This window comes from Foliimonas ilicis, from assembly GCF_039939195.1.
Lineage (GTDB): Bacteria > Pseudomonadota > Alphaproteobacteria > Rhizobiales > Rhizobiaceae > Foliimonas > Foliimonas ilicis.
The window spans coordinates 1-112,517 of the sequence record NZ_JBDUUH010000018.1 but is presented as its reverse complement, the minus strand read 5'-3'; the positions used below and the strand labels follow the sequence as shown (position 1 = coordinate 112,517).

111 protein-coding genes and 16 pseudogenes (1 of these 127 running past the window's edge) are annotated in these 112,517 nt (G+C 57.1%); 74 read left to right on the top strand and 53 right to left on the bottom strand.

Going from position 1 to position 112,517, the window contains the following annotated elements:
- The 5 genes from ABFT80_RS27120 to ABFT80_RS27100 form a co-directional block, all read left to right on the top strand.
- A protein-coding gene (locus ABFT80_RS27120) for a zinc-dependent alcohol dehydrogenase (protein WP_347975057.1) crosses the window boundary here: on the top strand, positions 1-360 show its final stretch. 813 nt of this gene lie to the left of the window's left edge; the window shows 360 of its 1,173 coding nt (coding positions 814-1,173); its start codon lies beyond the left edge, outside the window; its stop codon occupies positions 358-360.
- 33 nt (positions 361-393) lie between these two features.
- A complete protein-coding gene (locus ABFT80_RS27115) occupies positions 394-1,026 on the top strand; it encodes a DUF6766 family protein (protein ID WP_347975056.1) in 633 nt (210 codons plus the stop codon).
- 43 nt (positions 1,027-1,069) lie between these two features.
- Positions 1,070-1,471, top strand: coding sequence for a SemiSWEET family sugar transporter (locus ABFT80_RS27110; RefSeq protein ID WP_347975055.1), 402 nt, complete (start codon positions 1,070-1,072; stop codon positions 1,469-1,471).
- A 513-nt stretch (positions 1,472-1,984) separates the two neighbouring features.
- A complete protein-coding gene (locus ABFT80_RS27105) occupies positions 1,985-2,167 on the top strand; it encodes a hypothetical protein (protein WP_347975054.1) in 183 nt (60 codons plus the stop codon).
- A gap of 1,156 nt (positions 2,168-3,323) precedes the next feature.
- Positions 3,324-3,644: a c-type cytochrome gene (locus ABFT80_RS27100; protein ID WP_347975053.1), complete on the top strand. Its 321-nt coding sequence runs from the start codon at positions 3,324-3,326 to the stop codon at positions 3,642-3,644.
- Positions 3,645-4,128: 484 nt separating this feature from the next.
- Here ABFT80_RS27100 and acpP read toward each other — a convergent pair whose 3' ends face one another.
- From acpP to ABFT80_RS27080, 4 genes are all read right to left on the bottom strand, one after another.
- Positions 4,129-4,368 (bottom strand): acyl carrier protein, encoded by a 240-nt coding sequence (gene acpP, locus ABFT80_RS27095; protein WP_347975052.1) that lies wholly within the window; start codon positions 4,366-4,368, stop codon positions 4,129-4,131.
- A gap of 29 nt (positions 4,369-4,397) precedes the next feature.
- Complete coding sequence (locus ABFT80_RS27090; protein ID WP_347975051.1) at positions 4,398-4,592, bottom strand: hypothetical protein; 195 nt, start codon at positions 4,590-4,592, stop codon at positions 4,398-4,400.
- A 228-nt stretch (positions 4,593-4,820) separates the two neighbouring features.
- A complete protein-coding gene (locus ABFT80_RS27085; protein ID WP_347975050.1) occupies positions 4,821-5,006 on the bottom strand; it encodes a ribonuclease H family protein in 186 nt (61 codons plus the stop codon).
- Between the two features lie 107 nt (positions 5,007-5,113).
- Positions 5,114-5,464 carry a hypothetical protein gene (locus ABFT80_RS27080; protein WP_347975049.1) on the bottom strand — a complete coding sequence of 117 codons (351 nt, stop codon included), beginning with the start codon at positions 5,462-5,464 and terminating at the stop codon, positions 5,114-5,116.
- Between the two features lie 1,240 nt (positions 5,465-6,704).
- Between ABFT80_RS27080 and ABFT80_RS28215 the strand changes: the two are divergent.
- A pseudogene (locus tag ABFT80_RS28215) lies at positions 6,705-6,959 on the top strand (autotransporter domain-containing protein); the annotation flags it as partial.
- Positions 6,960-7,021: 62 nt separating this feature from the next.
- On the opposite strand, the gene ABFT80_RS27075 reads toward ABFT80_RS28215, so the two are convergent.
- The 5 genes from ABFT80_RS27075 to ABFT80_RS27055 all read right to left on the bottom strand — a co-directional run bounded on the left by ABFT80_RS27075 (position 7,022) and on the right by ABFT80_RS27055 (position 12,078).
- Positions 7,022-8,557 carry a PAS domain S-box protein gene (locus ABFT80_RS27075; protein ID WP_347975048.1) on the bottom strand — a complete coding sequence of 512 codons (1,536 nt, stop codon included), beginning with the start codon at positions 8,555-8,557 and terminating at the stop codon, positions 7,022-7,024.
- Positions 8,558-8,915: 358 nt separating this feature from the next.
- On the bottom strand, positions 8,916-10,082 hold the full coding sequence (locus ABFT80_RS27070) for an extracellular catalytic domain type 1 short-chain-length polyhydroxyalkanoate depolymerase (RefSeq protein ID WP_347975047.1): 1,167 nt from the start codon (positions 10,080-10,082) through the stop codon (positions 8,916-8,918).
- A gap of 484 nt (positions 10,083-10,566) precedes the next feature.
- Positions 10,567-10,848 (bottom strand): hypothetical protein, encoded by a 282-nt coding sequence (locus ABFT80_RS27065; protein ID WP_347975046.1) that lies wholly within the window; start codon positions 10,846-10,848, stop codon positions 10,567-10,569.
- The gene (locus tag ABFT80_RS27060; protein WP_347975045.1) at positions 10,845-11,084 is read right to left on the bottom strand and encodes a hypothetical protein; all 240 of its coding nucleotides are present in this window, start codon (positions 11,082-11,084) and stop codon (positions 10,845-10,847) included. Before ABFT80_RS27060 ends, ABFT80_RS27065 begins: the two co-directional genes overlap by 4 nt.
- A 397-nt stretch (positions 11,085-11,481) precedes the next feature.
- The gene (locus ABFT80_RS27055; RefSeq protein WP_347975044.1) at positions 11,482-12,078 is read right to left on the bottom strand and encodes a hypothetical protein; all 597 of its coding nucleotides are present in this window, start codon (positions 12,076-12,078) and stop codon (positions 11,482-11,484) included.
- A 571-nt stretch (positions 12,079-12,649) separates the two neighbouring features.
- Here ABFT80_RS27055 and ABFT80_RS27050 point away from each other — a divergent pair.
- The 3 genes from ABFT80_RS27050 to ABFT80_RS27040 all read left to right on the top strand — a co-directional run bounded on the left by ABFT80_RS27050 (position 12,650) and on the right by ABFT80_RS27040 (position 13,565).
- Positions 12,650-12,916 carry a hypothetical protein gene (locus ABFT80_RS27050; RefSeq protein WP_347975043.1) on the top strand — a complete coding sequence of 89 codons (267 nt, stop codon included), beginning with the start codon at positions 12,650-12,652 and terminating at the stop codon, positions 12,914-12,916.
- A gap of 83 nt (positions 12,917-12,999) precedes the next feature.
- Positions 13,000-13,233 (top strand): hypothetical protein, encoded by a 234-nt coding sequence (locus ABFT80_RS27045; protein WP_347975042.1) that lies wholly within the window; start codon positions 13,000-13,002, stop codon positions 13,231-13,233.
- 110 nt (positions 13,234-13,343) lie between these two features.
- Positions 13,344-13,565, top strand: a complete 222-nt coding sequence (locus tag ABFT80_RS27040) for a hypothetical protein (protein WP_347975041.1) — start codon at positions 13,344-13,346, stop codon at positions 13,563-13,565.
- A gap of 55 nt (positions 13,566-13,620) precedes the next feature.
- On the opposite strand, the gene ABFT80_RS27035 is transcribed toward ABFT80_RS27040, so the two are convergent.
- Positions 13,621-14,799, bottom strand: a complete 1,179-nt coding sequence (locus ABFT80_RS27035) for a GGDEF domain-containing protein (protein WP_347975040.1) — start codon at positions 14,797-14,799, stop codon at positions 13,621-13,623.
- Between the two features lie 115 nt (positions 14,800-14,914).
- On the opposite strand from ABFT80_RS27035, the pseudogene ABFT80_RS27030 reads away from it, so the two are divergent.
- Positions 14,915-15,229: pseudogene (locus ABFT80_RS27030) on the top strand (DUF4158 domain-containing protein); the annotation flags it as partial.
- Between the two features lie 86 nt (positions 15,230-15,315).
- Entirely contained in the window at positions 15,316-17,565 is a 2,250-nt protein-coding gene (locus ABFT80_RS27025) for a putative bifunctional diguanylate cyclase/phosphodiesterase (RefSeq protein WP_347975039.1), read from the top strand.
- 37 nt (positions 17,566-17,602) lie between these two features.
- Here the strand turns inward: ABFT80_RS27025 and ABFT80_RS27020 are convergent, their stop codons facing one another.
- Positions 17,603-18,016 carry a hypothetical protein gene (locus tag ABFT80_RS27020; RefSeq protein ID WP_347975038.1) on the bottom strand — a complete coding sequence of 138 codons (414 nt, stop codon included), beginning with the start codon at positions 18,014-18,016 and terminating at the stop codon, positions 17,603-17,605.
- Between the two features lie 189 nt (positions 18,017-18,205).
- On the opposite strand from ABFT80_RS27020, the pseudogene ABFT80_RS27015 reads away from it, so the two are divergent.
- A pseudogene (locus ABFT80_RS27015) lies at positions 18,206-18,670 on the top strand (aldehyde dehydrogenase family protein); the annotation flags it as partial.
- 325 nt (positions 18,671-18,995) lie between these two features.
- On the opposite strand, the gene ABFT80_RS27010 reads toward ABFT80_RS27015, so the two are convergent.
- From ABFT80_RS27010 to ABFT80_RS26965, 10 genes and pseudogenes are all read right to left on the bottom strand, one after another.
- Positions 18,996-19,193, bottom strand: coding sequence for a hypothetical protein (locus ABFT80_RS27010; RefSeq protein WP_347975037.1), 198 nt, complete (start codon positions 19,191-19,193; stop codon positions 18,996-18,998).
- 99 nt (positions 19,194-19,292) lie between these two features.
- Entirely contained in the window at positions 19,293-19,595 is a 303-nt protein-coding gene (locus ABFT80_RS27005; protein WP_347975036.1) for a hypothetical protein, read from the bottom strand.
- Between the two features lie 191 nt (positions 19,596-19,786).
- Positions 19,787-20,074, bottom strand: a pseudogene (locus ABFT80_RS27000) (transposase); the annotation flags it as partial.
- 352 nt (positions 20,075-20,426) lie between these two features.
- Positions 20,427-21,014: an HDIG domain-containing metalloprotein gene (locus ABFT80_RS26995; protein ID WP_347975035.1), complete on the bottom strand. Its 588-nt coding sequence runs from the start codon at positions 21,012-21,014 to the stop codon at positions 20,427-20,429.
- A 21-nt stretch (positions 21,015-21,035) separates the two neighbouring features.
- Positions 21,036-22,325 carry a TRAP transporter large permease gene (locus tag ABFT80_RS26990; protein WP_347975034.1) on the bottom strand — a complete coding sequence of 430 codons (1,290 nt, stop codon included), beginning with the start codon at positions 22,323-22,325 and terminating at the stop codon, positions 21,036-21,038.
- Positions 22,322-22,939, bottom strand: a complete 618-nt coding sequence (locus ABFT80_RS26985) for a TRAP transporter small permease subunit (protein WP_347975033.1) — start codon at positions 22,937-22,939, stop codon at positions 22,322-22,324. The genes ABFT80_RS26990 and ABFT80_RS26985 overlap by 4 nt, the downstream gene beginning before the upstream one ends.
- A gap of 12 nt (positions 22,940-22,951) precedes the next feature.
- Positions 22,952-24,013: a TRAP transporter substrate-binding protein gene (locus ABFT80_RS26980; RefSeq protein WP_347975032.1), complete on the bottom strand. Its 1,062-nt coding sequence runs from the start codon at positions 24,011-24,013 to the stop codon at positions 22,952-22,954.
- Positions 24,014-24,041: 28 nt separating this feature from the next.
- A complete protein-coding gene (locus ABFT80_RS26975) occupies positions 24,042-25,136 on the bottom strand; it encodes a maleylacetate reductase (protein ID WP_347975062.1) in 1,095 nt (364 codons plus the stop codon).
- Between the two features lie 10 nt (positions 25,137-25,146).
- Positions 25,147-26,334, bottom strand: a complete 1,188-nt coding sequence (locus ABFT80_RS26970; protein WP_347975031.1) for an enolase C-terminal domain-like protein — start codon at positions 26,332-26,334, stop codon at positions 25,147-25,149.
- Between the two features lie 10 nt (positions 26,335-26,344).
- Positions 26,345-27,331: a 2-hydroxyacid dehydrogenase gene (locus tag ABFT80_RS26965; protein ID WP_347975030.1), complete on the bottom strand. Its 987-nt coding sequence runs from the start codon at positions 27,329-27,331 to the stop codon at positions 26,345-26,347.
- 96 nt (positions 27,332-27,427) lie between these two features.
- Between ABFT80_RS26965 and ABFT80_RS26960 the strand changes: the two genes are divergently transcribed.
- Positions 27,428-28,318, top strand: a complete 891-nt coding sequence (locus tag ABFT80_RS26960; RefSeq protein ID WP_347975029.1) for a LysR family transcriptional regulator — start codon at positions 27,428-27,430, stop codon at positions 28,316-28,318.
- Between the two features lie 51 nt (positions 28,319-28,369).
- Here the strand turns inward: ABFT80_RS26960 and ABFT80_RS26955 are convergent, their stop codons facing one another.
- The 3 genes and pseudogenes from ABFT80_RS26955 to ABFT80_RS26945 all read right to left on the bottom strand — a co-directional run bounded on the left by ABFT80_RS26955 (position 28,370) and on the right by ABFT80_RS26945 (position 29,772).
- Entirely contained in the window at positions 28,370-28,831 is a 462-nt protein-coding gene (locus tag ABFT80_RS26955; RefSeq protein WP_347975028.1) for a hypothetical protein, read from the bottom strand.
- Entirely contained in the window at positions 28,809-29,213 is a 405-nt protein-coding gene (locus tag ABFT80_RS26950) for a type IV toxin-antitoxin system AbiEi family antitoxin (RefSeq protein WP_347975027.1), read from the bottom strand. The genes ABFT80_RS26955 and ABFT80_RS26950 overlap by 23 nt, the downstream gene beginning before the upstream one ends.
- Positions 29,134-29,772 (bottom strand): annotated as a pseudogene (locus tag ABFT80_RS26945) (hypothetical protein). The gene ABFT80_RS26950 and the pseudogene ABFT80_RS26945 overlap by 80 nt, the downstream one beginning before the upstream one ends.
- A gap of 227 nt (positions 29,773-29,999) precedes the next feature.
- Between ABFT80_RS26945 and ABFT80_RS26940 the strand changes: the two are divergent.
- The 3 genes from ABFT80_RS26940 (at position 30,000) to ABFT80_RS26930 (ending at position 31,614) form a co-directional block, all read left to right on the top strand.
- Positions 30,000-30,449: a universal stress protein gene (locus ABFT80_RS26940; RefSeq protein ID WP_347975026.1), complete on the top strand. Its 450-nt coding sequence runs from the start codon at positions 30,000-30,002 to the stop codon at positions 30,447-30,449.
- Positions 30,450-30,581: 132 nt separating this feature from the next.
- Positions 30,582-31,313, top strand: a complete 732-nt coding sequence (locus ABFT80_RS26935; RefSeq protein ID WP_347975025.1) for a universal stress protein — start codon at positions 30,582-30,584, stop codon at positions 31,311-31,313.
- Positions 31,314-31,425: 112 nt separating this feature from the next.
- Positions 31,426-31,614, top strand: coding sequence for a hypothetical protein (locus ABFT80_RS26930; RefSeq protein WP_347975024.1), 189 nt, complete (start codon positions 31,426-31,428; stop codon positions 31,612-31,614).
- Between the two features lie 149 nt (positions 31,615-31,763).
- On the opposite strand, the gene ABFT80_RS26925 is transcribed toward ABFT80_RS26930, so the two are convergent.
- Positions 31,764-32,150, bottom strand: coding sequence for a CBS domain-containing protein (locus ABFT80_RS26925; protein WP_347975023.1), 387 nt, complete (start codon positions 32,148-32,150; stop codon positions 31,764-31,766).
- A gap of 233 nt (positions 32,151-32,383) precedes the next feature.
- Between ABFT80_RS26925 and ABFT80_RS26920 the strand changes: the two are divergent.
- Positions 32,384-32,547 (top strand): annotated as a pseudogene (locus ABFT80_RS26920) (MarR family transcriptional regulator); the annotation flags it as partial.
- A gap of 301 nt (positions 32,548-32,848) precedes the next feature.
- Here ABFT80_RS26920 and ABFT80_RS26915 read toward each other — a convergent pair.
- Both ABFT80_RS26915 and ABFT80_RS28210 read right to left on the bottom strand, forming a co-directional pair.
- On the bottom strand, positions 32,849-33,316 hold the full coding sequence (locus tag ABFT80_RS26915; RefSeq protein WP_347975021.1) for a pyridoxamine 5'-phosphate oxidase family protein: 468 nt from the start codon (positions 33,314-33,316) through the stop codon (positions 32,849-32,851).
- A gap of 453 nt (positions 33,317-33,769) precedes the next feature.
- A pseudogene (locus ABFT80_RS28210) lies at positions 33,770-33,941 on the bottom strand (transglutaminase family protein); the annotation flags it as partial.
- Positions 33,942-34,221: 280 nt separating this feature from the next.
- Between ABFT80_RS28210 and ABFT80_RS26905 the strand changes: the two are divergent.
- From ABFT80_RS26905 to ABFT80_RS26895, 3 genes are all read left to right on the top strand, one after another.
- Positions 34,222-34,410: a DUF2161 family putative PD-(D/E)XK-type phosphodiesterase gene (locus ABFT80_RS26905; protein ID WP_347975020.1), complete on the top strand. Its 189-nt coding sequence runs from the start codon at positions 34,222-34,224 to the stop codon at positions 34,408-34,410.
- Positions 34,411-34,640: 230 nt separating this feature from the next.
- Positions 34,641-34,901: a hypothetical protein gene (locus ABFT80_RS26900; protein ID WP_455190019.1), complete on the top strand. Its 261-nt coding sequence runs from the start codon at positions 34,641-34,643 to the stop codon at positions 34,899-34,901.
- Between the two features lie 205 nt (positions 34,902-35,106).
- Positions 35,107-36,165 (top strand): transposase, encoded by a 1,059-nt coding sequence (locus tag ABFT80_RS26895; protein WP_347975019.1) that lies wholly within the window; start codon positions 35,107-35,109, stop codon positions 36,163-36,165.
- On the opposite strand, the gene ABFT80_RS26890 is transcribed toward ABFT80_RS26895, so the two are convergent.
- The 4 genes from ABFT80_RS26890 to ABFT80_RS26875 are packed head-to-tail and all read right to left on the bottom strand — an operon-like array spanning position 36,155 to position 37,819.
- Positions 36,155-36,589 (bottom strand): hypothetical protein, encoded by a 435-nt coding sequence (locus ABFT80_RS26890; protein ID WP_347975018.1) that lies wholly within the window; start codon positions 36,587-36,589, stop codon positions 36,155-36,157. The genes ABFT80_RS26895 and ABFT80_RS26890 overlap by 11 nt on opposite strands.
- A 25-nt stretch (positions 36,590-36,614) precedes the next feature.
- A complete protein-coding gene (locus ABFT80_RS26885) occupies positions 36,615-36,914 on the bottom strand; it encodes a hypothetical protein (RefSeq protein ID WP_347975017.1) in 300 nt (99 codons plus the stop codon).
- 15 nt (positions 36,915-36,929) lie between these two features.
- The gene (locus ABFT80_RS26880; protein ID WP_347975016.1) at positions 36,930-37,409 is read right to left on the bottom strand and encodes a hypothetical protein; all 480 of its coding nucleotides are present in this window, start codon (positions 37,407-37,409) and stop codon (positions 36,930-36,932) included.
- A gap of 41 nt (positions 37,410-37,450) precedes the next feature.
- Positions 37,451-37,819, bottom strand: coding sequence for a hypothetical protein (locus ABFT80_RS26875; protein ID WP_347975015.1), 369 nt, complete (start codon positions 37,817-37,819; stop codon positions 37,451-37,453).
- A gap of 172 nt (positions 37,820-37,991) precedes the next feature.
- Here ABFT80_RS26875 and ABFT80_RS26870 point away from each other — a divergent pair, with 172 nt between their 5' ends.
- The 3 genes and pseudogenes from ABFT80_RS26870 to ABFT80_RS26860 all read left to right on the top strand — a co-directional run.
- Positions 37,992-38,849, top strand: coding sequence for a helix-turn-helix transcriptional regulator (locus tag ABFT80_RS26870; protein ID WP_347975014.1), 858 nt, complete (start codon positions 37,992-37,994; stop codon positions 38,847-38,849).
- A gap of 238 nt (positions 38,850-39,087) precedes the next feature.
- Positions 39,088-39,353, top strand: a pseudogene (locus tag ABFT80_RS28205) (transposase); the annotation flags it as partial.
- 10 nt (positions 39,354-39,363) lie between these two features.
- Positions 39,364-39,720: pseudogene (locus ABFT80_RS26860) on the top strand (transposase); the annotation flags it as partial.
- 128 nt (positions 39,721-39,848) lie between these two features.
- Here ABFT80_RS26860 and ABFT80_RS26855 read toward each other — a convergent pair.
- The 5 genes and pseudogenes from ABFT80_RS26855 to ABFT80_RS26835 form a co-directional block, all read right to left on the bottom strand.
- Positions 39,849-40,103: a PAAR domain-containing protein gene (locus tag ABFT80_RS26855; RefSeq protein ID WP_347975061.1), complete on the bottom strand. Its 255-nt coding sequence runs from the start codon at positions 40,101-40,103 to the stop codon at positions 39,849-39,851.
- A 67-nt stretch (positions 40,104-40,170) separates the two neighbouring features.
- Positions 40,171-40,542 (bottom strand): hypothetical protein, encoded by a 372-nt coding sequence (locus ABFT80_RS26850; RefSeq protein ID WP_347975013.1) that lies wholly within the window; start codon positions 40,540-40,542, stop codon positions 40,171-40,173.
- Complete coding sequence (locus ABFT80_RS26845; protein ID WP_347975012.1) at positions 40,520-41,281, bottom strand: hypothetical protein; 762 nt, start codon at positions 41,279-41,281, stop codon at positions 40,520-40,522. Before ABFT80_RS26845 ends, ABFT80_RS26850 begins: the two co-directional genes overlap by 23 nt.
- Positions 41,278-41,682, bottom strand: coding sequence for a hypothetical protein (locus ABFT80_RS26840; RefSeq protein ID WP_347975011.1), 405 nt, complete (start codon positions 41,680-41,682; stop codon positions 41,278-41,280). The genes ABFT80_RS26845 and ABFT80_RS26840 overlap by 4 nt, the downstream gene beginning before the upstream one ends.
- Before the next feature lie 323 nt (positions 41,683-42,005).
- Positions 42,006-43,035, bottom strand: a pseudogene (locus tag ABFT80_RS26835) (IS110 family transposase).
- A 107-nt stretch (positions 43,036-43,142) separates the two neighbouring features.
- Between ABFT80_RS26835 and ABFT80_RS26830 the strand changes: the two are divergent.
- From ABFT80_RS26830 to ABFT80_RS26810, 5 genes are all read left to right on the top strand, one after another.
- The gene (locus tag ABFT80_RS26830; RefSeq protein WP_347975010.1) at positions 43,143-43,712 is read left to right on the top strand and encodes an NmrA family NAD(P)-binding protein; all 570 of its coding nucleotides are present in this window, start codon (positions 43,143-43,145) and stop codon (positions 43,710-43,712) included.
- 392 nt (positions 43,713-44,104) lie between these two features.
- The gene (locus ABFT80_RS26825) at positions 44,105-45,400 is read left to right on the top strand and encodes an efflux RND transporter periplasmic adaptor subunit (RefSeq protein ID WP_347975009.1); all 1,296 of its coding nucleotides are present in this window, start codon (positions 44,105-44,107) and stop codon (positions 45,398-45,400) included.
- Entirely contained in the window at positions 45,397-48,501 is a 3,105-nt protein-coding gene (locus tag ABFT80_RS26820; protein ID WP_347975008.1) for an efflux RND transporter permease subunit, read from the top strand. The genes ABFT80_RS26825 and ABFT80_RS26820 overlap by 4 nt, the downstream gene beginning before the upstream one ends.
- A 170-nt stretch (positions 48,502-48,671) precedes the next feature.
- Positions 48,672-49,397 (top strand): response regulator transcription factor, encoded by a 726-nt coding sequence (locus ABFT80_RS26815; RefSeq protein ID WP_347975007.1) that lies wholly within the window; start codon positions 48,672-48,674, stop codon positions 49,395-49,397.
- Positions 49,397-50,737: an ATP-binding protein gene (locus ABFT80_RS26810; RefSeq protein ID WP_347975006.1), complete on the top strand. Its 1,341-nt coding sequence runs from the start codon at positions 49,397-49,399 to the stop codon at positions 50,735-50,737. Before ABFT80_RS26815 ends, ABFT80_RS26810 begins: the two co-directional genes overlap by 1 nt.
- A 160-nt stretch (positions 50,738-50,897) precedes the next feature.
- Here the strand turns inward: ABFT80_RS26810 and ABFT80_RS26805 are convergent, their stop codons facing one another.
- Positions 50,898-51,530 carry a methyltransferase family protein gene (locus ABFT80_RS26805; protein WP_347975005.1) on the bottom strand — a complete coding sequence of 211 codons (633 nt, stop codon included), beginning with the start codon at positions 51,528-51,530 and terminating at the stop codon, positions 50,898-50,900.
- Positions 51,531-51,848: 318 nt separating this feature from the next.
- On the opposite strand from ABFT80_RS26805, the gene ABFT80_RS26800 reads away from it, so the two are divergent.
- Positions 51,849-52,602, top strand: a protein-coding gene (locus ABFT80_RS26800; RefSeq protein ID WP_347975004.1) for an IS5 family transposase whose coding sequence is annotated in 2 segments (ribosomal slippage) — positions 51,849-52,376 and positions 52,378-52,602 — 753 coding nt in all. Because the reading frame shifts where the segments join, the coding sequence is not laid out codon by codon here.
- Between the two features lie 9 nt (positions 52,603-52,611).
- Here the strand turns inward: ABFT80_RS26800 and ABFT80_RS26795 are convergent.
- From ABFT80_RS26795 to ABFT80_RS26770, 6 genes and pseudogenes are all read right to left on the bottom strand, one after another.
- Positions 52,612-53,460 carry a MipA/OmpV family protein gene (locus tag ABFT80_RS26795; protein WP_347975003.1) on the bottom strand — a complete coding sequence of 283 codons (849 nt, stop codon included), beginning with the start codon at positions 53,458-53,460 and terminating at the stop codon, positions 52,612-52,614.
- 257 nt (positions 53,461-53,717) lie between these two features.
- Positions 53,718-54,191, bottom strand: coding sequence for a PIN domain-containing protein (locus ABFT80_RS26790; protein WP_347975002.1), 474 nt, complete (start codon positions 54,189-54,191; stop codon positions 53,718-53,720).
- Positions 54,188-54,823 carry a DUF433 domain-containing protein gene (locus ABFT80_RS26785; protein WP_347975001.1) on the bottom strand — a complete coding sequence of 212 codons (636 nt, stop codon included), beginning with the start codon at positions 54,821-54,823 and terminating at the stop codon, positions 54,188-54,190. Before ABFT80_RS26785 ends, ABFT80_RS26790 begins: the two co-directional genes overlap by 4 nt.
- A gap of 981 nt (positions 54,824-55,804) precedes the next feature.
- Positions 55,805-56,110 (bottom strand): hypothetical protein, encoded by a 306-nt coding sequence (locus ABFT80_RS26780; protein ID WP_347975000.1) that lies wholly within the window; start codon positions 56,108-56,110, stop codon positions 55,805-55,807.
- 84 nt (positions 56,111-56,194) lie between these two features.
- Positions 56,195-56,740, bottom strand: a complete 546-nt coding sequence (locus ABFT80_RS26775; protein WP_347974999.1) for a LysE family translocator — start codon at positions 56,738-56,740, stop codon at positions 56,195-56,197.
- Positions 56,741-57,207: 467 nt separating this feature from the next.
- Positions 57,208-58,017: pseudogene (locus ABFT80_RS26770) on the bottom strand (lactate dehydrogenase); the annotation flags it as partial.
- Between the two features lie 77 nt (positions 58,018-58,094).
- Between ABFT80_RS26770 and ABFT80_RS26765 the strand changes: the two are divergent.
- Positions 58,095-58,346: pseudogene (locus ABFT80_RS26765) on the top strand (IS110 family transposase); the annotation flags it as partial.
- 20 nt (positions 58,347-58,366) lie between these two features.
- On the opposite strand, the pseudogene ABFT80_RS26760 reads toward ABFT80_RS26765, so the two are convergent.
- Positions 58,367-58,618, bottom strand: a pseudogene (locus ABFT80_RS26760) (IS110 family transposase); the annotation flags it as partial.
- Positions 58,619-58,732: 114 nt separating this feature from the next.
- On the opposite strand from ABFT80_RS26760, the pseudogene ABFT80_RS26755 reads away from it, so the two are divergent.
- The 9 genes and pseudogenes from ABFT80_RS26755 to ABFT80_RS26715 all read left to right on the top strand — a co-directional run.
- Positions 58,733-59,257 (top strand): annotated as a pseudogene (locus tag ABFT80_RS26755) (IS630 family transposase); the annotation flags it as partial.
- 570 nt (positions 59,258-59,827) lie between these two features.
- Positions 59,828-60,397, top strand: a complete 570-nt coding sequence (locus ABFT80_RS26750) for a hypothetical protein (RefSeq protein ID WP_347974998.1) — start codon at positions 59,828-59,830, stop codon at positions 60,395-60,397.
- On the top strand, positions 60,394-61,107 hold the full coding sequence (locus ABFT80_RS26745; protein WP_347974997.1) for a hypothetical protein: 714 nt from the start codon (positions 60,394-60,396) through the stop codon (positions 61,105-61,107). Before ABFT80_RS26750 ends, ABFT80_RS26745 begins: the two co-directional genes overlap by 4 nt.
- Positions 61,104-61,835, top strand: a complete 732-nt coding sequence (locus ABFT80_RS26740) for a PP2C family protein-serine/threonine phosphatase (protein WP_347974996.1) — start codon at positions 61,104-61,106, stop codon at positions 61,833-61,835. Before ABFT80_RS26745 ends, ABFT80_RS26740 begins: the two co-directional genes overlap by 4 nt.
- A 17-nt stretch (positions 61,836-61,852) precedes the next feature.
- Complete coding sequence (locus tag ABFT80_RS26735) at positions 61,853-62,797, top strand: phage exclusion protein Lit family protein (RefSeq protein WP_347974995.1); 945 nt, start codon at positions 61,853-61,855, stop codon at positions 62,795-62,797.
- A gap of 302 nt (positions 62,798-63,099) precedes the next feature.
- Complete coding sequence (locus tag ABFT80_RS26730) at positions 63,100-63,552, top strand: hypothetical protein (protein ID WP_347974994.1); 453 nt, start codon at positions 63,100-63,102, stop codon at positions 63,550-63,552.
- The gene (locus tag ABFT80_RS26725; RefSeq protein ID WP_347974993.1) at positions 63,498-64,082 is read left to right on the top strand and encodes a hypothetical protein; all 585 of its coding nucleotides are present in this window, start codon (positions 63,498-63,500) and stop codon (positions 64,080-64,082) included. Before ABFT80_RS26730 ends, ABFT80_RS26725 begins: the two co-directional genes overlap by 55 nt.
- A gap of 26 nt (positions 64,083-64,108) precedes the next feature.
- Positions 64,109-65,725 carry an AAA family ATPase gene (locus ABFT80_RS26720; protein ID WP_347974992.1) on the top strand — a complete coding sequence of 539 codons (1,617 nt, stop codon included), beginning with the start codon at positions 64,109-64,111 and terminating at the stop codon, positions 65,723-65,725.
- A 1-nt stretch (position 65,726) separates the two neighbouring features.
- Positions 65,727-66,566, top strand: coding sequence for an HNH endonuclease (locus tag ABFT80_RS26715; RefSeq protein WP_347974991.1), 840 nt, complete (start codon positions 65,727-65,729; stop codon positions 66,564-66,566).
- Between the two features lie 225 nt (positions 66,567-66,791).
- On the opposite strand, the gene ABFT80_RS26710 is transcribed toward ABFT80_RS26715, so the two are convergent.
- The 6 genes from ABFT80_RS26710 to ABFT80_RS26685 form a co-directional block, all read right to left on the bottom strand.
- On the bottom strand, positions 66,792-67,760 hold the full coding sequence (locus ABFT80_RS26710; protein WP_347974990.1) for a hypothetical protein: 969 nt from the start codon (positions 67,758-67,760) through the stop codon (positions 66,792-66,794).
- Complete coding sequence (locus ABFT80_RS26705; RefSeq protein ID WP_347974989.1) at positions 67,750-69,558, bottom strand: ORC-CDC6 family AAA ATPase; 1,809 nt, start codon at positions 69,556-69,558, stop codon at positions 67,750-67,752. The genes ABFT80_RS26710 and ABFT80_RS26705 overlap by 11 nt, the downstream gene beginning before the upstream one ends.
- Positions 69,551-70,654: an HD domain-containing protein gene (locus ABFT80_RS26700; protein ID WP_347974988.1), complete on the bottom strand. Its 1,104-nt coding sequence runs from the start codon at positions 70,652-70,654 to the stop codon at positions 69,551-69,553. Before ABFT80_RS26700 ends, ABFT80_RS26705 begins: the two co-directional genes overlap by 8 nt.
- A gap of 2 nt (positions 70,655-70,656) precedes the next feature.
- On the bottom strand, positions 70,657-71,736 hold the full coding sequence (locus tag ABFT80_RS26695) for a DNA cytosine methyltransferase (protein ID WP_347974987.1): 1,080 nt from the start codon (positions 71,734-71,736) through the stop codon (positions 70,657-70,659).
- Between the two features lie 129 nt (positions 71,737-71,865).
- A complete protein-coding gene (thyX, locus tag ABFT80_RS26690; protein ID WP_347974986.1) occupies positions 71,866-72,819 on the bottom strand; it encodes an FAD-dependent thymidylate synthase in 954 nt (317 codons plus the stop codon).
- Positions 72,820-73,037: 218 nt separating this feature from the next.
- Positions 73,038-74,177 (bottom strand): RHE_PE00001 family protein, encoded by a 1,140-nt coding sequence (locus ABFT80_RS26685; RefSeq protein WP_347974985.1) that lies wholly within the window; start codon positions 74,175-74,177, stop codon positions 73,038-73,040.
- 278 nt (positions 74,178-74,455) lie between these two features.
- Between ABFT80_RS26685 and ABFT80_RS26680 the strand changes: the two genes are divergently transcribed.
- The 8 genes and pseudogenes from ABFT80_RS26680 (at position 74,456) to istB (ending at position 86,650) form a co-directional block, all read left to right on the top strand.
- Positions 74,456-76,807 (top strand): hypothetical protein, encoded by a 2,352-nt coding sequence (locus ABFT80_RS26680; RefSeq protein ID WP_347974984.1) that lies wholly within the window; start codon positions 74,456-74,458, stop codon positions 76,805-76,807.
- A 357-nt stretch (positions 76,808-77,164) separates the two neighbouring features.
- Positions 77,165-78,202, top strand: coding sequence for a hypothetical protein (locus ABFT80_RS26675; protein WP_347974983.1), 1,038 nt, complete (start codon positions 77,165-77,167; stop codon positions 78,200-78,202).
- Between the two features lie 54 nt (positions 78,203-78,256).
- Positions 78,257-79,438, top strand: a complete 1,182-nt coding sequence (locus ABFT80_RS26670) for a site-specific integrase (protein WP_347974982.1) — start codon at positions 78,257-78,259, stop codon at positions 79,436-79,438.
- A 1,149-nt stretch (positions 79,439-80,587) separates the two neighbouring features.
- The gene (gene repA / locus ABFT80_RS26665; RefSeq protein ID WP_347974981.1) at positions 80,588-81,781 is read left to right on the top strand and encodes a plasmid partitioning protein RepA; all 1,194 of its coding nucleotides are present in this window, start codon (positions 80,588-80,590) and stop codon (positions 81,779-81,781) included.
- Complete coding sequence (gene repB, locus ABFT80_RS26660; protein WP_347974980.1) at positions 81,781-82,791, top strand: plasmid partitioning protein RepB; 1,011 nt, start codon at positions 81,781-81,783, stop codon at positions 82,789-82,791. Before repA ends, repB begins: the two co-directional genes overlap by 1 nt.
- Before the next feature lie 156 nt (positions 82,792-82,947).
- Positions 82,948-84,153: a plasmid replication protein RepC gene (gene repC, locus ABFT80_RS26655; RefSeq protein WP_347974979.1), complete on the top strand. Its 1,206-nt coding sequence runs from the start codon at positions 82,948-82,950 to the stop codon at positions 84,151-84,153.
- Between the two features lie 652 nt (positions 84,154-84,805).
- Positions 84,806-85,983: pseudogene (istA, locus tag ABFT80_RS26650) on the top strand (IS21 family transposase); the annotation flags it as partial.
- Positions 85,916-86,650 carry an IS21-like element helper ATPase IstB gene (istB, locus tag ABFT80_RS26645; protein WP_347974978.1) on the top strand — a complete coding sequence of 245 codons (735 nt, stop codon included), beginning with the start codon at positions 85,916-85,918 and terminating at the stop codon, positions 86,648-86,650. The pseudogene istA and the gene istB, both read left to right, overlap by 68 nt.
- A gap of 451 nt (positions 86,651-87,101) precedes the next feature.
- On the opposite strand, the gene ABFT80_RS26640 is transcribed toward istB, so the two are convergent.
- Positions 87,102-87,389 (bottom strand): MarR family transcriptional regulator, encoded by a 288-nt coding sequence (locus ABFT80_RS26640; RefSeq protein ID WP_347974977.1) that lies wholly within the window; start codon positions 87,387-87,389, stop codon positions 87,102-87,104.
- 155 nt (positions 87,390-87,544) lie between these two features.
- Between ABFT80_RS26640 and ABFT80_RS26635 the strand changes: the two genes are divergently transcribed.
- The 13 genes from ABFT80_RS26635 to virB11 are packed head-to-tail and all read left to right on the top strand — an operon-like array spanning position 87,545 to position 97,641.
- On the top strand, positions 87,545-88,063 hold the full coding sequence (locus tag ABFT80_RS26635) for a hypothetical protein (protein ID WP_347974976.1): 519 nt from the start codon (positions 87,545-87,547) through the stop codon (positions 88,061-88,063).
- Positions 88,064-88,066: 3 nt separating this feature from the next.
- Complete coding sequence (locus ABFT80_RS26630; protein WP_347974975.1) at positions 88,067-88,741, top strand: lytic transglycosylase domain-containing protein; 675 nt, start codon at positions 88,067-88,069, stop codon at positions 88,739-88,741.
- Positions 88,742-88,748: 7 nt separating this feature from the next.
- Positions 88,749-89,048, top strand: a complete 300-nt coding sequence (locus ABFT80_RS26625) for a TrbC/VirB2 family protein (protein WP_347974974.1) — start codon at positions 88,749-88,751, stop codon at positions 89,046-89,048.
- 3 nt (positions 89,049-89,051) lie between these two features.
- Positions 89,052-89,390 (top strand): type IV secretion system protein VirB3, encoded by a 339-nt coding sequence (locus ABFT80_RS26620; RefSeq protein WP_347974973.1) that lies wholly within the window; start codon positions 89,052-89,054, stop codon positions 89,388-89,390.
- Positions 89,383-91,764: a VirB4 family type IV secretion/conjugal transfer ATPase gene (locus ABFT80_RS26615; protein ID WP_347974972.1), complete on the top strand. Its 2,382-nt coding sequence runs from the start codon at positions 89,383-89,385 to the stop codon at positions 91,762-91,764. Before ABFT80_RS26620 ends, ABFT80_RS26615 begins: the two co-directional genes overlap by 8 nt.
- Positions 91,764-92,462, top strand: coding sequence for a P-type DNA transfer protein VirB5 (virB5, locus tag ABFT80_RS26610; RefSeq protein ID WP_347974971.1), 699 nt, complete (start codon positions 91,764-91,766; stop codon positions 92,460-92,462). Before ABFT80_RS26615 ends, virB5 begins: the two co-directional genes overlap by 1 nt.
- Positions 92,459-92,695 carry an EexN family lipoprotein gene (locus ABFT80_RS26605; RefSeq protein ID WP_347974970.1) on the top strand — a complete coding sequence of 79 codons (237 nt, stop codon included), beginning with the start codon at positions 92,459-92,461 and terminating at the stop codon, positions 92,693-92,695. The genes virB5 and ABFT80_RS26605 overlap by 4 nt, the downstream gene beginning before the upstream one ends.
- Before the next feature lie 4 nt (positions 92,696-92,699).
- Positions 92,700-93,596, top strand: a complete 897-nt coding sequence (locus ABFT80_RS26600) for a type IV secretion system protein (protein WP_347974969.1) — start codon at positions 92,700-92,702, stop codon at positions 93,594-93,596.
- Between the two features lie 51 nt (positions 93,597-93,647).
- Positions 93,648-93,914, top strand: a complete 267-nt coding sequence (locus ABFT80_RS26595) for a type IV secretion system protein VirB7 (RefSeq protein ID WP_347974968.1) — start codon at positions 93,648-93,650, stop codon at positions 93,912-93,914.
- A gap of 5 nt (positions 93,915-93,919) precedes the next feature.
- Positions 93,920-94,591: a virB8 family protein gene (locus tag ABFT80_RS26590; RefSeq protein WP_347974967.1), complete on the top strand. Its 672-nt coding sequence runs from the start codon at positions 93,920-93,922 to the stop codon at positions 94,589-94,591.
- Positions 94,588-95,445: a P-type conjugative transfer protein VirB9 gene (gene virB9, locus ABFT80_RS26585; protein WP_455190018.1), complete on the top strand. Its 858-nt coding sequence runs from the start codon at positions 94,588-94,590 to the stop codon at positions 95,443-95,445. The genes ABFT80_RS26590 and virB9 overlap by 4 nt, the downstream gene beginning before the upstream one ends.
- A 10-nt stretch (positions 95,446-95,455) precedes the next feature.
- Positions 95,456-96,628, top strand: coding sequence for a type IV secretion system protein VirB10 (virB10, locus tag ABFT80_RS26580; protein ID WP_347974966.1), 1,173 nt, complete (start codon positions 95,456-95,458; stop codon positions 96,626-96,628).
- An 8-nt stretch (positions 96,629-96,636) separates the two neighbouring features.
- Complete coding sequence (gene virB11, locus ABFT80_RS26575; protein ID WP_347974965.1) at positions 96,637-97,641, top strand: P-type DNA transfer ATPase VirB11; 1,005 nt, start codon at positions 96,637-96,639, stop codon at positions 97,639-97,641.
- Between the two features lie 837 nt (positions 97,642-98,478).
- On the opposite strand, the gene ABFT80_RS26570 is transcribed toward virB11, so the two are convergent.
- Entirely contained in the window at positions 98,479-99,519 is a 1,041-nt protein-coding gene (locus tag ABFT80_RS26570; RefSeq protein ID WP_347974964.1) for a LacI family DNA-binding transcriptional regulator, read from the bottom strand.
- A gap of 149 nt (positions 99,520-99,668) precedes the next feature.
- Between ABFT80_RS26570 and ABFT80_RS26565 the strand changes: the two genes are divergently transcribed.
- The 14 genes from ABFT80_RS26565 (at position 99,669) to ABFT80_RS28195 (ending at position 112,273) form a co-directional block, all read left to right on the top strand.
- Complete coding sequence (locus ABFT80_RS26565; protein WP_347974963.1) at positions 99,669-100,643, top strand: substrate-binding domain-containing protein; 975 nt, start codon at positions 99,669-99,671, stop codon at positions 100,641-100,643.
- A 122-nt stretch (positions 100,644-100,765) separates the two neighbouring features.
- Positions 100,766-101,782 carry an ABC transporter permease gene (locus ABFT80_RS26560; RefSeq protein WP_347974962.1) on the top strand — a complete coding sequence of 339 codons (1,017 nt, stop codon included), beginning with the start codon at positions 100,766-100,768 and terminating at the stop codon, positions 101,780-101,782.
- A complete protein-coding gene (locus tag ABFT80_RS26555) occupies positions 101,779-102,600 on the top strand; it encodes an ATP-binding cassette domain-containing protein (protein ID WP_347974961.1) in 822 nt (273 codons plus the stop codon). Before ABFT80_RS26560 ends, ABFT80_RS26555 begins: the two co-directional genes overlap by 4 nt.
- A gap of 20 nt (positions 102,601-102,620) precedes the next feature.
- Positions 102,621-103,523 (top strand): sugar phosphate isomerase/epimerase family protein, encoded by a 903-nt coding sequence (locus ABFT80_RS26550; RefSeq protein WP_347974960.1) that lies wholly within the window; start codon positions 102,621-102,623, stop codon positions 103,521-103,523.
- A gap of 173 nt (positions 103,524-103,696) precedes the next feature.
- Positions 103,697-104,869, top strand: coding sequence for a Gfo/Idh/MocA family protein (locus ABFT80_RS26545; RefSeq protein WP_347974959.1), 1,173 nt, complete (start codon positions 103,697-103,699; stop codon positions 104,867-104,869).
- A gap of 75 nt (positions 104,870-104,944) precedes the next feature.
- Positions 104,945-105,886: a sugar phosphate isomerase/epimerase family protein gene (locus ABFT80_RS26540; protein ID WP_347974958.1), complete on the top strand. Its 942-nt coding sequence runs from the start codon at positions 104,945-104,947 to the stop codon at positions 105,884-105,886.
- Complete coding sequence (locus ABFT80_RS26535; protein ID WP_347974957.1) at positions 105,883-106,176, top strand: putative quinol monooxygenase; 294 nt, start codon at positions 105,883-105,885, stop codon at positions 106,174-106,176. Before ABFT80_RS26540 ends, ABFT80_RS26535 begins: the two co-directional genes overlap by 4 nt.
- The gene (locus tag ABFT80_RS26530) at positions 106,176-107,105 is read left to right on the top strand and encodes a TIM barrel protein (RefSeq protein ID WP_347974956.1); all 930 of its coding nucleotides are present in this window, start codon (positions 106,176-106,178) and stop codon (positions 107,103-107,105) included. The genes ABFT80_RS26535 and ABFT80_RS26530 overlap by 1 nt, the downstream gene beginning before the upstream one ends.
- Positions 107,106-107,120: 15 nt before the next feature.
- Positions 107,121-109,043 carry a bifunctional 5-dehydro-2-deoxygluconokinase/5-dehydro-2-deoxyphosphogluconate aldolase gene (locus ABFT80_RS26525; protein ID WP_347974955.1) on the top strand — a complete coding sequence of 641 codons (1,923 nt, stop codon included), beginning with the start codon at positions 107,121-107,123 and terminating at the stop codon, positions 109,041-109,043.
- Positions 109,040-110,878: a 3D-(3,5/4)-trihydroxycyclohexane-1,2-dione acylhydrolase (decyclizing) gene (gene iolD, locus ABFT80_RS26520; RefSeq protein WP_347974954.1), complete on the top strand. Its 1,839-nt coding sequence runs from the start codon at positions 109,040-109,042 to the stop codon at positions 110,876-110,878. The genes ABFT80_RS26525 and iolD overlap by 4 nt, the downstream gene beginning before the upstream one ends.
- Positions 110,879-110,889: 11 nt before the next feature.
- On the top strand, positions 110,890-111,699 hold the full coding sequence (gene iolB, locus ABFT80_RS26515) for a 5-deoxy-glucuronate isomerase (protein WP_347974953.1): 810 nt from the start codon (positions 110,890-110,892) through the stop codon (positions 111,697-111,699).
- Positions 111,686-112,030: a hypothetical protein gene (locus ABFT80_RS26510; protein ID WP_347974952.1), complete on the top strand. Its 345-nt coding sequence runs from the start codon at positions 111,686-111,688 to the stop codon at positions 112,028-112,030. The genes iolB and ABFT80_RS26510 overlap by 14 nt, the downstream gene beginning before the upstream one ends.
- On the top strand, positions 111,928-112,191 hold the full coding sequence (locus tag ABFT80_RS28200) for an SDR family NAD(P)-dependent oxidoreductase (protein ID WP_455190020.1): 264 nt from the start codon (positions 111,928-111,930) through the stop codon (positions 112,189-112,191). The genes ABFT80_RS26510 and ABFT80_RS28200 overlap by 103 nt, the downstream gene beginning before the upstream one ends.
- Entirely contained in the window at positions 112,133-112,273 is a 141-nt protein-coding gene (locus ABFT80_RS28195) for an SDR family oxidoreductase (RefSeq protein ID WP_455190017.1), read from the top strand. The genes ABFT80_RS28200 and ABFT80_RS28195 overlap by 59 nt, the downstream gene beginning before the upstream one ends.
- 118 nt (positions 112,274-112,391) lie before the next feature.
- On the opposite strand, the pseudogene ABFT80_RS26505 reads toward ABFT80_RS28195, so the two are convergent.
- A pseudogene (locus tag ABFT80_RS26505) lies at positions 112,392-112,517 on the bottom strand (IS630 family transposase); the annotation flags it as partial.

Here is a 112,517-nt window from a genome sequence, read left to right as displayed (position 1 = left end):
GCTGATGCCATGCTCGATAAGGCAAAGGCCGCGCTTCATATCGGCACGGATCGTCCACATGTCCTGCGCGAAGCGATCTATTCCTGCCGCAAAGGTGGGACAATCTCCGTACCCGGCGTTTATGTCGGCATGCTTGACCACATTCCGTTTGGGGCGGCCATGAATAAGGGCCTGACCTTCAAAATGGGGCAAACGCATACGCATCGCTATCTTGAGCCTTTGCTGCAGAAGGTTGTCGATGGTGAGATCGATCCCTCCTTTGTGATCACACATACCGCTTCGCTTGAGGAAGGTCCTGATCTTTACAAGACATTCCGCGACAAGAAGGACGGCTGCATCAAGGTGGTGATGAACCCTTAAGCCTCTTCAGCGCGGTCAGTAAGGAACTGAGGTATGAAGACATTTGTGAGGGATAATGGCCTGTCGCTCGCTTTGAGCGCAATGTTTGTTATTTCAGCGTTTGGGATGATCCTGACTGGTCAGAATGCCTTCAACAAAGAATTGGTCGATCACGGAAAGATGGGTCTTGGACTATTTGCGTATGTTTGTAGCGGAAATTTTCTCTCGACACTTTTTGAAAATTGGGAAAGTGAATTTCTGCAGATGGCTGTTTATGTTGTCTTGACGGCAGTGCTTTTTCAGCGCGGCTCCTCGGAATCACGCGACCCAGATAACCCAACTCGCTCCAATGATAAAGCACCGTGGAAACGTCGTGCCCCTTTGCTTGCGACGCTCTATGAACATTCTCTGGGTCTGACGATGGCACTTCTGTTCATTACTTCGTTCTTTCTGCATTATTATTTCAGCCTGATCGCCGCAAATGAGGAAGCGATACGGCACGGCGTCGAGGCCCAGACACTCAGCAGCTATCTCATGGATTCCCAACTGTGGTTTGAATCGTTCCAGAACTGGCAGTCTGAGTTTTTATCAACGGCCGTCCTCGTCGTTCTGTCAATTTTCTTGAGACATAAGGGATCACCTGAATCTAAACCAGCCGGCGCTGATAACAAGGAAACGGGTACCTGATCGCAGTATCGGCTGCTTGTGGGAAGCGACTCTGCTGAGCCCGATGTCCAGTCTGGCGTTCAGCTCGCATTGGACTTGGCCATGTCGTCGCCCAGTCCTTGCTCCAAAGACCCAAGCATCGCTGATGCGCAACGTGAGAGTAATTGTGGATATAGCCCTGATCGTTGGTTATCTCGCATCCCTGTGTAGCGTAACGAGTTTCGTTCCTCAGGCATGGAAAATCGTTAAGACTGGCGAAACCGCGGCAATTTCCGCCCGAATGTACTCGGTCACTGTGATTGGTTTCTCTTTATGGTTATTATTCGGAATGATGCGCGTTGAATGGCCTATCATTCTGACCAACATGGCTTGTTTTTGCTTTTCACTTTTCATCTTGATTATGAAAATGCTGCCTGTAAGCCAGCGTGAAAAAATCTCGAAAAAGCTTTATCCGAAAAAGTTGTGAGGTTCGCTGACCATTTGCTGTGACGACGCGCGCAGCAACGAGGCCCGGTTTGATGATTGAAGACCCCTCCAGCCGGATCTCAACTATTGCCGACCCAGCTAAAAACAGCGGCGGCAGTTGGCGGTGCATGAGATAGATCAACGAAAGAATGCCCTGACGATAACGCCAGGAAGCAATCCGGCGAATGATACGAATTTTGCGAGTTCGTTTTCCGCTCCAGACATATTGTGATTTGTAGGCAATGTTTTGTATTATTTAGGACACCGCCTGCCTTCGGACGGCGAGTAGAGGGCGGGGCTCGGTTGCACCTCGTCGATCGATGTGACTTCGGCGAGTTGCATCCAGACCGCGCGCCGTAGCGAGGATCAATTTAAGACAGACACGTCGTGTTCCAGTGTTAGCTCAGTCGGTTTTTATGTCGCGTGCCTGTTGAGAAAAGTTAAATTCTCGGCTCCTTGACTTTCCATCGCTCTGCTTTTGAGTAGATTGTAATTGTTGAATCACGAGCGTCACATGTCGGAAAACTCAATCTCCTCCAAGCCCGAAACGCCTGACCTAGACCAAGCGCTGGCAAAGTTGTTTGACCGTATGCTCGATGAAATGGTCGCCGCTGGTGTCGGCATCACAGCGACTTTGAGTGCAATCAGGGCGATGAAGCTTAATGACATTGCTGATACGCCAGACGAACCGATTTAGCAATTATTAACTGTCAATTCCTATATCTGCGACTGCGCACGAGCCAATGTGCAATCAAGAGAACCCCGCACCTTCTTCGCCCAAGGTCGCGGGGTCTTCTACATTCATACGCCTTGTCGTGATGGCCAAAATCTCTCTTCCGAAATCTTCTGGAGTATGCCATTAGGCCCGCGTTGCAGACCCCGCAACACGAGGCCCAGTTCTACAGTCCCACAGCTCATGTGCTGGGCCTCACCCAAATCCACAGGCGGTTGCGTTTTGAACGGCACCAGACTGACAGACGGCGTAATATCAAAGCTGATCGACGAACTTGTGACGCGGATCGGAAAGCCCATCTTGTGGATACGGTGCAGAGCGCCGGTCCGACAGCGGCATTATGTGGGATCGTGATCGTTCTTCGATACGTTTCCCGGCCAGCCAATAGCTGAAGCCCGACCGTGAATTGCAGGATCGAATGCTTGTCTAGCATAGCATCAACCAGCCAGCGGCGTGTATTGGTGGCGCAAATTCGCGACAGGGAAAACCTCGAACTCGACTTCCAGTCGTACCACCCTGCGGCGCAGAAGATGCAAGAGCCTCACCCCTTATATCTGACCCAGCGGGTCACGATCCAAAAGCCAATGAAGGCACAGAGTAGGGCGTGCCAGTACTCTGATTGGAAGCCTCCCTTTGGGGACCTCCCGAAAAAGGCCTTACAATCTGCCGCACCGGCCCCGGCAACGGTGAAGCCGAATAGGACAGGGAAAGCCATGACAGCAGGATTGCGCGCGCGCTCACGATCAACGAAAGCGTAGAGCTTTTCGAAATCTACCGCCGCAGCCAAAGGATGGGGCAATTGATTTTTTGGTATGATAGACTCATGAATGATACCGTTTGCCAATAAGAGCCGATGATTTGGGCGAACGGCTAACGATGCGCTGGAACTATCTAGCCATCACGTTCGAGCAGCGGCATTTACCTTCGGGCACTGCGAGCGCCAAAACCCCGCTTTTGGGCGGTTTCAGATGTCGATAGTTATCGAGTTATGACAGAAGTGGTCGCGGGGTCGGGATTGAACCGACGACCGGCGGGTATGAATCGCGTGCGCTACCCTGCTGAAACTAAACTCCTACGCAACCGAAACAGTCGGTTAACAGTTTTGCACCACTGTGGGGGTATGAAAAGACTCACCCTCACGTCCGTGTTAGTGGCATTCGTTCTTCCAGCGTCAGCTGACGAACTCGTTCAGAAAGGCAAACAGATCGCTGAACAGAACTGCGTAGTCTGCCACGCAATCTCGACAGACGATGCTAGCCGCCACGCCGAAGCACCACCCTTGCGAGAGCTTTCGGCGCGCTATCCGCTCGATGCATTAGAGGAAGCGTTCACAGAAGGTATTTATGCAGGCCACCCTGACATGCCACAGTTTGAGGCCTCCGCAGAGCAGGTAAATGCTCTGCTGGCCTATCTTGCTAGCATCCAAAACCCGAACCCCTGATCCGCGCGAACCTGATTTATGCCGCTGCGTTGTGCTCTCTCTGGCGACGCATTTCGCTACGCACTGCAGTCATGAAAAGTCGGCGGTCGTCTTAACTTTTGTGCCTTTTACTCTGCTAAAAGAAATGATTAAAACACGTCGCCTGCGGCCCACATTTTGCACGACTGTACTGCAAACATCGCTGACTCGAGGGCTAAGCGCAGCAGCCGACACACACGTTTCGCTATTTTGGCTAACGCAGAGAGCGAGAACAGCGAATTTTATGCCATCCTACTCAAGAATGCACGATGATTTTGCCGAAGTTGCCACATATCTCGCGTGCAGTTCGGCCGTAACAAATTGACTGTTTTAAAGGATGAAGGCCGCAGCGCTAATCGGGGCCACTGCCTTTCCAGTCTATATCGTCCTGCGGATTTGCCGTTTATCGCGGTCGGTAAGAAAGCCTGTCGGAGACCTGCGCATTTGAGGTTTGCTCCGGCATCCGTCATGCTGTTGCTGTTCCGATATATTTGACGGTGTCGCCGACTGTTAAGCACTGCTCGGCATCCTCGTCTGGCACTTCGATGTTGAACTCATCCTCGAGAGCCATCAGGAGATCGACTAAGACCAAGCTGTCTGCGCCAAGATCGTCGATGAAATGTGACTGAGGTGTTATCGTCTCGGGCTTCACGTTGAGACAGACGCTGACAATTTTCGTCACACGTTCGTTGATTGAAGAAGTCATGCTCCCCTCCGTGTTGTTCGCCGTTGCTGTCACGACGCCCGCGCCTTAATTAACCAACTTTCCCTCATAGCCTCAATTGCCTGACCAGAGCTCAACCCAAACTCACGCTTGAGATACGGGACCAGCGGCTGCGGACGTTTCTCGTCCGGCATGACGGCAAGCCACTGCGCTGCGGTTTGAATGTTAGCTGAGCCCTGCAAAGTTTCAATCTTCGGATCGGTCACGCCGCTTTCCTTTGTTTTATGCCCCACATGCCAAATCCTTCGAAAAATGTCCGCCGCTTCATATTCCCACCTCTATATCGCGTATCGATGCTGTTCCGCCATCGGCCTACCGCAGAGCCAGTGTGGCCTCGCGCCCCGTGGTCGCCAGCCCTTCTTCTTCCGGCCTGCCTGCCACTGGTTCGATCACTCCGCGATCATCCAACCAGCGAAGAGCCATCAACGCGCCCGTCATTCCATGATGTTGTTGGGTGCCGGATCAGCACCGCCGCATTCAGAGTACACTTCGACGCCATCGCGATAGACGACAACGCCCCATCCGCCGGCGCCGGGGTTGGGTTCGCATTCTCCGTCGCAGAAGATGAAAAAGATCTTGCGAAACTGAATCCTGCTCGATCGCGTTATGGTATTTAGCATTGCGGCTCTTGAAAGGCAGTTTTCGGCCTTTCTTGGATGGTATCTGCTGTATGCTACTGCGGGTGAATGCCCCGCCCTCCGAAAAGAGCGGGAGGCGTTTTTTTTGTCTATCTTCTAGGGACGAAAACTAGTCCGGCAATGACATTGCCTTGCGGGCCATAGTCGGCGAGCACACCGTTGCAAAAGACATGAACGTTTTTCTTCGCGACTTTTTCGACCGCGTTTGCCTGATCGGCATGAAGCTTCTTCCCTACCTCGCTGTCAGGATCGACACCTGTCATCAACTGCTGGATATCCCACACAAGATCGACAGCGGTGTGTTGAATGCGTAAGTTGCCAGCGCAATAGAAAGCGGCAACCGTCAACTTCGCGAGGCTTTCGCTAATCTCTTCCGGATCGCGGTCTATAATCGATGTCGCATTGCATGTCCCCACAATCGTGGCGACTGCAATCGTCAAGGATGTGCGTCTCATCGGATTTCCTCGCGTTTAATTCTGCATCGAATACTGGAAACAGAAGAAAATCAATCTGTTGGCCTTATATGCGACCATCACTACGCGATGCCGCGCCACCACAAGAAAGAAATCGACATGCTGCAGCAAAGGTAAAATCATCCAGCGCAGTAACGTGAGCAATGGAGCGATTTGGATGCTGATCGCCTTATAGAGGAACAAGCCAGTCACAACCAATCTGGCCAGCCAACCCGAAACTGCCCCGATTTTCTCTCGGCGAAAACCGGTTGGCCTGTGTCATCACGAACGGACACCAAAAACAGCCGCTCTTACCGTTAGGTAGCTCTCTTCGGCTGCTACACTCGGCAGCACCAAGATGGCTACACTGCGCATCACTTCCCAAGTGCTACATTCAACGCCGGTTTGTCCACAAAAGTTCATCGTCATCGTGCAGGTCGAAAAATATCGCGTATTCAGTCTGCGCTGAGTGGCGAGCTAACAATGCTCTTGGACGGATAGTTCCATAGTGACCGGCGTCGGTCTGAATATAGCCACCTGCAACGATGGTTTCGTTCCGAGATTATGCAAAAGCTGATGTTTTAAAAATGTTATTGACCGGCAGATTTTACCTGCTCATTAATCGTACAATGCCAACCGCCTTGATCCACGTTGGAGTAGCGACTGCCGACGATCGGCGTTTGTTTGCTCTGGCCTTGGGAGGGAATATTGCCACTTCAAAAAGCCAGACTTGAACATCCGGACATATCCGACACTGAATTGATACAGCTGCTTTTCAATCAGGTCACACCCGCGCACGAGAACGTTGATGACAAGCGTAAACGGGCGCAAGCACTGGTGGATTTATTCGGTGGCACATCCGCAGAGCGATCTCATCTGGCCGAAGTTCTGGAATTGAACTGTATTCGACCATAGATTGAAGCGTGACGCCCGGAGGTCCGGTGCTTGCTCTCGCCGACGGCCATCAAACCCCGGCCTGAGCGCATGAGGCACGGCTTATGGCTCGTGGGATCCACCGACAGCGACGGCAATGCCACGGGCATCGATCGCTGCACCGCGAATTCGCCTAATCCTGGCACGACATAGAAACCAGCCGATCCGTCGGCTTTATCGGCTTCACCACAGCTTGTCGGCTGATTATGTCGCCAGCCCTTCGTCAATCTGGCCCATGTCAATGTGAGGACCGGCGGATTCACCGAGAGCTGCGGCACTTTCGGGCGCTACCGGCGTCACCTTCGCGACGATTGGCATTCGCGACGAAGCCGCGATCGGTCTCGCTCTGGCCAATGCCCGCCTTAATGGCATAATCGGCTGGCGACATGCCTTTGGCCACACAACGCCGGCCTCGACGCATGCCTTTGCCGGCTCGGACGCCTTCACAATCGCCGGCAGTTTGATCGGTCGCGACGTGGAGGTGCTCGACTCAGACGTTGATCTCGACCTCATTCCCGACGCCACGCTGGGCCTAGCCTACCAAGACTAGCAAGTGCTCGCCGTTATCGCCGGGCAAAGTGAACATGATCCCCGCTCCTGGGCATCGGCGCATCAAGGCGCAAGAGTCGCGTCTGGTGTCTCGCTCTCCAACAAGAATAGAGGAGCCACAAGGTGCCACGTCAATCCATCGTTCTGCCGGATAATTGTGCCTGTTCCGCCTAGCGCCGTCGGCGTGATGCGTTCCAGGATGGTCTTGCCAAAACCGGCATGCGCGATGGCCTGATGGGCCGGAACACCCGTCTCTGTCCACTTTAGGTCAAGCATTTGAACGCCATTTCTATGGATGATGGTCCATGCTACCTCGACCGTTCCGGGACCGGCCGATAATGCTCCATATAGGGTCGCGTTCGTTCCCAATTCGTGAAAAGCCATTCCTAGATACTGGACGGCCATCGGCGAGAGCATGACTGATGGCCCAGAGGCGGTGATCCGGTCTGAGCGGTTAAAGGTCTCCCTCTGCGCCTTCAACACGTCAGCGATTGGCGCGCCGCGCCAATCGTGGCTCACTAGCAGATCGTGGGAGCGGGCCAGCGCCATGATCCTTTCCCGGATTTTGGTCTCGAACTGGTAGGAATCCTGTGCCCGCTTGCCTGTTTGCCTAATCATCGACAATATGACGGCAAACTGGTTCTTCACCCGATGGTTGACCTCCCTCAACAGCGCGCGGATGCGATTTTCATTGTCGAGCCGTTCAGTAATATTCCGGGCGATCTTGGAAGCTCCCAAGACGCTTTCGCCGTCGCCCTTGATGGGTGAAACCGTCAGGGAGATCGGGATTAGCTTTCCGTCGCTGCGGCGGCGTAGGGTTTCGTAGTGCTCGACGCGCTGACCTCGCCTGATATTATCCAAGACATAGATCTCCTCCTCCAGTCGGTCGTTGGGAATGATGCGGGTAATAGATTGCCCGATCATCTCTGCTGCCGAGTAACCAAATATCTCCTCAGCAGCCCGATTCCACGAGGTGACAATGCCATTGAGGTCCTTGCTCACAATAGCGTCCTGTGAAGATTGTACGATTGCGGCAAGTAACCTGCCGTCCCTCACCAACTGGTTTGCGCGCTGAAGGGCAGCTTCCCGATCTTTCGTCGCTTTTGCGGCGGCGTCGGCAGCCTCTGAGGCCGAAAGTCGAAGCTCTAGGCGATCGACGATCAACGATGCGAGATTTTTGAGAATGCTTATCTCGCACGTCGGAAACTCTCGCGAATTTCGATCCATGACGCACAGTGTGCCGAGCCTGACACCGTCTTTCACCGCAAGGGGAACGCCAGCGTAAGAGTTCATTCCGAACTCCCGGATCAGGCGGTTCTCCCGAGCGGCTGCAACTTTCGACGCATTTGAAACCAGCCAAGGCTGATCCTGAAACAACGCGGAGGCGCAAAGACCCGGTTCCCGGTCCATGTGATCTAGTTGCAGCCCATGTCTCGACTTGAACCATATGTGATCAGCATCGATGACGCTAAAAAGTGCGACTGGCGCTTTCAAAAGCTCGGCCGCAAGGGTGACAATACTGTCAAACGCCGCCTCGGGGACCGTGTTCCCTACGGCGTACCGCCGCACTGCATCCAATCGTGCCGTTTCGTCTGCCATTACCAACCTACATACCCCCCCGGTCATCACAAACTCTCGAGATCATTGGACGTTCCTCAAGAATTATCGCAAGAATTCGATAGCTGGAATCCGTGAGATGTCTGTGGTCAGCGGACGTGTCACCTTGCTCGCGGAAATGTTCGTCGGCATAAATGTAAGCTGGCGAAGGGTGGACCCTAGCTTTTTCGCGGGCGGGCAAGCAGAATATGGAAGAGGTGCATGGCGATTGCTCGCTGAAAGCAGCCAACGATCACCAGGCCACAACGTTCTGTCGGTTGAACCGACCCGTTTAGGCTCCACTTTTCGTAATCCGAAGTGACTCGTGAGACCGTAGCGTGTGACCGATTGCGCAGTTCACCTAGCGCATCAGGCCTGCTGCGCGGAGCGCATCCTCGAGGATCTTCTTCACTCGCGTGGTGGCGGACGCCACGGGAGGTGAAAACTCGTGGATGGCGGTCAATTCCTGAGATTTTACCTTTGCCGTTTCCGTAGTGGGCGTTTGGCCGCGGGAATGCTGACGCTGGACAGCAGGGCTTTTTGGTGCGGACCTCTCAAAGACGCTTTTCTGCGTACCCGCGATACGCCAGAAGCGCGTGATCTCGCGCGTGGAAGAAATGCCGACATTAAGCATATAAGGTCCCGGAGTGCCCAAGCCGTCATTGCCGATCGGCGTGCCGTGGCCCATTCCCCCGATCATGTTGATTTCGAGCGTCGTCTCTCCGGAAGTGTCTAACCAGACCTGTCTTGCAAGTCTGCCGGCCATTTCCGAATGCGTCGGCACCTTGTCGAGTCCATGAATACCTCGCCACTGTGCCGCGATGGCTTCCGCGTTGGACGCCGAAACAGTGTGGTCGGCCGCGCCGTGCCAGATTGAAATCCTTGGCCAAGGTCCATGATGATCTGACGCGCTGCGGATAGCACGTTGCAGATTCCGTTCGCACGGACCGCCGTGCCCACGCATGCGATCGAACGCTTCTGGAACGGTCGTTGCGCTGCCATAGGGAAGTCCGGCTATGATCGCACCGCCGGCAAAGACCTCCGGATACGTCGCCAGCATGGCCGCCGCCATCGCGCCGCCGGCCGACAGACCAGTGATGAAGATACGTTCACGATCGAGTTTGTAAGCGACGACCATCGCCTCGATCATTTGCCGGATGGAAAGCGCTTCGCCCGCATTCCGTCTAACATCGGCAGGCAGAAACCAGTTGAAGCATAGGCTCGGATTGTTGGCATGCTGTTGTTCGGGATAGAGCACCGTGAAACCGACTTCATCGGCAAGTTGCGACCAGCCGGAGTGGCGGTCGTAGCCGGCCGCATTCTGGGTGCAGCCATGGAGGACAACAACCAGCGGCGCGCCTTTGCGCAAATCGTCCGGAACATGGCACCAAGCCTTCAACGCGCCGGGGTTGGACCCAGCAACGGTTAACGACTGGAGAGCGTCTAGAGCGCCGGTGACGGCGGAATAAGGGACGTGCTGCGCATGGAGTGCAGCGAGCCGTGCGATCGTATCGGAGATTTTTCGCAAATCAAGCCGTCCCTATTGTGACGTCCGGAAGGGACGGCAGATTGTTAAACGCACGCGCAGCAATATCGTTGCTGCACTGCACAATAGCAAGGAAGGGGACAAGTAGCGAGCTTGGCTGACGCTTTGGCGTTCACAGCCTCGTGAGGCGCACGCTAAACGCGAAATCCGGAAAAGGTACCGCTAAGGCGCCGCTGTGTGGGATCAAAGCATTGCTCCAATAGCACGCGCAGTCGCGAGCAGCACGGCGTTGATAGCGGCGGTAGAACTCATCTTGTTCCTGCTGTCCACGGACCTGCCCGTTGATTCATCAATGTAGGCGGTTTTATCTGGCAGGCGTCCTTGCGGTTGAGGATGCGGAAATGAAGCTTTCTGACTCGCTCATCGCGACGATCAATTTCACGATGTAACCGATCAATTTTCAGAAATCCCTTCTAGGCGGCATGCGGGCTCACTGACCTATTTGCCGATCCGACGACTTTTATACCTATTTTGGCGGAACTTTTGCGTCTTTCGAGTGCGCTGCAATCCCGGGACCGGCGCCCGTCGTTTTCTCGATGGGCACGTTTCCTGCTTCGCCCGCATTTGGGTTCACACCCTCTGACCGGCGGGTCTTTTCGTTGGCCTCATCCATCGGCTGGGACAAGCCTTGGCCCTGCGCAGGCTTCTTGTTGAGCGCAGCATCCAAGGAGAACTCGTTTTTCTTATCTTCTTTCACTTCCTCTGGCTTGCGTGCGCCGGTCTTCCGGTTGTTTTCATTTCGAGTCAATGGCATTTCCCCTCATCGGGTTGTGATAGCTTACTCGTCAGCCGGTCGGGGTCTTCAACATAGGCAAGCTTCTGATTACTCACTATTTGATCGAGCGAAGTAAATACGGCTGGTGGTTCCCATCCGGATACGATTGCGAGATCAACGAGTTCACGCACGGCATCATCAAGCGCTTCCGCGCAGGCCGTCAGGTATTCGGGGTGGGTACTATCGAATGCCGGCGGGCGTATTTTCATGAACTAACAATACGCCGTTGAACCTAAAGGTTCCCTGAGTATCCGCCGATAAAAACTTCGGCCTTTTGTTTGCCGCTTAATGCAAACAGCTCTCACCATCTTCGCAGCGCTCGCCGTGCCATAGCAAACCGGCAACTGCCCCACTTCGTGCAGTCCAAGTGAAAACACCAATGCATGTCGACAGGCTCCGGCTTGTGGGGCGGTGCCGGTAAGGGTTTAAGGGATTGTCCGCAATTTGTAGGTTTTTTGACCGCTGTGAAGTCTAACTCGGTGGGATTCCACGCTACGATTTCAAATGGCTCATCGTATGTCGAACTCGTGAATAATACGATTTCTTCATCTTACCATCAACGAAATGAGCCGAGCCTGAAAATCCGCATTCGAAAACTGATCGAAATCAGAATGCCGTGAGAGCTGATTCCGACAACGAAAAGTTGCTGAGACGATGAAAGCTGAGGGCTAGTTGCTCCTGGCGAACACAAGCCAGTACGTACAGGCGTTCATTACGATTAACGCGATGACCGCGACTGGTTGCTTGGAGGCGAAGTGCCAAGCGAAGCTGATGATCGCTGACTAACCTATACCAACCACGAATGAACTGTTTAGCCGCATCGACATCATATCCAATCGACTTTCCTATACACACGAGATTAAGCAGGCGTAATCGAAGTAAATCCGAACCAGATCCTTGCTTGGCTTCCAACAGCACACGACATGCCTTGATGGTTTCTACTGCTTCCAGAATTGCCTCAGCTACCTCTTCGCCACCGAATTGATTGATCAACCGTGCCATTTCGTTGAGGCAGTAAACGATTTCATCAGGGCAGCCACGAACGTTGTCCGGTATCTCCGGGTAGTTGATCTGGTCTTGATAATTGCGGATCGTTGACGCAGCGCGACGCAAAAGGCCGGCGCGCTCAGAGTTGGTGAGGATATCGATCTCATTCGCAAACCGGCTAAGTTCGTAAATGAATGTAGCAATCGTATCGCTCATTCCGGCTTGTCAGTTTTGACGCGCGCCCATATTTCCGGCGGTAGTGCGGCCTCAAGGGCAGTGTCCGCCTCAAGCTGAAAGCTCATCCACATCGGTTTTCCTTCAAACAAAGTGTCTTCAGAATTACCTGAAAGACGACATAAGGCGCGGGCCGCTCGTTCTCGGGGCGATTTTGTCTTCAATATTTCCTCTCCCGCGCAGGGCATCGAGACATTGAACTAGCCGTTTGGGATGACCGCACCGTCAGTTAGACAATACGCTAATTATCTCGTCCCCGTATCGCAATTGAATTTCTGCCGCGCCGATGCCGGTTAGGACAGCAACTATCGCCAGTAACCCGAATGCTCGCCTGGTCATCTCGGCACTCCTGTGAGAAACAACCGCAGGCAATCATAGTCACCTTACAATGAGAGAGGCGTCAATCTCTTTCGAAGGGCTAGTTGGTGACGCACCTTTCCGATTCCAATGGTCGTTCCCACGCTGATAGGGGTTATCGAGATGCTTACTGCGTACGGTATAGGGGCTACGTCATGGTCGGAGGAGGTGAGGCCCGGCACATGAGCTTTGGGATATGGGAACCGAGCCTCGTGTTGCTGGGTGCTGCAACGCGGGCCTGATGGCATATTCGCGCTTATTCCAAAAAAAGGAAATTGGCAGCACCCGGCAGGCATTCTGCAAAAACCCGCAAATCGGGGTGAAGAAGATGCGGGCGCCGACGGCGATCATTTTCATCGAGCATACAATCAAACAACTGTGTCAGCGCCTAGTTGAGATCGGGCGCTTCAATTTGCGGTATGACGTTGATCGGTTTGGCAAGCGTACACTCTTGTTTCAATAATTGAATTCTACCGAAAACCGGAGAGCTGAAAAGACAGTGAGGCGGAAATTTAACTTTCTCACAACGGGAGCACAGCATCAAAGATGACTGAACTCACGCTGAAACATGGCTTGGCTGTCTTAAAAATTGCTTTGATCCTGGCTACCGCGGTCGGTCAGACCCGGCCGGAATTTTCTCGGACGCCAAACTGGGTCGCGGCGGCGCGGGGCGTCTCGGTTGCATCGAAGCGAACCGGCAAGAGCCGCGGGCAGCGCTCACACTACCTGAACGCCATCACAGCAAAATCTTTGCATTTCTCTTCATCATTGGGGCATTAGGCCTGAGTGTGTGGGCACTGTACCTAGATTGACCGTGGCTGGCAGGCATACTAACGATCCTTGCGACAGCCGTCTGCGCCTTTATCAAGGTTACAAAATCGGAAAGCAAAATGACCGATTCGACCCAGCAATTCATTTCCGAGCTACGCCGAGCCGTGAATGAGATCGATCTTCTCACTAAGCCGGAGCGCGCCGGGCTTTTGCGCCGTGCAGCAGTAACGATCCGCGATTACCAAGATCAAATCAACAATCTGTCGATTGGCGAAGAGGTGGCGGAAATCATCCTCAAATGCCGCCTACTTCAGGAAGCAAAGCAGGAACTCGAAGAGTAAGGCCGGAAATCCAAACCAACATTTTCGCCGGGCCAAGTCGAGCGTGATCTCCCCCTTAAGGTACGACGTATAATCCGTTTTGGTTTTTGACACGGCGACGACTGTCATGAGCCTTGCGGCGATAGAGGTCTTTATCTGCCTCAGCTAAAACACCATCTGCATACAATCGGCCTTTTGGCTTCCAGTCCGCGACACCAATACTGGCCGATAGACAGATCTCTTCGCCGGAGATCACGACGGGCGTTCTTGCCAAAGCGTCGTGAATTTTTTCCACACTCTCCACGACTTCGTACTTACTGGTCTCCGGCATAAGGATACAAAATTCATCACCGCCCAGACGTGCGACGAAATCGCCTGCGCGCACTGACGAAGACAATATGCCGGCAAGGTGAACGAGCGCCGTATCTCCGGCCGCATGACCGTATTTGTCATTCAGCTGTTTGAACTTGTTCAGGTCGATTAGCGCCACAGAATATGGAATCGCCGAGAGCGTGCTCCTGCGATGCTCGTCCAGCAGAGCAGCCCGCAAAGCGCGTCTGTTTCCGATCCCTGTCAAATCATCGGTCTCCGAAAGCCGAGCAAGTTCGGCTTGCAACTTGTCTATGGCCATAAATGCGAAGCCGAAATTCCACACCATTCCGCTGAAAATCGTGCATAGGAGCGCATAGGAAGCCAACTGATAAAATGATGGAAAAGTCATCGCGCCTGTCAGGACAGCGAAATTTCCGCCGATAACAGACAACTGCCCCACGGCGGCAATGGCGAACGCGACTGACGCAACGCCCGCGCCAAGAGCTTGTCGTGCCGGTTTGAGCAGATAGATTATCGAAAGCACCATGACCGTCATTTGACCCGTCGCATAGACCATGCTGCGCAATCGATCCTGATCGTGGAAAAAGATCATCGCGAACACGGAAACCAAGGTCAAAATGACGGCCGTCAACTGACCCCCTCGTTTTCCGTAGAAACGACGAATTCCAATCCAGGACTGACAGAACCCGTATATGACGATTGCATTGCCCAGTATCGCGGGAACCAACGAGCCTTGATTGCCCTGTATCGTCAGAATGCTTCCGCCAATCATTGAGATGACTGAGCCCGCCAGCCAATGTTGAGCGGCGACGTGCGGATGATAACGATATGCGAATGCTGTCCAAATCACCGTAACTGTAAGCGATTTGAGAAAGATCACGACGTAGAGTGTTAGGAAATCCAACGCCAAGACAGGGCCCATCTCACTTGCTCGTTGGGTTCAGCTACTGTCTGCATCTTCAAAATGGCTTAACGAAATAGATAAAATGATAAGGAACTCCCAAAGCGCATAGGGGCGATCATTCAAAGCCTCGTCAGTCGACGAGGATAGCCTGATCCACCATTCGTTGTCATCGGTGGATCGTCTGGAGATTGAGCTGCGAAGGCGTATGCATAACCGGCTTGGTTATGCCGTTCAGCTATGTCTGATGCGATACCCTGGCCGAGTGCTGGGACCGGAAGAGGTCCCGCCCCGTTATGCTTCGATATGTCGGCGACCAAATCGGCGTCGACCGAGAAGCATTTGCGTTTTAGGCACGCCGTGAAAAAATCCGCCTTGATCACACGGCACGCCTCACGGTGTATCTGGATCGAGAAGCGCGACGGCACAAGATCGTCGAGCCGCGCTATTGCTGCAATTCAGTTGCGGTACCCGACGACGGTGCTGTGAGACCCGGTTATTACCACATTCCGCGACCGATAAGGCTCAGAGGAACGTTTGGCGTGGTTTGTCGTTTTGGTGTTGAGAAATATTTCCCGAGTTTTCAACGCGCTAAACGCTGATGGGTCGACCAACTTGCTGACTCCGTATCCGATACCCGCCAACGAGGAGAGCCGCCTCAAGGCATTGGCAGACTATCACTTGATGGACACCCCGCCGGCGGAGGATTTCGAGCGTCTGGGGGCATTGGCATCCAAACTGTTCGACGTGCCGATCGTCCTCGTCTCGCTCATCGAGCGCGATCGCCAGTTCTTCAAGGTCCATGTCGGTCTCGACATCTGCGAGACGAGCCGCGAGGTGTCGTTCTGCGCGCATGCCATCGTTCAGGACGACATCCTCTTCATCCCCGATGCGACCAAGGATCCACGCTTTTCATCCAACCCGCTCGTTCTTGGCCCGCCCTTCATCCGCTTTTACGCCGGAAAACCGCTGTTTGCGCCGAGCGGCGAGAAGCTCGGCACGGTCTGCCTGATCGACAGCAAGCCGCGACCGGAATTCACGGCGGAGGATCGCAAGAATCTCACCGATCTGGCGGCGCTGGTGATGGACCGCATGGAAATCCGCCGGCTGGAATATGTGCGCACCGTCAGCCAGGTCCGGTTCGAGAACATCGCGGAGACTTCCCCCGACGCAATCATCTGCTCGAACTCGGAAGGCGAAATCACCTTCTGGAACAGATCGGCGGAACGGCTCTTCGGCTACTCCGCCGCCGAGATGGCGGAACGTTCGAGCGAGGTTCTCATCCCCGACAGCTGGCGGCGAATATACGAGGCCGAACTCGACCGTCTGCGCAATGGCGAGCGGATGGAACTCGCCGACCGCACGATCGAGCTCTCGGGCCTGCGCAAGGACGGCAGCGAGTTTCCTGCAGAGTTCTCCCTCTCGACTTGGCAGGAGGGTAACAGTACCAGCGTCGGCGCGATCGTGCGTGACATCACCGAACGGCGGCAGAACGAGGAGCGCCTGTTCCGGCTGGCCGCGATCGACGCGCTGACCGATCTGGCCAATCGCGGCGCCTGGAGGGAATGCCTGGCGGAGAGACTGGCAGCGGAGAAGCCGGCTACAGTGTTGCTGCTCGATCTCGATGGCTTCAAGGACGTCAACGATACTCTCGGCCACTCGGCGGGCGATTCCGTTATCAAGGACGTGGCGATGCGCCTGAAGGCAGCTTCCGAGAACGCGATCATGGTCGCACGGCTGGGCGGGGACGAGTTCGTCGCCTTGCTTCCCGGCGACGACGAGCGTCTGGCAAAGGCCATGGCGGCACAACTGGTCTCGGTGATCTCCCAGCCCTATGCATTTGCCGGGGAACGCATCGATATCGGTGTCAGCATCGGCGTCGCGCTGTCGCCGCTGCACAGCGCACGGCCGGAGGAGTTGCTCAGCGCTGCCGATCTTGCGCTTTATCGTGCGAAGGCGGCGGGGAAAGGAAGGTACGAGCTGTTCGAACCGGCCCTGCGGGAAGTGGCGGTCGCGCGACGCGCGTTCGAACAGGAATTGCGGGAAGCGTTCCAGAACGGCGAGTTCGAGTTGTTCTACCAGCCGCAAGTGGCCGTGGAAGACCGGCGGCTCACAGGCGCCGAAGCCCTTATGCGGTGGAACCACCCCGAGCGCGGGCTGCTCAGCCCCGTCTCGTTCATGGATGTGCTGAGCGAAAAGCCGATCGCGCCGGAGGTCGGCGAATGGGTGCTGCGCAGCGCCTGCCGGCAGCTTGCCGAATGGCGGAAGTCCATTCCTGACATGCGGATCGGGGTGAACCTGTTCGAGGCGCAGATGCGTTCCGGCAACCTCCTGACGATTGTCGAGGAGGTGCTGGTGGAAACCCGTCTTCCAGCCGATGCGCTCGAACTGGAGCTTGTCGAGAACATCCTGCTGCGCAACGACGCGATGACGGCCCGGCTGCTCAAGGACCTTTGCGAACTGGGTGTGGGGCTTGCCTTCGACGATTATGGGACGGGGTTCGCCTCGCTCAGCCTGCTCAAGCGCTATCCCGTCTCACGGCTGAAGATCGACCGGTCCTTTGTGCGGGACGTCAACACCGATCCCGAAGACGCCGCCGTGGTAAACGCGGTGCTCTACCTCGGCCGAAGTTTCGGCATGGATGTCATTGCCGAAGGGGTCGAGACGCAAGCACAGCTCGACTTCCTCAGGGAGAACAACTGCCCGCAAGCACAGGGCTATCTGTTCGGCAAGCCCGTCAACGCTTCCGAGTTTGCGGAGAGATTCGCGGCAACTGGCAAAGCGTGATGGTCGCTTCATTCAGCCGCGCATCTTCATGGCACGATCAATTCGGCGCGAAGCTACCGCTTCGCCAACTGATCGGCCATGCGACAACAAAATATCCACCTCCGTCGCCCGATCGCAAGAGTATGGTGTCTCGCTTTTTCGCTCGCCGGCATTCTGGCCATTTTTCCGCCATCGCGACTGGACGGTGCAAGACCAGTTCCATTCGCGGAAGGATCACCTGCACAGATGAAGCGGAGCGGTTGGCATACGAGCGGTGCATGACGACGCGCGAACGGATCATCGTTGATCGATGGGCAAAGGCTACTTTATCGGGGGTTTCCAAGCCCTTACGAACTGCGACTGACAGAACCTCCAGTGCCGCTGGGTTGGCGACTACCTTCTCGGCCTCCTGAAGCGCGTGTTGCACCAAGGCGGTCAGTGCGCCGGTGATCATGTAGAAGAGCCGGTTCATCGATGAAGAGCTTCTTCAAGGGACTGAATTTCGGCACGCTCAGGAGTCAACTCCGTTCGTTTTGCGACATCGTCATCAATGGCGCGCTTATCCCTTGGTCGATACCGTGTGCATTTTCTGCGGGGCGGCAGCTTGCTGTAAGTCTGGCCAGTCAGTTGGCTCGGCGTTGGTGCACGGATCATTCAACGCGGACCGCTGATCACGGAGGAGGCCGTGGCGAAGGTCGCCGAGCATATTGCTGATGCGCTCAAAAAGGGCGCCGAGGTTGCGATTGGCGGCAAGCCTGACGCCAAGGGCGGTCTGTTCTTCCAGACGACCATCCTGACCGGAGTGACCACGGAGATGAAGGTCGCGCGCGAGGAGACCTTCGGTCCGGTGGCGCCGCTCTTCAGGTTCGAGACAGAAGAAGACGTCATCGAAATGGCCAACAACCCCGAATTCGGCCTGGCGTCCTACTTCTACTCCGAGGACAGGTCGAAGATCTTCCGTGTGGCAGAAGCGCTAGAATACGGCATGGTCTGTATCAATACCGGCCTGATCTCCACTGAAGTCTCCCCATTTGGCGGCATCAAAAAGTCCGGCCAAGGCCGCGAAGGGTCAAAATACGGCATCGAGGATTATGTCGAGGTAAAATATCTTTGCCTTAATGTGTGACGCACTATCGAATGGTCCAGAAAGCTTCTCGGGCTATTGATAAGGCTCATGCAGCACAAACAGATTGGGCAGATCTCATGGCGCGCGAACGCTCCGACATCCTGTGGAAATGGTAGCAACTGATTGTCGACCACACCACCGATCTCGCTGCCATCTTGACCCGCGAGATGGGCAAATCGCTCGCGGAGGCGAGTCGAGATTGCTTACGCTACAGCATACGTCAAATGTACACTGAAGAGGCTAACCGCATCTACGATGAGACATTCCCGCGCGCTCCACTGATCGACGTCTTCCCGTGATCAAACAGCCTGTCGGCCGGCGCAAATCATCGGGTCGGGCAGGAACGACAAAAAATCGCGCATTGTAACGGTCCATAAAACTCGACAGCATCAAATTGCAGCCTCCATGCCGTCATCTTGGCCAGTCGCAGCGCCTTGACCACGGCACCGTCCACGTCGGTGCTGGAGCCGAGAGAAATCTGCGTAAACGCCTCCCCGTCAAAGGATTCGCTGACATCAAGCATGGACGGCTTTGCAGGCTCCACCCGAGTGAACTGGCTCTCATCACGGCGACAGAAAAGCCAAATCCAACCATCAAGCTGGAGAATGTGCGAGGCAGGATACTATCTAAGTTCATAGAAGAGATCACAAATCAGGTCGGCGAGCTTAATCGCGTCGAAATCCGACATATACGCGGCTGTCTCTGTGGCAACGGCTTGCGTGTCGTCCAGATCGACACCGTATAGATCCAGTATCCGCGCGAACTTGATCTTCAACTCGCCATCGCCCTCAAACTCATCGATTGTGACCGCGAGAATGCTCGAATTCGCGTCGATCAGCCGGTTCTGAATACTGTCGGCGGATGCAGCAAGAGATCGCATCGCCGCGAACAAATTTTCTCGAGCATCGGCGTATTTTTCGTCCATGCTAATGCTTTCTCGCTGTGTGCGGTACCTAGGACGTCAGGTGCAACGCAAAACTCTATCTGCGGGTGGAAGGAATGTCCAGTAAGGCCGCAATGATCCCGTCAGCTCCGGCACAGACGGCGGCATATTCGGGGTGTGGCGGACCAAGCAGGTTCGCATTCCGATCATCACGACCGCAACTTGATGCCAGTGGCCAAGTGGGCGAGATCACCGAAGAAGCCCAGCTGGCCCGCCTCGAAAGTCGTCCGCAGTTCCTCCAAAAGAGCCGGCGGAACAGACGTGAGCGAACGCGGGCCGGCAGGAAGAATCCCGGCCTGAGATCCAGCGGCTGCCATCCGGCGAGAGGCCACCACCCGGCACGATACAATGGATGTGGAGTGATAGTGCAGGTTCTGCTCCCAGCCGTGAAGCACCGCGACGAGGCCGATCTGGACGCCGAGATGTCTGGGATCGGCGGCGATCGTGCGCAGCGTCTCGGCTACCCCGCCGGCGAAGGAGATCACAGTGATTACGGTGTCAACTGCTGACAGTTCGACCGTTGAATGATCCGTGCACCAACGCCCATCGCCGCTTAAAAAAGCGATTCAGTATCCCGCTGATAGATTTCGCAAACTGGTGGTTCCAAATTGACCGACTGCAGGCGTGACCTCCAGTATTTTCCAACAATCGTTTTCAAACTTGGAGGCCCTCTTCGACCGCGTAAGCGGTGCTGCTTCGAAGCTTCGTCGCGCGGACGACCACAGTCGGAAATCCGGCGCCGAGCTAAGACGCGCGGGATAGTCTAGTACCCGACGAGGAAAGCACTCGACGTGCCGTTGTGCTTGGGCCAGGCTATTCGACGTCGTGGAAAAAGTAAAAGGGCTTCTCACCGGCGCGCATCATGGCATGGTCGCAGGTGAGATAGTCAGCGTAGTGCAGGACATAGGCCTCCCAGCTCCTGCCGGGGAACGGCATGCGTGGCGAATGCGTGGTCACGGTAGCTACCACGTGATGCGGAAAGCCCAATTCCTTGAGCAGCATTCCGCCAACGACGCCATGCGGAATCTCGTGATAAAGTGCGGTACGCTCCACACGGCCTTCCTTGCGCTCGAACATCAGTGGCTTGTCGACGTCGTGCAGGATCAATATCGGAACGAGGATCTCCGGATCGAGAGACACCTCCCATTCCCTTTCGATATGCGCGGCCAAGTTCAGTCCGGCGCGGGTTACCTCATTAACGTGGTCGGCGAGTGTGTAATCGAAATCGACCGCGTCCCACGGCGCTTCTTTGATCGACTTGAACGAACTCGAGCTCCATGTACTCTGCCAAGCGGTGACGACCTTCTCCCGGGTCGGTGCCGACAGGTGGTCGAGACCAAAGAGCCAGTTCTCTACGGAGCTGCGCCATAGGTTCGGCGTATCATCGATTGTGTAGGTCATCGAAAGACTCACTCTTAAATATCAGTTTCCACCAAGGACGCGCGGCAACCAGAGCGCCAAGTCCGGGAAAACGACCATCAGCGCTATGAAGAGCAACATCGTCAAAACAAACGGGAGTGCGCCAAAGATAACGTCCTTCACATTGCCGGAACTTCGGGTTCCTTGAACTACAAAAAGGTTCATGCCGACAGGAGGAGTGAGAAGTGCCACCTCCATAAGAAGCATCATAAGGACGCCGAACCACACCGTGTTGATATCGGCTGCCTTAAGTGCAGGGACGATCAGCGGGACTGTCGCGATCAGCATCGAAAGCGATTCCATAAACATGCCGAGGATCAGGTAAAAGACGATAGCCGTGAGGATCAGACCTGTCGGCGAGAGCCCGGAAGCGCCAAACAGATCAGTGACAAGCCGCGACAAGCCGATAGCGGTCAGAACGAAGTTCAGGAGGAATGCCGCCACGACTATAAGAATGAGCATCGCAGTGACGACGACGGTCGACTCGGCGGCTTCGACGATCAGACGAAAGCTGAGCCGCCTCTGGAAAGCGGCGAGTGTCACCGCCATGACCACGCCCAGGGCTGCTGATTCCGTAGGCGTTGCCCAGCCCGCGTAGATCGCCCCGATTACCGCGATAACGATCAGCAGGGGCGGAATCAGATCCGGCAGCACGCGAAAGCGCGTCGCCCAGTCTGTTTTCACCGGCGTCCCACCCCACTCCGGACGAAAATAACACGCCACCAAAACTGTCAGGACGAAAGAGCCCGCCAAGAGAAGACCCGGTATAATACCGGCGAGATAAAGCTGGGGGATCGAGGTCTCGGTCAATACGCCATAGAGAATCAGCGGGATCGATGGAGGGATCAAAATACCCAGCGTGCCGCCCGCGGCGATCGTGCCGAGAAAAAGCCGCTCATTATATTTATAGCGTGGGATGAGAGGGTTGGCGACCTTTCCTAAGGTCGCGGCGCAGGCCACGCTTGAGCCGCTCATCGCTGCGAAAACCGTCGAAAAACCGAGATTGGCGTGCATCAATCCGCCCGGCAGCCGCGACATCCACTGAGAGATCGCGTGATACATTTTCTCGCTGATACCGCTACGCAGCAAAAATTCACCGAGGAGGATGTAGAGCGGAATGGCGAAAAGCGTAAACTCGCTGGATGAGCTCCATGCAAGCTCGCCGAATACCGATGTCAGCGGTAATGGAGAGAATATAGCTCCTAGGACTATGCCCAGGAGTATGAGAGCTGCGGCGACAGGGATGCCAGCAGCCAAAAACCCCAAGAGAAGGCCGATTGAAGTACCGATCATGGTTTTGTTACCTCAGAAACGGCTCCAACGATTGCCTGCTGTTCCTCGACCTCTTCCTCGATCGAACGTGGTCCGATCAGGGCATGCGCGGTTCGGTGGTCACCCTTGAGAATTGCAACAATGCCGGCCATCGAGAGCGCGAGCGAAACCGCCGTGAGAAAACAAAGCCCTGCAAACCAGAGGCCTTGAGGAATAGCAATGGGCACCGCTAGCGGCGTCATTGAATGAGAGTTCAGTATGAACGTACGTTTGAAGGTGAAGTAGGCGACGTAAGCCAGTGTGCCGCTTGCCAGCGTAAACATCGCGATAGCCACGATGTCGGCAAGACGGCCGACACTTCTGGGCAACATGATCTGGACGGTGTCAATCCTGACATGTGATCGAGCGAGTAGCGCCGAAGCGGCACCCCAAGCCGAGATTATCCCGAGCACGTAGCCGGATATTTCGCCGACGCCTCCACTGAAAAGCGTGGAGTTGAACAGTTTTCGAACCACGACATCGACCGCGATCAGGAACGCCATCAAGAAGACGACCAGTCCGCAGATTCTTGTCGCCAGAGTGGCGACGGTAGCCAGCAGCGCGAGTGGCCTCGCAGAATAACCTTGTGTGGTCATGCTTGTCACCGATCAGAGTTCGTCAAGAGGTATCTGGATGCCTACGGCTTGACCAACAGTGTCATTCCATTGCGCAGCGCACTCCTTGCCGCAACGCTTCGCCCACTCCAGGACGACATTATCCTTGGCGATGGTTTTTAGCTTTTCTTTATCCGCATCGGAGACCGGCACGAGAGTCATCGACGCCTTCTTGCCCAGCGTGCAAGGATCTTGACCAGTGTTGCAGTTCACGCCTTCATTGTGCGCCTGCTCGCCAATCGCCCAGAGACGTGCGTCGAGATCTTTAAACTGTTCTTCCAGGAAGGTACGCATTTCTGGTGCGAGATTTTGCCAAGAGTTCAGGTTAGCGGATTGGAAGGAAATTCCCCAAGTCACAGGTAGGGGAAACATATACTTGGTTACTTCAGCCCAACCTGAGGTGTTCCCGCTAAGTCCGCCGGTGATCGCACAATCGAACACACCACGCTGCAGACTTGGAACGACTTCCGCAAACGGCGTTGTGACGGGAGTTCCCCCCAACGCTGTGATCATGTCACCCATCGTCCGGCTGTTGACACGGACTTTCCTGCCGGAAAGCCCATCGAGACCCGAGATGGTGTCACGGCACCAGAACACCAGTCCTGGATTTGGAGAAAGCCCCAGCAGCTTCGTGTTAAACTTCGCTTCCATGACTTTGCCGACGACAGGGAGCCAAGCGTCGCACGCTTTACGGACCGTCGCAATGTCAGGCGATATCCCTGTCAGGTCGCAACCTTCGAAGACAGGATCGTCACCTGCCAGTTTCGCAATGTCAGTTGAGACGAAGTCAGCAATGCCGGTTTCCGAAAGGCGCAAAAGTTGCTGCTCCTTGATCCCCATCACGTCATAGTTGTTGTACTCTACGGTGATCTTACCATTCGAGCGCGTGGGGATGTCTTGCGTCCAGAAGGGCTTTTCTACCTTCTGCGTCTGTACGCCCGAGCTAAAATTACCCATGACGCGCAGCGTCGTCTCCGGAAGCTCTTGGGCCATTGCGACGCCGGTTGCTCCCGTTATTAGGATACTTAGGACGCCGGCGATGTATTTGCGTGACATGATAAACCTCCCTGTTTCTTGTTGCTGGTTAACTTGGACGATGCCCCTCGTAGGCGTTCTCGAGAATCGCGCGAGCGACCTCCTTGGTTACCGGCACCGGGTTGAGCCCATTATCCGTTTCAGCCGTTATACGTGCGGCGTCGTCCAGAGCTCTTCGATCAAAGCCGATCGCCTTGAGGCTGGTCGGCAAGCCGCTTTCGTTGAGCAAATCGAAGAAGGTCGCTCCGATATTGTCGGTCTTGAGAACTTCAGCGATCCGCCCCAGCTTTGGGGCATGCACCGCATTGAAGGCGGCGACATACGGAAGCACCAAGGCATGAGCCGTGCCGTGCTCGATGCCGAATGATCCGCCGAGCGTGTGGGCAACTCCATGCTGAAGGGCGAAGCCGCCCGTCAGTGCCGCGCCGGATAGATAAGCTCCATAAAGCAGTTGAGACCTAGCACCAAGATCTCTAGGCGATGCGATCACCCGCCGCAAACCTTCTACAACTGCACCAGCGCCCTCCGCTGCTGCCCCTTGTGTAACAGGGCTTGCCGTCGCCACGTAGATTGCGTCGACACAATGAGCTAGCGCGTTGAAGGCACTTGCAGCACTCACGCCGAGCGGCAGTCCCATCGAAAGCTCGGGATCATAGATGACCGTTGACGCCAGCATGTTGAGGCTGGAGTGCATTCGCTTCACTCCGTCGATCGTGATGCCGCAGAAGCCGGTCATCTCCGAGCCGGAATAGGTGGTCGGGATCGCGACGATGGGGATGCCGAGCTCCAGCGAAATGCCTTTGCCAAGCCCGATTGAAGCCCCTCCGCCGACGGAGACTAGGCAGTCGCCTTCCAGTTCCCGTACCTTGACGCGCCCCTGACGCGCCAACTCGATCGGGACTTGCGACACGGCCTGGGGCAGCAATCCAACACATGCTGCTCCCAAGTTGTCCGCTACGTCTTGCGCCATACGATGGCGGCCCGGCGTCGACAAAACAACTGCACGTTTTCCGCCCAGACGTGCGACTTCGTCTGCAACGCGCTGTCGTGTTCCGGCGCCGAAGACAATCCGCGGCGGCGTGACATTATAGACTCCGCCAGGCAATTCAAACGAGAGTGAGGAATTCGTGAAGTTGGCGCTCATCGGGTCCAACCTACCAGTCCACAACCGTACCGTCGGGTAGCACAGCGCTGAGCGTGTGCATCACCTCCGGCTTGAATGGATGCTTGGCCGCCTCCTTTTCATTCACCTCCACTCCCAGACCCGGAGAATCCGGAATCTGCCAAGCGTTACCCACCCGCTTCATGGGCGTTGAGACGACATCGTCGTACCATGGCACAGCGCCCGACATTTCTTCCTGGATTACGAAGTTTGGAGTGGAGACGTCGAAATGCAGCGCGGCAGCCCCCGCGAGGGGACCATTCGGATTGTGAGGCGCGACACCCATGAATGCATGTTCAGCTGCGGCCGCGATCCGTTTTCCCTCCAGGATTCCGCCGGTGTGGTTCAGGTCTGGCTGAATGATGTGAACCGCCTTCTGCTGGAAGAGCGGCTCAAACTCCTTGTACCCAACCAAACGTTCGCCTGATGCTATCGGGCAGTTCGCTCGCTCCGTAATCATGCGCAACGCTTCGGTATCGCCCGGGATAACTGGTTCTTCGCAGAACATCGGCCGATAGGGCGCTAGCTCCTCGATATATTGCAAAGCACCGGCGATCGAGGCCGGCCGGCCGTGGAAGTCGATCATGATGTCAACGCTTTCCCCAACCGCGTCGCGCAATGCTTCCATCAGCTTCCCGACATGACGGCGGGACGGAATGTCGACGCTGAAGTGGGAATAAGGAATAAACACGACCTTCAGCGCGTCATATCCCTTCTCGACGACGGCGATCGCCTTCTCCTTAAGCGCGCCGGCATCGAACGTCTCATAGACCGACTTCATGTCGCCGAGGCCGAGATGAGTATAGACGCGGATGCTATCATGCGTCTTGCCGCCGATGAGGCGCCACACCGGCAGGTTTACGCTTTTGCCGAAGATGTCCCATAACGCATGCTCAATGCCGCTGATGGCAGTCGCACCGATTATTCCAAGGCGGTAATACGAGTGTTTGTTGAGAATACGCACGATTTGCTCAATGTCGCGCGGGTCTTTGCCTAGCAAGAGCGGAGCCAGATCCTCGACGGCTCCTGTGACAGCGCGCGTCTTCCAGTTGAGGCTTGCTTCGCCCCATCCGTACAGCCCGTCCTGATCAGTTTCGACTTTGACGAAAATCCAGTTGCGCAGCTCCGCATTGACGACGAGCGTTTTGATTCCGGTGATGCGAATTGGGTGTTCAGTCATGACAATGCCTTTATGCTAAGTGTGCCGCTACGCCAGCGCGGACAACGTTGACCAAGGGTTCGCCGCGGCGCAGACGATTGATATTTTCGGCGATCATCCCATAACGTCGTTTGGGTAGTGCCGTGGTCCAAGCCGATGAGTGCGGTGTGCACACAGCGTTCGGCAATGTTGTGAAATCAAAATCAGAAGGCGGCACCTTGTCGTCTCCGCCTGTCGGATAGCGATACCAGACGTCTAGAACCGCTCCGCCAATCACCGTCGACTCCAGCGCTTCGAATAATGCGCGTTCTTCGACAAGTTCGGCGCGCGACACGTTTATCAACACCGCCGTTTTCTTCATCAGTGCGAGTTCGGCCCGCGCGATCATACCGCGTGTCGCTGCGCTAAGCGGACACGTCACAACGCAATAGTCCGTCTGCGGCAAGAATTCGGCTAGCTGCGCTGGTTTCAAGACATTGTCGGCAAGACCATCACCTGGATCGAAGACATCAAGGGCAATAATCTTTACGCCAAACGATTTGGCACGGCTCGCTATTGCCCGCCCAATACGGCCGAATCCAATAATGCCCACCGTCTTCCCGAAGAGTTCTCCATGAGGGAATCGGCTGCGGTAGACATCAGACCAATTTTCAACGGACATCGACTGCCGCAATTCCTCGAAACGGATTTCCCAGTTCAGTATCTGGCCTATGACAAACTCGGCAATCGGTATCTCGTGCTCGTAAACGTTGCAGACTGTGACATGCGGATCGAGGCTATTTAGGTCGATGCCGTCCGTTCCGGCACCTGGGATATGAAGAAGTCGGAACGGGGGAAGTTTGCCTGTTGCTCGTTTCAGGCGAAGCGAGATGACAATGTCGTCAGGCGCTAGTGCGCCGTCCCACTGATCGCTGTGTGAAGCCTCTCGCGGCAATTCTTGAATTTGGATAGGCTCCGCGAGCGCCTCCAAGAGTTTAGTGCGGTGATTGCCCGCTTCGCCGACCAGAAAAATGTTCATGCGCTCCTCCCTGAGCGCCACCAGATAAGTCACAGGAAATAAAAACGTCCAATTATTAATCTTTATCTTTCAATCGTATATGCTAATTATTGGAACATGGATCGTCGTCGCCTCGTCACATTTCTGGCCCTTGCGGAAGAGTTGCATTTCAATCGTGCGGCCGCGCGATGCCACATCAGCCAATCGGCTCTCAGCCAGCAATTAATGCAGCTGGAAAGTGACCTTCAGGTTCATCTCGTCAATCGGACCAAGCGCAGTGTTTCGCTGACGCGTGCGGGTGCTGTGTTTGCTGTTGAGGCACGCAAGATATTGCGTTCGATGGAGGATGCGTCCCGCTTGGCCAAGCAGGCCGATACTGGCACGATTGGTCGAATTGTGGTGGCAGCTACGACGCCCGCGCTCTTCATTGTACTGCCGGAGATCGTCTCAGCTTTCACCGAGTTGATGCCGAATGTCGACGTCGCTGTGCGGACCATGTCGACCTCGGAACAAGAGGAGGCGCTGCGACGCGGAGACATCGACGTCGGCATTGTACATCCGCCGCTCGACGACAAAGACTTGGCCTGCCATGACCTTGCCACGCTGCCATTTGACGTCGTCTTATCCGTCAAGAACCCGCTAAACGAACTGCCGACCTTGCGTATGAGCGATCTTGCCCGGCAAACATTCATACTGTTTCCCCGTCAGATAGGCCCGCAGCTCTATGATCACATCATTGGCCTTTGCCGGGATGAGGGTTTCAGCCCGGAAAATATCATCGAGGCAAGTCCCGCACAGTCGATCATTGGCATCGCGGCATGCAACCTCGGGATTGGCTTCATTGCTTCGCGGCTGCAGCATTACGAACGGCCGCTGGTCACATATCGACGCATCACCGGGCCGGCACCGTCTTTCACTTTGGGCATTGCGCATCGCAAGGGTGCCCTGAGCCACCAGCAGAAGAAACTCATAGAGCTTGCAATCGATTTTGGGAGTAAGGCCAGCTGATTCTGCCAAACTCTGATAGGATCGCTTAAGATGGAGAGGTCTCGAAGATTCTCATCTATTGCCGTTTGATGCGTGGTGTTGGGATCTGGAAGCCGTGCCCTCCACGCCCCCACCCAGTCCTGAAAGAAGCGCACTTCGCGGCACTAAATCGAACCAGTCGGATTGCGATTCGAGGAAGGGCTTTTGTGTGCCGTCGGAGCCGTCCCAAACCCGCTGCTCCAGCTCGGGACGGCGCTCTTCGCGTTTCTCGTGCTCGAGACGGGCGCACCGCACGAGGAATGCCCGGACATGAACCACACTGCTGCTGGCACGCTTGGGCAGACGGTAGAGGGAACCCGAGACCACCTTATCATCGGACCTGGCATCACGGTCGATCCATGACGGATCAAGCAGCTCATGCTCGCTCCAAGCGCGACATGACGGGTTGACGATCGGCCCGGCGCGCCACTCAACCTCACGGCCGAGCGAGATCTGTACATAATCAGCAACTTCAGGACCGGTCGGCGAAGGCATATGCGCTGTTGCCGTGCCATTCAGAGATTTGAAGGTCGATCTGGCGTAGCCGCGACCAGAGCGCGACGACGTCGCCGGCGTGCCCCAGCCGCTCCAGCAAGTGGCCAAGACGCTGCAAGACCGGCCGTTCGGCGGCATCGGACAGCGCGGCGAACTGGGGAGGCGAGATGTTCTCACCGAGATCCGTAAGGACTGTCGCGACATTGTCGATGCCGTCCGCGGCCTGCGGGTAGCGCAAGAGGTCGAGCGCCGTGAGGGCGGGTGAGGATATTTTCATTCTGCCTGTGTCTGTTTTTCGGTCCTCAATTCCGGTTTCCACCGCCGCAATGTCCTTGCGGTAGTAGAAGACGATCAGATTGCGGCCCGCTTTGATCTTGGGCATGCGTTTGCCGGTATGTTGCGGCGCGATGCGCCACGTAGCTGTGCGAGGTGCCGTGGAAGCCGTAGTGGCGAAGTCCGGCCTCGCGCCATTGTGCGGGGACGGCATATGTCGTGGCATAGGCCGGATTGGTGAGATGGAAGCTCGTATCAAACACCGCGACCTGAGGAATTTCCGGCCAAAGCTCGCGGCAGAATCATATCGCCTCGACGTTGGCGGGATTGTGGAGCGGCGCCAGCGGCGTCAGGTCCTGAATTGCCTTGACGGTGGCGTCGTCGAGAATTGCCGGAGCGGCAAATTTCGATCCACCATGGACGACGCGATGGCCAATCGCATCCACGGCTTCCATTCCGAACCTCTTGAGGACATCGGGGACGCGCTCCACCGCACTTCCGATATCTCCGCATTGTGCGGTTGCCCGTTCGTCCGTTGCTCCGTGACTAAACCTGTAGTCGAAGTGGCCGTCGCGGAAACGTTCGAACGATCCCTTGAAAACTTCGTCAGTCCCCGGATCGATCAGGAAAACGCCGAACTTCAGGCTCGAACTTCCAGCATTGAACACTAGTTCTCATGGGAACCCTTCTGGCGGCGGCGCAGAGCAACGCTGGTGCCCCGACACATATCCGGCTTCTTTGATCTCGATCAAGCCGGAAGGACCTTGAAGACTTATAAATGAGTTGAAAAGCTGCGACGTATCAGAAGCCCAGGCGAAATCTCCCCGGTCGCTGAACCATCCGCGGTTGCGCAGCCTTGTTCTGAAGTGCGGCGGGTATCGAAGGAGCAACAAGAATGTACACGCACATCCTGATCTCGACCGACGGCTCCGATGTCGCCCAGAGGGGCGTTGATCACGGGCTGTCGCTCGCCAAGAGCCTGATGGCGAAAGTGACCGTCATTACGGTCTCCGAGCCTTTCCCATTCCATGCGAGCGCGGCCGGCGCCGGCTGGGTTCCCCTGCCCGAGGATATTCCCGGGTATGATGAAGGGCAGAAGAAGGCGGCGGACAGGCTCCTGGCGACGGTGCGCGAAGCGGCGGCAAAGATCGGCGTCAGCGTGGACGTGCTGCACGTGCCCGACGCGCGACCCGCGGAAGCCATCGTCGAGACGGCGAAGACCGAAGGATGCAGCCTCATCGTCATGGCCTCGCACGGCCGCCGCGGCCTCGGCCGCCTGCTTCTAGGCAGCCAGACCGCGGAAGTGCTCGCCCACAGTCCCGTTCCCGTACTCGTCGTGCGCTGAGCGTCCCTGTCCTGAAGGAATACATCATGAAGCTTCGTGCCCTTGTGCCCCTGCTCACCTATCCGGACCCGCATACGACGGCTGCCGCGGCCAATGCCCTAGCGGCGGCGCAACTCCTGGAAGCGGATCTCCATGCGCTGGCGCTGGAAGCCGATATTCCCCCCGGTCGCGAACACGTTCTCCCGCATGCTCATAAATCTGCCGGAAATGATCCGGAACGCCGAGAAACTCAGCGCGGGCAACGGCGCCGAACTTCTGGCCGCGGCGAGAGCCGAAGCGGAAACCAGAAGCCTGAAGCTGACGACCTCCGTGGAAAGGGAACAGCTCGCGCTGCTCGGCGAGACGGCCGCGCGCCATGCCCGCTATTTCGACATCGCGCTTGTCGGGTGGAGCGCCAGCAACCCCGGCACCCGCGCTTTGGCTGAGGCCGTTGTCTTCGGCTCCGGCTGCCCGACAATCCTTCTGCCCGATCAGGCACCGCCCGCCAGTTTTGGCCGGGTGTCGATCGCTTGGGACGGCACGCGCGTCGCGGCCCGCGCTGTGTCCGACGCAAGGTTCATTCTGGAACGCGCCACGGAGATCACGGTTGTCACCGTCACTGACGAAAAGCCCATCGACGAGGCCGATGCGGGAGAGCGGCGTGCGGACAGTCTGCGCCAAGCCGGGCTCAAGGCCGTCTTCTCAGCAGTACGCGCGGAGGACTGTCCGATTGCGGAAACCCTGCAGCGCCACGCGATCAGCTCGGGTTCGGATCTGCTGGTCATGGGAGGCTACGGTCACTCACGACTCAGGGATTTTGTTCTCGGCGGCGCAACGGAAGGCGTGTTGTCGGACCTGAGGATGCCAGTGCTGCTTTCGCACTGATCGCCGAGCTTGTGACCGATGCCTCCTCGCCTGACGCGCGGCGGCAGATCGTCTCCCTCAGAGGAGCGCTCGTCGGCGTGGCACTCGGCGGCCTCGCGATCGGGGCCGTTGGATGGGTGTCGAGCACGAGTGGCATTCCTGGCCATGGGCCGTCGCAACCGCGTTGGTGCTGGCAGTTCTCGTCGCAGAGATCGTCCGCAGCCTGTCGCACGGCGACGTCGGGCTGGACTCGGATGCCGCGCTTTCAATGTCGGCCGCCTCGCGTTTGGCGAGATGCTGGCGGGCAATGTCGTCGCGTTGATGTATGCTGGCGACCAGTATCTCGAAGGCTATGCCGCTGGCCGGGCGCGCCGGGAGATGACCGCGCTCCTCGGTCGCGTCGCGCATAGTGCCATGCGTTACGGCACCGAGGGCCTCAAGCTGAAATTGGTCGCGAGATCGTTGAGCATTTCAAGAGCTCTGCTGGGCGAATTCGGACGCAGAGAGAATCGCCTCCAATAAATCGTAACGGTGGAGCAGACCGACCACCTCACCGTCGCGCTTCACCGGATAGACGCGATGCGAGCGTGCGAGGAACTCTTCCGCCGCTGACACGAAATCCAGATCGACCGGCAACGTCCGCACGTCGCGGCTCATATAATCCGCAACGCTGCCATCCCATTGCTGGTAGTAGCTGGCGTTGAGCATCGGCCGAAAGCAGTCCTTTCCGTAAGGATGCCGACGAGCACGGACGCATCGTCGACCACTGGTGCCGCTGGCGCCCCGGCGCGCAAACATGGCGACCGGCTCGCGGATCGGCATCGCCGGAGAAAGCCGCGGGAAATCGGTGCGTATCATACGATCGACGCCATGCGAGTGGCATTGAGGTGGTTCAACCACCGAAAGCTAACACTTTTCCGCGGATTTGTTGATGACAAGGACAGTTATGACGCTGAAGCGGAGGCGTCGGCCATTGAGCAATGCAAAAGCTTTGCCTTTGCTGCGAAGCAGAATGACAAGTAGGTGACAGTGGCCGAATGGTAATCGCTCCCCTAGTCATGTTCATTTCGTCTGCCAACTGGCTGGGGGTCAAGCTCGCTGATAGACTGATGGCGAAGTCGCTGATCACGCGCGACGCCAGCGCGGACGACGGTCGTGCGCAGACGCTCGTCCTGACAGAGCCGGGCATTGATCTAGTGCCCGAACTGGCCGCGCTCGCCGACCGCACGATGCGGAATTCTTTGAATGTCTCGCGGGGGAAGTGATTGTCGGATCGACACCGGGCCACGGAGTACCCCTGCGAATGAAACCCAGACTACAATTGCCCGTGCCTGTCTCGAAGGGGCCGAGGGAGACACAATGGTCTTTCGCCAGATTGGTGGAACGCTGATACAGGGCCGGATTCGAAGGATACGCCATCGGCGACGGGGATGGGATTTGAATCGGTCACTGTCAGACGCATCAAACGGGCGGCGAGAGCGCATGTGGTCAAAATCCAGATCGATCCTCACATACGCTCCAGATTATGCAGAAAGGCCGGCTATTGAAGTGATTGTTCATAGGTCTGCGAAAGCGGTGTCATCCACAGCCTGCCGGCCCGTTATGCGTTCAGCCTTGATGCGGTAGAACAGATGGGAGGACGTACCCGCCGCTGGCGCCAAAACCGGCTTGAGCGCGCCCGGCTCCCACCAATTGGCGTGCTTTTGAAGGAGCGACCAGGCGTGGTCACGCTCGTGCTTCCATCCGATCCGGTCGGGCAGTTCCTCAAACACCCCGTATACCAGCACACTTCGCCACTCCCTAGGTTCGCCGAATTGGTCGATCTGGATGCAGACCTTGGAATTGTTTCGCATCCAGTCGATCTTCTGTCCGGGCATCGAGAAACTATAGAGAACCCCTGCCGCAAATGCATAATGGATAGGGACCAGATAGGGCTGGTTGTCCAGCGCGCAAGCCAGTCGGGCAAGACGCGATGCAGCGATCACCGCACTGCATTCATCATGCGTCATTTCTCTTACTATCATTTTGCGTGCTCCTCGGAATCCGCCTGATCCAACTATAGCGGAAATATTCCGTCGCTACCCGTTAATCTTCGGCTAAAGCAGAGCCGACTGCTCAGGGCGATACGCTCGCAACAGGCGACAGCGCGCCTCAGCGATAATTAACCTGGTCGGTGACGACTTCGATACCGACCGGCTGCGACTGGCTAAAGCTGGACATCAATCGGGCCGCTGCCGGTCGCCATCGGATTCTCCCGATCCCGCCTTATTGTGTTGCGCGTCGACGGTGTACTAGTTGCCACCGAGATCAGCCCGGAACCAGGCGCTGCAGTTCATGGGATCCGGGACGGGCGGAATAGCTATATCGCCGAGATGGTCTGTGCGGTAGCGTGCCGGAATGTTCTTGCGCCGACACAGCACAGCGTGATTGCGAGATGTGCCGCACACGCCTACGATAGTTGAAACTGTTGTGTTGTGGGCGAAATCGCAGATGGCTTGGACCCTCGCGGAGCCTGGCGGCGTGTTGAGAAGTTGGCCCAGGCGAAATCACCCAGCCGGTCGGTGTCGCAATAGTGGCTGCCGAGGATGAGCACGTCGTCGGGTAGTCCTTGATGTCGTGTTGGACAGCGTCCCATGCCACGACATCCGGCGGCCGCTGTCATGGACGGGGCACTTGAATCCTAGAACGAGCCTTTCCCGCTGCCACACCTTCAACTCTTCCACCAGAAACACGAAGACGATTGCCCGGCGGTCAGGCAGGATTACGGTATACCCGCCCGTAAGGTCCACCATTGCCCGTCGTGGTTCACTTCCTTCTAAACAATCAAGGCTGAACCTGTGAGAGCCACGGGGACTGCTGCCTGGGCACTGGCACCTGGTGAGGTCAAGTCGGTGTCGTCTATCGTTCGTCGACGGGACGGTGCCTCTGCTTGCCGCGACGTTTCGGCGCATCAGATCGACCGCGCGATCTGAACTCCAGCACTCCGAAGATACTCCAACGCAACGTCTATGGCTGGTTTCACCGGGCTGATCGTGAGATCTGTAACCTAGCTGATGTTGGCAGGGAAGCGCTGATATGCTGGCCGCAACTCCATCTTGTGTCCGCAGGTGTTGAGTGAGTAGTACCGGCTTACCAGTTCAATGTGCGTCGGTCGCGCATTTCGCACTGCGGTATGATTTTGTGCGTTGCAATATGTGAGCCATTCGTTATTATGAACTTGTCGGCCATCTACTCCTCCCAGATGCGATGCCGATATTGAAAGCGGTGCACCTCCTCCCGCGCCGTTTTTGAAATCAAGCTCGCTGCCACCTCCTCCCGGCAGCGAGCTTTTTCGTCTCTTGACTGCCTATGCAGGGCGAATTGTTCGGTGCCCAATTAAAGCCGGAAATGATTCGAACTTTGTCTGCTGCCATTGCTTATCTCGATAGTTTGAATCCAGAGTTGTGGCGCGCTGTCGATGTGGCGTGGCGGAAGGCAATGCGATTGCGGCGCAGCCGCGTCTCATTGTTTCAGGCGCTGACTCAAGCAAGACCAACACACTGGCGCATCGCGGCGCCCATCTCATCGTTTGTGACGCTGAGCGACGCAATCACAAAGGCACGTCCCTGACCGGCGGGACCGTATGGCGAGCAGCCGGAACTCATCCAGGGCGTTTCCATTCTAGATTCTCTACCGACGAGGCCGGCGAGAACTGCCCACCAGCTCCAGCTGATTTGATTTCGGCAGAAGTTACGATGCGTCGCATGTGTTCATGAGACTGTCCAAAAACTCCCTCAGCGATTCCAGAGAATAGGCGGCTGTGGTAGGATTTGCCATGGCTCATCTTTCAGGAACGGATCGCTCGCAACTGCTGCTTTTGCCGGAAGCGGTGGAGGATTATGTGGGGCTGGACAACCCGGTCCGCTTTATTGAGGCCTTTGTTGACGGCCTCGATCTCAAGGCTGCCGGCTTCGTGCGGGTTGACGCGAAGGATACCGGCCGTCCTGGCTTCGATCCCGCCGACTTGCTCAAGTTGTACACATACGGCTATCTCAACCGCGTTCGGTCGAGCCGGCGGCCAGAGGCGGAATGCCATCGCAACATCGAGGTGATCTGGCTGCTACGACACCTGAAGCCGGACTTTCGCACAATCGCGGCCTTTCGACGGGTCAACCGTTCGGCCTTCAGGAAGGTGTTTCGCGAGTTCGTCATCCTGTGCCGCCAGTTCGACCTGTTCGGGCGGGAGTTGCTGGCGGTGGACGGCACGCGCATCAAGGCGGTGAACAACAAGGACCGCAATTTTACCCGCTCCGCACTGTCGAAGTTTATCCGAGAGGCGGACGAGAAACTGGCCGATTACATGAAGTGCCTCGACGACGGCGATGCCGAGGAGGAGCATGTTGAAGGCGAAAGCGGCGGCTCCGGCGGCAAACTCGCCGAGAAGATCGCGGCGCTCAGGGACAAGCGCACCAAGCACAAGGCTATGCTGGAGGAACTGGATCGCACCGGCGAAGACCAGATCTCGCTGACCGGCCCTGATGCCCGCGCCATGGCCCGCATGACGAAGGTCGGCGTCGGCTACAACGTCCAGCTTGCCGTGGACACGAAGCACAAATTGATCGCCGAGCAGGAGGTTAGCAACCAGGTCATCGACCTGGGCCTTCTGGCGCCTACGGTCGAAGCCGCGATGGACACGCTTGGTGTCGAATGCATCGAGGGCGGTCGCCGACCGCGGTTACTTCAAGATCGAGGACATAGAAGCTTGCGAGGCAGCCGGCATCATCGCCTATGTGCCCAAGCCGCTCCGCGGTCCCGCCGTAGCTCAGGGCTTCTTTCCCAAAGAGCATGCCGTTTGCCTCCAGGAAGGCCGATATGGTCAGGGCTCAATCATTGATGGCCGTGATCTTGACGACATTACCGTCGCCCACACCTGAAAACCAGAGTTCACCGTCGCCGATCATAACGCCCTGCCAGTTGGCGAACAGCGTCGCATAGGTCTGGCCGGCGATCGCCTGCTTCACCTTGGAGGTGACAATCTTGTCGAAATCGGCGACGAAGTGAGCCGCGTCCCTGAGCTTCACGGCCCTGCCATTGATGCGCGCCTGGAACGGATAATCGACCATCGCCGCCACGGCGGCCTTGTCGTCCGACGCCACCGCCTTCTGCAGTTGCTCGAAGAAATGCCGGTATGGAGCATGCGCGCCGAACAGGTCGTCGAGGCTCGAGTCGACCTCGGCGGCGGTTTGCGCATACGTGTTCGCGGTCCCGGCCGATGCAGCCAGCATCGCGACAAAGAGTATCCGGATCGCCTTCGTCATGTTCGCCTCATTCCGGTTGTGTACGCTACCGCGTGAAGCCCTTCGCTTCCATGCAGGATTTTTCCAGTTCAGCCTGATCCATGCCGCGCACCACGCCGGAGGCCACGCCCTCTGAAATCGCGTCGCCAAAGGTCCCCGGCCGGTTGTTCGAGCCGATGGTCACTGTCGCCGCCTCGGCCTGATACTTGCATTCCGCCAAGGCCTGGTCGGCTTCGGATTTCGGCGTGTCGTCCCGGATCCATTCGCGTTCGCTGGTGGTGCAGCCGACAAGCATGAGAGTCGTTACAAGAACGATAAGCTTGGCATATTTGCTTTCGGTTTTCATCTATCTGCGTCCCTCTCAGTCGATAACGGCATGGGCAAAGCATTTCGCGAGATTTTCCGGTGCCCCGAGAGCCTTGGCCCACGCGATCAGTTCGGGCCTGTCTTCCTCGACAGCGAAGCCACCCCAGACATCCTTGAATCGCTTCTGGCCGCCAACAGCCTCGAAGAAAAAGACGCCCGGCTCGGTTTCCGGGGTCGACGCGTAGACCGCGCTCCATGCCGCGCTTGTCATGAAGTTCTGGAAATTGACGGACGACGGCTTGATCTTGACGGTCACGGAGTTCGCAACGAGCGCCGCGTAGTCATGCTTGCGCGCCTCTGTGAGGGTCGTGTCTATTCCTTTGCAAGCACCGCTGGTGGCGGAAGCCGGATCACAGGGCATAAAGCTCGCAAACGCCGCCGTGATCATGACAATACCGGGTCTCAGCCGCCTATAGAGAAGGTCCCGAGCGTACCCAATCCGCCAGCGAACACCAATGACAATACCGTGGAACATAGCTAATCTCCTCATTGCGGCACAGACACCATCGCCGTTCGTCAAGCGCGATTGAAAACGATCCCGCAGTTGTTTGCTGCGGATGCCGCTTCGATCGCCTGCATTTCTCCTCTCAGCTGCGCCACCTGTCCCGCCGTCGCATCGGTCCCGTGCGTGAAGAAGAGTGCAGGCCAGAAAATGATCACCCCGGCAGTGATAGCCACTTCATCCTCGACGCGATGACGGTTCTGGAGCCTGACGGCATCATGAGCCCGGTTGGAAACGATGCGCGCTTCTGTCACCAATTGCTGGCAACTGAGGTTTTCGTACAAGGCCACCGGCGTGTAGGTGCCTGCTATGTTTTCGGCCTTGGGCGCGCACCCGGCTACGGCTACGGCAACCGACATCGTAACGGCGATTTTGTAGTTCATATTGCATCCCCTCACATCGCCGTTGTTTGCTTCGCCAAAAGGTGCAAACACTTTGATATTGTCATCTATAACCCTGTGTGGAATCCTCCGCTTTCATGATCTTCCTCTTCGCTTGCAGGATATTCTTGCGATGCCATCGACAAACATTGAGCTCGGCAGCTGTGGCGACCTGGTGATAGCCGGCCGAAAGGCTTTGGACAGCCATGGCTTTCGTTGGCGCGGCATCGAATTCGTCCTGGCGACCGAGGATATTCGCGAACTGACGACATGGCAGTTGAAGCCCGATTTTCATTCATTGGTCGTGCATCTCGACGGGACTCTTGCGACATTCGAATCCGAGGTTGAAAATGGTCCCGTAAAGATTGGGCCGCCCAGGATCGGTGAGATCTGGATTGTGCCGGCGGCAGCTACCTACGCTGCGAAGGCAAGAGGCGCGGCCGTTCGCTATGCGGAAATGCGGCTGCCCCCTGACGCAATGTCTCGTTTGACAGGACAAGCCGTTTCTATTGAAGAGATTCCGCCCCTACTGGGAATACGTGACGAACTGATCATTGCGTGCATGCGCCGGCTTGCGGATTTGAGCGAGCGGACGGACGACGTCTCGACCATGTTCGGCGAACATCTCGTCGCTGCTTTGTGCCATCATGTCTTCGCCACCTATTCGGCCGGTGGCGAAGCTTTGGAAATCGGTGACGCATCCGCAATCTCGCCCGCCATGGCGGCGCTGCTGCGGGAATACATTCAGGACCGGCTGAACAAGCGCATACGGCTTGAAGAGCTTGCCTCTCTCACCGGTATGGCGCCCAAGCCGTTCCTCAAGGCCTTTCGCCGAGCTTTCGGCACCACTCCCGGCCAGTATGTCATCGACAAGCGCGTCGAAAATGCGCGCGCGCTGCTTGCAGACACGTCTCTCACCATAACAGAGATTGCGCTGATGACCGGGTTTTCTCATCACGCACATCTAACGCGGACTTTCAGCGGGAGATTAGGAACGCCACCCAGCCGATATCGCCATCTGCTGCGAAGCTGAACTTGTCTCCAGACGTCACCCCGTTAAGCTGCATGCAGAACACAGATTTTTTGAGCCATGTGTCCGGCGTCAGCACCAATGAGACGGAATTGGACTAATTGAGAGAGGAGGATTTCTGGATCATCGTAGCCTGTCAAAGGAATGACGATGAGACAGAAACGGACGTGACGAAGCCTTCTACCGAGAAGGTGATCAAGGACATCCGGCGCATCACTCGCAAGCAACATGGCGCCGAGGAGAGTTCGGGTTGACTGACCACTGGCAGCACATGATCGACAGCACCACAGTGCGCGGCCACTCTCAGGCAGCGGGCGCTAAAGGGGGACTCATGAGGGTTTTGGTCGAAGCCGCGGCGGCTTTACGAGCAAAATCCATGCACGCGCAGACGGTCAGGGGCGCCCTCTTGGCTTCGTTCTCACCGGCGGCGAGGTGTCCGACTACAAGGTCGTCGACGACCTGATCGCTTTGCCTGTCGCCAGACCCAGACGGATGCTGGCCGACAAGCTTCGTCGAGCACGAGACCGTGAGGCATTCCAGCGGCGAATATGTTCGTGACGCCGTCCACGTCAATTCGGCCGAAGGTTTCAACTCTCGCGTCCGTCGCACCATCGCTGGCGTCTTTCATCATATCAGCCCGCAGCATGCCGACCTGTATTTCCATGAGATCGGCTTTCGCTGGTCACAACGCGTCGTCACAGGTAATGCCGTTCGCAAAACGCGGCGCGGACGCGAAACTATTCGGACGCTCTGGTCGCGTGTGCCGCCGGCGCTGCAACTCATAAGCGTCTTTCGTGCAGCTACTGGCCGACAGATGCGCCGAAGCCCCCTCGGCGGCATTACCATCAAATCAACTGTTGCTGTCTTTGGTTGATAAAGGCCTCGTACGCTTAGAGGACATTTGTAGAACAAAGACCGGAACCTGGCGCGAATGTTGTCATCGCGCGGCACAAAATGAGGAAGAACCCTATTAACTGCCAAAAATGAGCCTGACCAAAAGTATCAGTCAAAGGTCAACCAAGGCACGCCCTGCGCGAGCTTGCCGCCATGGGAGCAGGAATCACCAAGACGAGCGATCTTGCGGCCGTCGATTGTGGCCACAGCGGAACCCGAAGCGATCGAGTTGCGCATGGGCACGCCCGTGCATAAGCACTCGTCGCCCACCGTGGCGACCGGTACGCCTTCAACGCAAAGGAACGACTGCAGCGTCTCTACTATGGGTCCACCCACATGCGGCGTCGGACCCGGATCCACCATTGGGCAGAGATGGCGGTGTCCCTTAAGCGAAACGGGACGGCTGCTCAAAGCTCGGTCTCCTTCTCGGTCACGGCATTTTCCAAACGGCGAAACCATCCGCTCGCGTTGGCCGAGCACCCATGAACTGTTTGGAGATTTCAGCCATCTTTGCCTCTTCCGTCGGCGATGGGTCAGCCACGATGGAAAGAAGTCGTTCTATCGGTCGGAGTGAGAGGTCTTGCCGAAAGAATAAGTCCAGGAGTGTCTCGATATTAGCGTGCTCCCGGATGCCATTCTTTCGACAGCGCATCGCGATCGTGCGAAGCTGAAGGCGGAGATACGGAGTGTCTGGATCGAGCCCGAAGCCTGGTTGGGCATAGCGCGCAGCCCATGCCTCGATCTGCGCGCTGAAGTCCACACGTTCTGCAATGGCGAGCTCAGTTACTCCAAGCGTGATCACGAGCGAGGTCCTCGATTCGGGCACGTTCCAGTAATAGATTGAAGTCGTGGTCGGCGTAAATCCCGGCTTCTTCGGCGTGCCACGCATGCGGGATTCGGTTCAACAATTCCATCAGCGCCGCATCGCCCTGATGCTTGCGCACCGCATCCATCAGAACGAACTGGCCACGCATGTTCGTGAACAGCAGGAACGGATCCGAGTAGTCGTCATAGAAATCTATCCGCGTCTTGCTCTTGATGGCGTCATCGGTCGGCTCCTCGTCCACATGATCGCGGACTATTTCGATGGCATTCAAGTGTTCTTCGGAGCGTCGCTCATGAGTGACCTGCCATAAAAGTTCACGAGCCCGTTCCGCTATCGTCGGATCGATGCCTGCCTTCCAGGCGTCATGATGCTTCGCCCAGTGCAGGGCGCGCTGCCAGAAATAGGGCGTGAGATCGGGTGTGTAGATGCCATTGTAGCCGTGCTGGATCCACCATTTTACAAGATTTCCGTCTTCGGCCGACGCTTCGGGTTCATAGGATGTAAGAAAGCGCTTGGCTGCTCCATGCCAGTCGAATATCCAGGCACCCACACTCTCGTCATACCATGCGTCGTCGCCTCCAAGAATTGCCCGGCGGCTATGCGCCCGGAATAGCCCCTGGTCGTGCACACGAAGGTACGACGTCTCGAAAAGCGGCGAGGAATAGCTCAGGCCAAAGATGCCGAGCATTGTACCGAGATCGGTTCCACTGATCATGCGACAAGGCCCTCCCAACAATCGGGATGTTCGAGCGGCCCGAACTTCTCCTGAAATCGTGCCATCAAGCCGCGTACGGCATGTGCGTCGAATCGAGACGAAAAGAGCGCCTTTGCACTCTGCCATTGTGTGAAGGCACCGTAGCCCCGATAGAGCGGATAGGTCAGGTCGACGAACGGATCGAGCGTCAGGCTTCCCATAAGGCGCTCTTCCCAGGCGTCCGCACCTGCCCGCACGATATCGATCTCGAAGGCGTCCACGGCCGCAAGGAGGGTGCGGTCGGCGTCCGGGTTCCGGTTGGCGGCCAAGCTGGCGGCAGGATCGTCTCCGTCGAACGCGTCCTCGAAAAACAGCGCCACCTCGCGTAGCCGGGGTGCCAATTGAAAAAGTATACCGATCACCTCATCCGATGCACATGGCAGTCAATCCGTTCGGCCAATGTTCCACAACTTGGCCAAAATCGCATATGTGGAACGGCCCGCTTGGCAAGATATTTCCTCATGTATTCCCCAGTAAGGACGGTGCGGTCATATGTCCGGCCTGTTTTCTGGCCTTTCAGCCATGGCCACGATGAGATCCGCGGAGCAAATCGCCTAATCAGCTTCTCGCGCTGTAAAGCGCTTGCGATTTTGCGGTCTGATTTGCTTCGGGATGTCGTCCCGTTGGGTTATCACAATTGGCACCTTGCCTGCCTCTCCGACTGGTCGGCCGGAAAGTTCGTTGTCTACTCCTGGACGATCATCTTCGCTCCCCGATAGCTATCGCCTCGAACGAGAAGAGCCCAGATGATGCGGGCGATCTTGTTGGCGAGTGCGACAGCGACGACCTTGAATGGGCGACGCAGCATCATGGCCGCAATCCATGGTGACGGCTGGAGGCCACGGCGAGCGAGCTTGAGGATCGACGTCGCTCCAGCGACAAGCAGCGTTCGCAGTTGCTGGTTTCCGCGCTTTGAGATCGAACCTATCCGTTCTTTTCCTCCGCTGGAATGCGCGCGTGGAGTCAACCCAATCCAGGCAGCGAAATCTCGACCGGTTCGGAAGCCAGCGGGATCCGGTACAACTGCTCGAACGGTCGCGGCAATGATCGGCCCCACGCCGGGAATCGCTGTCAGGCGTCGAGCGCTGTCGTCCTTTCTCACCGCTTCAAGGATTATTCGATCGAGCCTTTCAATGCGTGCCGTCACGGTCTCGATTTGCTCGACGAGCTCTTCCAAAGCCATTCGTGCTGCACCCGGCAATCTCAGGTCACTGTCGTCACGCACTATGGCGGCAAGGCTGATGATTCCGACCAGACCGGTCGCCCTGACAATGCCCAGTTCGGCAAGATGAGCTCTCAGGGCATTGATTGCTTGAGTGCGCTGACGGATGAGCAAATCTCGTGTTTTGAGCATCATTCCGGCAGCCTGCTCGTCCTGTGTTTTTGCCGGCACGTAGCGCATGGTCGGTCGGGTGACTGCCTCGCAAATAGCTTCGGCGTCTGCGGCGTCAGTTTTGTTGCGCTTGACGTAGGCCTTCACGTATGCGGGTGGCATCATCCGAACCGTATGCCCCAGGGCCTGAATTTCCCGAGCCCAATAATGTGCGCTGCCACAGGCTTCCATCCCTACGAGGCAAGGCTGCAGTGTGCGAAAGAAGTCCAGCACCTGCGATCGACGCAGTGCGCGACATACGATCACGTCTCCTTCTCCGGCTATGCCATGAACCTGAAACGGATTTGGCCAGATCGAGCCCGACTATGGTAATCTTCTTCATGGAGCGGTCCTTCTTCTTTGTGGCGTTTCAACACGACCACGTTAGGCACTTGATGCCGCTTGAGAAGGGCCGTTCCACCTCATCAGCTTCGGGCCGATTAGGCCGACATGGCAAGCGTAGGAGCCATTGCCGACGCCTGTAGTGGCGCGGACTGTGTTGTCTCCGCGCTCGCAGGGCTTCGCGATGTCATCATCGGAACGCAGACGACGTTGTTGAACGCCGCTATTCGGGCCGGCGTTCCGCGCTTTATCCCATCCGATTTCTGCACCGATTTTGCCGATTTGCCGGAAGACGAAAACCGCAATATCGACCTTCGCCGCGAATTTCACGAGATTGTGGACGCCGCTGCGATAAGCGCGACATCGATCCGCATCGGTGCTTTTGCAGAGGTCCTCTCTTACAACATACCGATCCTGAACTATAAGGACGGGACGGTCGGGCATTGGGGTGACCCTGATCACCTCATCGACTTCACAACAATGAACGACACGGCTGCGTTCACCGCTGCCGCTGCGGTTGATCCGACGACACGGGCCGTGTTGCGGATCGCCAGCTTCCAGGTCAGTCCTGCCGATCTGGTTGCGTTCACTGGAAAAGTACTCGGATCTCCCTTCGGCCTCGGACGGATGGGGTCGCTCGAAGACCTCCAGGCCAAGAATAAAACGGATCGCGCCTGATCCCGCCGGAGAAAATGAACTCTGTTCGGGATGGCAACGCCAGCAGTATCTCTACACGATGCTCACGGTGACCAAGCGCGATCTGGCCAATGACCGCTATCCGGATGTCAGCTGGACCCCGATCGAGGCCGCGGTTCCCCTGAAGGATTTGAAGCAGGCATGAACCGTCGCGTCCGCGCGCGGTCTGTCCCTACGGCCACCTGCCGCACCGACAAAATCGTCTTGGCGTCCGGCACCTTGGCGCACGCACCCGAGCGCATTGACTGTGGAGCTGTATGTAAGACGGCAGGAACGCTCTGTCTTGCACACCGAAAGTGGGGCTTCGTAACATTTCGCAATGTGATCACACAACGCGCCTTACGCCGATCTCTAGAGTCCCGTTGCAGCACTCGATGAAGTCATCGTCGGCGACGCAACAGAAGGACTCGAACATGAAACATCGCGTTGCAACCAAACTGCCGAAGGTCTGGTGCGCAAGGATGGTTCTCGCTTTCTTCCTGAGCGCGTTGATCGCACCAGTTCTCGCCGTCGAAGCCGCTGCGCAGGAACCAAGGCCTGTCACGGTCGTCGCGGCCCGGCAAGGCGCCGTTACCGACAGGATAGCGGTTGTCGGCACTCTGGTTGCGCGTGAGGAAATCCGCGTCAATCCGTTGGTGCGGGAAAAAGAGATCCGACAGATTCTGGTGGAGGCCGGCGAATTCGTGGAAAAGGGGCATCCGCTTGCCATCCTCGACGATACGGATGCCGGCATGCTACTTGAACGGAATGTCGTGCAGGGGCGTCGCGCCGAAGCGGCGATCGCGCAGGAACGCAGCCGTGTCGAAGCGGCGCTGATTACCGAGCGCGAGGCGGGCATGCTTCTGGAGCGGAGCCGGTCGTTGCAAGCGAGGGGCGTCGTTTCGCAACAGGTCCTCGACGAACACGAGAACTCCCACGCACGCGCCTTGTCGCAACTCGAGCTCGCCCGTCAGTCACTGGCGCTGGCCGAAGCCGATCGTGGGCTGATCGAGCGCGAACGCATCGAAATCCAGCTCACGCTTGAACGCAGCACGGTGCGCGCTCCCGCATCCGGCCTCGTGCTTGCCCGCAATGCTCGGGTCGGCGCGATGACGTCGTCGTCGGGCGATCCGATGTTCGTCATCGCCGAGGACGGCGACATCGAGATGGAGGCCCGCGTAAGCGAAACCGGCTTCGTCCGTCTCAGGGAAGGCATGCCGGCCGAGATCCACGTCGCCGGGAGAGCCCAGCCGCTGGCCGGCCGTGTCAGACTAAGTGCCGCACAACTCGATCCGGAGACACGGATGGGAACGGTGCGAATTGACCTTGCCGATGGCGAAGGCCTGGTCGCCGGGGCTTTCGGCCGAGGCACCATCAACGCGTTGCAGCGCAGGAACATCCTGCTGCCGGGGACCGCGGTGGAAAGCCGCCGCGGCGTCCACAGCGTCTATGTGGTGGACGACGATATCGTGAGCCTGCGCACCGTGACGGTGGGCCTCCAGCAGGGAAATCTCCGTGAGGTTCTCGATGGATTGACCGAAGGCGAACTGGTGGTGCTGAAGGCAGGAGGCTTCCTGAAGGCCGAGGAACGCATCGAGCCCGTCGTCGCCGGTTATCTGGGGTTTTCCGGGCCGGAACTATCGACGTTCCGATCTTCAGTTGCCGAAATCACGGGGGCGACGCTGCGATGAATACCAACATCTCGGCCTGGGCGATCCGCAATCCCCTGCCCTCGATCCTGTTGTTCGCGATCCTGACTATCATCGGTCTCTACAGCTACAGCCGGCTCCCCGTCACCTATTTCCCGACAATCAACGAGCCGCAGGTCAGCGTCACGATCGAGCGGCCGGGCGTGACCCCGACGGAGCTGGAGACGGAACTTACGAGGCCTGTCGAGAATTCGATCGCTTCATTGACCGGCATCAAGAAGATGACGTCGACCCTTAGCGAGGGACGATCGACCACCACTGTGGAATTCGAGCTAGGCGTCGTATCCACGGACCGCGCCATGGCGGACGTGCGCGATGCCATCGCCAAGATCCGCTCCGACCTCCCTGCTGATATCGACGAGCCCGTCATCGAACGGATAGAGGAGGAGGCCCAGGCCGTCGCAACCTATGCCGTCTCGAGCCGGAACATGACGGCGGTGGAAATTTCCTGGTTCATCGACGACGTGCTGGTCCGCGAACTGCAGGGGCTTGGCGGAGTCGGCCGCATCGACCGCGTTGGCGGAGTCGACCGGGAAATCCACGTCGAGCTGGATTCCGACCGGCTTCATGCGTTTTCGTTGACCGCGAGCGCCGTGAACGAAAGCCTCATGACGACACAGCTCGACCTCTCGGGCGGGCGCAGCGAGATCAACGGCCGCGAGCAGTCGGTGACCACCAACGCCGCTGCAAAAAGCATCTCCGACCTTGCAGACCTGCGGATCGCCCTGCCGGACGGCAATCACATCAGGCTCGGCGAGCTCGGCACGATTGACGACACGATCGCGGAGCCGCGGGTCTTCGCTGCCCTCGATGGCGCAGACATGGCCGGCCTTTCCATTTTCCGCTCGCAAGGAGCGAGCGATATCAGCGTCGCGGCAGCCGTCGCCGTCGCCGTCAGCGATCTTGGCGCCCGGTATCCCGATGTGGATTTCAGCCTCGTCGCCGAAAGCGTCTCTTACACGGCAGGCAACTACCGCGCGGCAATGAACACGCTACTCGAGGGCGCCGCACTGGCGGTGGTGGTGGTGTTCCTCTTCCTGCGCGACTGGCGCGCAACGCTCGTCGCGGCCGTCGCCCTGCCGCTTTCGATTATCCCGACCTTTTTCGTCATCGACATGCTGGGCTTCTCGCTCAACATCATCAGCCTGCTGGCGATTACGCTGGTCACCGGCATTCTGGTCGATGACGCGATTGTCGAGATCGAGAACGTCGTGCGTCATCGCAACATGGGCAAGTGCGCCTGGCGCGCCGCGCTGGATGCATCCGACGAAATCGGGCTTGCCGTGATCGCAATCTCCGGGACCATCATCGCCGTATTCGCGCCGGTCGGCATGATGAGCGGCGTCGTCGGCCTTTACTTCAGAGAATTCGGCCTGACAGTTGCCATCGCCGTGTTCTTCTCGCTTCTGGTGGCGCGAATGATCACGCCGGTCATGGCCGCGTACTTCATGACGACCGAGCCGCCGAAGGAACAGCAAAAAGGCCTGCCCGGACGAACCTACGAGCGTTTCCTGCGGTTCACCTTGCGCCGCCGCTGGATGACGGTCGTCCTCGCCGTCGGCTTTTTTGTTCTGTCGATGATATCGCTGACGTCCCTTCCGACCGCTTTCCTGCCGGAGGAGGACACAGGCCGGCTGACGATGTCCGTCGAGCTGCCCTCCGGGTCGACGCTGGAGGAAACGCGGCTGGTTTCCGACGAGATCGTCCGCCGCATCGGTACGATCGACGAGGTCGTAGGCGTGTTTGTCCGGGGCGGGACAAGCCCGACCGGCCAGCGGGACGTTCGCCACGCCGCCGTTTCGACCAACCTCGTCCATAAATCGGAACGCGCCAGATCGTCGTTTGCCATCCAGGCGGACATCGAGAAAATCCTGTCGACCATTCCGGATGTTCGCCTCCAGTTCCTGAATGCCCGGGGCGGTCGCGACATGTCGTTCGCAGTCCTCAGCACCGATGGCGAGGCCGCACAGGAGGCGGCCGATACGATTCTGGCGGAAATGGCGCTCGACGGCGCTTACGTCAATCCGAGCTCGGATACCGCCGCCATGCGTCCCGAGCTGCGCATGGATGTTCAGGCGGACAAGGCGGCCGTTCTCGGCGTCTCGCCCGCGGCGATCGGCCAGACCATCCGGGTCTCGACAATCGGCGATCTGAACAGCCGCCTGCCGACCTTCATCGACGGATCACGGCAGATTCCGATCCGTTTGCAGTTGAGCCGCGAGGCCCGTGACGACATGCCGACGCTCGAACTGCTCGGCGTGCCCACGGCGAACGGCCAGCATGTGCCGCTTTCCAGCCTCGTCGACTTCAGCTTCGACCAGACGGTTTCCGCCATCGAGCGCCTCGACCGCGAAAGGCGTATCGAGATCGGCGCCGACATGGCCGAAGGAATGACCTCCGGGCAGGGTCTGGATCGTCTCCGCCAACTGGAAAGCGTTCGAAATCTGCCGGATGGCGTGCGGATTCTGGAAACCGGCGATTCCGATACGCAGGGAAGCGTGTTCGAGAGCTTCGCTGTCGCGATGGCTTCGGGAATCACGCTTGTCCTCGTCGTCCTGATCCTGCTTTTCGGCAGCGTGCTGACACCTTGGACCATTCTTGCGGCCCTGCCGCTTTCCATCGGGGGCGTCGCCGCCGCGCTCCTGCTGACGGCAAGCGCAATCTCGCTTCCCGTCGTCATCGGCATCCTGATGCTGATGGGCATCGTCAGCAAGAACTCGATCATGCTGGTGGATTTCGCGGTCGAGCGCGAGGCCCATGGTCTTTCACGCTTCGACGCCATCGTCGAGGCCTGTTCCGAGCGTGTCCGGCCGATCGTCATGACGACGCTCGCCATGAGCGCCGGAATGGTACCATCGGCCTTGGGCATCGGGGACGGCGGCGAGTTCCGGGCTCCGATGGCGATCTCCGTGATCGGAGGCCTTCTGGTCTCGACGGTGCTGTCGTTGGTCGTCATCCCCGCCCTTCATCTCATCGTTTCGAATTCCGGCGACCGCCTGACACAGATCTTCAGGCCCTTCCTCCAGTCGGGCGAGATCCATGCAAGTGAATCCGGGGCCGCCGGAAAAAGCACCGTCGGCTGACCGATGGTGCTTTGAAAGGAGCCGGGCAGCTCGCCCCGGGGCTGCCCGGCTTTCACTATGATCGATATCCGTTCCTAATTTGCAAATCGCAACAAAACTTAACAAAGTGAAACAAACGCGCAGGCCCCCTACCCTCATGTTGCGCGGATTGACGCAACGGGACAGATGACATGCAGGCGAACGGCGCAAAAGGCTCGCGGATACTGATTGTGGAGGATGACCCGGAAATCGGCCGGCTTCTCGCGGAAACCATCAACGACAACGGCATGACGGCCAGCGTGGCCGAAGATGGTTACGCGATGTACGCGCTGATGAGAAAGCAGGAATTCGACCTGATTATTCTCGACGTGATGCTACCGGGCGAGGACGGCATCAGCCTTTGCCGCCGAATCCGCTCGGAAAAAACCATTCCGATCATTCTCCTGACGGCGCTCGGTGAAGAAGTCGACCGGATTGTCGGGCTTGAGGTCGGGGCCGACGACTACATCACCAAGCCGTTCAGTCCTCGCGAGGTGGTGGCGCGCATCCGCAGCATTCTCCGGCGCGCGTCATATGGTCTTGTGAGTAACAACAGGCAATGCCCGCTTCGCTTCGAGGGGTGGCAGATCGATCCGTTGCGCCGTCAGGTTCATGACCCGAGCAATGCCCGTGTAACGCTCACGACCACGGAGTTCGATCTCCTGCTCGCCTTTTGCCGCAATCCCGGGCGGATCATTACACGCGAAGAGCTTCTGGCGTTGACGCATTCGGGCCTTGCCGGACCGACCGAACGCAGCGTCGATGTCCATCTCAGCAGGTTGCGGCAAAAGATCGAGATCGATCCTAAGGAGCCGGTTCTTTTGAGGACGGTGAGGCTTGGCGGCTATCTCTTCACAGCCGCCGTAGAGGAAGCCTGATGGGCATTCCGCTATCTGGCCCGCGGACAATTCGCGGCCAGATCATACTCATCGTCGTGTTTGCGATCGCATTCGTTGTTACGACGGCCCGGCTTCTCGACAGGATCGACACCTTCGAATACGTGACGACAGCCGATGTCGACATGATCGGCCAACGCGCGCTCACCTTGTCGCTGCTGCTTCAGGGTGCGAGTTCCGACGATCGGCAACGCATCATAGCGCGAGCGGCCGAGGCAGGCATGGAGGTTGACATCGTCAGCCGCCAGGAGATCGATGCGCTTCCTAGGCCGGAAGATTTCCAGTCCCGAATCGGCCGGCTTATGACCTATCTCTTCCCACCCGACACGGATCTGCCACCCGGGGCGAGCATGATCATGTATGAAACGCGCCAGGCGTTCGCCATGCCGATCGACGACGATGAAGCGCTGATTTACCGGTCAGTTCCGGATACGATGCTGACCACGGATCTGACCGGCCCGGTATTTTACTACTTCCTTTCATTTGCGACGCTGGTCGGCCTTTTCTCTGTTTTCGCGGTTCGTGCCATTACCGCGCCCCTGAAATCGATCGCCGGCAAATTGCAAGATACAGAGGCGTTCCTCGCCCAGCCGCAACCTCTCGAAGAGACCGGAAGCATCGAGATCGTCGAGCTGACGCGAGCCCTGAATGAAATGCGCTCACGCATCCGGCAGATGATGGAAAGCCGGACGAGGATGCTTCGTAGCGTCAGCCACGATCTCAGGACCCCGCTCACCCGTGCGCGCATGCGGGCCGAGCGCATCAAGGACGAGAGAGTTCGCGATCAGATCCTTTCGGATATCGCGCAGGTCAACACACTCATCAACGCAACGCTGGATTTTCTTCGGGACGATCGCAAAACCGAGAAATGGGAACGCACCGATATCGCTAGCGTCTTGCAGACGATCTGCTCCGACTTTTCCGATATGGGAGGCGCCATCGCCTATGAGGGGCCGACAAGGTTGATCTGGCCCTGCAAGCCGAGCGCTCTCGCCCGCGCAATTACCAATCTTTGCGAAAACGGACTGAAATTCGCTACGCAGGTGAAAATGGTCCTGCGGGAGGACGGCTCATCCCTGAGGATCGAAATCATCGACAACGGACCAGGAATTCCCCAGCAGTTCCGCCATCAGGTGCTGGAGCCATTCTTCAAGATGGATGCGGCGCGAACGCGCGGGATCGATCAGACCGGCTTTGGTCTTGGCCTTTCGATTGTCGATGAGATTGTTCGCGACCACGGTGGCAGCATTGCCTTTGATGACAACGTTCCCCAAGGCTTGAAAGTCTCGATCGTTCTTCCGAGCCGTGACGCGCAGCACTAGAAGCCCAAGGCCATTCGCGGTCGGTAGAACACCTTATTTGACAAACGACTGTCGCTCGTGATCCCGGCCCGCACAGCCCGCGGCACTCTAAACCGCTTCGGCGGGCGGGCACGATGCCTGGTGTGCGGACCAGCTTGTGACATGAACTCGTTGCACGACCTCAAGGAAGCTGCAGTAGTGGAAGTCCGGCAACAGCGGATTGCAGCCAATCGATACCCCTGATCAGTGGCACAAGCGGCAGGAAGAACAACGCGTCGAGGACCGTCTGCCTCCATCGAACTGGATTGATCCTGAGCTCCGTTGGTTCCTCCCAAAGCCGAAAATTGGGTACGAAGCGCGGGACCGAACTGCAGTATGAGTCAAATTGCGAGCCGTGAATCTGCCGCAAAGCGGATTCTTCCTGTCTGACCACCGCGGTGAAGATCACGTAGGCAGAAACCAGGAAAAGCGACGTGATGATCAGGCTGCCTGTCTGAGCACCAAGACCCGTCAACGCGACCAACGAAAAGAAGTAGAGTGGGTTGCGCACCAAGGAGTACGGGCCGGTTGTGACCAACTCCCGGATTTTGCGGCCGCCGATATAGAGCGTGCACCATGCCCGGCCAAGGATAGCCATGAAAATCAGGAATACGCCAACTCCCTCCATCAGTTCCCGTGGCCAGGACCCCGGTTGCACAAGGCCTGTCGTTAAGACCAACAACGGCAACATGAGCAGCATTGTGAGGCGAATTCTGGTCTTCCGGCGCAACTGCGTCACGCCGAGGCTGCGGTGAAGGGTGGCGGTATCGGCCATAGTCAATCTCCAGGAGCGTGCGAACGGAAAGGCCGTCCGGATACCGTCCTGATAGGCGGGGTCGCTGCCGCGGCAGATTATGTTCTGTGTCGATATATTAAGGCTGGTTTCGATCTGCGTCGGGCACCTTGTTGGCGCCCAAAGATAAGCCGAGGCCGATTTCCGAATTCGGCCTCGGCTCGGCGTGCTTGGGCACCAACTCCCGCACGAGGGTGCTTTTCGGTTGAAAATTGATGATCCGAACTAGGGTCCGGACCCATAAAGGGGTTCGTTCGAGCGGCTTGATGTGATTCACCGTCTCCGAGAGGAGGGAGAAGGATGAATCAGGACCACTTCTGGCTGACGGACGCTCAGTTTGCGAAGCTGAAGCCGCATCTTCCAACCGACACCCGCGGCAAGCCACGTGTGGATGACCGTCGGGTGATCAGCGGCATCATTCATGTCATCAAGAGCGGTGGACGCTGGGTCGATGCACCAGTCTACGGCCCAAGGAAGACTCTCTACAATCGTTTCCAGCGCTGCGCCGCCAAAGGGATCTGGAGCGGCATATTCGATGCCTTGGCTAATGCTGGCGGGGCACCGACGCAACTGCTCATCGATTGCTCAGCGGTTTGTGCCCATCGCAGTGCGGCGGGTGGAAAAAAGGGGAACTCAACCAGGCCATCGGCAGATCGCGGCGGGCGCACCACCAAGATCCACGCCCTGACAGATGGGATGTGCAGGCCCGTCGCCTTCCTGTTGACGGGCGGCCATGTCGCCGATTGCACGGCGGGCGAACTGCTGATCGATCGGATGCCGCCCACGTCCCTCCTGAACGCCGACAAGGGCTACGATAGCGACGCCATCCCGTCGCCAGGTCAAACAGCGCGGCGCTTTCGCCAATATCCCACCGAAAGCGAACAGGAAGTGGAAGAACTGCTTCTCCCCGTATCTCTATCAGGACCGCAACACCATCGAACGCATGTTCTGCAGGCTCAAGGACTTCCGTCGCATCGTCATACGCTGCGACCGGCTCGCTACCAACTTCCTGGCAGCAATCTGCATCGCCGCAACCGTCAGCTACTGGTTATGAGTCTGGACCCTAAAACTTGTAACCCACCCCAAACATCACCGATGGCTGAATCTTTTCTTCGACGATCGGACTATCGGCAGCATCCGCCGTCAGAATGCCAAGCCCTGCTCCACCTCGAACCAGCCAGTTATCGGTGACCATGTAAGTGGCCGTGGCGGAAAAATCGACACGCTTCAGCCCGGCTTTGGCTTCGTATTGAGGTAGCCCTGAGGCTGCGGACTGGGCAGCATTGATGCCGAAGTAGGATTCCATGTGATTGTCGTCCGCCACGGTTGCCGAGACGCCGGCGCCAAGGATAAGCCTCTCCGTCACCGGAGCGCTGTAGTCGATCCCGAAGGTTCCGATCAGGCTTTCGCTTCTGCTGACCGTCTTGTCGATTGCCGCATAGAATTCAAGCGGACCCCAGTTATATCCCACCCTTGCGCCGACGGTCGCCGCAAAGTTGACATCGCCGAGGCCACGCAGCATATCGTGATCATCTTCGCCACGGCCCGTTTCATAGCCAAGTCGGCCCGCAAACGAGAAACCACTGTGCTCAAGGACTGTGACGGACAGGCCGCGAGGATCGACTTCCACCCAGCCGCCGTAGTTGATCACAATCATCGGTATCGGACTGATCTTGAAGTCGCCGCTGCCCTCATATTCTGGCTCATACATCGCTCCACCGCCAACAATGACAGACCACTTGCTTTTGGTCGGCTCCGGGCCAAATCGCCTTTCGTCAAAGTCGGGCTCGGGAAACTGGTCGGTACTGGCAACATCAGCGGCACGAGCACCCGTCGTCACTGCCAGAACGGCTAAACCTGCACTTATCGCGAATGGCTTGAGAAGCGGCCGAAATTCCTTGACGCACAGCATGTTTGCTCCAAATGAGTTGACCAGCCGGTGCTGACATCAGCGGTTGGCGGTGTTCGGGACCCCATCACTCCTTCCCACGGGGGCGTCCCGGCATGTGTGTTGTTTTGTTGCGGTTTGTTACAAAACAGGATGGCGAGACGTTCCCAGGTGGCGCGCCAGACCACGGTGATCCGATTGCATGCGCCTCCCCTTCTCTGGCCAGCACTTGATGAAAGCCATGGCGAGAGCGTCTCCAGATAAGACAATGAACGCGCCGGCTACGGGACGCGGTCCCTCACCACAAACGCCTGCCTGGCGCCAGAATAAGGCGCCTGCCACATTGGGCTTTTTGGCAAGATAGCCGTTGTCGAGACGACGTTGACAAGTCGATCAACGAAGACGCGACGCTGAACGAGACCGTAAATCCGGGCGGTTGCGGCGAGGACCATGTCCCAGCGATCCTTGTTCTTGGCGCCGAGCATTCGCGTCCATTCCTCCACGACCGCTGCGTCGACGGGAAGGATCCGATCGGTGAAGGTCTTTTCGAGCACCGTGATAGCCTTGAACAAGACCGCCGCCCTGTCCGGGTCGCGGCGCTTCAGCATTTCCGCGCCGCAGCGCTTTTCGAACAGGGTCGCGACACTCAGCCTGAGGTCTGCATCGTCGACGGTGGCGAGCCACTTGCGGACATTCGCATTGCCCCGCGCGCCGAATTCGCGGAGGACATTCTCGTCGATCAGATAGGCGGTCACGGAATCCTGCGCGGCGCTATCTCGGCCGCCGGCGCGTCTTCGTCGAATGCGCCGAGGTCGGCCAATTCAGCGAGCGCACGCTTCAGGCTCCGGGCGGGATAGGGCCGGCCGCGCCTGGGATAGGCCTTCGCGTATTCGATCGCGGACGCCACCTGCTTCGGGATCAGCGATGGAAAGTCCGCCACGATCTCTTCGACGGGCTGCGTGCGCGCCAGGGCCGCCACCATGTGAACGGGAATGGTAGTGCCACTAATGAGCGGGTCGCCCCCGTCGTCGGCCTTTACCCACAGGCGGTGTTCCTCGAGGCGTCGGAGCCGGCCTTGGAGGTCGGCGTCGACCTTGCCCAGATCGAGCACGAGCTCTCCAAGCGAGACGCGATGGACGTCGGCGGAAAGCTGACGAATTGCCTCGTAGAGGCGACGGCGACCGGCGGGCGTCAGATCCTTTTCGAGCCGGTCGGCAACCAGGAGGAAGCGCATCTCCGCGGGTCCTAGCAGGCGCTGGACGGCGCTGCCGACCCGGCGCTGGCGCGCGCGGATCACGCCCGTGTCGACGGCTTTGTTGAGCACGGTGGTCGACCGGTTGAGAACGTAGCCGGCCTCGGTCAGCGTGAGCGCTTCGGCCGCGACCATCAGCGTGGCCTGAAGGCTCGAACGATCGAGGTGGGCGGCGCGACGAACCGTGCGGGCTCGTCTACCCAGAGCTTTGTGACCTGCACGAGCTGCTCAACCGCCGTGCCGGAGAACTGGCCTCATTCCGGCGCGTCTCCAAGTGGCTGCCTCGAAGACGAAAGATTGACTATGCTCCAAACCGGATATCGTCCAACTGGGAAGTCAACGATGCGATGACAATCTCGACGTCGTCATAAATATTATTGAAGAACAGTCTATCGAGACCGCTAGTAACATAATAACTCAACTCGAAATTATCCGTTATTATCATAAATCCAGACAGTCACTCCCGATGCATCCTCAAAACATCCAGCGCAGCACTGCGCGGCGTTCATTGATGTACATAAATCTAACAGAACGCCTCATCAAAATGCAACCGTATCGTTGTGTCAAAATTCGCCAAAGGCGCAAAAGTTGCATTCGTTGCATCAAATTGCGCGCCTCTTTAATAATTGCAGGGATGATCATGCACGTGCGCTTCAATCGACTTTTTTTGTTCACCTGTTGGTTTCACGCGGGACTGAGCCGGTTTTTCCACCGAGAAGTGAGCCGCCTCTAAGTATGGTTTTCTGATCAGGGTTTTGGTCAAGCGATTGGCTTTGTCACCTTTTCTTCTGTGCTGCGGCGGCCGAGCTGGCTTTGAAGCGGAAGCTGTCGTTTCAGCTGGAAGCAGATGTCACGATGGATTATCTGCCCTCAGGACTTGAAGTTGCTCTGACAGTGCCGCTCGAAGTGGAACGCCTTGTGCCAAAATATTCGCAGCGCGGCTAAGGCTTTCGGTGACGAAACCACAAGGTCGTCTGGCAACGCCTCTGACATACAATTTATTTTTTCTGCGACGATGCAATTCTTTCTGTGACATAGTGGTCAAACAGGACATGACGACTCCGACCGGTCATGGTCTTGACCAGACTGAAGGTAGGCATCCTTGCTCCGATGCGTCTAAATCGACTTTGGCAGTGTCACTTTTAAGAGCAATCCGCCCGATGGCATATCAGAGAGGCGGCCGCCAAGCGTCTTCTGGCGCGGGAACCTCATGGCGATCAGCCCGATTGCCGCGAAGGGCACACATGACGCGAAGATCCATCGGGCAACCTTCGCAGCGTCTGCGGCCGTCTCAATAGACAGCAGACCCGAGGCATTCGCCACGATCCCTACATAGGCCGTGCCGAGAGCGTAGCCGAGCCTCTGTATCGTGGGGATCGCTCCAGAAATTCGCTGGACCTCGTTGGCACCGGCGAGCCCCATCGTTCGCCTGAGAATGAATGTCCATGCCGTCCCGAAGCCGCCGCCCTCCATGGCCGCGAATACGGCGATCAGCTTGGCTGAAGTTCATGTTCCAGCGCCGTGCAAAGTCGAAAAGCAGGCTAAGAAATCAGGAATTGTGCGCCAGAATTTGCAATTCGGACGTCGCGAAGCGCCCAGCAGGATAAGTTGCACCGTGAAGGAGCTTTCGCCGCCTCGTGTGATGAACTGAGGCACGAACGCTGTGAACAGCAGAACAGCCTTGGGATTGGTCATGGCAACTAGGAACTCGCGCCGCGCCAGAGCGTAGGCTCCCTGCGCGCCGCGAGTGCCGCCTACGGACCCGTGGTCGCGGGCGACTATCATCGTAATGCCGAGATAGGCGAGGTAAACGACGCCCACCCATTTGACGATCTGGAAGGCAAGTTCGGATGCCTCCAACAGTGCGCCGAGGCCCACAATGACCATTGCGATCATGATACCGAACGCGATGCATCGCCCAAAGAGCGCGATGGTCGAAGGCAGGAAACCTTGCCGACTGCCGTTAGCAAAGGCGAGAAGGTTGTTAGCACCCGGCGAGGTCGCCACGAGCACCGCCGCCGGAAGAACAAGCAGGATTTGAGCTAATGTCATAGTGAAATCCCACCTTGGATCAGGTGGCTAGGCGATGCAAGCAATGAGATTGTAGGCGAAGACGAGTATCGGGCCGACTGACGCGGCCTGTTTGGAGAGCAGATTCCAACTTGCATGTATGAGGGATGCAAGAACAACAAGTAGCAGCGAGGCAAATGCCATCGAGACCCCCTTTCGCGCCTCCGGGGCTGGTTGATCTCGACGTCTCCGCCTCTGGGAGTTTGCCCCTCGGGTGCAGCCGTGGAACTCTCACGGTTTCTGCAACGCTCGGTCCAGCAACGGCGCTGCCGTCCGGACCCTAGTTGCCCCTCGGTCGATACCAGAACGTTAGTCGATCCGACCGGGCGCGATCAAGAGCCGTCGCAAATCCCGACTTTTGTTTCGATTGTTCGTTTGATGTTTAGGGAGTCGCAGAATGCCGATCTCTGCGACGTCCTTTCAAGCGACGTCTGGTGCCGAAGCGGAGGTCACACGGCCTTCTTGAGTGTAACATTCGTGGCTTCGATATCCTCTGCGGGGGCCTTCTTGATTTCATCGAGCTGCCGCCGCTTGTCGGCCAGTTCGCTGGCGAAGGCGAACTCGCCTGCCTCGCCACGCGACCGATAGGAAGTCAGCCGACGGCGCGCATCGGCAAGGCGTTGGCGATAGCGCTCCTGTTCCCCTTCGAAGTCGCCGAGTGCATTTTCCAGGCGCGAGACGGCTCCGAGTGGAGTGACGGTAATCGCCAGCTCGACCTCATGATCGGCACCGGTGCGAATCAGCATGGTAGTGTAGCGATAGCCGTCCCTGCCGAAGCGCTGACCATCAAATTCGAGATCGAAGCCGCCGATCGAGGCGATAACGGTGTCGCCCTCCTGCTGGAGCTGCACCAAGGTCAGAATCTCCTTCATCAACGCCCTGCCAGCCTCCTTGCGTTCCCTGTATGTTTTGTCCGTGACGGTCATGGCGAACACGTCGCCCGTGGTCGGAGCCAACCGCTGGATGTCCTGACCGATTTCAGCGCCACGCCTGGTCGAATACTCGATGTCACGCTCGGCATCACGGATCTGGCGGCGCACAGCGTGCTGGTCGTCGATATGGGCTGCGCGCAAACGCTCCAGCCGGGCAATGTCGGCCTCCAGCCCCGCCTTCTGCATCAGACGCTGATCGCCGCTCGCGATGGCCTTCGCCATTGCGAACTGACTGGCCTGGCCCTCGCCCATATCCTCGAGCCGGGGGATGGATGTATCGCCCGAAAACGCCGCGGCGATGAACCGGGCCTTGCGCTCATTGTTCTGATGGGGTGGACGCCCCTCGACGGCATCCTGAGCCAAAAGTGATAAGCTATCTCATCCACAACCGAAGGAGCTTTAGCATGAACATAGGCACAATTGGATTGGATTTGGCAAAGAACGTATTTCAGGTTCACGGAGCCGATGCTTCCGGCACGCCTGTCCTGCGAAAGAAACTGCGCCGCGACAGTGTTTTGGAATTCTTCGCACGTCAGCCCCCTTGCCTCGTCACCATGGAAGCGTGTGGCGGAGCTCACTACTGGGGACGTGAGATCGGAAAGCTCGGGCATGAAGTCCGGCTTATTCCACCCGCTTACGTTAAATCGTTCGTGAAGTTATGGCGAGGTGAGCATAACTTCACGTACGGACGAACATATTCGGGTGGAATAAGCCGAACGTCATGCCCCTGAGACCGCAACTGCCGACCAACATGATGGGCACCGCAGCATGCTTCCATTGCCATTATGCAGGACGGTAGGGTTGAGCCGAGTTTGACAACACCCTCACGGGGCAACCGCCGCCGAAGCACGACTTGGCCGCGCTCGTCCAGTCCGACAACGCTGCAGCTGTTCTTTCCTAGATCAATACCTAACACGGCTATCCGCATTGCTCTGCTCCTTGTTAAATCCCTTCATGCAGAATGCACGACCCGGGAGGGAGGGGCGAGCCATTCCATAACTTCCCCGCCGCAGTGGCAGAGGTCGCCGTCGGTCCCGCCAAGGGCAAGGTGATCGAGATCTGGTTTCAGGACGAAGCGCGTATTGGGCAAAAGAACAAGATCACCCGCCGCTGGGCCAAGCGTGGATCAAGGCCATCCGCACCGCACGACCAGCGAACCCACTCGGCCTATATCTTCGGCGCGATCTGACCTAAACACGGCAAGGCCGCCGCTCTCGTCATGCCTTGGTGCGATACCCATGCCATGAACCAACATCTGATCGAAATCTCTCGAAACGTCGCCGACGAAGGGCACGCCATTCTGATCATGGACCAGGCAGGATGGCACATGTCCAACAACTTGGCCGTCCCCGAAAACATCACCATCCTACCCCTGCCGCCGAAATCACCCGAACTCAATCCCGTCGAAAACATCTGGCAGTTCATGCGTGAAAACTGGCTCTCGAACCGCGTCTTCAAATCCTACGAGGATATCGTCGACCACTGCTGCCACGCTTGGCGAACACCGCAGGACCGACCTTGGAAGATCATGTCCATCGGTCAGCGGCAATGGGCTCATAGGTTCTGATCAATGAGGGTTGGTATTACAGCGAAAACGCTGCGGGAACTGCTTTCTGGCCTGGGGTCTTGAAGGGATGCGAACCGTTGAACAGTAATTTGGCAGAGTGAAATCTCGATAAAACAGTCAATTAGGTTGAAGTGTCGATATTGTATGATTTTCTTGGTTCGACATGTGGCGGCGTCATCCAACCTTTGTTCCATCATGCCATAACAGCGGTGGCAATCACCCTAGCGAAAGCCGAAAACTGTTCATGGTTTCCGGTAAATTTCTCGCGAAATGTACGCGTTATCTCCAGCTGAATGGCATTCCGCTTTGCCGCGATTGTAGATTGTATTTGAGGCCGTGCCAGCGAGAGATGACCAGGCGCATTGCTTCGGCTCGAAATCTGGTCTTAATGGATTCGGAAAAATTATTGCCGCCTCGATCATCACCAGCTTTCACCTTGGCGATGCATTGGTGTGAGTCACATCGAGCTCTTTGCTTCAGACGATCAATCCTTGGCGCGGTGTCCACAGATTGACAGTACGCATTGCTTCGGGCTAAATGTCCTCTGTCCTAGGACAGAGGACATTGTTTATGAAGAGCCAAGATATCGTCGTCCTGCTAAAGCTGGTAAGCTTGCAAGACCAGGAACTCACCAAGGGCATTGATCAGTTGCGATCGGAATCCGTGGGGGGAGACCCATATTCTGTTCGGAACCTAGAGGCGCTACTCGGGATCAGCAAGACCGAAATAGCGCAGTCGATCAAGCGCAGTGTCGCATCAGGCATCGCGCGAAAAGACAATAGCAAGAACGAGCCTAGGCCAAGCCGAAGGAACCTGTTCGGCTTCATTACCACCGGGCTAAAGTTCGTCTTCCCCGCCCAAGTTGGGCCAATGCAGCGCGGCATACCGACTGTCTTCGCAGCACCTATGCTCACGGAACTCCTGATCAGCGGCGGGACGTACAACTACGTTTGGCCCTATGCCAGCGGAAGGGAGATGGGGCAGGCGGTGGAGCCGCTCTTCAAGACCGTGCCGGACGCGGTTTTGAAGGACGACGCACTCTATGAGTACCTCGCGTTGGTCGATGCGATCCGGCTCGGGAACCAGCGGGAAGTTGGTCTCGCCACCGACCACCTCAAGTCAAGGATCATGCGCAAATGACAGCGATCCGCGCTCAACTGCTGGAAATGATGAAAGCCGTTGCCTCGGCCCTTGGCGAAGACCTCCGCTCGCGCCTGGTCTTCGTTGGGGGATGCACGACCGCGCTATTCATCACTGATCCGGTCACGCTCGAGGATGTGCGTGCCACAGACGACATCGACCTGATCGTTGCCTTGGCGGGCCTTCCCGCTTGGGCACAGCTCCAGGAAGAGCTTCGACACCGGGGCTTCATGGAGGCCGCTGACGAGGCGGTGATCTGCCGTATGCGTCTCGGCAAGCTCACGGTCGACTTCATGCCGGATGATCCGGCTATCCTCGGATTCGGAAATCGATGGTATGCGAGTGGAATCGAGACGGCACAGCACTACCAGCTCTCGGAAGACCTTACGATCCGGATCCTGACGCCGCCAATGTTTCTTGCGACGAAGCTCGAAGCCTATGCCGGAAGGGGAAATGGCGACTTAATCATGAGCCGTGACGCTGAAGACATCCTCCTTATTGTCGACGGCAGGGAGGAGCTCCTTGCCGAGGTCACGGCGGCCGACAACGACGTTCGAAATTTCATCGCCGGACAGTTTCGTGCACTCCTTGACCAAGGTGACTTCGACGATTTCCTCGATGGCAATATCCGCGGGCCCGCCGGTCGTGTAGAAATCGTCCGGGAGAGGTTTGTCTCGATAAGCCATTGTGCGGATGACCCCGCACAATGAAAATCGACGCCCGGTGGTTGAGCCAAAAAGGAACGCGCACCGACGACAATCGCGACCATGGGGGGATCGCGGGAAGACATGGCGAATTTCTTGCTATTGTGGCTGATGGCGCCACGACCGGCTCGAACAACGGGGGATATGCACGGGCAATTGTCGAAGCTGTCGTCGACTGGTTTGCCGGAACCGACGATGCATGGCGCCACGAGCTCATGCAAGCCAAGCTCCGGGAGATTCATCAAGCCCTTCGCAAATCGTTTCCGAGGGGTTCCGCCAGCATTATCCTCTTTCACGTAACGGACAAAGGCTCCTTGACGGTCCTCCACTCCGGAGATTGCCTTCTTGGCAGGCAAGACGGCCAAGTACACTGGCAAGTCAAGCCACATACCCTTGCAAACCCCCTAGCGGACACGCCTCTCGATGCCATTGCAAGATCCACCACGAGGCACCTTCTCACCCAGAGTTTTCGTTCCAGGGAGTTCATGGCCCCAGACGTTCTCGTGGAAAAGAAGGCCAGTGGCACGCTTCTTCTTGCCACCGATGGCTTCTGGGCGGAATTAACCGAAAGCGAGCAGGAAGCCTTCCTTGGCGGCGGCCAGTCAACTGCTCCAGAGCGAGATGACCGTAGCGTGCTACAATTATGGCTTTCCGCCGAGGAGCCGTCCGAAATCTTGCTGGACGATGGTGGATCGACCAATTTTTATGTGCGGAGCACAGCGCCCCAGAAATAACCCAGGAGCAGTAAGTCATGGAAGATGGGACATTTGCGGGCGACACGCTGCCGAATTTTTCAGACCTCTTCATTGGCTATGAAGCAAGAATCCAAGCGACCTTCGATAGAATTGTCGCAGCGTCGAGCGCTAATCTTCCTCCTAAGCTGGACTTCACCGAGGAGCACTCATCGATGCTTTTCAAGTGCAAGCCAAGTGAGGCCTCGGTAACGGCGGACTGGCACGGAATTGCCAGCCTCTGGGCCATGTCGCAGGGTGTCGGCCGCTTGTGTGCAGCGATGTTCAACGCCCGTCGCTCCGGGCAGGCTCGCTTGGATTTCGTGGAAGGGTCGGAGGCGGAACTCGGTTTCCATTTCATCCACGAGGCGAGGGCGCTGGCCAGGCCGCGGGGCCACCGATGGAACACCTACTTCCCGAAACCCGACCTCCAGTCTGACAGGTTGGTCGCTGGCGACGTATTCTTCTTTCGGGCGATCGAATGGATCCTTGCACATGAAGTCGGTCATATCGCTTCTGGCCACAATGATCGGGCCTGGACGGCGCAACAAAGCCGCGACGAGGAGAGGGAAGCGGACCGCTTTGCAACGTGCTATGTGATCGGCGGACTCGCCGCCGACCTAGGGCGTCAACCAGGTGAAAAGCCTTCGCAAGACGAGATCGAGCTCGAGCGCCGGGCGATTGCCGCGGGACTGGGCTTGGTCTGGGTGGCAATTTACGAAGACACGCGAACCCAGGATACCGAGATGTATCCCGCGGTGGCTGCGCGAATCGACGACGCCATGGCGGGGTTCGGCTTGGCCGATGATAGCGCGGCACTAGAAATCCTCTCTGACTTCATCAAGGCCTGGATAGACCCAGAGGGGAAATGGCCAGTCGCGCCGCCATCGGACGCGACCGCGAGGTCTGCCATGGATGAGGCTTGCGCGCGGTTGTACGACCATGCACGCGAGGCACGGCAATGATCGCCAGCCTGATGCTGAGCGGGCCTGGCGTCCGAGGAACTATCTTGCTCTCGACAAATTCGGCCCCAAGGATCACGTTTCGAGACCCAGATGCCGTCCTGAACACGCTGTTCTTTGACGGCAGCAATACGCTTCGATAGATATCCGGCATGTTTCGCCGACTATCAATGTCCGACGTTAGGTCCGGCACTTTGACGGGATTTGAACCTTCGATCGGTTAGAAGGCGGCCATGGGAAACCACAGTTCGACTGAACCTCACAATTCTACGACCGACGGCCCGATAAGGTGGAAAGGTACTGATTTGATCGACGTCGATACCGCCATCCTCAATCTTGATGGCATTCCATCGCAGCAGCCTCGCAAGGACGGAATTCCTTATTTTTCGTTCGATCCGCAGGGGGTGTGGAGGCTTTCCGGAGGTAGCCATCTTTACGACATCGAGGATGTGTGTGTCCGCTTACATGAGGCCTTGAAAGAGGCGATCATGAAGGGAGTTGATTACACACGTCTTGTCTATGCCGTGCCTCAGTTCGCGAGCATGGCGGGACATAATTCTGAGGCGAATTTGACGCGTGAGCTGTTCGAACGTTCCTGCGTGAGACGAAAGATTTTCCAGAGATCCATCGCTTCCTTTATCTTTATGACTGCCAGCACCTTGTTGCATCCATCCAGGAATGTACAAAGGAAGTCGAGCAGATCTTGGGCGAATTTTATTTCGCCTTCAATATGGAGAGTTTTTTCTATCCGCCGATGAAACACGAAGACGGGATTCGGTATTCGACTTCGCCAGTGACAACGAAGCTTTTTGCCTTCCTTGGGTTCATTTTCATAAGGCTCCATAGCTTGCTCGACTATACCGTCAAGGTGGCCTTCGAGGCAGAACATCTGAGCCAGGATTTCGCTCGTTACCCGAAGCTCTCGAGTGGAAGTATGCAGTTTGGGGACCGCAAGCGGGTCAGTTTCAACAACGCGGCGGGCACATTGTTTGAAACATGCGAATTCATGACGGTGGTCGAGACGTTGCGCAATCACATCATCCACGATGGATTACTGGACGACATGCCCAAGGCCTACGAACACCTCGAAGGAGGCGTCGCAGTTGAAAAGTTTGTTCTGTTTCCCGACATGACCGGCGGCCGTTTCGACCGCTATGTGAACCGCACGTTGTTTTTTGGGCGGGATGACAAGATCAATCTGCGCTTACCATTCTTGCTTGGTGAGTTTCAAGGACGACAGATCGAAACACTGAATCGCACTCTCGCGCTTTTGCAGCCACTCGCGTAAGCACCTGTTGGAGAGCATCTTACCCAATGACAGAATTCTTAGTCTTCCCTCCGTCCCGTGATGATCCGCAGAGCTTTCAAGGCATTGCGCTCCAGCAGGACCGCTGGAACGACTTTAATTTTTTGACTCAGTACCACCTCTATGTGGCTTTGCCCGAATTCACCGGACGTATTGGTACCGTGAAAATCCTCCGGCGTGGCCAGACCGACGGGGACGGCCTACAGCTCGAACCCGGCCCGCTTACGCCGCTTGGCGACGACTTCATTTCTCTTGGCCAAGAGCTCGACTACTACGAGCGCCTCGCAAGCTTGCCCGACGAACTTCGAACAGAAATATTGCGCGGTCTTCAGGATGCTATTGCCTTTCCTGCACACGCTGAGACATTTTCTAATGAAAAGGGCTGGACGACCTCGGTGCTGCGAGAGGTTCAATGGAACAGTTTTCGCCAAGATGCGGCAATCCTCCTCCAGCGCGACTACAATCGAGTTGCTCGCCTTGGCCTCGAAATTTCCTTTCATGTGACCGGTTGGCGAGATCCATTGAGCTTGAATTTCAAAGCGCCAGACAGTTTCTTACAGTGGTCGGCATCTTCCGCCGCGTTACCCGATCGAGTAACTGTTTTAATTGGAAGAAATGGTTCCGGAAAGAGCACATTGTTGTCACGGCTTGCACGGGTGTTGCACGCCTCCCAGCGCGAGCGCGGAACAGAAACTTTGCAGGCGCTAGGTAGAATCGATCCGCCTGGAATCGGCTTCACGCGGATCATCAACATTGCTTTCAGCGCCTTCGATGTGTTTCAGCTGCCAGGCGTGGACCATCGCGATCGAAAGCAAATCGCCGATGAATTAGAGCAGGGAATCGGCCGCTATCATTACTGTGGCCTTCGGGACATCCCCCAAGAGGTGCGCCGTGCTGAGGGCGTTGGAGACGTCAATGGCATGCCGATTCAAGCTCACGATCTCGATCGGCAAGAGCTGGTCATTCTCAAGACAAGCGAAGCACTCGCGGCCGAGTTTGGTAAGATTGTAGCACGCATAAGCGAGATCGGTCGGGTCGATCTTTTCAATCAGGTTTGCGAGATTTTGGCGACTGACACATCGTTTGCTGATCTCGGAGCGAACCCAGGGGGATCAATCACCGCGTATGCTGTCCCATGGTTCAAAGTATGGAGTACAGGACATAAGATCGTTATGCACGCCGTTGCGTCCCTTGTGGCATTTACTGAGCCAAAATCGATCGTCCTCATTGATGAGCCAGAGACACATCTCCACCCCCCACTGCTCGCAGCTTTTATGCACGCCACTAGAACAGTTCTTCGGCACAACGATGCGTTCGCTGTGATAGCTACCCATTCACCCGTAGTGGCGCAGGAAACGCTTTCGAGACATACGGCTATCATCCGCCGTTCCGGAAGCGAGACGCGCATATCGGGCCCGAAGATTGAAACATACGGGGAGAGCATCGGAGAAATTACAAACGAGGTTTTTGGACTGACGGCCGACGCCACCGACTTCCACCAAGTGCTTGCCCGCCTGGTGGAAGCAGGCCTAACTCTCGACCAGATCGAGGGCCTCTTCGATCGAGGTCTGAGCCTGCAGGCAAGGGCTTTCGTTATGACCAAGCTCGCCGATAAACGGACCTGACATGTGGACACTTCCGCCTCAAGAGCTTGGTGATCTCGACCAAGCCCTGGACAGGGCGTTGACCCTCGTCAACGGGACGGCGGTCTATGCGCTTTCTGCGGCGGAGCGAACCGCGATTCATGTCGTTTATCAGCTCTACGAGGTTTTGGCTGGTCAACCCCATGCCGATCTTACACCAGCGACTCTTAATGTCGCCCGCCCACCCCTATACTTCGCTTATGATCAAGTCCAAGTCGGCGGCCGGCTAGTTTCGCTTCGGGAGCGTATCCTCGCGTCGACGAACCAGTGTCCCTACTGCGGGTTTGGAGAGCCACGCGATCTAGATCACTACCTGCCTCGAAGTGTGTTCGGCGAACTGGCAATTTATCCCCGTAATCTGATCCCCAGCTGTAGCCCGTGCAATAATGCGAAACGTACGGTCGTTCCCGGGCTTGGGCAAGCAAGCGGTTCAAGCCTGATCCACGCATACTTTCAGGAACTACCGGATGTCGAATTCCTCCGAGCTAATGTCGCTTTCGAGGGAGGAACGCTTCAGGTCAGCTATTGGATCGAAGCCGAACTCATCGGTGGCGCACTGGCGGCCAAGTTGCAGTTCCAGCTCGACCGCCTCAAACTGAATGACAGATACAAAGGCCAGATCAACAAGTTCCTATCTGAGCAGCGTGCTGCAATACTGATGTTCCATGAAATCGGGAGCGCAATGTTTTCGGAGTATCTTGTACGTTGCGCCGGCAGCCTTGCAAACTCCTTCGGGCTGAATGATTGGCGGCCGGCTTTGCTACGTGCGCTCGCACGAAACCCCGATTTCTGTGGTTCTCCGGCGGAATATCTCGGGCAATGATGCAAAGGTTCAATTGGCGCAGCATGATCGCAGTCACTCCGCTCCGGCAATCTAGACCACAACGGCCTGGTGGCGATCGCATCTAACTGCTGTATTATGGCCAAGTGGCCGAGCATTTTGCCTCTACTACAAAGTCCTGGAAAAGGACGCTTTCCGAGGCGTGCTATGCAAGCGCACGACAGTCAAAACCAAGATTAAAGTGTGCGACAGATCCGCAAACCGCAATCAAACGGTAAAGGAGATGACACGATCGTCTGGTAAAGAGTAATTTTCTGAATTATATGTGCTAGCTGAAGCGTAGCAGAGTTGAATTTCAGGTCGCTCCATTACAGCAAGAGCCGCTCCAACAGTGGAAATTTTGGTGTTCATTGGAGCCACAATTAGATTTAGGTCGCTGTGCTGGTACGCGTCCTTCAAAATCGCGTCTCTGACAGAGTAGGCGTCTGCAGGAGAAAACTCGAAGCTTCCGGCGAGAGGATGCATCTCGACCAGCCTGTCAAATTTTTGTCTATTTACCCTCTGGTGTTCCGGGTTGAGCGCGTCGCTTCCATATCCAAGCTGCAGGCTTGCCGGCTCATATACATTTATGAGGCTGCTTGTTCGGTTAACTTCAAATCCAACGAGCACCAAAAGGCGGTTTCTGCGGGAAGGCAGAAGTTTGCCAGGATACCCAAGGACCGATCTAACATCCTTTATGCCACGCGAGAGCCATTTTTCGGCATCTGGTGTGCCGGGGTCATATTCCTTGGCGGGGACATACAAGAACCGGATGTGGGAGAACTGGTCCGCAAAAATATGGCGTAGAAGAGATAAGAGAATAAGCAGTGCCTCGTGCGTCATGCAGGTTGTATCAACACAAATTTTCGCAGCTGCAATAGGCTGGCAGCTGTCAATTTGCTTTGCGATCTGATCGGCAGTTCGGATAGCGATGCTCTTTGTGATGGTTACAACCGACGCGCCGCTTAGTTTAAAGTGTTCCACCAAACGCTTGGCGTTTTCAGCACCTGGATCGGCGACGTCCTCGTTCTTGAGAATAATGACCTTTTTGAAACGCCCGTCCTCGACGCTCATGGGAGCGGACAGACACCTTCCCTCATAACTTGCAGCGCAAATAAACAGATCAAACCTACTGCCTATTTCGTGACGCAGTTCTGAGAGCGCTAGTTGTTTTTTGGTGAAGACTTTATTCATCATTGAAGAGAGCTCCTTGGTGAGGTTGCGACATCACCGAGTCAAATCCCTTAATACTCACTTCGTTAACCAACCGCTTTGGCTGGTAAAGAGCACCTTTTATTTTCTCATTTGTAACAAACTTATAGCCTGCAAAGCTCGTGGGGTCCAACTTGAATGAGGGCGCAAGGGCTCGGGTCATAATATAAAGCTCCGCCCTGCCTGTTCCCTCCTTATTCCCAATAGACGACCGATGAAGATAGCCGTAGCGAACACCCAGACGCAAAACCCTACTAACCTCTTCATCAGGCCCATTCGAAAATGCGATGCTAAACACACGTCTCTCAGACGAATCCGAAACAAGAATTGCCCGAAACATGCCGCCAAGTGCAAATATTAGGTTTTTAAGCTTTTTTGGATCATCAAGATCCGAACCAGCGGACTCATAGTCTTGCCGTTTGAATTCCTCTTCCAACTTCCTAAATTCGTCAAAAAGCAATTTATTGGAATAATATTCCGCAACGGAATTTTGTATTGTCGGCGGAATGCAGTTCACGGTGTCCACGCCTTCTCTCGCGCTTGTCTCAGCGAACATTAGCGATGACATTTCTAAAAGGTGTCGGATCACCCCTGACGATAAATGTACAAGTTGGTTGAAGCCGGCATAACTGTACGTCGACCCGCTTTTACTTCCTCCCTCCGAAAGTCCTCTTATATAATTTGGTCTAGCGTATCTAACCGCGTCGTCGCTCGGCCGATACCCCTTTCCAGAAGCGTCCCATTGAACGACCAGTTCTCGTGCGATCTCTTGGATCCGAGCCTCTTGCACTGCGTTAACGGGAAAGAACTCCTCAGGCGTCTCGCTATGGCCGAACTTTTGGAGGCGACGTTGGATTATTTCCCTCACACGACTTAGGTAACTGTCACTTTTGGTTGTGTACTTGTCCGAGATGTTGAATTCTGAGTAATCGTGGGGAGCGTCAATCCGTTGGCCACCGACCGCTTTGTAGGTTGCGTATTCCCCTTCTTGGATAGATATCTTGAAACATAGATACCCCGTCGTGCGCCGCGCGACCCACGAGTTCAAAATGAGTGCCTGCGCTTCATTCAGATTGTCGGCGTCGTCGATCAGCAGAAAAAGTGGACCTGAGGGCATGAATGAAAGCGCCATTAGCCCCTTAACCAAAGGGGCTAGAAAATCGGAAAAGCCAAAAAGCGGGCCGTCGTAAGGTACTATTTCTTGGACGAACGTAATACGCCGCGTATAACTATTAAGCTGCGAAAAAATGTCATCGAAATACTCGATGACTCTGCTGATCGTTCCACGAAAATCACCTGGATCTGCCTGTCTAGGTTGGACGGCATAGCCTCCCCTTTCGAGAAGCGTCGTCAGAAACCCGTCGCAAAAATCCTTGAACTCAGACGCTTCCTCATCAGACGACGGTAAGGGCGCTCGATCCTTCAAAGATACGAATATCTTTGTCGCGATGTGCAATATGAGCGCGTGCTCGTTGAGGACGATCGCGGCATGCTTCGACTCTTGCAGACGGAATAATTCCGGCAGGTTCAGATCCGTCTCTTTGATTGGTACGTACGCCGCGTAAAATTTCAAATCCCGTAAATTTAAATTTGCATGTTGGGACTGGCAATCCGGTTCCAAAAACCGGAAATACATGCTTTTTCCTGCCCCTCGTGGACCGGAGATAAATGTGTGACCTGCCTTCTCCACCTGAAGATAGTCGCTGTCGGACTGCACAAACAAATCAGCCATATCAGCGGTGGAAAGGTTTTCAGGCGTTTGAACATCGAATGGATTATTCATGCTCAGCTACTTTCGCATGTCCAGCCTCACAAAGGAACTTGGCGAAGCGTTCGCCATTTAGCGATAGCCTTGTCTCGCCCCAAGCATTGAGTTCGCGCGCTATTGCGTATATTCCGGTGACAGGACTGTCGGGATAACCAGAATCCTCCAGTTTATAATCAATCCTCGGGAGACTTTCACCTATCTTTTCGTCTGGCTTAGAGACTTGTATACGCACAATAATAGACTTGACGTGAACAATCGGCGCCATAAATCTGTTGCAGTAAATTCTCTCCCGGTGCATTTTTAATGTACGTGAAAATATTTCGTCTAAAATATAACCATATTCTACCGTTTTAGTTTCTTTATTGTACTTTCCGAACTTTTTTACCAGATCAGCGGCATCGACAGAAAACGTCAGTTCAACTGACTTACATTCATCTCTCACATTCACAGAGTGAAGACATTCAGCGTACTTATGAAATACTTCACTCTGAGCTGGAATCGCATCCAATTGCTGAAGAATTCGGTTAGCCCTTTGAGAATCGTCCGCAAGCTCATCGGCGAACCTCAGTATCGCAGCAAGTGCCTGCGGCCGTATCTCTTTTCTAAAAACTGTCAGTGAGGGATCAAGATATGAAATAGTGTCAGGGTCGTCGCCGATCTTGCCCCCGTGCGTCTCAGCAATTTTTCTGATCTGACTTTTTTCAACACTGTCGCCAAGGTGAGATTTCACTGCCTCCATCATCTTTGGAATCTTCTTTTCGTGCTCTTCTCGACCAAGTGCGTTTCCGAGGTCATGAAAATGGATGGCGCACATCAATAGATATATTTCGTACCCGGATAGTTTGTTTTTGTTGTTGGGGTTATTCAGCAGATCCGCGGCGCGGTTCAAAACTGTCCGAATGTGTATCGGGCCATGATCAGTCAGAAGGCCGCCATCTGCAGAGATGTTTCCGGGAAGGACATTCGGATGAAAATCTTCATTCAGTTTTTTAGCAATGGCCACATACCGGTCGGAGAAGGGCTTAGTGATATGATCTTCCGGAAATTGGTCCTTGGCAGTCTTGCCTAGATGTTCGAGAGTTTTTTCAAGTGAACTTTCTTTGATTATCATGTCTATTCTGCCGCCGAACGGAAAATTTGTTCAAGAGATGCCGCCTCCATAATGGAACTGAACATAGCTTTCGCGAGAAGGGGGGGGACAGCGTTTCCGACCTGTTGTTGCTGAAATCCGATTGAGCCGGAAAAAATGTACCAGTCAGGAAAGGATTGTAACCGCGCCGCCTCTCGCACGGAAAGGCCGCGGTTCTGATTGGGATGGACAAGCATATTTTTTCGAAAATTCCCAATGGTGACAGACGGCTCATCCCATTCCAATCGCTTATAAATGCCAGTATGGCATCTCGAAATGTCTTTGTAATTGCTTACTAGTTCAGGGGGAATGTCCTGCCAGTTGCCGCCTTGAGGAATATGAGCATAGCGGTCAAGGATCCATGGTGCGTTGTTCGTTACAAGGTTGCCGGTAACACTGCGTTGTCTTACCCTCATCTTCTTCGAATAACTCGATAGGGGCTTAGCTCCATAGGGGAGAAGGTCAATAGATGCGCCATTTTCCAAATAAGGAAGGTCGGATATGGCGTCTTTTACAGTCGTTAGATGTAGCGTCGATGGCTTCGGAAAGCAAAACGCACCTTTTTCCTGGCTAGCAACTACAAATAGCCTAGACCTCTTTTGGGGAACGCCAAAGTCTTTCGCGTTGAGTATTGCACAGTTAACCTCATAATGCTGTTGTTCAAGGCCGCGGACAACGTAATCCAGAAACTTCGCATTTTCGGTCTCGGCGATCCCCTTTACGTTTTCGAAGACGACCCACTGAGGGTTGATTTCACCAATTGCACGTAAGAAATGGGTGAACAGCCAGTTGTTGGGGTTGTCGGAATTTCGAGTGCGCTGATTAGATGTAGAGAAGCCCTGACAAGGAGGTCCACCAAAAAGCACGGTTTGTTCATCAGAACGATATCGGGAGAAATCGACAGTTCGTATGTCTGCACAGACAACATTGGTTTCCGGATGGTTTGTTGCGTAGGTTTGAGCAGCATAAGGGTCAATTTCGACCGAGAGGGCGGTTCGAATCCCAGCCAAAGCTGCTCCCGTCGACATCCCGCCAACACCTGAAAAAATGTCGATGCCTCGCACAGGCCCCCCCAAATGCGCTATATTTCAACAACTAAGAAAGATTTGATTTCATCCATCGCACCAATTTCTTACACCACTGTCTGTATGCCGGACAAGGGATTCGTGTTTTGCGCGACGCTACCATGTTGCCTATGAAGTTCCGCGAACTATGTTGAATTGTTGCTGCAGTTCCTGCCATTCGCGATCACTCATCCGCGAAATTTGCTCTGCGGCGTCTCCTCCGCTTAGTAATATTCGCAGTACTTCGGTCGCTGTCTTTGAAATCGAGATAGCACCGAGACGGTACTCCATGAATGCCTCAAATGCTATCGGAACCCATTTCTCTACAACCTTTAATATTTCCTCAGCGTAGACGCGGATTTCATACTGCGCATGTGAGTCAGCTCTGAGCTTAAGAAAATTGAAGAGGTTGTGCAGGTCGACCTTCCAATACCATTGTGTGTAAGTATTAAGGGTCAGGTTCATTCTGGCGAGTTCTCTTGAAAGACCGCCACGGTCCGGATCTACGGAGTCTCCATTTTCATCTTCGTTGAGCATCCAACTGTAATTTTCATAGTTCCGGTTGGCGTCAGACACCAGAATTTCTATGATTTCCTTTGCCTCCTCTGAACTCAGAGGCGCGCCACGGCCTTGCCGGTTTGTGGTAGACTGGAGAGCTAACTGCTCGGGCGCTGGAACATAAAATTCGCGATCTAAAACTGAATAACGTGCCGAATATTCGTTCACCGATGCCATTCGGTGCCGTATCCACTGACGAGCTACAAAGATTGGTAATTTTACGTGAAGCTTAATCGCCGGCATTTCAAATGGCGTGGTGTGTTGATGCCTCATAAGGTAGCGGATCAGTCCCCTGTCCTCGCTGACTTTCCGCGTTCCACGGCCGTATGATACCCGCGCGGCTTGGACGATCGCCGTATCATCGCCCATGTAATCTACTACGCGAATGAACCCATGATCTAACACCGCGATCGGCTTGAAGAGAATTTCCTCCAACGCAGGCACGGTAGCGCGCCCGGTTTCAAACGTTTGCTTCCGCGCAGCTTCAATCTCTGCTTCATTCGCTACGTCTTTCAGGGTCGGCATAATCTGATCTCCAGTATCGCATTTATCAGTTGGTACATAAATCGACAATGCGCCGTGAAATGGTAAGTAGGAAGGTCATAGGTTCGACCTGTCGCACAGCTCTCCCACCTCGACAGTATGGCTGATACCACTACCCTGCGTAGCGCCAGAATTTGACCTTAGGAGAGCGAAAGAACGATAGCTGGACAAGACGGGCCGAACGAAAATGCAGCCCAACTCTAGAGCACTCCCCACGCCCTGTACCTCCCCCTCCCCGTCATCTCGCGCAGGCCCAGTTCCAAAACGATCCGCCGCGCCGCCTGCGGCGTCATCTTCAGGGCCTTTGCGACCATTTTTGCCGACATCAGCGGCTTTGCCATGACGAGCTCGACCAGTTCCGGCATTTTTGACGATGTCCGCCGTCCCTCCAGTTTTCGGTCCATCATCGTTTTCGCAAGCGTCAGCCTGTCGTGTTCTTTCATGCCGATCTCCGCGGCCGCCAAAAGCCCGTGGGCAATGGCGAGCAGCCTCGTCTCGCGATCGCGGCTCCGGCGCCGATCGACAGGAATGGTTTTGAGGCCAAGGTTGATGGCGGCGAGATGCGCGCCGGTGGTGATCCCAGCCTGACACAGGATCGAGGCGGAAAACAGCCGGCCGAGCCAGGGGGCGTGCTGCAGGACGGCAAGCTCGTTCCAGGCATCGAGGGCGACAATGGCCTGCAGCGTAGCCGGTAGGTATTCGGCCTGGCGCAACACGCCGCGCCATTCGTGGAGCCGTGCATCCTCGTCCCAGTCAAGATCGTAGACCAGCGGGTCCTTTTCGGCAGCACGATTGCCGCCAGCGCGGCCGGGACGTGTTGCGTTCTCGATCGCAGCCTCCGATCGGGCCAACACCACATCGATGGTGGCATAGTCGACGCCGGGTAGATTTTCCACGTCATCACCATCGTCCCCCTCCTCTTCCCTATCGATGACGACCGCGGGCCTGATGACACCCGCCAGCGCCACAGCTTCAGCGCCGCCCGCACCGGTGTCCGACGTCTGCCGCAAAGTTCGGATACCCTCTGCCGATAACGCCCAATCCGGCGCGTGCGAGGCAATGCGCCGGCGGGTTCGGAGAACATTGCGGGCAATTGTCAGCTCGTGGGCGGGCGTGCGGACGTCGCGGGTGGCGTAGTGCAACACCAGGTCTTCGAAATGCGCGAGCTCACCGTCGGTCCACAGCGAGGCGCAGGCGTCGGTAAAATGCGACCGTTCGATCCAGCCCTGCCCGACCGGCGACCGGGCAATCCGCTCGTCGAGCTGCGTCAGCGCGGTGCCCGCGTCCGAAACTGGCCGCAGCAGGCTTGTGATGGGCAATTTGGATAAATCGTAAGCCATTCAAATCATGGCAAAATATTTCTTAAACGAACTTTATCTGCATATTGCGGTTCCTCACATGGCATGATTGGCGGCTGGGTGTTTAACCATCGATAACCAGCGTTTATCGATGGTCAGCTTTTCCAATCTCCATGAATCCACAGCCCAGCAACTGGCAAGTTGGCGCGCCGTCCTGCATTAGGGCCTGCGATCCTCACCCGACATTTGCACAAAGTTAAGTCTGGCCTTTTAGGAGCGCTTTCCCCGGCAATCGGGCCGGTTTAAGCAGAGCAGTTTTTATGGCCAGCCAGCGCGTATCCTCAAAACATCTTCAGCAAAAAATCTCGACATTCTGCGATGTCCGCATTGCCCCTGCGGTCTCACAACGAGAGCTTGGCAACATTCGATCCTATCTCGTCAGTCTGGTGATTTACCGCAAGCGGCCACCGCTTTTGAACGGTCGCATTCACTGGGCGGCGATTGCAGAAGCGTGTGGCTTTCTTGGAAAGTTTTCCGCCGATCTCAAGCGTCGTTTGCAACCGGGGCTGGACGCCATTTTACGCTGGGCGGACACCGGGATCATCGCGAGTGACGACCAACACTCTGACCAAAGACCGACATCTCGGGCACATTGCACCAAAGCAAAGGCACCGCCCATGTCCCGCAAACCCCCTGACCAAAATGGCACCGCGTCAGCTTGCGAGGAGGTGCTAAAAACCCGGCGCGGCCCCAAGCCAAAATCAATCGATGACCAACCTGTACCATTGTTCGACGTCACAAATCATCCGGCAGAATTTCGTGAGGCTTTGACCCTGCAAATGCAGCGCCATGGCGAAACCTGCCGCCATCTCCACCGCGCCATTGTCAGTGAGACAGAAAATTTTGATCGAACAACGCTGTCGAGCTGGATTGCCGGAGATAAAACGCCCCGCTCCGTCATGAGCTTCGAAATCTTGAGCCGTATCGAACAGCGCTATCGCCTGGAGCCTGGCTATTTCAAGTCGCGGCTGCCGCACCAGGCACGATCCGTCCACGGCCTGGATGTCGGTGATGATGTCGGACCTGCCGAGCGTCGGCGCCTTGCCTGGCATTTGCCGGACGACTTCAACGTCCTGCCATTTGCAAAAAGGCAGGAGATACTGGAATGGGTCCGCAGGGTGATCATTTCAGGATCGACGGACTATCGACGGTTTCAGGCGAAGGCCACAAAACAGCGTTATGCAATCCGCTTTCCCGGGATTGCCTATGGTGGAACCATCTCGCCGCGGTTTGACACTTTGTCGCTTGACGACGAGGCGGCGCAGCAATCGTTTCAGGATCCGGATCTTCTATCGGGTGTTATCGACGCGCCGCCACGGTTAGCGCTCGAGATGGCCGGACTGATCCGCTTCAAGACGTCGATACTGACCGATGCCGGATTGCAGAGAAACGGCGTTTGGGGCGAAGAAACCGCCTCTCAGAAAATCGAGCATCTCGGTCTGATGTTCGGTGCCCTTGCTGCCGCACCAAATGGCGAAGTCAAAGGTCACGGCGTCCCCGTCAACCAGATGACATTCGGCCTGCTGATCTTTCCGGGCGTCTGGGACTGGTATTTGCAATGGCGGGAACGACGCCGCGGTTTTTACACAAAGTGGGAAGACGACATGCTGACGGTGGCCATGGCTTTGGCGCGAAGCGACACTGGCTGGATCCGTCAACATCCGGAACTTTTGAAACATGTGCGGCCGATCAAAGGTCTGGTCGGAGAAGATGAAATTGCAGCGGCGGCAAACGACTGGCATGGCGCCTGCGAGGGTTTTTTCAAACACGCCGCCAATCGATCGAAAGAAATCCGCCGGGTCATGCGCGTTCACCGCGATCCGTTCGAGCCGATCATGTGCATCCTGGAGGCCGACAGCCCTCTGCATGAATACCGAAAGATCACCGACGAGATTTTGCGGCGTATTCCCGATGAACACCGTTACCCAAGATCGGCGGCCGAGGCGGTGCGGGCTTTTTTGATGTTGCGTCTCGGGCTCCATCTTGGACTGCGGCAGAAAAACCTGCGCCAGCTGATGGTCTGCCCGCGTGGAAAATTGCCGACGTCCGAGCGGCGTCTGGAAGATATGAAGCGCGGAGAACTGCGCTGGAGCGATCGTTATGGCGGATGGGAGGTGCTCATTCCGTCCCGCGCCTTCAAGAACGCCAGCTCTTCATTCTTCGGTTCAAAACCGTTCCGGCTCGTCCTGCCGGACTATCGTGATCTCTACGCGCATATCGATGCCTATGTTGAGCGGCATCGTGGCGTTTTGTTGAACGGCGCGACGGACCCAGGCACGTTTTTCGTCAAGACGGTCAAAACGACCAGCCGCGATGCGTCATACGACCAGACGACGTTTTACGAAGCCTGGCGCCTGGTCATCCAGCGCTACGGCATTTTTAATCCCTACACCGGGCGTGGCGCCATCGACGGGCTTTTGCCGCACGGACCGCACAATCTGCGCGATGTCCTGGCCACCCACATTTTGAAACAGACCGGCTCGTTTGAACAGGCAAGTTACGCCATTCAGGACACGCCTGACATGGTTGCCAACCACTATGGCCGTTTTCTGCCGCAGGATAAGGCTGCACTTGCCGCAAAGATTTTGAACCAGGTCCGGGAGGCCGCATAGTTTTTTGTTTTTGAGCCGGAAGGATGTTGGTCGACGCCGGCATCCTCGGTATTTTGGCCATAGCGGCTCGACGAAGATCATTTTGCGCGATTGGCGACGTGCGGTTTGAGGCTCTGGTACGTACCGAACCGCACAGCCTGTCGACCGCCAATTACGTCCGATAAGATTGCATTATCGGACGTCGTGGAGTAGGCTTCAAAAATGGTCCAAAATGTCGATCAGAACCCCGAAAACCGCACGCGGCACCGTTCTGCTTGATCATAGGGACAGACTGCGGATTGCCGCCTCCAAATGTCCTGTTCAGCCCAGGGGGTCGGGCCTGCGCGACGCGACGGAGCAAACAATGGGAAACCCCAGATGAGCCGCTTTCCAGCCCACCCACGGACCAACTGCCTTGCCGCGCCGCGCCGGCCTTCGCTGCGTCCGAGCAGGCGGTGGGTGCTCGCCGGGCTTGCCAGCGCCTTCATCGTCCCGGTCGCCGCCACCCGGACCGGCGCCCAGGATGCAAAGGACCGGCCGGTTTATTTCGTCCCCGCCGGCCGCATCGGCATCCGCGCCCCGGACGAATTGCGGCCGGGTCCCAACCGCTGGTCCCTCCTGTCATCCGACCACACGATGACGGTTCGGGTTCACGAGGCATTGCGCTTCGGCGTCGAGCACGATGCCCATTTGTGGGACAAGGACGACAGGAGCGCGCGCGTTGCGCCCGCCCCGGTCATCGCCGGCTTCGAGGTGCGTCGCTTCAACGACCTGCGTTATGGCGAGAGTCCCGATTACGCCGACGAGACAGTCGTGCTGCGCGACGACTGGTGGATTGGCGAGGTCGAGGCGAGCAACAGCGACCATGGCGGGGTTTCGAGCCATCCTGGCGGCCAGAACGCACGCTGGGCGTCCCTGCGCGAGGAGATATTGAACGCCATCGTCGTGCGGCCGCGCCCGGCCGTCGCCGATGCGCTGGCCGAGATCCGCGTCGACTTGGATGTCGACGGCCTCAACCCGCGCTTCATCGGCCAAGAGCTGGTTCTCAGCCTGTATCGGCCAGACGATGCGCTCGCGGCTTGGGGCTCCGGCTATCCCGTCATCCGTGTCAGCGGCTTCACAACCGGTCTGCCCGTGCAGGCACAGCTGGACGAAATGCTCATCGACGAACAGTTCGCAATCGCCAGCAGGTTACCGCACTACCGGATGCTGACGAGCCTGTCCGGACGTGGCCTGATCTCGGACGAGCTCGCTATCATTCCCGGCCAGTATGCGACCAAATTGACTGCGTTCGGCCGCACGCGCACGCTTGAACTGACGGCCCATTACGACGACGCCAACCGCAAGCCGTTGCTTGCCGCGTTGCAGCGTCTTTTCCGGTCCATGACCGTTCACGGCTGGCAGAGCGTGGACTGACTCAAACCGCCCGAAAGGGCATGCACCGCAACACCGGTCGCAGACAGGACAGTAATGGCAAAGAACCGCGACAACCGCGCCTCGCCGCCGCTCAATGCTGGTGGCTCCGATCTTCCCGACATCGTTGACGTGGTGATGGCGATGGGCACAAGCAGCGAAGCGGCGGACCGGGCTGCCGGTGCGGCTTCGGGCGGTGCGCGCGCCTCCCCTCCCCTGCCTGTTGCGGCCGATGCGCATCCGCACCTGCCGGGGCATCTCGAAGACCTCGCTGGCCGCGCGCGTGGCTATGTTGAGGCGGCAAGCTCGGCGAACACGCGGCGCGCCTACGCTGCCGACTGGAAGCATTTTTGCGCTTGGGCGCGCCGCCAAAATTTTTCGCCCCTGCCCCCGGATCCGCAAGTCGTCGGGCTCTACATCACCGCGCTCGCCTCCGGAACCGCCGAGCGCGGCGTCAAGGCACGTTCCGTCTCGACCATCGAGCGGCGGCTGTCCGCCATCGGCTGGAACAGCGCGCAACGTGGCCACGCCCTTGACCGGAAAGACCGCCATATCGCCACGGTGATGGCCGGCATTCGCAATTCCCACGCCAGGCCGCCGGTGCAAAAAGAAGCCATTTTGCCCAGCGATCTGGTTGCCATGCTGGAAACGCTCGATCAGGCGGGTTTACGCGGCCTGCGTGACCGCGCCATGCTGCTGCTCGGCTTTGCCGGCGGGCTGCGCCGCTCCGAAATCGTCGGGCTCGACGTCGGCCGCGACCAGAGCGAGGACGGTCGCGGCTGGATCGAATTTTTTCCCGACAAGGGACTGCTGTTGACCCTGCGCGGAAAAACCGGCTGGCGCGAGGTCGAGATCGGCTACGGATCCACCGATGCCACCTGCCCCATCGTCGCGACAGAGACCTGGCTGAAATTTTCCCGCATCGCGCGCGGGCCGCTGTTCCGGCGTGTCACCGGACACGGCAAAAATGTCGGTCCCGACCGGCTGAACGACAAGGAGGTCGCCCGCCTCGTCAAGAAAACAGCACTTGCCGCGGGTGTTCGTGGCGATCTTTCGGAGGGCGAGCGCGGCCAAAAGTTTGCCGGACATTCGCTGCGCGCCGGGCTGGCCTCGTCGGCTGAAGTCGATGAGCGCTACGTGCAAAAGCAGCTCGGACATGCCTCCGCCGAAATGACCCGCAAATACCAGCGCCGCAGGGATCGGTTCCGCGTCAATCTCACCAAGGCAAGTGGGCTGTAGCCAAGAAGCGGCTCATTTCAACGATGAGTGTGTATCCGTTTAATGCCGTTTCTGACTTGCGAGAATGAAGGGTATGACCGCCACTTCATGGACCAAACGCCGAAGAATCGCGCCTATGGATTAGCGATGTCCTGCGCGAATTGATCTCGGATGTCTCGGTGGCACTCGCAATGCTGCAATTCAACAAGGACCAGAACATCTCTTGCAGTTAGGTATCATGCGTCGGATGCGTATGCTGATGTCCTAGCTTTGAAGTTCCAGCGCACATTCTGCCTGAACGCATACCTCCCGCTAACGTCGGACGGTGAATAAGGTGGTCGCGACCTCAACGCAATCAACATCAGTGCATTTTGACCCCTTGAGAATTACGTACTACCAATGATCAACGATACCTAACGTGCGCAACCAAAGAACACGTCGATATTGATCCCCCTACCGTTGCAGTGGACCCTGCTCCGAACACGGCGTACCCGGGTTCAGAGCTTCCTGCGTTAGCACTGACCATACCGGCCAGCACATAAGGCAGACGTTGGCTGCATTCACCTCATCTTTCAGGCACACTGCGTACAATGCAGCGGCGAATAGATTACAATCATATAGCGACGCATAGCTTTGTGCTGAGAGTATCCTAAAAAGTATAGGTTTGAACGGTTGCGCATAATGGCCGCCCTAGCGTCGTGTGCCTGCCATCCCAAGGCTCTCATTAAGGAAGAATCACACTCCGCGTTCGCATGCCTCCCACTAGCGAAGCGTGGCGTTCGGCTTAACAACACTACCACTAGTATGCTAGAAGATCATCCTTTAGGGATACGTTCTGAACTTGGCATATCAGCCGCTGAAAATTCGACGCCTACGGAGCCGAGCTCGCATCTGCACTTGTGTCATTGTCGCAGCAATCTGTCCGCGCAGAGGTTGGATGAGGCTCCTAAGACCATGACACTACCGACCAATCCGCAACACTCCGTAATTTAGGTTTAGCTCGCGGTTGTCCGCGGACAACGATGGTCGTTTGTTTAAAGTTGTCCACGGACAACTCACTTGAAAAGCCTCATGGTTTTAACGTTTGTATATTCTTTACGAATCGGACCATATTGTAACTGCGCAGTTTGCGTAAAATTTGCAGCAATTGCGCAGTCCGAGGGTTTTTCAATGTTACAGGCACCCATTCGAAACGAGCAGACAGAACATCTACCGTCGATGTTGTCTGCGGATTCGATCGAGTTATCACGGCAACTCCAGTTGCATCAGCAGAAGATTTTTCCTCCGACATCCCAGAAATCCATCAGGCAGTTCACACCTGCGGAAGCGGCGTACTATATCGGTATCGGAGAGGGGTATCTCAGGCAGGTGGCCTCCGAGGGATATGGGCCCGAGCCGCTCGCCAACGGCAGGCGGATGTACACGCCCGATGATATGGAAAATATCCGAAGATCGCTCGACGAAAAGAACGGCTCTCCAAAATATGTCCCAAACCGCCGGGTGGACGAGAAACTGCAGGTCATTGCAGTGATGAATTTCAAGGGCGGTTCGGCAAAGACAACGACGTCCGCGCATCTCGCCCAATACCTTGCATTGCGTGGCTATCGTGTTTTGGCAATCGACCTCGACCCTCAAGCTTCGTTGTCCGCACTCTTCGGTCATCAGCCCGAACTTGATGTTGGAGAGGGCGAAACCCTTTACGGGGCGATCCGCTATGAAGAGCCCCGCTCCATCGCAGAAATTGTTCGAGCAACCTATACGAAAAATTTGCACATAGTTCCCGGTAACCTCGAGCTGATGGAATTCGAACACGAAACACCAAGAGCGATCACATCAGGGTCAGCGGAATCAGTGTTTTTCGCTCGCATTGGTCAAGTCCTGACAGACATTGAAAGCCTTTATGATGTCGTCATCATAGATTGCCCCCCACAACTTGGATTTCTCACGATGTCGGCATTGTGTGCCGCGACATCGGTGTTGATTACCGTCCACCCCCAGATGCTGGATGTAATGTCGATGAGCCAGTTTCTCGCTATGACCAGTGAAATGATGGCGGTTGTCGAAAGGGCAGGGGGGCGTACCAGCTATGATTGGATGCGTTACCTAGTCACCCGCTACGAGCCAAATGACGGCCCGCAGAGCCAAATGACCGGATTTATGCGAGCAATTTTCGGCAATCGAATGCTCCAAAACCATATGCTGAAGTCAACAGCAATTTCGGACGCAGGTGTTACCAAGCAGACGCTCTATGAGGTCGAACGGAGCCAATTCACGCGCGGCACCTACGACAGGGCAATGGAATCCTTGAACGCTGTGAATTCAGAAATAGAAAGCTTATTGAAGACACCATGGGGTAGAAAATAATGGCCCGTAAAAATCTCATAGAGGTTTCGTCCGACGATGGCCCCGCCTCCGAAAGGCTTCCCCCAATAACCACGTCAAGGCCGCTCGCAGGCTTCGTCGCTCCTTCGGTCCGCAGTTCCCCCGTTGGGGGTATTACCAAGACACTTGGTAGCATTACGGAAAAAGTAGAGCGCGCAAACGACATCGAGAAGCGGCTAGCGGAAGGGCAGACAATTGTTGAGCTCGACCCAAATTTGATTGACGGTTCATTTGTCCGCGATCGTCTCGGGATCAATTCGGTAGAACTCGCAGAACTCGTAGCCCAGATCAAAGACCACGGACAACAAGTTCCCATCCTTGTTCGCCCGCATCCGGACACGAAAGGTCGCTACCAAGTAGCTTACGGCCATCGAAGACTGGCAGCGATCAAAGAACTTGGGATTCGGGTTCGAGCTGTAATTCGCGAACTCTCAGATGATCAACTGGTTGTTAGCCAAGGGCAGGAAAACAATTCGAGGGCAAATCTTTCGTTTATAGAGCGCTCAATGTTCGCTATTCGGCTAGAAGAGCGGGCATTTTCCCGAGACATAATTATGTCAGCCCTCGGCGTAGACAAAGCCGCCCTTTCGAAAATGATTTCCGTCGTTCGCCAAGTGCCGATTGAACTTATTGAAGCCATCGGTGCAGCACCGAATGTCGGTCGGCGGCGATGGATGGAGTTCGCCGACAAGCTGGAAAGCGCGAAAATTAACCTGGAAGAGCTTTTGGCATCGCTGCCCACCGAAAATTCAAGTGATGAGCGGTTTCAAGTGGCCTTAAATGCGCTGACAAAAAAACAAGAAAGGGTCAAGAGCGTGACCGAAGCCAAAAACTGGGCTTCAAGCGACAACTCGGTAACCGTCAGGCTCAACAACAATGGAAAAACGGCCACGATCGCCCTTGGTGCGATAAGCGGGCCGCTATTTGCCTCATACATCACAGAACGGCTGGATGATCTCTATGCCGATTGGAAATCTAAACAGGAGAACTGAAGTCGCAAAAGAAAAAGGCCCCCGAACGTCACCGTAGCGGAAGCCCTTCTCGTATCTAGACAATCCGAGAATCTCATTTTCGCGAATCACTGTCAAGAGTCTTTGACGTCATTTTCGGCGAGCTGCTTTCTTTTGCCTAACTGAAGGCGAAAGAAAATGGAAACGTATGTTGCATCGACTCCCTTTGGGAGACGACCGATGTCGCTTGCCTTATTGGCAGCGCAGCAGGGCTATCGCGATATCCCTGAAGGAAAAACGGTAGACAAATGGAAGGTCTACCGAGATTTGTGCGAGGGAAAGACCATTATCGGCGTTAGCGACCGCTCGCTGGCGGTGCTGGCGGCTTTGATTTCGTTCTATCCAGATAGCGAGTTAAGCGAAAAGAACAGGCTGATCGTCTTTCCTTCGAACAAGCAGCTGTCACTAAGAGCCCACGGCATGGCCGACGCGACCCTAAGAAGGCACCTAGGTGCACTCCTCGATTGCGGGGTTATCTTGCGCAGGGATAGCCCTAACGGAAAACGTTATGCCCGAAAGGGGAGGGGAGGGGACTATGACGCTTTTGGCTTTTCCCTGGCCCCGCTCTTGGTCCGCGCCGACGAGTTCAGGAACGCCGCGGAGCACGTGCGGGCAGATAATGCGGCTCTACGCCTCATGCGCGAGCGTGTAACACTCCATAGGCGTGACATCAGCAAACTAATCGAGGCTGCACTCACAGAAAACATTCCCGGAGAGTGGTCCATTCTGCGGAGCCGTTTTAGGGCCCTTGTAGAAGCAATTCCGCGCCGCGCAACATACGCAGAACTCGAGGATATTTTGGTGGAACTGGCAGCTATTCGCAATCAGGTGGATAAGCTGCTGAATTTCCACATCAATACTGAAAATATGAGCGGCAATGAGTCCCAAAATGAACGGCAGCAATCTAATTCACATACTAACTCCTTTATTGAATTTGAACCTGCTTTGAAACAGAGCAGAATGTCGATCCCGCCCAAACCGACCAACACCGAACCACCAAAGGGATATCCACTCGAATTAGTACTGAAAGCGTGTCCCGACATTTCGGAATACGCCGCCGCGGGAATAAACAATTGGCGAGATTTGATGGCAACAGCCGTGCAGATAAAGGGTTACTTGGCCATTAGTCACTCCGCTTACGCGGATGCACTCGCCGTTCTAGGCCAAGAGAAAGCCGCGATCGTCATCGCTTGCATTTTGCAGCGAGCAAAGGAGATCAATTCAGCTGGCGGCTACCTTCGCGCGCTCACGGAAAAGGCGAGAGCAGGGACGTTTTCGGTGGGACCTATGCTGATGGCAGCTTTGAAAATGCAGGGACAACCAAGAAAAGCCAGGGCAGGATGAACCCTCTTGTCACAAACTTGAGTCCGCTTCAGTGATGATTGCGTTTTCTGCCAGCGCATCGTGCTTCCGAACTTCTGGGTATCCCCAGTTCGAACTTGCAAGTTTCATTCGTCTCCCATTGAGTCCGTTCATAAGGATAAAGGTCGCGCGCACAAACTCATCAACCACTTCGGTGCTCAACATGCGAAACAGCCTGTGTTATGATCAGTAAGGAAAAACAAGGTGCTGGCTTGTTGTGCACAATTCCGATTTCGGGGAAAGGTGACACAAGAGGTGTTCGGGTAGTTCTTACAAATAAAACGCGATGTGGAAACATTATCGGTCGTTTTAGTGGGGCGACAGGCTGTGCGGTTTATGGAGAAAAGCCGCGATATACCGCACTTTTCGGCCCGCGCAAAATGATCTCCGTCGACCAACCATGGTCAACCAACGGAGGACGCCCGGCACGCTGCCGACCTCCTTCCGGGAACCGTCGGTTCGGATCGCTCTAGGCCCATGTTCGAGCTTGTGCTGCACTTCAAGCAGTTTGAACTGTTCCCCTTCGCCATGTGACATGGCTTTCCCTGCTGCAGATTACTACGAGACTCCGCCAACATGATGGACATCAGGGTCAACTTGCGTTTCGGCGTGGAATATTGACCCCTCTGGCGGCGTGCCGCTCTACTACGCACCCGGTGAGGCCTATCAGTTCGACTGAAGCCACGAGATTGTCCTGATCCAAGGGGTGACGACGACGGTCAAGGTGGCCCACGTCCGGCTCTGCCACAGCCGGATGATGTTTGCGAGAGCCTATAGGCGCGAGAGCCAGGAGATGGTGTTCGACGCACACGACAAGGCTTTTGCGTTCTTCCGAGGCACCTGCACACGTGGCATCTACGACAATATGAAGACGGCGGTGGAGGCAGTCTTCATCGGCAAGGAACGGCTATACAATCGACGCTTTCTGCAAATGTGCAGCCACTACCTCGTTCATCCGGTCGCCTGCACCCCTGCATCCGGCTGGGAGAAGGGCCAAGTCGAGAACCAGGTGGGCGCGTCTCAGGGTCAAAAGCCTGGAAGAACTGAATGTCTGGCTACTCGATAAATGCGTTACCTATGCCAAGGCTCACGGCCATCCTGAACAGACAGCGCAGACAGTCTGGCAGATGTTCGAAGCCGAACGCGACAGCCTCGTGCGCTATGTCGGTCCGTTTGACGGGTTCCATTGCGTGCCGGCGTCGGTATCGAAGACCTGCACGGTCCGCTTCGACAACAACAAATACTCTGTCCTGTCGACTACCGTCGGCCGGCCCGTCGAAGTCCATGCCTATGCTGATCATATCGTCATCAAGCAGGACGGGGTAACGGTCGCCGAACATCGGCGCAGCTTTGGCCGTGGCGACACCGTCTATGATCCTTGGCACTATGTGCCTGTCCTGGCTCGCAAACCCGGCGCTTTGCGCAATGGGGCTCCGTTCCGGGAATGGGTTCTGCCAGCCGCGATGGAGAAGGTCCGCAAACGGTTGAAGAGCGTCGATGACGGTGATCGACAGATGGTCACCATTCTCGGCTGTGTTCCAGGGGATGGCCTCACGGCCGTGGAGGCTGCCTGTCAGGAAGCGCTCGATCACGGCGTCTGCTCCGCCTCGGTGATCATCAATATTCTGGCTCGAAGCCGTGACCCGGCTCCCGCTGCAACCCTGCAAATCCCGGATGCGCTTCGGCTTGCCCATGAGCCGGTCGCCGACTGCGCCCGTTACGACAGGCTCAGGAGGGCAAGTTGATGGAACGCACACAGGTTCTCGAACTGATGAGCACGTTGAAGCTCTACGGAATGCGCAGCGCTTATGACGAGGTCATGGGCAAGGGCATCAAACGGCAGCACGAACCGCCGCGCATTGTCGGTGACCTCCTGCAGTCGGAGATCGCCGAGAAGCAGGCCCGATCCATTCGCTACCAGCTCAGTATTGCCAAGCTACCGCTTGCCAAAGATATCGACGACTTCGACTTCGCCGATACGCCCGTCAATGAATCCCTGGTGAGAGAACTGGCTACGGGCACCTTCGTCGCCGATCAGCGCAACGTCGTTCTCGTCGGCGGCACGGGAACAGGCAAGAGCCACCTGGCTATCGCAATTGCCCGTGCACTGATCCGCAACGGAACGCGAGGTCGCTTCTTCAATGTTGTTGATCTGGTCAATCGGCTGGAAACGGAAACGCGCAACGGCAAGCAGGGACGGATGGCCGATTACCTCAATCGCCTCGACTTCATCATCCTCGATGAACTGGGCTATCTGCCCTTTGCCCAGGCAGGAGGCCAACTCCTGTTCCATCTGATCAGCAGACTTTATGAGCGCACTTCGATCATCGTCACCACGAACCTGGCCTTCGGTGAATGGCCCTCGGTCTTTGGCGACGCAAAGATGACGACGGCGCTGCTCGACCGGCTGACCCATCATTGCGAGATCGTTGAGACGGGAAACGAATCCTGGCGCTTTAAAAACCGATCTCAAAGCTAAAGCCGAAGAGCCCCAACACCCGCACTTGGCCCACCCTCTGCAACCCCGGCCAGCGCCGGGCAGGCCAAGTGCTGATCGTTTATAAGGGGGGTGAAGATTGGACGCCGATATGGGGTCAGAATTCCGCGCCGGTTGACACGCGCGCTCACGTTGCGCGACCATGAGAGCGGACTCAATCGCTCTCCGGATCGTTGTCCGCTGATACGAGAGGTCCTTCCCGTTTCCCAACTTCAGTGAACCGGCCTTGGAAGTGCCAACTCCCCGGGCCGTTTCTTTTTTGCGAATAGCTTCTCCATCACACGGCTTGTCTACGCGAAACGAATCAGTCTGCCCGTGAGAGCAGGTGAGTCGCGTCGTGGAGTATGCTTGCGCCTTTCAGCGCAATCAATACTGTGCGTTTTTACCATGTAATGGAAGACTTTTCAGACAATCAATGATTGCCCCGCGCCGATCAGGCGCCGTAAACGCCTTGAAGCTTCTCGAAGATTTCCGGCGCGATCTCATACTGACGGGCCTTGCCCCTGCCGATCGAGGTGCGGCCCCAGGACTCCTTTAGAAGCCCGCGTACCACTAGCGGGTCGATAGCCTCCTGCGACGCTTTCCTTGTCATTCCAGTGACTTCCGTGACATTCGTTATCGTCAGGGCCGTATCTGCCTTCTGCAAGGTGTAGAGGAGATTCATCATACCTAGCTGACGAAGACGCGAATTAGGGGTCTCGTCGGGCAGGGGCTTTGACATGATCTCGTGCGTAGCCAAGGTCGCAAAAACCGTGTTGTGCCAGCGTTGGCTTAATGGGCTTGGCATTTTCTTATCTATTCGTTATCGTGCAGTATGACAAGGTGAAGAAACCACCTTGGCGGCCAGCCGCGGAGCCTCTTGGCGGGGAGAATTGTATGAACAATGCGGTCATTCGGGCACTTTCTGCCGTTATACTCTGCTTTCCATTGTACACTCTTTCGTACTCTATTGCGCGTGGGGATGACTGGGGTTGCCAGGTTCTCCTCTGCCTTTCGAATCCCGGTGGCGCAACGCAACACGCCGAGTGCCGCCCGCCGATTGAGCGGCTTTGGTCGCATCTCGCGAAGGGTCGTTCCTTTCCGATTTGCAGTGGCGTGGGCTTCACAGCGACGAAGCCTCGTTATGAGCCGTATTATTGCGACGCCGGGTTCCGGCTGGTCACACGCTCGGGGGATCGCAGAAATGAAGTCGGCTGCATCTCCACCGAACCCAAAGTCGTTAGCAGCGCCATGTGCAACGATCGTGACAATGGAGGAGGAACGGGCTCTTGGCATTTCGAAGACGGTAAGCGGGCCTGCAAGGCACTTGTCACCCAGCGTCCTCATGTGCGCGAACAGCCCCGATATGTAGATGTCACCATTGATGGTGCCGGCCGCCAGCGCGTGTGGTTCTAGCCCATGCCGATCGCCTTTCTCGATCTCGCTCAAACCTGCGCTCCGCAGGTCGCCACGGAAACAATCGCTGCTGTCTTGAGCGTCGAGAGCGGCTTCCAACCCTTTGCCATCCGTATCAATACAGATCGCCCGCTCTCCGAGCAGCCCAAAACCCGAGCCGAGGCGATCGAGACCGCCACGACCCTGATTGCAGAGGGCCATGATATTGACCTCGGACTTGCCGGGATCAATTCCGGCAATCTCGGTCGGCTCGGCCTTTCCGTCAGCGACACATTTGACTTCTGCCTGAACATCAAGGCGAGCGCGTCGCTCCTTGAGGGTTATTACCAGATAGCCCGCCAAGGCGGCGCGACGACGGCACAGGCCGCGGTTGTCATGCTGCGGAGCTATTTCGGCAATGGCGATGCTTCCGTTGGCGAAATGGTGGGGTACGACAAAAAGGTGCTGGCCGAGCGCAAGCGGCTGTCCGGCCAACTCGACAGCATCGAGATAGTCGAAACACAGGCACAGGCGTTGCCGACACGCGAAAGGGCAGGGGAGTCGTCTGCCGCCACGGTCGACAGCGGCCCGGCCGGGAAGAGCCAAGGGCGGTCGCAGGCCTCAGTGCCGCGCTGGGATGTCTACAATGCGGGGCGGCGTTCCTCCGTCCTCGTCTTTTCCAACGAGCAAAAGGAGTGATGAGTCCATGAACATATCGGCTCGCATAAGGCCGTTCGCTGCGACCGCGGTGATGGCAGCGGTATTTTCCCTGACCTTGGTCGAGCCGAGCTTCGCCCAGGCGGGCGGGATCGAAAGTGTGCTGCAAAATATCGTCAACATGCTCACCGGCAACGTAGCGAGACTGCTGGCCATCATCGCCGTGATCATCGTCGGCATCGCATGGATGTTCGGCTACCTCGACCTCCGCAAGGCGGCCTTTGTCGTGCTCGGCATCGGAATCATCTTCGGCGCGACCGAGATTGTCAACATGATCTCAGGAGGCTGATGAGTGTCCGATCAGACCCCCCTTGAGGAAGACACGCTGTTCCTAGCCTGCACCAGGCCGGCGATGATCGGCGGCGTGACGATGGAGGCGATGGGGATCAATATGATCTTCACGACGATCCTCTTTATCGTCGCGGGATCGGTGGCCTACGCGCTCGTAGGCCTGGTGTTTCACGTCATCTTCAAGGCCATCGTCAAGCACGACCACAATATGTTCCGCGTGCTGCTCGGCTGGATCGAGACGCGGGGAAGAAATCGCAACAGCGGGTTCTGGGGCGGATCGAGCCTTACACCGCTGAAGCTCGTTCGGCGATATGACGAAAGGGATCTCGGCCTTGCCTAGTACCGCGACCGTCAGAAGCCGTGAGCTCGAACCCGAGACCTTCATACCTTATGTCCGCCACATCGACGAACGGGTGATCGCGCTCGAGTCGCGTGCCCTGATGGTGGTCATCGCCCTCGAAGGCGTATCTTTCGAAACGGCCGACACGCTCGACCTCAACGCGCTGCACCGGGACCTCAACACGCTTTACCGCAACATCGCAGATGAGCGGCTGGCGCTGTGGACGCATATCATCCGGCGACGTGACAACGAGTATCCCGATGGCGAATTCTCCAACGCCTTTTCGCGGACGCTGAACGAGAAATACCGAAGCCGGATGATTGGCGAGGACCTGTTCCGCAACGATCTCTATCTCAGCCTCGTCTGGCACCCGGGCAGGGATCCCGCCGAGCGGCTTGCGGCGTTCCTGTCGAAACTGTGTAAAGCACGGCGGCGCGGGATCGAGCTTGATGAGGATGCCCTCAACTACCTCGAAGACGTGATCGTCGATGTGACGGCCGGCCTGAAGCGTTTCGGCCCGCGCGTTCTTACCCTTCAGGAACGTGACGGCATGATCTTCTCGGAGCCGAGCGAAGTGCTGCATCAACTGGTGGGTGGGCGCCGTGAGGCCGTCCCGCTAACAGAGGGTTGCGTTTCGTCCGCGATCTATTCCGACCGGGTCATTGTCGGACGCGAGACGGTCGAGATCCGTCACGAAGGCTCGAGCCGCTATGCTGGGATGTTCGGTTTCAAGGAATATCCGGCTCGCACAAGGCCCGGCATGTTCGACGGCCTTCTCACAGTCCCCCATGAATTAATCCTGACCCAAAGCTTCTCCTTCCTATCGAAGTCGGATGCGAAGACGATAATGGGGCGTAAGCAGAACCAGATGGTCAGCGCCGGCGACAAAGCCGGATCTCAGCTCGAGGAGCTCGACGATGCGTTGGATAATCTGGAATCCAACCGCTTCGTACTAGGTGACCATCACCTGACTCTGACGGTCATCGCAGACTCGGTGAGGGAATTGACGGAAAATCTGGCCAAGAGCCGGACTCATCTAACCAACGGCGGCGCGGTCGTCGCGCGCGAGGACCTCGGGCTGGAAGCAGCTTGGTGGGCGCAGCTCCCAGGAAACTTCCGCTATCGCGTCCGCTCGGGCGCGATCACCTCGAAGAATTTCGCGGCCTTTTCGCCTTTTCATTCCTACCCGGTCGGACAGCGCGACGGAAACGAATGGGGGCCGGCGGTTGCCATGCTGAAGACGGCGTCGGGATCGCCGCTCTACTTCAATCTGCATTATGGCGATCTCGGCAACACCTTCATCGGCGGGCCATCCGGCTCGGGGAAGACTGTGCTGCTCAATTTCATCCTGTCGCAAGGCGAGAAGTTCGACGCGCATATCGTCTTCTTCGACAAGGACCGCGGCGCTGATCTTTTCGTGCGCGCCGCTGGCGGCACGTATCTGCCGTTGAAAAACGGCCGGCCGACCGGCTGTGCTCCCTTAAAGGGCATGGAATTGACGCCGGAGAACAAGGTGTTCCTGGCGCAGTGGGTGACCAAACTCGTCGGCTCGAAAACCCGGGAACTCTCCGTCGCGGAGACGCGTGACATCGCCAATGCCATCGATGGACTCGCCGATCTGCCGGTGGAGCGGCGCACGATCGGCGCGCTGCGCACCTTCCTCAACAATACCGATCCCGAAGGCATCGCATCTCGGTTGCGCCACTGGGAGAGGGGAGGTCCGCTGGGCTGGGTGTTCGACAATGTCATCGAGGACATTGGCCTCGGAGACTTCGGTGTTGGTGGCAAGTTCGTCGGTTATGACATGACCGACTTCCTCGATAACGAGGAGATCCGCACGCCGCTGATGGCTTACCTCTTCCACCGGGTCGAGCAGCTGATCGACGGCCGCCGCATCATCATCGTGATCGATGAGTTCTGGAAGGCGCTTGCCGACGAAGGCTTTCGCGACCTGGCCCAGAATAAGCTCAAGACCATCCGCAAGCAGAACGGGCTCATGTTATTCGCCACGCAAAGCCCGCGCGATGCTATTAACTCGCCGATCGCACACACCATCATCGAGCAGTGCCCGACCCAGGTGTTCATGCCGAACTCGCGCGGAAGTCGCTCCGACTATGTTGACGGCTTCAAACTCACCGAACGGGAATATGAGCTGATCGCGCGTGAGCTCTCAAATGAGAGCCGCCGCTTCATCGTCAAGCAAGGCCACAACAGCGTCGTCGCCGAGCTCAATCTCGGCGGTTTCGATGAAGAACTCGCCGTGCTGTCCGGCCGCACCGCCAACGTCGAGCTTGCCGATACGATCCGGGCGGAGACCGGCGACGATCCGGAAGCTTGGCTTCCTCTCTTCCAGCAGCAAAGGAGTGCAGGCTGATGCATATGCGCAATCCGATGATGGCGGCTGCCGCCATCCTTGTCCTGTCGGCCGGCGGCGCCAGCGCGCAGGGGATCCCCGTGATCGATCAGACCGCGATCCTGAAGCACATCGAGAGCATCACCCAGCTGAAGTCACAGCTCGATGCGCTCAATCAGCAGATCACGCAAGCCGAGCAACTGTTCGGATCGTTGAACAAGCTGACGAATATGGCCGATGTTGCGTCGCTTCTGAACCAGCCTGAAATACGTAAGGCCTTGCCGCAAGACTTTGCGGCAATAGAAAGCCTACTAAGCGGCAACGGCTCGGGTGCGTTCGGCGATTCCGCCTCGAAATTCCTCGGTGACAATTCGACCTACCAGACCTCGGCCAACGATTTCTACGCCCAGGAACTGGCCCGCGTCCAGAACCGCAATGCCGGCCAGATGAGCCTAGGCCAACAGATTTACGATGCGGCCACCAAGCGCATAGAGGGGATCGATCAGTTGCGACAGCAGATATCCTCGGCGAGTGATGCCAAGGATATCGCCGATCTCCAGGCGCGCATTCAGGCTGAAAGTGCCTTCCTGCAGACCGATCTCCTGCGCATGCAGGGACTGCAGATGGTCCAGCAGGCGCAGGCCCAGGTCGAGGATCAGCGCAAGGCCGAAGACTGGCGCAAACGCATCGACACGATGAACACGGCGCTGTCGCAATGAAGCGTGTCGCGGCTCTCGTCATGATGGCATTGCTGGCGGCTTGTTCGGAACCGCCGCCGGCTAAGGTAATCACCGTTAGCGAGTTTCTCGCCGACGAGAGCCTGCGCGCCGATCATATCGGAAAATGCCGCGAGAACCCCGGTGAACTGGGGCAGACGCCCAACTGCCGTAACGCCGAAGAGGCGGAGGGCAAGGCCCGGCTCGAGCGCATGAACAGGGCGCTGGGGGGATAGCGCCATGTATACCGTCTTCGACTTTCTTGACCGCCAGTTCACGACACCGCTCCAGAACTTCATCAGTTCGGGCACGAGCGGGATCAGCGCGTGGGTGACGGGTCCGTTGACGGCGGCGCTGACCCTTTACGTGATCCTGTACGGATTTCTGATCCTCCGGGGATCGGTGCAGGAACCGATCATGGAGTTCGCCTTCCGGGCGATCAAGCTCGCCATCATCCTGATGCTGGTCAGGAACGCGGGCGAATACCAGACCTACGTGACCAACGTCTTTTTCGAGGTTCTACCGAGGGAAGTTTCCGAAGCCCTGAACACCGGTGGCGCCCCAAGCGCCACGACCTTCGACAGCCTGCTAGACAAGGGTCAGAAGTCCGCCAACGATATCTGGGCGCAGGCGTCCTGGCCGGTCGATCCGCTGACCGGCTTTGCCGGCCTCGTCGTGATCGTTGTGACGTTCATCGTCGCCTCGATTGGCTATGTCGTCTCGCTCTACGCCCGTGTTGCGCTTGCCATCATTCTGGCGATCGGCCCGATCTTCATTGCGCTGGCTATGTTCCAGTCAACACGGCGCTTCACCGAGGCATGGATCGGGCAGCTCGCCAACTTCGTCATTCTTCAGGTTCTGGTCGTTGCGGTCGGCTCGCTGCTGGTCACCAGCTTCGCGACAATGTTCACCACCGTCGAAGCCTACAGCGACGTCCTGATGCGACCGATCGCTGTCGGCGCCATCGGCCTGGCCTCCCTCTATGTCTTTTACCAGCTGCCGGGCATCGCGTCGACGCTCGCGAGTGGTGGTGCCTCGCTCACCTACGGCTTTGCTGCCGGTCGGGATGCCCATCAAAGCACTGTCACGAGGACGATTGGTTGGGGTTGGCGCCGGCTGACCGGCAGAGGAGCCTGACGCCATCACCATGAGGGGTATTTGAGCGTGCATATAGTTCGAGTTGTAACAATGATGGGTCTGATGGCTGCCGTCTCCGGCTGCGCGACGCTAAGCTACCCACTTCCCAAATGCGACGGCTATGCGAAAAGGCCGCTCAATCGCTCGATGTGGGATTGGGATGCTGACAAAGCTCAGGGAATGCAACAGCAATCCTCGCTGGCCACCGACGGGACAGGATTGGCATTCACCGATCAGTCGGCCGATGCAGCTGCCAAGAGCGTAGCCTTCGCCGGGTTCGATGAAGCCGGCCCTCACACCGCCTGTCGGGCAGGGTAGGGGGCATGGTGACGACAGACAGTCTCAAGGAATATTTCGACAAGGCACGGCGCTTCGACCAGGACCGGATGGTATCGGCCGAGCGTTCGAAACGCATCGCCTGGTTCGTCGCTATCGTCGCCAGCTTGCTGGCTTGCGTCTCGGTCGCCGCCGTGGTCGCGCTGACGCCGCTCAAGACGGTCGAGCCTTTCGTCATCCGCGTTGACAATTCCACCGGGATCGTCGACGTGGTGTCGGCCATGGCGGCGTCGGCCGGCAGCTATGACGAGGAAGTCACCAAATACTTTGCCGCTCGCTATGTCCGGGCGCGCGAAAGTTATGTCTGGTCGGAGGCAGAAGAGAATTTCCGGACCGCCTCGCTCATGTCGAATGCGGCTGAGCAGCAGCGCTTCGCCGCTGTGTATCGCGGCGGCAATCCGGAGTCGCCGCAGAACGTCTATGGGCGCTCTGCGACGTCCCGCATCGGGATCAAGTCGATCTCAATTATCAACAGCAATGTCGTTTCAGTCCGCTACACGCGGACAATCACGCCCGGCGAAGACGTCCGCACGACCCATTGGGTGGCAACGATCACCTATTCCTATGCCAATGCCCCAATTTCCTCCAGCGACCGGTTGGTGAACCCGCTTGGGTTCGTGGTGAGCGAGTACCGGGCCGATCCGGAGGCTTTGAATTGAGAAGACAATCGTTCCTTGCCGCAGCCGTCATCGCGGCACTGGCTGCATTCCCTGTTCAGGCCCTGGAGATCCCGGCAAGCGCGCAGCAGGACAATCGCGTGCGCTTCGTCAGCTACCAGCCCTACAATATCACCCGAATTGTCGGCACGATCCGTTCTTCGGTCCAGGTGGAGTTCGCGCCAGACGAGGAAATCGCTCATGTCGCTCTCGGCAATACCGTTGCCTGGGAAGTCGCGCCGGTCGGCCACATCCTGTTTCTCAAACCTCGCGAGAACCAGCCGGCCACCAACATCTCGGTTGTGACGACGCGACGCGACGGCTCCAAGCGCAGCTATCAGATGGAATTGGTGGTGCGTGACGGATCGGTCGATGCCGGGCAGAACACGTATTTCTATGTGAAGTATCGCTATCCGGCCGATGAAGCGGAGCGACGACGCCTCGAGGAGGAGGCCAGGAAGCGTGCGGCCGAAGCCGGCTATGCCGATCAGGTCCTCGGCATCCATGAACAATACGGCCCCCGCAACTGGCGCTATTCGGCGCAAGGCTCCGCCGCAATCGAACCGCAGGCGGTCTACGATAACGGCAAGGTGACGACCTTTGCGTTCAGCGGCAATCAGGAGATGCCCGCGATCTACATAGAGAACTCGGACGGGACGGAAAGCCTGGTGCCCAAGACGGTTCAGGGCGACCTCGTTCTCGTCCATGCAATCAGCCGCAAGTTCATCCTGCGGCGCGGATCGGACACGCTCTGCATCTTCAACGAGGCCTATTCGCCGGTGGGCGTCAATCCGGGAACCAATACCACCTCGCCCTCGGTCGAACGAGTGGTGAAGGTTCCGGCTGCGGGACAATAAGGGAGCCGCCATGACAGATACGCCAGAAACAACGATCCCCGGCGAACGCGGACAGACCTCGGCGGCGCGCAAGGTCGACAGCAATCCGTTGCTCAAGCGAGGCGCTGTCGTGCTGGCGGTCGTCGCCTTCATGGGTTTCGCCATGTGGTCAATGCGGCAGGGGCCGAAGGAGGACGTCGAGCAGCCGGGGTCGGGGGTGATCCGCCAGACGACGGAGTTTGAACCTGCCCGAGCTGAACCGGAGCCCGTGGTCCTGCCCGTACCGGAGATCAAGCTTCCGACGCCGGCCGTCGAGGCGGCCGAGACGCATCCCGTCGATGAACTGCTTGACGCGGCAAGAAGGGCACCGGTGATGGCATTCGGTGGTGGACAATCAGGCAACGCTTCCAAGCCTTCCAACTCGTCCGACACACCAACTGATCAAAATTTCCTTCCAGTCGATGGTCTCCTGGGCGGAGGAGGGCAAGGAGAGAACGAGCATCAGCGCTTCAACCGGATGCTCAAGCCAACCGTACTGGAAGGCTCGAAGGCCGGACATCTCGGCAATCGCAACTTCATCGTCGCTATGGGGACCTCGATCCCCTGCGCGCTCGAAACCGCACTGTCATCGGACCAGCCGGGCTTCACCAGCTGCGTGATTACCCGCGACATTCTCTCCGACAATGGCCGCGTCGTGCTGATGGAAAAAGGCACTCAGGTCGTTGGCGAATATCGCGGGGGTCTGCGCCGCGGCCAAAGCCGGCTGTTCGTGCTATGGAACCGCGCCAAGACACCGACGGGCGTCATCATCACATTAGCGTCGCCGGCGACCGACGCTATCGGTCGCGCCGGCTTTGATGGCTACGTCAATACGTATTGGTGGGAGCGCTTCGGCAGTGCCCTGCTGCTGTCGGTGGTTGGAGATATCGCAACCTATGCTGGGCAGGAGCTGCAACGGAGTGATGTTCAGGCTCAGGGCATGACAAGCGCCGGCAAGGACGCCGCTGCGATAGCCGTCGAGCAGTCGATCAATATTCCACCGAACCTGATGAAGCATCAGGGCTCGCTTGTTTCGATCTTCGTGGCTCGGGACCTCGATTTCTCAAGCATCTACGGCTTGCGGGTTACTGAGCCCCGTAACACGATCTACGACCGCGCCGTGATGGGCGACTTCTATCCAAAATCCGACTTGGTGACGAAGTAGGATCGGCAATGGCGGAAAATTCAGATGCCGGTGTCGTTCGCCAACTGCTTCTCCCGCTCGACCAGTTCCTGAAGGACAAGAGCCTCTACGAGATCGTCATCAATCGACCCGGAGAAGTGCTGACGGAGGGAACAGCAGGCTGGCGGCGTCACGAATTGCCCGACCTGACGTTTGACAAGCTGATGCGGCTGGCGCGAGCGGTGGCAAGTTTCTCCAATCAAGGCATCGATGAAACTCGGCCGCTTCTCTCCGCCGCCCTTCCTGATGACGAGCGAATCCAGATAGTCATCCCGCCAGCAACAACACCAGACGCCGTTTCCATTACAATCCGCAAGCCCTCCTCCGTTGCACTGTCCACGATGGATCTGGAGGCGGACGGCTTGTTCGAGAATGTCGTCGCCAGCACGGATCGGAACTCTCGCGAAGATCCCCTGCTAGCGAGCTACCGGAGAGGACAATATCGCATTTTCCTCGAAGAGGCCGTATTGGCGCGAAAGAACATCATCATCTCAGGCGCCACTGGCTCCGGAAAGACCACGATCTCGAAAGCCCTGATCCAGCATATTCCGCAGGACGAACGGCTCATTAGCATCGAGGACACACCGGAGCTGACGATCCCTCAGCCAAACCATGTCCGGCTGTTCTATTCGAAAGGCAGGCAGGGGTTGGCAAAAGTCGGCGCGAAGGATCTGCTTGAATCGTGCCTGCGCATGCGCCCGGATCGGGTCCTGCTGCAGGAGTTGCGTGACGGCACCGCATTCTACTACATCCGAAATATCAATTCCGGGCACCCCGGCTCGATCACCACCGTCCATGCGGATTCGCCAAGCCTAGCGTTCGAGCAGTTGACACTCTTGGTCAAAGAATCCGAAGGGGGACAGGACCTCGACCGAGAGGATATCCTCAACCTTCTCAAGATATCGGTCGACGTGATCGTGCAGTGCAGGAGGGTTAGCGGTCGCTTCCGCGTAACCGAAATTTACTATGCCGATGATGCCGACACGGTAGGATAAACCACAAGAGAGACCAAAGGGAGGATATGATGAGAATTGGTAGCCGAACATGACGGACTTTATTGCTGCGGCGATTGTTCTCGTAACATTTCGAACCGGTTACGATCTCGTGTCGCACCGGGTTGGTCACTGAGTCGGCTTTAACTGAAAATCGAGCTTTTCGCTCACCCTTGGCTATTGGCCACTTTGTGCGAAGAAGCGTTCAGGGCAAGTGACTGAAGCCAACTGAGCATTGATCGGCCGCCGGTCACCGTTGTGTTGTTATGTTAAGCCTCCCGCTCTCGATTAACGTGAGAGAAAATTTGCGAACGGCGTTTCACCACCCTTAAGCCAGAGCAGGCATTTCGGCATATTTGCAATATGGCGACTGATATGGCTTGCAATGAGCATCTTGGTGTCCTCTCAAACCAGTAGATCATCAGCCTCTACCCGTACCCAGATATCTCGATCGTCCGCTTTGATGTATGCAAGAGAAGTTTCGAACTTCGCCTCAAAGCAGGAGCCTCGGCTCTTTAAACCCACGCAATGATGTTTGAGGGTATGCAGTCTCCTGGCATTGCTGAGGATTGCGCAACGGCGAGGTATCCCGATCGAGGCGGTGGGTCAGTTTGCAGCGCAGGCTCCCATCAGACCGGTACCACTAAAACACCTTGCCGAACTGGAAACTGAGTAAGCACGGCGCTCATGCTTGGTTGCCGAAATTGCATCGCAATCTCTCTCGAGCAAGAGCAGACACGTTGGACGAGTGAAAGAACGAGTTCGCTGCCATTCGGAACGTTCGTGCGAAAAATGAAGGCCGCACTACCGACACGAGCGCCGGTTCCATGGCATATTCGACTACGTCCATATGCTCTCCGGCGTAAGGATATCAAATGGAACAATCCGTTGTTCGATTGAGGACGTGTCCGGGCGGTTAAGCAGTCGAAGCATGACATCGATGAGTTCCGCCGGCATCTTGTCCAGCGGGTGGCACAATGATGCCGTGATGAGGCCTTCGCTTAGACCCTTGCGCGTCTCGGGGCCCACATCGCTGCAAACGATTCGAACCTTACCCTGCCGACCAGGTGGAAGCTCACGGATGGCCCGAAGCACGCCGGATATTCCCCCGCCATTTACGAAAATTCCCTTAATCTCCGGTTCCTGCGTCACCAAACGCCGCACGATCTCGTACGCATTTTCGGGCACCTCATGCGTGAGAAGCGTATCGCTGATCTGAAAATCAGGGGCGTTCTCCCGCATGTAGGACCGAAAGCTGGCATCGGCGATGTCTTGGCACTGATAGCGGTTGCTCCCAACCAGAGGAAATACCTTCCCCGGCTCATCGGCCGTCTGGCTGATAAACCACGCCGCGGTCCTCCCTCGCTTCCAGTTGTCCGTGCCGACAAATCCGGCGCGGCTGGCGGCAGATAAATCGGTGACATACGCAACGACGGGAACACCCCTGCCGCGCAATTCGTCAATGGCCTGACTGACCAGAGGGTGATCAGCCGTAATGACAGCCACCGCATCCGCTGACTTGCCAATTTCCAGCAGGTTCTTTGAGACAGCTTCCGGCGATAAATCATCTTCGAATATGACGTTGGGCTCAATGACTGCGTCAGTCCTTCTGTGGGACGCTGCCATCAACCCCTCCGCCCATAGCTGGTAAAGCGGTCTGTGTGACTGCTGCAGAAGAAAACTGAAACGGTGACGGGGCAGGCTGTTTTGCCTGCGCTGGCGCAACGCTCCCAACCCGTAAAATCCGATTTTGTCTGCCGCGTCCAGGACTCGATTAATCGTGTCGGCACGCACGGTTCCCGTGCCATGTAATAGCCTGTTGACGGTTGACAAACTGACTCCGGCGGTATTCGCCAGATCAGCTATTGTGGGCCTGTTCATGGGCACCTTCCTATGTGTCATTTATGAATGGCATATTTTGAAACAAAATATGCTCTAACACGCCAAGCTAATTTCATTTTGACATTCTGCGCGCTACAGATCAACACGCAATCAGTCCTCGGGAGGATTGAGAAACGGGAGGAGAAGTTATGAAGGGAATTAAGCGCTTCTGCGCAGCTCTGCTTGCAACGAGTGTCATTGCTTTGGCCGCACCATCTGCCATGGCTGCCAGTATCGCCGTGATTGGCGGCAAGAACGACGACGCGTTCTGGAACCTCATCAAGAAGGGTGTCGATGATGCGCGGCTTGTCGTCGAAGCCAATGGCGGCAAGGTGAATTACCTGCGTCTGCAGAGCTACGACAACTTTGCCCCTGATGTCGTTCAGCTCATCCAGACAGCCATCAGCCAGAAGGTCGACGGCCTGGTCATCCCGAACTGGGTTCCCGAAGGTGAGGACCCGGCAATCAAGGAAGCCGTCGCTGCGGGCATCAAGGTCATCCTGATGAATGCCGGCGGCATCGACAAGGCCAGAGAGCTCGGCGCCATCAACTATGTCGGCTCCGATGAATATCTCGCCGGCGTTGCCGGTGGCGAATATTTCTTCAAGAACGGCAAGAAGAACGTGCTCTGCGTCAACACCGTGCCGGGTGCCGCCAATCTGGAGGCGCGCTGCAAGGGCGTCATCGACGGCATCACCAAAGCGGGCGGTTCGGCCAAGCAACTGCCACTGCCTGCAACCAGCTTTGGCGATGCCACCGCTGTCGCAGAAGCTATCAAGGCGACACTTCTGCAGGACGCTGCGATCGACGGCCTGATCACGATCTCGGCTGGCGATGCGGACTCCGCTGCGATCGGCATTCAGCAGGCCGGGAAAACCGAAACCACACTTCTCGGGACATTCGACCTCAATCAGTCCGGCCTTGATCGCATCAACAGCGGAACTCAGGGTTTTGCAATCGACCAGCAGCCTTACCTACAGTCGCTGCTGGCCGTGACGCTTCTTGCCTCCTCCATCGACTTCGGGACTGACCTTCCGACCGCGCCGGTGCTGACCGGACCGGGGATCGTCGACAAGTCCAATATCGAAGCGACCCTTGCGGGCGTTTCGAAGGGCGCGCGCTGACCGCAACTCAATGTCTCGCATCGATCCGCTGTGAACGCGGCGGATCGACGGTGCATTCGCACCGCGACCGCTGATCCACCGTCAGTCTGGTTCGCCTGCGGCCAAAACCGGGAGTGAATTACGTGAAAAACCTGTCCCTGGGCGATCTTATCCGACGTCCCGAATCCGGCGCCATTCTTGGCCTCGCCTTCGTGCTTATCTTCTTCATCATCTTCGGAAGCATCGAGTTCCTGAAGCCGGCAGGTGCCGCAAGCTGGCTGAACGTTGCCGCCAACCTCGGCATCATTGCAATCCCGGTTGGGTTGCTGATGATTTCCGGCGAGCTCGATATTTCCATCGGCGCGATGATTCCGGCCGGCGCTCTCACAGTGGCTATCATCACCGGCCACTACGATATGCCGATCTGGCTTGGCATTCTCGGCGCTCTGGGGCTGGGGCTGGTGGTCGGCCTGATCAACGGCTTTCTGGTCATTCGGACCGCGGTTCCATCGCTCATCGTCACACTCGGCACCCTGTTTGCGGTGCAAGGGCTGATCCTTGGTTTTTCCGTGCTGCTCACCGGAACGACAAGTGTGGCGCTCAGCCCGGCTGAGTCCGGCGTCGTCGCAAAATCGCTGTTCGGCTCCTTCGTCGGCGGCAGTTTCCAGGTCACGATCTTCTGGTGGCTGGCGCTGACAGCGCTCTACATTTTCTACGTTCATTTTTCGCCGTTCGGAAACTGGCTTTTCGCCATGGGCGGAGACCGCGTCAGTGCCCGCAATGCCGGCATTCCGACAGACAAGCTGACTGTGACACTATTTGTGTTGTCATCTGTCAGTGCCGCCTTCATCGGCATGTGTCAGGCGATCCTGTTCAATGTCGCGCAGGTCTCGGCCGGCATGACCTTCATCTTCAATTCCATCATCGCGGTTGTGGTTGGCGGGGTTCTGCTGACGGGCGGTTTTGGCTCCATCGTCGGGATTTTCCTCGGCACGGTCACCTTCGCCATCGTCAATCAGGGCATCTATTTCACGACGTTCGATCGGAACTGGTCGAGCCTGATCATCGGCGTCATGCTGTTGCTGGCGGTGTTGATGAACAACACGTTCCGCATCATGGCCCTGACCTATTCGCCGAAGAAGAAGGGAGCAAAGTCATGAGCACTCCAATTCTCGAACTCAAAAACGTCCACAAGTCCTTCGGTCCGATCGACGTTCTCAATGACATCTCGCTCAAGGTCAACGCCGGTGAAGTCCTGTGCCTCCTGGGCGACAACGGAGCCGGTAAGTCCACCCTCATCAAGACGCTGGCGGGTGTCTACAAGCCGAATACCGGCGAGGTACTGATGGACGGAAAGCCCGTGGACTTCCAAGGGCCACGCGATGCCCAACAGATGGGTATTTCCACCGTCCACCAGTTCGGCGGCACCTTTCCCCTGATGAGCATCGGCCGTTCTTTCTTTGTCGGAGCGGAGCCCACCAAAGGTTTCTGGCCCTTCCGGGTCTATGACCGGAAGAAAGCCAACGAAATTGCTGTCAAGGCTGTTCAGGAATTCGGGATCACCCGGATCGATGACGGCGACCGTCTGATCGGTGGCTTGTCGGGAGGCGAGCGTCAGTCGCTTGCTATCGCGCGTGCGGTCCATTTCGGTGCGCGCGTCCTCATTCTCGACGAGCCGACCGCAGCGCTCGGCGTCAAGCAGGCGTCACACGTGCTGCGCATCGTCCTTGAAGCCAAGAGGCGTGGCATCGCGGTTGTCTTCATCACCCATCAGGTGACCCATGCGATGGCCGTCGGCGACCATTTCGCCGTTCTGATCCATGGAGCGGTCGCCGCCAACTTCCGCAAGGGAGAAAAGACCCGCGAGGAAATTACCGATCTGATGGCGGGCGGCGAGGCATTGGCCGACCTGGGCGTCGAGATCGAGAACTACATCGCGACCCACGATGGTCATCCTCCACCTGTTGCGTCCAATTAATCGAATGAGCAGGAAGACCCATGAAGATCGCACTTGACCCTTTCATGCACCGCCATCTGTCGCTGGAGGCCTTGCCGGCGAAAGTCCGCGAGCTCGGCTACGAATGGATAGAACTGTCGCCCCGCGCCGATTTCCTTGAGTGGTTCAAGGCGCCCCGCGTATTCCCGGAGCGGATCAAGTCGTTCAAGAAGGCTCTGGCCGCCGAGAACGTCAAGATCGCCTCGCTGCTGCCGATGTATCGGTGGGCGTCCAACGACGAGAGCGAGCGGCAAGCCGCCGTCAAGCATTGGAAGCGCGCCATCGAGATCGCAATTGAACTCGAAGTCGACACAATGAACTCCGAATTCGGCCGTGGCCCGCATCCCGACAAGGGATCGTGCTACTGCTGCCATACGGGATCGATGATTGAGGCGTGTGAAGATGCCTGGTGGCGCTCGATGGAAGAGCTGGTGCCGATCTTCGAACGCGAGAACATCAACCTGCACGTCGAGCCACACCCGGAAGACTGGTGCGAAACACTGCAGCCAGCGCTCGACATCATCCGCACGGTCAACTCGAAGAACGTCAAGTTCCTCTATTGCGCCCCGCACACCTTCTATTTCGGCGACGACACCAAGGCGATGCTACGCGAAGCCAAGGATGTGCTCGCACATGTCCACGTCGGCGACACCTTCAATCACAAGGCAAGTTCGGGGCTGCGTTACATTCTCAATCCGCCTGGCACCCAGGCGCGTATTCACCAGCACTTGAACATCGGTCAGGGCGAGGTGCCATGGGACGATTTCTTCGGCACGCTCGCGGAGATCGGCTTTGATGGCATCATGACGTCATGCGTTTTTGCCTGGGAGGACAAGGCGGACGAGTCCGGGAAGTTCATGTGCAACGAGATGCAGAGCTACGTTCAAAAGTACAAGAAGCCGTAGCCCGAGACAGCGCAATCACCGGGCTGCTTTTTTCGTAGAGCAGGCCGGTCACCAAAGCAGCCACGCGTGCAAGCGCGCACATTCAAAGAGACGTTTTAAGCGGCGCCGGGTCCCTACCGCCGGACGGCGAAGCTTTGCCACAAACACCGGCAAAGGGCCGGAGGAGATATGAGATGATCAATGGTGAAAAGAAAATAGAACGGCCTCTGCGTTGGGGTATGGTCGGTGGCGGCCGGACAGGGCAGGTGGGTTACAAGCACCGCACCGGCGCATTGCGCGACGGCACCTATCGCCTGATAGCCGGCGCGTTCGACCTCGATGCTGCTCGGGGTCGCGACTTTGGCGTTAATCTCGGTGTGGAAGCGGACCGTTGCTATGACGACTACAAGGAGCTGATCACCAAGGAGACCGCGCGCGAAGACGGCGTCGAGGTCGTTTCGATCGCGACGCCGAATTTCACGCATTACGAAATCACCAAGGCGTGCCTTGAAGCTGGTATCCACGTCGTTTGCGAAAAGCCGCTATTCTTCACGGTCGCCGAATGCGAGGAAATCGAGAAGCTTGCCGACGAGAAGGGCCTTATCGTCGGTGTCACCTACGGCTTTACCGGTCATCCGCTCGTCCATCAGATGGCGGCCATGGTTGCCAAGGGCCTGCTGGGTGAGATCCGCATTGTCGACATGCAATACACCCACGGCTTTAATGCCGGTGACGATGTTGGCGCCGGGGAAGCGCTGAAGTGGCGCACCAACCCGAAGACCGCAGGCCCGACCTTCGTCCTCGGTGACATCGGCACCCATCTCTATTACCTCTCCGAAGTGGTCTTGCCGCACCTGAAGATCGAGAAGCTGCTTTGCGACCGCAAGGCGTTCATCCCGACGCGCGCACCACTGGAAGATCATGCGACCGTCCTGATGCACTATGACAACGGTGCTCGTGGCCGTCTTTGGGTGTCTTCCGTTAACGCCGGCAACATGGGCTCTCAGCGTTATCGCTTTGTCGGATCCAAGGCGTCCATCGAATGGTCTGACAGCCATCCCGACCAGCTGTTCTATGACGTGCAGGGCGAACCAAACCGAATCTTGCACCACGGCATGCCCTACCTTGAAGAAGAGAGCCTTGCGGTGGACCGCATGGGCGCGCTGCACACCGAAGGGCTCGGCGACAGCTGGTCGAACATCTACCTTTGGATCGCTCAGGCCATCGACGCCAAGAAACGGGGCGATGAAGCCTTCCTGAAGCCACATCACTATCCGGGCATCAAGGCTGGCACCGAAGGCGTGCGCTGGCTGGAGAACTGCGTCCACTCCGCGGATGCCGGCTCTGCCTGGGTTGATTTTAAATAACTGACTCGGGGACGCGCCGACGCTCTGCCATCTCCCAAGCGCGCGTCCCCGCCACCTATCAACAGGAAGAATGCCATGAAACTATCAATCTGCACCGACGTCATGGGCGACCTATCCTTTACGGACATGCTCGACAAATGCGTCAAGCTCGGCGTCGAGGGCATCGAAATGACCGGGGGCGGCTGGTCACGCGCCCCACACTTTCGTGCCGACGAGCTGCTGGCCGACAAGGGCCTTCTGAAGACGAAACTCAAGGAGATCGAGGCCCGGGGTCTGGAGATCGCGGCGCTGAATTGCTCGGCCAACCCTCTCGATCCGGGCGACATGGGCAAGCGCCATCGCAAGGAAATGGAAGAGACGATCCGTCTTGCCGGCGAAATCGGCATTAAGACCATCGTCACGATGTCCGGACTGCCGGAAGCTGCTCCCGGCGATATGGTTCCCAACTGGCTCGTCTATACCAAGAGCTGGCCGGACGAGATGCCGGAGCGCGATCGCTACCAGTGGGAGGATCGTGCGTTTCCGCTGTGGCACGAACTGGTGAAGCTCGCCAAGGAAGTCGGCGTGGAGAAGTTCGCGCTCGAAAACTTCTCGGCCATGCTTGTCTGGAACCCCGAAACGCTGTTTCGCCTGCGCAACGAGGTCGGCCCGAGCGTCGGTATGAACCTCGACCCTAGCCACCTTTTCTGGAAGGGCGCCGATCCGATTGCGTCTGCACGCGCGCTCGGCAACGCCATCCATCATTGCCACGGCAAAGATACCCGCATCGAGCGTGGACTGGCGGACGTCAACGGCCTTCTGGAGCTGAAGGACGTCACTGATGTCGCCAACCGCACGTGGAACTATGTCGCCGTTGGCGCGGGCCATGATCTACAATGGTGGAAGGAATTCTTCTCCGTCGTCCGCATGGTTGGCTACAACGGCTGGGTCAGCCTCGAGATGGAAGACTTTACGATGTCGACCGTCGCCGGCATTCAGTCGTCGATCGACGCGCTTCAGGCAACGATCAGCCGATGACAGAGCCGTACAAGTTCATCGTCACGATCGAGCTTGTACCGGGGACGCGGGACGAAATTCTCGCCCGCGCCCCTGAGATCCAATTGGCAACGAGAGCTGAAGACGGATGTCTCTCATTCGACTGCTTCACCTGCACGGACAATCCAGACCGGCTGGTGTTCATCGAAGCCTGGCAAGATGAGCAGGCATACGCTGAGCACCTGCTCAAAGACCACACGCAACGTTTCCTCGAATTTTACGAACCCTTCCACCGGTCGTTTACCTTCGAGACAATCACGGCAGGGACCTGATGGCCAACCCGATCACCATAACCACCGCGCCTTGCTGCTGGGGTGTCGATGATGTCAAAAATCCGCACCTCCCCGCCTGGGAAAAGGTGCTGGATGAGGCGCAGGCGGCCGGATTTGGAGGGCTGGAGCTTGGACCCTACGGTTACCTGCCGCTCGATCTGTTTCGCGTCTCCAACGCGCTGGACAAGCGCGGCCTGAAAATCGTTGCAGGCACGATTTTCGATGACCTCGTCTCCCCGGCAAACCACGACAATCTTTTGCGACAGACCGATGAGATTTGCGTGCTGATCACACGGCTACCCAAGCCTGAGGCCCATCCGGGTCAGCGCTATGCAGCACCCTATCTCACCGTGATGGATTGGGGCCATGAGGTGCGCGACTTCACCGCCGGCCATTTCGAGCGGGCTCCGCGCCTTGATGACAAATCCTGGCACGGCATGATCGACAATATCCGTGCGATCGCGACGCTGGCGCGCGACGAGTACGCGGTGCGCGCGGTGATCCATCCACATGCGGGCGGATATATCGAATTCGCTGACGAGCTCCAGCGTGTCGTCGACGACATCCCGGTCGATCTCGCGGGGTTGTGCCTGGATACCGGGCATATGGCTTATTCCGGCATGGATCCCTCCGCCACGCTTCGAAAATATTGGGATCGGGTCGACTATATCCATTTCAAGGATATCAACGCCGAGATTTATGCGCAGGTCATGGAAGAGCACATCCGTTTCTTCGATGCCTGCGCCAAGGGTGTCACGTGCCCGATTGGCCGTGGCTCCATAGACTATCAGTCCGTCCGAGCGCTTCTCACCGAACTCGGTTACGGCGGCTATATCACCATCGAACAAGAGCGCGATCCGCGCAACACCGGCAGCATTCTGGATGATCTGGCCGCCAGCCGGGCCTTTCTGGCGCGCGCCGGATTCTGAGCAGGGAGTTTTGAAATGAAACCACTCGACGTCATCACCATCGGCCGGTCATCCGTCGATCTTTACGGCCTCCAGATCGGGGGCCGACTTGAGGATATGGGCTCGTTCAACAAGTATATCGGCGGATCCCCGACAAACATCGCCTGTGGTGCAGCGCGGCTCGGCCTCAAATCCGGGCTGATCACCCGTGTTGGCGATGAACACATGGGCCGCTTCATCCGCGAACAGCTGGTCAGGGAGGGCGTGGACGTTGGTGGCGTTGTCACCGACCCGGACCGGTTGACCGCACTGGTTCTGCTCGGCATTCGCGACGAGGACACGTTTCCACTGATCTTCTATCGCGAGAATTGCGCCGACATGGCGCTTTCCGAGGCCGACATCCGGCAAGACTATATCGCCTCGGCCCGTGCCATCGTTGTGACAGGCACGCATTTGTCGAACCCGCGAACTGAGGCTGCCGTTCTGAAGGCTCTTGGCTTCGCACGTGACAGTGGTGCCAAAACGGCGCTCGACATCGACTACCGCCCCAACCTCTGGGGCGTGGCCGGGCATGGAGATGGTGAAAGCCGCTTTGTCGCCAGTCAGATCGTCACGGCAAAACTGCAGTCAAATCTGCACTTCTTTGACCTGATCGTCGGAACCGAAGCGGAGTTTCACATCGCCGGCGGCACGACCGACACGATCGCAGCATTGCGCGCCGTCCGTGCCGTGTCTGCCGCCACGCTCGTCCTGAAGCGCGGAGCCAAGGGAGCCGTCGCGTTTGAGGGCGACATACCCGACAATCCCGACGATGGCATTTCGGGCGAAGGGTTTCCGATCGAGGTCTTCAACGTCCTTGGTGCGGGCGACGGTTTTTTCTCCGGCCTGCTGAAGGGCTGGCTCGATCGGGAAGGGTGGTCGACCGCCCTCAAATATGCAAACGCCTGTGGCGCATTCGCCGTATCACGGCACGGCTGCACGCCGGCCTATCCGTCGCTGACGGAGCTGGAATTCTTCCTGAGACATGGGATCCAGCGAGCGGATCTGAGAAACGACGCCGAACTTGAGCAGATCCACTGGTCGACAAATCGTCATCGCAATCACGGCGAAGATTGGCGGGACTATCGGATATTCGCCTTCGATCATCGCATCCAGCTTGAGCAGATGCCGGGCTACACCCTGGAGCGTGGTGGCGCCTTCAAGGAACTCTGCGTTCAAGTCGCGGTTCAGGTCCAGGCCGGACGCCGCGGCTACGGCATTCTTTGCGACAACCGCATCGGCCGGAAGGCGCTGCACGCCGCCTCGGGAAGCGGCCTTTGGATTGGGCGGCCGTGCGAATGGCCAGGATCGCGTCCGCTGACGCTGGAGCCGGAACTTGGAAGCGACTACGGAGCTTTAAACGAATGGGCGCGCGACAATGTCGTCAAGGTGCTGTGCTTTTGTCATCCCGACGACGATGCGGCAATCCGCGCCGACCATGAGGCCACCGTCAAACGGCTGTTCGAGGCATCCCGACGCAACAATCTCGAATTCCTGCTGGAGATCATTCCATCGAAAGTGGGGCCGGTCGATGACGACACCTCGGCGATCCTCATTCAGCAGTTCTACGACATCGGTGTGTTCCCTGACTGGTGGAAGCTGGAACCGATGACGCCGCCCGCGGCATGGTCAAAGACGATTGCGGCCATCGAAAAGAATGACCGCCATACGCGCGGGATCGTCGTGCTTGGTCTCGATGCACCGGAAGCGGAACTTGCCGCCAGCTTCGAGGTGGCAGCAAGTTTTGAGCTCGTCCGTGGATTTGCCGTCGGACGAACGATTTTCGGCGACGTCGCGCGCGCCTGGATGAAGAACGAAATCGAAGACGCGGCTGCCATCGAGGAGATGGCGAAGCGTTATGGCCGCCTGGCATCGATCTGGGATAAGGCGCGGGCATCCGCGCGGGAGAAAGCAGCATGACAAACACAATCAGGCTTACCGCAGCACAGGCGCTTGTGAAGTGGCTATCGGTACAGATGACGGAAGAGAGCGAGCGCTTCATCGAGGGCATCTGGGCGATCTTTGGCCACGGGAACGTGGCGGGTCTTGGCGAAGCGCTCCACGGCATTGGCGATGCCCTGCCGACATGGCGCGGCCAGAACGAACAGACGATGGCGCATGCCGCTATCGCATACGCCAAAACGAAACGACGCAAGCGCGCTCATGCTGTGACATCGTCGATCGGGCCGGGGGCGACCAACCTGATCACGGCGGCAGCACTTGCGCATGTCAACCGTTTGCCCGTGCTGTTCATCCCCGGCGATGTCTTTGCCAATCGCCGGCCCGATCCTGTTCTGCAGCAGATCGAGGATTTTGATGATGGTACGATCAGCGTCAACGATGCGTTCAAGCCGGTCGTCCGGTATTTCGATCGTATCGCGAGACCGGAACACCTGCTGACGGCGCTGCCACGAGCGCTATCGGTGATGACCGATCCAGCCAATTGCGGGCCGGTCTGCCTGGCCTTCTGCCAGGACGTGCAGGCTGACGCCTTCGATTATCCAGAAAGCTTCTTCGAGCCGAAGGTCTGGCGCATCCGCCGCCCTGAGCCCGATCCGGGCGAAGTGGAAGATGTTGCGGCCCTGATCCGTGCCGCAAAAAACCCGGTTATCGTTTCAGGCGGCGGCGTTCTTTATTCTGATGCTGAAGATACCCTGTCGGCCTTCTCCAGAAAGCACAACATTCCTTTCGTTGAAACACAGGCCGGCAAGGGGGGAAATGCCTGGGCCGACGAATTAAATTTCGGATCTCCGGGGGTCACCGGCTCGCAATGCGCCAATCTCCTATGCGAAAACGCGGACCTCGTCATTGGCGTCGGAACGCGGTTTCAGGATTTCACGACGGGATCCTGGGCGCTCTTTAAGAACGGTGGCCGTAAACTCATCTCGATCAACCTTCATGGCTACGATGCGACAAAGCACGGTGCTACGCCGGTCGTGGGCGACGCTCGCGTGACACTGGAGAAACTGACAGCGTTGCTTTCGGATCATAAAGCCGCCGAGTTCGACGCGGGCTCCCGAACCCGGTGGCACCAAGCCGTGAAAGACGTTACTGCCGCACCTGACGCCGGTTTGACCAACCATCTCCCGACCGATGCGCAGGTCATTGGGGCCGTTCAGCGGGTTTCGACCGCGGACACCGTTGTCATGTGTGCGGCCGGAACCATGCCCGGCGCGCTGCAAATCCTCTGGCAGTCCGCCAAGGGGGGCTATCATATGGAATATGGCTATTCTTGCATGGGCTATGAGGTGGCCGGTGCCATGGGTATTAAGCTCGCTGCACCCGACAAGGAAGTCATCTGCTTCGTTGGCGACGGGTCCTATATGATGGCCAATTCCGAACTGGCAACAGCCGTGATGCGGCGTGTGCCCTTTACCGTGGTTCTCACCGATAACCGCGGCTACGGCTGCATCAACCGCCTGCAGATCGAAACGGGCGGCGCCGAATTCAACAACATGTACAAGGACAGCAACATCGAAGAGATGCCGGAGATCGACTTCGTCGGCCACGCCCGATCAATGGGAGCCCATGCGGAAAAGGCCGCTAATATCGCCGAACTCGAGAAGAAGATCGTTGAGGCCCGCTCGCGTACCAAGCCGACGGTTATCGTGATCGACACGGATGCCGGTCAAGGCACTGGGGCAGGGGGGTATTGGTGGGACGTCGCAGTGCCGCAAGCCGGCGGTCCGGAACGGCTGGAACGCGCCCGCGAGCATTATAACCAGAATGCGCGCGAGCAGCGGACCTTCAACTGAGGAAAATTGATATGGCAGATCTTCTCCGCAAACCGTTCGGAAACCATGGTAAAGTCCATGAGATCACGCCGCAATCGGCCGGCTGGCGCTATGTCGGTTTCTCTCTCTATTGTCTGCGGTCAGGGGAAAGGGTCGGAGAAGCGACCGGCGACCGCGAAGTGATCATCGTCATGGTTGAGGGTAAAGCCGATTTGCAAGGGGCAGGAAAGGATTGGGGCGTCCTCGGAGAGCGGATGAATGTCTTCAAAAAGACTCCACCCCATTGCCTTTATATACCCAACGATTCCAGTTGGCGCGCGACTGCCGTGACCGACTGCACGATTGCAGTCTGCTCAGCGCCGGGAAAGGGGGATCATCCCGCCCGCCGGATCGGTCCCGACGGGATTTCGCTGACGGAGCGCGGCAAGGGCACCAACACCCGCCACATCAACAACATCTCCATGGAGAACGAGGACTATTGCGATAGCCTTCTCGTGACGGAAGTGTTCACCCCGGCAGGGCACTGGTCATCCTATCCAAGCCACCGACACGATGAGGACGATTTTCCGCGGATAACCTATCTTGAGGAAACCTACTATCATCGCCTCAATCCGGCATCCGGCTTTGGAATTCAGCGGGTTTATACCGATGACGGCCGACTCGATGAAACAATGGCGGTCAAGGACGGCGACGTGGTTCTCGTTCCCCGCGGTCATCATCCGTGTGGTGCACCTTACGGCTTCGAAATGTATTATCTCAACGTCATGGCCGGGCCGTTGCGCAAATGGCGCTTCATTCCAGCGCCGGAAGTCGAGTGGATCATGGAGCGTGACGCGAAGTGATCAAAAGAGCGCTCAATCAAAAGACCGCACCGCACTGTCCTACGAGGCGTTCCTGAACTTGGCGCAAGTGCTTGGCTGTCTGGGCGTCGAACCGCGCAACGATCTCGGTCGCCCCCTGTTCGACGGTATCGCTCCGGCAGAGGCAGGAGCGATGGCGCGTGAGCGCGGTTTTAGACTGTTGGGATTGAGCGAAGTCTATCCCTTCAACGACTGGTCAGGTGAGAGTGCATCCGCCATTCAGGCGCTGATAGATGGCGCATCGCTTCCATTTCCGGAATCCGTGCGAGCGTCAGTCGGGTTGCATACGGTTCCTCGAAAGCAGGAATGCTGATGATGACGCAGATCATGGCCGTGGAGTTTGCTACGCACGGCGTTAGGGTCAACGCGATCGCTCCTGGCCCAATTGAGACGACTCTAGTGCTCGCGGGTCCCAATGAAGCGTTACGGCCGTCCCTCGGAAATGGCCGGCGCCGCACTCTTCCTGCTCGATGAGCGGAGCTCCAGTTACATGACTGCACGAGTGTTGGTTCTCGACGGGGGATTCTCGATAAGTGGTCTTTTGGGTAGCGATTAAGTTCCACTCAGCCATTTACGATTGCGAATAATGTCCGCGATGGAAAGGCTCCTACATGAATTGAAATTCGCATTTGTGTCGGTTTCCAATAGAAGCTGATCCGAAGTGGAGTGAACCCCTAGTCACCTGAATCTGAAGTTCGGTTCATTGTCTTCTGGCAGAAGCGCTTGACCGACGCGAGGATCTGGTCAGCGGATTTGACCCACTTGTATGGGGTGGGGTTCTCGTTGTGGGTTTCGATGAA

Bases quoted from the DNA above. Each gene is read 5' to 3' on its own strand.
- repB (WP_347974980.1), top strand. From the start codon at position 81,781: ATGGCCCGTAAAAATCTCATAGAGGTTTCGTCCGACGATGGCCCCGCC.
- ABFT80_RS26830 (WP_347975010.1), top strand. From the start codon at position 43,143: ATGGCAAGCGTAGGAGCCATTGCCGACGCCTGTAGTGGCGCGGACTGT.
- ABFT80_RS27105 (WP_347975054.1), top strand. From the start codon at position 1,985: ATGTCGGAAAACTCAATCTCCTCCAAGCCCGAAACGCCTGACCTAGAC.
- ABFT80_RS26625 (WP_347974974.1), top strand. From the start codon at position 88,749: ATGAACATATCGGCTCGCATAAGGCCGTTCGCTGCGACCGCGGTGATG.
- ABFT80_RS26780 (WP_347975000.1), bottom strand. From the start codon at position 56,110: ATGGGGCTCGCCGGTGCCAACGAGGTCCAGCGAATTTCTGGAGCGATC.
- ABFT80_RS27060 (WP_347975045.1), bottom strand. From the start codon at position 11,084: ATGAAAATACGCCCGCCGGCATTCGATAGTACCCACCCCGAATACCTG.
- virB10 (WP_347974966.1), top strand. From the start codon at position 95,456: ATGACAGATACGCCAGAAACAACGATCCCCGGCGAACGCGGACAGACC.
- ABFT80_RS26885 (WP_347975017.1), bottom strand. From the start codon at position 36,914: ATGAAAACCGAAAGCAAATATGCCAAGCTTATCGTTCTTGTAACGACT.
- ABFT80_RS26820 (WP_347975008.1), top strand. From the start codon at position 45,397: ATGAATACCAACATCTCGGCCTGGGCGATCCGCAATCCCCTGCCCTCG.
- ABFT80_RS26795 (WP_347975003.1), bottom strand. From the start codon at position 53,460: ATGCTGTGCGTCAAGGAATTTCGGCCGCTTCTCAAGCCATTCGCGATA.
- ABFT80_RS26935 (WP_347975025.1), top strand. From the start codon at position 30,582: ATGCGCTGGCGCTGGAAGCCGATATTCCCCCCGGTCGCGAACACGTTC.
- ABFT80_RS26605 (WP_347974970.1), top strand. From the start codon at position 92,459: ATGAAGCGTGTCGCGGCTCTCGTCATGATGGCATTGCTGGCGGCTTGT.
- ABFT80_RS26925 (WP_347975023.1), bottom strand. From the start codon at position 32,150: ATGATACGCACCGATTTCCCGCGGCTTTCTCCGGCGATGCCGATCCGC.
- ABFT80_RS26845 (WP_347975012.1), bottom strand. From the start codon at position 41,281: ATGATCAGTGGAACCGATCTCGGTACAATGCTCGGCATCTTTGGCCTG.
- repA (WP_347974981.1), top strand. From the start codon at position 80,588: ATGTTACAGGCACCCATTCGAAACGAGCAGACAGAACATCTACCGTCG.
- ABFT80_RS26750 (WP_347974998.1), top strand. From the start codon at position 59,828: ATGAAGAGCCAAGATATCGTCGTCCTGCTAAAGCTGGTAAGCTTGCAA.
- ABFT80_RS26805 (WP_347975005.1), bottom strand. From the start codon at position 51,530: ATGGCCGATACCGCCACCCTTCACCGCAGCCTCGGCGTGACGCAGTTG.
- ABFT80_RS27055 (WP_347975044.1), bottom strand. From the start codon at position 12,078: ATGAGCGATACGATTGCTACATTCATTTACGAACTTAGCCGGTTTGCG.
- istB (WP_347974978.1), top strand. From the start codon at position 85,916: ATGGAACGCACACAGGTTCTCGAACTGATGAGCACGTTGAAGCTCTAC.
- ABFT80_RS26700 (WP_347974988.1), bottom strand. From the start codon at position 70,654: ATGATAATCAAAGAAAGTTCACTTGAAAAAACTCTCGAACATCTAGGC.
- ABFT80_RS26675 (WP_347974983.1), top strand. From the start codon at position 77,165: ATGAGCCGCTTTCCAGCCCACCCACGGACCAACTGCCTTGCCGCGCCG.
- ABFT80_RS26630 (WP_347974975.1), top strand. From the start codon at position 88,067: ATGCCGATCGCCTTTCTCGATCTCGCTCAAACCTGCGCTCCGCAGGTC.
- ABFT80_RS26975 (WP_347975062.1), bottom strand. From the start codon at position 25,136: ATGAGCGCCAACTTCACGAATTCCTCACTCTCGTTTGAATTGCCTGGC.
- ABFT80_RS27100 (WP_347975053.1), top strand. From the start codon at position 3,324: ATGAAAAGACTCACCCTCACGTCCGTGTTAGTGGCATTCGTTCTTCCA.
- ABFT80_RS26960 (WP_347975029.1), top strand. From the start codon at position 27,428: ATGGATCGTCGTCGCCTCGTCACATTTCTGGCCCTTGCGGAAGAGTTG.
- ABFT80_RS27035 (WP_347975040.1), bottom strand. From the start codon at position 14,799: ATGGGCCCTGTCTTGGCGTTGGATTTCCTAACACTCTACGTCGTGATC.
- ABFT80_RS26555 (WP_347974961.1), top strand. From the start codon at position 101,779: ATGAGCACTCCAATTCTCGAACTCAAAAACGTCCACAAGTCCTTCGGT.
- ABFT80_RS26735 (WP_347974995.1), top strand. From the start codon at position 61,853: ATGGAAGATGGGACATTTGCGGGCGACACGCTGCCGAATTTTTCAGAC.
- ABFT80_RS27075 (WP_347975048.1), bottom strand. From the start codon at position 8,557: ATGGCAGACGAAACGGCACGATTGGATGCAGTGCGGCGGTACGCCGTA.
- thyX (WP_347974986.1), bottom strand. From the start codon at position 72,819: ATGCCGACCCTGAAAGACGTAGCGAATGAAGCAGAGATTGAAGCTGCG.
- ABFT80_RS26900 (WP_455190019.1), top strand. From the start codon at position 34,641: ATGCAGGGCGAATTGTTCGGTGCCCAATTAAAGCCGGAAATGATTCGA.
- ABFT80_RS27020 (WP_347975038.1), bottom strand. From the start codon at position 18,016: ATGAACCGGCTCTTCTACATGATCACCGGCGCACTGACCGCCTTGGTG.
- ABFT80_RS26715 (WP_347974991.1), top strand. From the start codon at position 65,727: ATGTGGACACTTCCGCCTCAAGAGCTTGGTGATCTCGACCAAGCCCTG.
- ABFT80_RS26600 (WP_347974969.1), top strand. From the start codon at position 92,700: ATGTATACCGTCTTCGACTTTCTTGACCGCCAGTTCACGACACCGCTC.
- ABFT80_RS26720 (WP_347974992.1), top strand. From the start codon at position 64,109: ATGACAGAATTCTTAGTCTTCCCTCCGTCCCGTGATGATCCGCAGAGC.
- repC (WP_347974979.1), top strand. From the start codon at position 82,948: ATGGAAACGTATGTTGCATCGACTCCCTTTGGGAGACGACCGATGTCG.
- ABFT80_RS26995 (WP_347975035.1), bottom strand. From the start codon at position 21,014: ATGACCTACACAATCGATGATACGCCGAACCTATGGCGCAGCTCCGTA.
- ABFT80_RS26545 (WP_347974959.1), top strand. From the start codon at position 103,697: ATGATCAATGGTGAAAAGAAAATAGAACGGCCTCTGCGTTGGGGTATG.
- ABFT80_RS26745 (WP_347974997.1), top strand. From the start codon at position 60,394: ATGACAGCGATCCGCGCTCAACTGCTGGAAATGATGAAAGCCGTTGCC.
- ABFT80_RS26570 (WP_347974964.1), bottom strand. From the start codon at position 99,519: ATGAACAGGCCCACAATAGCTGATCTGGCGAATACCGCCGGAGTCAGT.
- ABFT80_RS26815 (WP_347975007.1), top strand. From the start codon at position 48,672: ATGCAGGCGAACGGCGCAAAAGGCTCGCGGATACTGATTGTGGAGGAT.
- ABFT80_RS26525 (WP_347974955.1), top strand. From the start codon at position 107,121: ATGAAACCACTCGACGTCATCACCATCGGCCGGTCATCCGTCGATCTT.
- ABFT80_RS26950 (WP_347975027.1), bottom strand. From the start codon at position 29,213: ATGCCCAAGATCAAAGCGGGCCGCAATCTGATCGTCTTCTACTACCGC.
- ABFT80_RS26785 (WP_347975001.1), bottom strand. From the start codon at position 54,823: ATGGTCGCGGCCGAAGCGCTCACGCTGACCGAGGCCGGCTACGTTCTC.
- iolB (WP_347974953.1), top strand. From the start codon at position 110,890: ATGGCAGATCTTCTCCGCAAACCGTTCGGAAACCATGGTAAAGTCCAT.
- ABFT80_RS26635 (WP_347974976.1), top strand. From the start codon at position 87,545: ATGAACAATGCGGTCATTCGGGCACTTTCTGCCGTTATACTCTGCTTT.
- ABFT80_RS26990 (WP_347975034.1), bottom strand. From the start codon at position 22,325: ATGATCGGTACTTCAATCGGCCTTCTCTTGGGGTTTTTGGCTGCTGGC.
- ABFT80_RS27050 (WP_347975043.1), top strand. From the start codon at position 12,650: ATGGGAACCGAGCCTCGTGTTGCTGGGTGCTGCAACGCGGGCCTGATG.
- ABFT80_RS26775 (WP_347974999.1), bottom strand. From the start codon at position 56,740: ATGACATTAGCTCAAATCCTGCTTGTTCTTCCGGCGGCGGTGCTCGTG.
- ABFT80_RS26640 (WP_347974977.1), bottom strand. From the start codon at position 87,389: ATGTCAAAGCCCCTGCCCGACGAGACCCCTAATTCGCGTCTTCGTCAG.
- ABFT80_RS26940 (WP_347975026.1), top strand. From the start codon at position 30,000: ATGTACACGCACATCCTGATCTCGACCGACGGCTCCGATGTCGCCCAG.
- ABFT80_RS26930 (WP_347975024.1), top strand. From the start codon at position 31,426: ATGGGTGTCGAGCACGAGTGGCATTCCTGGCCATGGGCCGTCGCAACC.
- ABFT80_RS27085 (WP_347975050.1), bottom strand. From the start codon at position 5,006: ATGCTAAATACCATAACGCGATCGAGCAGGATTCAGTTTCGCAAGATC.
- ABFT80_RS26705 (WP_347974989.1), bottom strand. From the start codon at position 69,558: ATGAATAATCCATTCGATGTTCAAACGCCTGAAAACCTTTCCACCGCT.
- ABFT80_RS26955 (WP_347975028.1), bottom strand. From the start codon at position 28,831: ATGCCTTCGCCGACCGGTCCTGAAGTTGCTGATTATGTACAGATCTCG.
- ABFT80_RS27115 (WP_347975056.1), top strand. From the start codon at position 394: ATGAAGACATTTGTGAGGGATAATGGCCTGTCGCTCGCTTTGAGCGCA.
- ABFT80_RS26540 (WP_347974958.1), top strand. From the start codon at position 104,945: ATGAAACTATCAATCTGCACCGACGTCATGGGCGACCTATCCTTTACG.
- virB11 (WP_347974965.1), top strand. From the start codon at position 96,637: ATGGCGGAAAATTCAGATGCCGGTGTCGTTCGCCAACTGCTTCTCCCG.
- ABFT80_RS26880 (WP_347975016.1), bottom strand. From the start codon at position 37,409: ATGTTCCACGGTATTGTCATTGGTGTTCGCTGGCGGATTGGGTACGCT.
- ABFT80_RS26590 (WP_347974967.1), top strand. From the start codon at position 93,920: ATGGTGACGACAGACAGTCTCAAGGAATATTTCGACAAGGCACGGCGC.
- ABFT80_RS26985 (WP_347975033.1), bottom strand. From the start codon at position 22,939: ATGACCACACAAGGTTATTCTGCGAGGCCACTCGCGCTGCTGGCTACC.
- ABFT80_RS26810 (WP_347975006.1), top strand. From the start codon at position 49,397: ATGGGCATTCCGCTATCTGGCCCGCGGACAATTCGCGGCCAGATCATA.
- ABFT80_RS26915 (WP_347975021.1), bottom strand. From the start codon at position 33,316: ATGATAGTAAGAGAAATGACGCATGATGAATGCAGTGCGGTGATCGCT.
- ABFT80_RS26980 (WP_347975032.1), bottom strand. From the start codon at position 24,013: ATGTCACGCAAATACATCGCCGGCGTCCTAAGTATCCTAATAACGGGA.
- ABFT80_RS26890 (WP_347975018.1), bottom strand. From the start codon at position 36,589: ATGACGAAGGCGATCCGGATACTCTTTGTCGCGATGCTGGCTGCATCG.
- ABFT80_RS26680 (WP_347974984.1), top strand. From the start codon at position 74,456: ATGGCCAGCCAGCGCGTATCCTCAAAACATCTTCAGCAAAAAATCTCG.
- ABFT80_RS26855 (WP_347975061.1), bottom strand. From the start codon at position 40,103: ATGGTGGATCCGGGTCCGACGCCGCATGTGGGTGGACCCATAGTAGAG.
- ABFT80_RS27005 (WP_347975036.1), bottom strand. From the start codon at position 19,595: ATGGACGAAAAATACGCCGATGCTCGAGAAAATTTGTTCGCGGCGATG.
- ABFT80_RS27010 (WP_347975037.1), bottom strand. From the start codon at position 19,193: ATGCTTGATGTCAGCGAATCCTTTGACGGGGAGGCGTTTACGCAGATT.
- ABFT80_RS26825 (WP_347975009.1), top strand. From the start codon at position 44,105: ATGAAGTCATCGTCGGCGACGCAACAGAAGGACTCGAACATGAAACAT.
- ABFT80_RS26595 (WP_347974968.1), top strand. From the start codon at position 93,648: ATGATGGGTCTGATGGCTGCCGTCTCCGGCTGCGCGACGCTAAGCTAC.
- ABFT80_RS26535 (WP_347974957.1), top strand. From the start codon at position 105,883: ATGACAGAGCCGTACAAGTTCATCGTCACGATCGAGCTTGTACCGGGG.
- acpP (WP_347975052.1), bottom strand. From the start codon at position 4,368: ATGACTTCTTCAATCAACGAACGTGTGACGAAAATTGTCAGCGTCTGT.
- ABFT80_RS26740 (WP_347974996.1), top strand. From the start codon at position 61,104: ATGAAAATCGACGCCCGGTGGTTGAGCCAAAAAGGAACGCGCACCGAC.
- ABFT80_RS26970 (WP_347975031.1), bottom strand. From the start codon at position 26,334: ATGACTGAACACCCAATTCGCATCACCGGAATCAAAACGCTCGTCGTC.
- ABFT80_RS27045 (WP_347975042.1), top strand. From the start codon at position 13,000: ATGACTGAACTCACGCTGAAACATGGCTTGGCTGTCTTAAAAATTGCT.
- ABFT80_RS26670 (WP_347974982.1), top strand. From the start codon at position 78,257: ATGGCAAAGAACCGCGACAACCGCGCCTCGCCGCCGCTCAATGCTGGT.
- ABFT80_RS26965 (WP_347975030.1), bottom strand. From the start codon at position 27,331: ATGAACATTTTTCTGGTCGGCGAAGCGGGCAATCACCGCACTAAACTC.
- ABFT80_RS26565 (WP_347974963.1), top strand. From the start codon at position 99,669: ATGAAGGGAATTAAGCGCTTCTGCGCAGCTCTGCTTGCAACGAGTGTC.
- ABFT80_RS26550 (WP_347974960.1), top strand. From the start codon at position 102,621: ATGAAGATCGCACTTGACCCTTTCATGCACCGCCATCTGTCGCTGGAG.
- ABFT80_RS26710 (WP_347974990.1), bottom strand. From the start codon at position 67,760: ATGATGAATAAAGTCTTCACCAAAAAACAACTAGCGCTCTCAGAACTG.
- ABFT80_RS27110 (WP_347975055.1), top strand. From the start codon at position 1,070: ATGTCCAGTCTGGCGTTCAGCTCGCATTGGACTTGGCCATGTCGTCGC.
- ABFT80_RS28195 (WP_455190017.1), top strand. From the start codon at position 112,133: ATGAAGCGTTACGGCCGTCCCTCGGAAATGGCCGGCGCCGCACTCTTC.
- ABFT80_RS26895 (WP_347975019.1), top strand. From the start codon at position 35,107: ATGGCTCATCTTTCAGGAACGGATCGCTCGCAACTGCTGCTTTTGCCG.
- iolD (WP_347974954.1), top strand. From the start codon at position 109,040: ATGACAAACACAATCAGGCTTACCGCAGCACAGGCGCTTGTGAAGTGG.
- ABFT80_RS27040 (WP_347975041.1), top strand. From the start codon at position 13,344: ATGACCGATTCGACCCAGCAATTCATTTCCGAGCTACGCCGAGCCGTG.
- virB5 (WP_347974971.1), top strand. From the start codon at position 91,764: ATGCATATGCGCAATCCGATGATGGCGGCTGCCGCCATCCTTGTCCTG.
- ABFT80_RS26530 (WP_347974956.1), top strand. From the start codon at position 106,176: ATGGCCAACCCGATCACCATAACCACCGCGCCTTGCTGCTGGGGTGTC.
- ABFT80_RS26685 (WP_347974985.1), bottom strand. From the start codon at position 74,177: ATGGCTTACGATTTATCCAAATTGCCCATCACAAGCCTGCTGCGGCCA.
- ABFT80_RS26875 (WP_347975015.1), bottom strand. From the start codon at position 37,819: ATGAACTACAAAATCGCCGTTACGATGTCGGTTGCCGTAGCCGTAGCC.